This window comes from Chryseobacterium sp. MA9 (assembly GCF_024399315.1).
In the GTDB taxonomy this organism is placed as follows: Bacteria; Bacteroidota; Bacteroidia; order Flavobacteriales; family Weeksellaceae; genus Chryseobacterium.
The window spans coordinates 1960833-2076175 of record NZ_CP075170.1 but is presented as its reverse complement, the minus strand read 5'-3'; the positions used below and the strand labels follow the sequence as shown (position 1 = coordinate 2076175).

Below are 115343 nucleotides of genomic sequence, written 5' to 3'. Positions count from 1 at the left end.
GCTTTGGATAATACATGGGATAACTCTATAAAAAACTTATGTTTTGCATCTCCGGAACTTATTTCTTCATATAATTCTACTACAGATAAAAGGTTTGGCATGTATTTTGAAAAAAATGGTAGTAAGTATAAAGTCACCAAAGGAGGAAGTTTAGAATTTAAAGTGTCTTTCAGAACGGCAGAGCAGTATTTTATAAAGTCTGAAGCATTATTAAAGTTGAATAAACTGGCAGAAGCTAAAGAAACACTTCTGAAAGTATTAAAAAACAGATATACTCCGGATGGATATACTTCAGTTCAAAATGCAGTGAACTCAATGGATTCTACAGCATTTATGAACTTTATCCTGGATGAAAGATTCAGAGAATTTGCTTTGGAAGGACAAAGATGGTTCGACTTAAGAAGAGCAAATCAGAAAAAAATAAGCCACACCATCAGTGGCAAAGAATATATTCTTCAGCAGAATGATCCGCGATATACCATTGAATATCCAATGAGTGCGAAGAAGAATAACCCTAATTTATAAAACTTCATATCAAATTCAATACAGATGAAACCGCTTGAACTTAATTGTTTTAGCGGTTTTTTTGTACTTTTGCACCGTTATGAAAATTGCCATTATAGAAGATGAGCTGCTGGCTGTGAATTATCTGAAAAATCTTTTAGATACACAGAGCATAGTCCCTGTTACAGAGACTGTTATTCTTCGTTCCAAAAAACAGGCAATTGATTTTTTTGAGAAAGACTCTGCAGATCTTATTTTTATGGATATCCATCTTGGTGATGGAATGAGCCTTGAGATTTTTGAGCACGTGGAGCTTTTCACCCCGATTATTTTCATTACTGCATTTGATGAATACGCCATGAGAGTCTTCAGGCATTTCACAATTGATTATCTTCTGAAGCCTTTTGAAGAAGAGGATTTGCATAAAGCTTTACAGAAATTTATCTCCATAAGAAACAATTTTGATCCTGAACCGGTTCTTAAATCTATTTCCTCATTAAGACAGGCAGAAGATGAGATGATGAAACGTTTTATGGTAAGAGAAGGAAATAAACTCAAATCAATAGACGAGCATAACACTGCTTATTTTTTTGCATCCGGGAAATACCTTTTCCTTACTACAAAAGATCATCAGACCTATATTTATGATGATACTATTAAAGATATTATTCAGAAGCTCAACCCGGAAATTTTCTTTAAAATAAACCGCAAGTTTATCATTAATAAGGAAGCTGTTGCTGAAATTATCAAACATTCAAGCCAGAAAGTAGAGCTGAGACTTTTTCCGGAGCCGGAGGTGAATGCTGAGATTTTTATCAGTAAAATGCAGATTGCAGAATGTTTAAACTGGCTGAATAGCTGATTATACTTATTTAAATCTACATCATTATATAAACGCAAAGTTTATCATTTAATCATCATATTTCTAAGCGTGCTAAGATAGAGACAAGGTTGCTGATGAAGCTCTATGATTGTGCTCACGTTCAAAAAGAATCAATGAAGTTGATTACACCTTTGCACCCTCAAAATTTTACCCTAGATATTAAATCTTCGCGTTAAATTAAATCATATTTTCATAAATATTTGATCTTTTCTCGCATTAGTTCCAGAAAATACAGAAACAAAAAAACCTCTAAAATAAATTAGAGGTTTTGAAGTGGTTTCTCCAGGAATCGAACCAGGGACACATGGATTTTCAATCCATTGCTCTACCAACTGAGCTAAGAAACCATTTATGTTTTTGTTTATTACTTCGTTGTTTTAAAGTGATGCAAAAGTATAACATTTTATAATACCACGCAAGTATTTTGTTTTATTTTTTTGAAGTAATCTTCTGGTATCACTTTTTTTTAGTTTCAATGCTTTGTTCATCAGTCGTTTGGTGGATTTCATTTTTTTCATTTTTTCAGAATAATATTTTTTAATAGCTTTCTGTAATTGTATTTTCAGTACTGAACTCATTTTTTATCCCGAAACTACTGTCACACTCTGTTCACGAGCGAAAAATTATTTTATCGGATAAATTCCGAAAATTATTTTCCTGTTTTGAAAGAGCTTAAACAAGTAGTAAAATAATATGATTTGCGATAGAAGTAATTGTCAAACACTTGATTAATAGTGTTTAATGAACCTAACAATCGTTAGTCGTAGAATTACTACACTTTTTTAAATTTAATCATAAATTTCATTTACGTTTTGTAATTACATCTATATTTGGTGATATAGAAAAACAAAATCATAAAATATTTAACCATTAAAATTTACAAATCATGGCAGAAAGAAATTCAAGAGGAATTTTAAAATTCAACAACGGTGAAGGACAAAAGTTATTAAAGCTTAACTACAGCGTATCAAGATCTACAGATGTATCAGGACGTGTAGCATCAGATCCTTCCAATGCTCTTATCAAAATCACGGTAGAAGCTACTGAAAAATCAGATATTCTGGAAAGTTTATTGAATGGAAAATATAAACCTACTGTAGGAGAGATCACTTTCAATAAATCTCACGAAGAAGGAACTTTAACAACACTGAAGTGGAACAACGGTTATGTAATCCAGCATGAAGTAGATTTCGACGCTGTAGATGAGAACAGTATGTACATCAGTTTTATAGTAAGTGCAGAACAGATAGATCTGGGGAATTCTTCTTACTTCGGAGCATGGCCTTCTTAAGCCTATTCAGAATTTAAATATCAGGCAGAATAGTACACCCGGTTCAAGGGATGCTGTTCTGCCTTTTTTAACCTTATAGAACGAGTGTTTATTTAAAATAAAGTTCTGAAAAAAACACCTAATCACTATGAATAAAAATATCTCGAATTCCGATAAGATTTCTGAGAATCATATTCCCGGAATCAACCGTGTGGTAAAGCTGGATATTGTGATTGAAGGCAAAATTATCAAACATTTCAAGCATTTCCGTTTACAGCAAAGTGCCAGAAGACATCATCATTTTGAACTTATTTTAGCTCATGATTCTCTGGGAGAAGCCCAAAACCATACTTTGGAACAAGCACGTCAGTTTTTGGGAAAAAGGATTACTATTGTCTTCAAATATAAAGATTATGAAAGTGAAAGCCCTGAAAGAACTTTTGTAGGAGTTATCACCAAAGCCGCATTCAGTCAGGAAAAAATGAGTTTGGGAAACATTGTACTGAGAGGTCAGAGTCCTACCATTCTTATGGATGCAGCTCCCCATACCCAGAGTTTTGGGGGAGATCAGGCTGTCAATACCGGAATCATTGCCAATAAGATATGTAAAGAAGCGCTGGGATCAGAGAAATTTGATTTCAGAGTAGACACCCAGAATAAAAGCTATATCAATTATAGTGCACAATATAACGAAACCCATTACAATTATCTTGCAAGAACTGCAGAAGCTTACGGGGAACAGTTTTATTATGATGGTGAAGTACTTCATTTCGGAAAACTTCCACCTTCAGAAAAACCAATCCGGCTTGTATACGGAAGCAATGCAACAGATGTTCAGGTGGAGCTGAATGCTGTACATACCAACCCTCAGTTTTTTGGATATAACAGCAGCAGTCATACTAAAATGGAAGGTTCTGAAAATAATATCAGACATTTAGGGGAAATACCGTCCAAGGCTTATGAACTGAATAATAATATTTTTAAAACCCGTTCACTTTCTCCAGCACCTATCAATGCTAACATGTTTGTGGATGTAAGCGATTCTCAGAAAAGTGCTGCCGGAAGTGCTGCTGTGGAAGTATTTACTGTTTCAGGAAATACAACCGTTCCGTTTTTATATCCAGGTTGTCTTGCAGATATCGAAATGCGGAAGCCGGATACCAGCCAGACTTCTTATTTTACAAAACTTACGATAACCGAAGTTTCTCACGAAGTAAATGCCCGAGGGTATTACACGGGAAGCTTTGAAGCAATCGCTGAAGGAACAGGCTTTATGCCGAAACCGGATTTTATACAGCCTAAAGCTGAACCGCAGGTTGCCACCGTTATTTCCAATACAGATCCACTTAATCAGGGAAGAATACAGGTAAGATTTGACTGGCAGAAAAATCCCGATACAACCCATTTTATCCGAATGATGAGTCCGGATGCAGGAGGAACAGATGTTATCACTCAAAATAGAGGTTTTGTAGCAGTACCGGAAGTGGGAGACCAGGTAATGGTAGGTTTTGAATACCACCACCCGGATTTTCCGTTTGCTATGGGAGGAATGTTCCATGGGCAGGTGGCACTGGGAGGCAGCATCAATAATCACCTTAAATCTATTCAGACAAGAAGTGGTAATAAAGTGATCTTTAATGACCAGGAAGGAAGCATTTTCATAGAAGATCCAAGTGGAAATACCTATCTCATGGATGGGAAAGGGAATATTATTGTTAATGCTCCCAAAAATATAACCTTCACTGCCGGAGAAAATGTGCAGATCAATGCAGGTAAAAATATCATCGCATCTGCTCAGAGAAATGTCAATATTATGGCTGGAGAAGATATCACGGAAACTGCCAATGATGATTATAACCTGACAGCAAGTAACATCATTGAAACGGCTGAAGCTGGAAGAAGCTCAAGGGCGAAAAATATTACGGAAAATATGGAGGCTGGCTCTTACATCAGTACAAAAGATGCTATTAATGTAGAAAGTGCCAAAGAAGTGCTTATCAACAGTGGTAAACAGGTAAAAATGCAGTAATATGGCAGGCGAAGGTGGAAATATAGTAAGAAATGTCTTTGGGAAGTCCTACAAGGAAGCTGAGCATATTATGAAAGATGCTTCCAAGGGTACGTTGGATTTTAAATCTCCTCAGGAAAATACCTTTTATGGGAAAAAAGGAGGGAAGAAATTTGATGAATATCAGGCTAAAAAAGACAATACATTATTGGTAATAAAAGTAGAAGGCCCTTTAGATGATCATGGCGGAAAAATAGCAAAACCTAAAGAAGGAGAAAAATATTGGTTCAAAGCGACTTTTAATAGATCTGCAACGAAGAGTGAGTATAAAAAACTTCAATGGCAGGAAAAGATAAATGGAATATCGATTCCCTTCTTTTTTGATTATTCTTCAATCACAGGAAATACTTCGACTATTCAGGTGAAACTTCCCTGTTATGATATGCGTGTGTATGCCTATTTTAAAACTCCAATTGATAGGGTTAGTGTTGAGGTGAAAATAACCAATCCATTACCTCTTTATATTGATAGATTTAAAATTAAAGGAAAAGACAGGAAGGGAGTTAATATGGCAGATGATATGTGCTATGGCCTGGGAGTTTCCAATCAATATCCTTCCAGATACACTTTGCAAGATGTAGAAAGCAAAGGAATCTGGATCAAGTCAGAAATAAGAGATAAAACAGATGAAGAATTATGGACCGGTTTCAAACGTATGGTAGGAACACTTTTTTCAGTCGGCGAACTGGAAACGGTTGCATTTGATATGATTGAAAAGTTTAAACGAAGCGAAGGAGGAGAATATACTAATCCTATCCTTACAAAACATGTACTTGCCCATCCATCAAATCAAAGATTCTGTTTAAGTATAGAGGATGAAATTGCTGACAGGATTAAGAAGAATCATGGAAGTATTGCATCCATTGAAGATGATGAAATACACTTTACAGATGATGAGGTTGGAAAGTTTGGACGAAGAGGATGGAGACATCCGCAGTTTTCAACCATGAAAGACACTTTTATGGGAGGACTCACCATCTGTATGAATGATACCTGGGCCTATGAGGTGCAGCTGACAAAATTTAATAAATCCGGAAATGGTACTTATGATGCAACCTATAAAGTTGTGTTATATGATCATTTTGGATTGGATATGCCGGATATTGAGAAGAAATATTACTATCTGCTTGGTTTCAGGTACTGGTTTATTTTGCAGCATATCAGAGGATATCAACCTTTTATCACAAAAGTTGAATTTGAAAAAACTTTTAAGGAAAGTATCAACATTGGTAAGGCAGAACGTCAAAATAAAAGAAGAGCAGAAAAAGAAAGAGAAGATCATCTTCGTAATATGGGCAGAAGAAGGCCGGGAGAATATTAATTAACCATTAAACCTAATAGGAATTATACAAAAAAAATGAAGTATTTGCAATCTATAAAAATGATCAAGATAGTATGCTTTCTTTTAATAGCCCTGAGCTGTGACAAGAAACGGAATGACTTTATTCCTCTTGAACATATGACTTTTACCAATGCTTATTATAAAAATGCGGTCAAGATTTCATACTATATTCTTATAGATAATCCGGAACCTACTGAAAGTGTTCTGAAAAAAGAAATTATAAAGTATGTAGAAAACAGATTGAAAAACAATCAGGTTCTTACAAAACCGGAAACATTCTCACTCAACTTTGTTTTTTACAGAAAAACAGATAATACTTCATATTTTATAACCAATAAGGAAAGTGCAGGAGAACTGTTAGGAGAAGAAATATCACATTATAAGCAGGATTATATAGCCAATTATCTGGTAAGCAAATGTGGAAAAGGAACAACAGAGAAAATATATCTCTACAATCTGCCGGAAGAGACAGTGGCAAGCAAAAACTGTGATAAATAGTACTGTTTATTTTTTCTAAATAATATTATGAAAATAAAAACTCTTCTCACATTAATTTTTACAGTTTTAATCTTAATAGCCTGTAATAAAAGTAAGGATCTGGCGGATATAGGGAAAATTATAGCTTAGAAAATGGCTCTGTCATTACTGATATAGTCGCGGTTAAAAATTTTTTAGGAGAAATTCCTCAATTATTTAATAAAAATGTACATTAACTTCAGATCTTTATTATCCAATTTTTAAAAAAGCAATATAATGAAGTAAATGTTAAGGTTTTATCTGACTCAAAAAAGATATATAATGATTTAGAAATATCTTATGAAATGACTAATATTCCAGATAAAATAGCTGAGAAGAAATAAAATGATAAATATTGATAAAAGATCTAAGATAGCTATCGGAATTATAATATTTCTCGAGTTTTTATTTTTGGCAAGAGCATATATTATTTATTCCTTTTTAAGGTACGATTCGCTTAATGGAGATGGAGTTCATGACCCAACAGAATATGATAAAGAATTTTTATCAACAGTGATATATTCATTTTTGATAATGATTTTTCTATCCATTGTAAGTATTCTGATTTTTAGAAAAAAAACCAATAAAGCTTTTTAGAAAAGCGATACAATTAACAAAATATTTTATTCCAAAAAATATGAAGAAAAGAATAATAACTGCAGGAGGGTTTATAGGAATATTATTCTCAATATGGGACTCAATGATGGATAATGCTGATATAGCGTCATTAGAAGACCATTTAAGTGTTGGACTTGTTTTCAGCTCGATTTTTAGTTTGAAAACATTGGTATATCTGACTATCGGAATGGTTTCCGGATGGATGATCAATTTTATGATCAATAAAATTAGCGAACTGCATAGAGAGTGGAATGACTTTTAAGTCATAGGAAATAATAAAACCCAATATGGTAGAAACAAAAGTAAAACCTTTTCAGAAATATGCTTTAGGAACCCATGACTATCATGTGGAGAATGCTCTTGAAATACAGTTTGGAGAAGCAAAAGGGTTTTATTCATCGTATAGAATTACACTGCAGGAGAAGGAAAATGAAGATCATACAAAAAACTGGCTGATAGAAAAGGTAGATGATTCCTCTTTTCCATCTGAAAATAAGTTTATGGAAATTCTGTATATCCTGGAACAGAGCTCTTATCCGCTGGAAATAAAAGTGGATGAAAAAGGAAGTTTTTTGGGAGCGGCAGGCCATCAGAAAAATATAGAAAACTGGAAACTCAAAACGGCAGAACTTCAGGAAAAATACCATAATGCTGATGTCTTCAGAAACCAATATTTGGCTGCGTTTGAAGATGAAGCCGTTTTTTATAAAAACAAACTGAAAGAACCCTTCTGGAATCTGCTGTTATTTGCGCCTTATTATGTAGATAACGGAGGAGAAAACCATGAATCCATCATATGGAATATCAAAGGAATTGGTGATGTAGAATGTCCCGGAGTCATCAATGCAGAACAGAGAGACTATGGCTTCAATGCCTTTTTTACTTCCAAAATCAAAGTTTCGGATACCATACAGGAAGAATTAGATAAGAAATACCTGTATCAGGCGGGACAATATCAGGTGAAATTAAGTATAGAAATGGAATACAATTCCCGTAAAAAACAGTATTCCAAAAAGAAAGCTGACTTTATATTGTCAGATGGAGAAAAAACAGTATACCGGGAAACGATCACAATGACTTAATCTTTATGAACAAATGACATGGCGGATAAAGGATACATCATTATAGAAGGAGCCACTGCGTACTGCAGCAGCTCTGTAACCAATAATTCCAATGGAACCGCCGTTCCGATGGAAGTGAAAAGCCAGAAAAAAAAACTAGGCAAAAATAAATATTTTGCACAGAATAAACCTGTAGCAACTTATCTTGACGATAAAGCCGACAGCTTCGGTGGTGGCAACGGATTTGGAAACTGTAAAGGCTCAGATGGAAAAACTTACCCATGCAAAGGTAAATGCAGTATTAAATATAAAGACTATTATGAGAATGTAGAATTCAACAAGAGCATGAAAATACTGTTGGATGCATCTACAGGAAATTGCCCGGGATATGGTGTTCCGGGAACCATTGCTTTTGCAACTACCGGGCAGGCTAACAATGTTTCCCAGATTGAAGTCAAAGAAGCAGATGAATTTTCCGTAGCCAACACTTCACCACAATGGCCCTCATCTGCTGCGTCTGAAGCAAGCATATCAGTGTCATCAATCTCGATGATAAGACCAATACCGGCGGATAAGCTTACCGAAAATTATTACTATATCAAAGGGATGAACGGACCATTATTTCCCATTGCAAACCCTTTTGGCGGTGATAATCTGGATTTGAAAGCCCAATTTAAAGGCGATGAAAAAAAAATCATCTGGGCTCTTTTCAAAGGAGAGGGAACCAAAGATAAAGTAAAAACATTTATCGGATTAGGAAGCAATTTCAGCCAATCTATGAGTAAAATATTTGACAGTCTTACTGAAGGGAAGTACAGACTTGAAGCTTATGGCAAAAAAGCTGGAGATGCTAAATGCTCTATTAATGTTGAAGTAGTTCAGGATTTTGTCAAGAAAATTGTCAGTCCCGGATCTTCAACCTTAATTAAAATCCCTCTCCCTGTATCTATTGAACGTAAACTCAGCAGTGCAACCGACCAGGCAAAAATATTGAACAGAGGCTTTATTATGCCCGTGAATAGTGTTCAATGGACCGTAAAACAAGGAACAACAGTACTTTATAACAGTTATTCTGGAGTCTCCTCTTCGCACCTTTTGGATGTAACAGGTATTGGTGATCGTATATTTCTGACTTTTAAAAATGAAGGAAAATATACTGTAGAAGCATTTACAGATCCTACAGATCCAAAACCGCAATCTATAGAAGTTAAAATAGAAAACAGCCTTGGGGTAATGGGAGTGAAAGGAGAACCGGGTTTAGTGAGATTCAGTGATATGATCAAAGTTCAGGCTTCCAGGTTCAATGTCAATTATATGCCTTCCGGGACATCTGTATATTGGTATCTTAAAAAAGAAGGAATTGGAAGAGTGGCTTTATTTGAAAATTCATCATCCTTCAGGACAGGTACCATCAGCAAAAAAGTAGCTGAATTACTTTATAATGATGCTAAACTGGCCAGTAATCAGTATTTCGGGAAATATATATTGGAAGCCTATGCCAATCCGTTGGAAGCAGGAAAGCAGCCCGGATTTTCAGGGTCAGACTGTTTTAATTTTGAGGTGATTCAAAATGTAATAGATAAATTCACTCTTCCGGCTACCAATATTCCAAAAGGAACCAAAATAAAATATACAGCAGCGGCAAGAATTGCTACATTGGCCGGAAATGAAGCCATAAAAATAGAAGTTCCGGATAAAGTGACCAATAACGGAGATGGAACAATTACATTCAATGATCTCGGAGAATATACTATTTCTTCGTATTTGACCGGAGATTATACCGACGGGAAGAAAATTGAAGTTAAAGTAAAAGTATCAGAACCCGCAATAAAAAGAGCTCTTTGGGCCTATGGAACAGGAGTGAAACGTACTGAAACCGGGTTTGGAGAAGAAACCTATGGATTTATTGAAATTGATGGTCTTCAAAATCAGGCTTTAAAAGTAAAAGTATGGGTAAAAGGGGAAGGGGATGATTTCTATAAGGAGAAAGACAAATATATGCTGGAGGAGAAAACAGTCACACTTAATAATGAAGGTAAAGCTTCCTTCCTTATTACCACCAATGATGATTACAAGAAAAAATTGCTGGCCGCTATACCTAAAACGACAGAAAATCCTAATCCGTCTTACCGCTTGGTATTTACGGTAGAGCTTCAGGCAAGTTCATCCGCAGATATTGTTCTTCCCGGCAATATTACCATTCAGGGAACGCGTCCTGTGGTTGTAGACAGCACCACTACCTATCTGGAAGTTTTGGATTCCAATGAAGAACTGGTGATGACTTCTGAACAGAAAATTGTCTCTATCATGTTCTCTACAGAAAACGGTAAGGATATTCAGCGGGAACAGACTTTCTATGGTAAAACCCATAAACTTTGGATACATACCGTCAACATGACTGAAGAAGTTCTGAAAATTGACGTTTTGAAGGAAATTCCAAAAGAAGGATTAAACGAAAAAGATCATATAACCTATACTCACGAAAGCAAACAGAGCTATAACGAAGAAAAAACAGGAAAAGATGGTCTGCTTGAAGTTTCTTTCACAGCAAAAGAAGAATGGAAAAATCCACCGAAAAACTTTGATTACTATATAGCACAGGTTTCCCGACAGGTTCAGGATCCCGCTGATCCCAAAAAGAAAGTCTGGAAAGTGGAAAAAAGCCAGTTGACAATCAATAGTACACTTCCTGCCGATTTGGTTAGAACGGAGGACATAGAAAAATTGGGAATCAAGGCTTATAAAAAAGACGGAACTCCTTTTACAAAAGAAGAAATGCTGGAACTAAGAAAGCAGTTTATTTTCTACGAAAGTGGCTGTCTAAAAGTTTCTCAAAAAGATACACCTGAAGCTATTGATAATGATGTGGTGCCGGTAGTGGTGGAAATGGCGGAGGTGAGAAAGCAGAAAACATGCTATTGTAATCGTGGTTTTACAGATAAAGAAATGGAAGACCTTATTAAAACAATGACAGGAGGTACTGAAATTTGGAAGGGAATAAAAGAAAGCTGTGATATTACTGATAAAACTATTAAGAGCTTAACGGCTGAGGTCAATACTATGTTCGCCAGCAATGGAATCAATCGTTGTATGCAAAAGATATCATTTCTGGCGAATGTATCTGAGGAAACTGGTTTTTTTGTACAGAGTAAAGAAGAAGAGAGCAAGCATTTGTCAAGTGTAAGTAAATATAAAGGGAGAGGGATACTTCAGATCACGGGAACTGCTGACGTAACAGGATATTATAATAATCCGGGGCCTTATAAAAATTATGGAAAAGATAAATATGCTGATGAAAATAAATTTTTAGATGATAATGCTGATCTTATTTCTAAAAATCTTCATAATGCCGTTGATGTAGGAGGTTGGATTTTTAATTTTAAAAAAGTCCCTTTGTGGGAGCTTAATCCTAAAAAAACATATTCTAAAGAATTGGCAGAAACTCTTGCATGGAAACGTACATACTTTAGTAAAGGATTAGGAAAAAGTCTTACAGAACTTGGAATTCTAATGGAAGAAGAAGAGGAGAAATACTTTTTCTTACAAGGAAAAATTTTAAATGGATATTCTCCTGAACATAGATTAGAAAAGCCGCCAATAGGATGGGAGGGCCGTAAAAAGGCTTTAGGTAAATTAAAAACATGGTTTAAATATGATAAAAAAGTCTGTGATGGAGAAGTAGTGGCAATGCCAAACCTTGAAGGAAGAGCTCCATGGATGGCCCTAGTTTGGAAGGAAGAAGCGAAGAATCTGGCTGAAACCGGAACCAATGAAGAAATTCAAAAGTTTTTTGATGGAACTCCCTATGAAAATGACATGAAAAATGGTACAAAAAATGAAACGAATATAGCATGGTGTGCGGCTTTTGTCAACTGGATTATGAAACATTACGGGTACGAAGGAGTTACTACTGATAAAGGATATGATGCTGTAAGAGCGTTAAAATGGGCAACATGGGCAGAAGGAAAAGACTTGAAAAAACCAGTTTACGGAGCAATTGCTGTGAAAACAAGAACCGGAGGAGGACACGTAGGTTTTGTTGCAGGAAAGAAAGGAGATAAAGTTGTTATATTAGGAGGAAATCAATCACAAAAGTTATATTGTGTATCTTATGATATTTCTGACTATTATGCATATGTAGTCCCAACAAATTACGAAATTACAGACGCAGATTATAATTTGCCGGAGTATAAAGGAAATCCTGGTGCAAAAGGATCTGAACTTTAAAATAAAAAAGAAAATGAAACATAGAATTTTAATGAGCCTGCTTGTTATCTCCTCAGTTCTGGTATCATGCCAGGATAAAAAAGGCGATAATCATAATGTTAAAGCGATTGATGTTAAAGAAAGTTCAGCAGGTTTGGAGTTTAATCAAGATGTTAATACTATGCTAAAAAAACAGTTAGAATACGGAAAACCTTCTTTTGATAATCCGTACCAGTATTCTGAAAAAGATTTGGAAGTAACCGCTCCTATATTAAGCCAATTGCTTTTGGATAATGGTTATATAACCATAAACAATGAAGAATTTAATAACAAAATAAAGCAGATATTTAACCGGATTATTGATAAAAACTCAACCAGTAAATTTCTGTACATTAACTTTATTGATAAGTGTGATAAGGGATTGAATTACACTCCAAATAATGCAGAGAATAATGGAATGTTCGTAGTTAAAAACCAAAATTTTATTACTGATCTTTACCCTTTGCCTGCAATTATTGATTATCAGAAAATATATACTGAAACGGCTCAGGAAGAAAATTCGGCTTCAAAAAACTATAAAGATGCAAACGGAAATGAAGTTAAGAAATATTTATGGAAAGATACTTCCAATCTGAAGGAACAAAGAAAAAAGAATGTACAAATATTAATTGCCCGCAATCTCTATCTGTTTAATGATAATAAAGCTCAATACAAATGGCTTACTCTTAATGATTCATATTTTATGGATGCTTTAGTAAAAACATTTGGATATACACAAGATACTGATTTATTGAGATGGGCTGTTGAAAGATCAAAATTTGATAAAAAAGATCCATCAGATTATGGTAAACTATTCTGGATAAAAGATTGTGACGAAAGTGTAAGGCTTCATGCCAATACCTTTAAAGTATTGCAAAAACTGTATCTTCCTAATGATTCCTCTGAAAACAGATTTATTCTGGATAATATTAAATCCTATTTAGAATATCTGGAGAATCATGATAATCCTGAATCAAAAGTTTTGACAGAAACTGAAAAAGTAAAAATAATGGCTAATCTGACTTATTTTGCAGAGCAATATAAATATAATCCTTCTTATAATGACGGGACAAAAATGATGGGTAGGTTGCGTTTCTTTTTGGGAGACAGCTCTAGAGATATTTTACAGAAAAATAATTATTTCAACCTGCCAAAATTTAAAGAATGGTGGGACAATGCAGACTATGATGAATATTTCGTAGAAGAATGTGAATACAATGGAACATGTGGTCCGGATAACCAACCCATGAATGTAACGGAATGGAGACAAAAACATCCTAAGAAATAAAACTTAAAGCACAGTCAGAAATGGTTGTGCTTTATTAAAAAAACACTTGAAAATTAAATGATGAAAGTTTTAAATGTTCTAATAATCATAATGCTATTTATTAGTTGTAATAATAAAGGACAGGAAAAAAGATCTTCATTCTATTTCTGATATGAAAAATATGAATGATTATTTGATTGAGATGGTTTTTACTATACTAAATTAAGTTTTACAGATCAAATAAAAAATTAATTCCCGTTATTTTGATTAATTTTTTTAATTGGGAGAAAAAGGAGTTGTATGTAAAAACAAAAAAACCTCTAAACTGAATTAGAGGTTTTCAAGTGGTTTCTCCAGGAATCGAACCAGGGACACATGGATTTTCAATCCATTGCTCTACCAACTGAGCTAAGAAACCATTTATGTTTTTGTTTATTACTTCGTTGTTTTAAAGTGATGCAAAAGTAGAAAGTTTTGGTATACAAAGCAAGTATTCATCGTACTTTTTTTGAATAAAGTTAAAAACTTACTGATTATCAGCCGGATTATTTTCCTGCTCCTTTCTGATCTGCTCACTCATCTCTTCCAATACCGGTTTTATCGTGTTTTCCGGAAGATCACTGATTCGGATATACATCAATCCGTCTATTGCATCATTGAAGTTAGGATCTACGTTGAATGCAATTACTTTTGCGTTTTGTTTGATGTATTTCTTGATCAGAACAGGAAGCCTCAATTCGGGTTCAAGGTCATCAATGATTTTGTCCAGTTTATTAAGATCAGATTCCATTTCCTCAAAGAAAATGTTTTTATCCCTGTCACGAAGCTTTACTTTATATTCATTCCTTGGAGTGATATATTGTGCTACTGCAGAATCAAAATAATTTGAACGCATAAACTCAATCATCAGAGATTTTGAGAATTCCGAGAATTTGTTGGAAATACTTACACCACCCATAAGAAATTTATGGTCAGGATTTCTCAGGCACACATGTACAATCCCTCTCCATAAAAGGAAAAGAGGTAGTGGTTTCTGCTGGTATTCCTGGCAGATGTAAGCACGGCCCATTTCGATCACCTTTTTAAAGAAAGGATGGATGTCCTGCTCAAACTCAAATAAAGAGCTTGTGTAGAAGCCTTTGATGCCATATTTCTTCATGACCTCTCTACCCAGTGCCATTCTGTAAGCACCAGCCAGTTTTTTCTCCCCGTTGTCCCAAAGGAACAGGTGATGGTAATGCTTATCATATTCATCAAGGTCAAAAGGAAGATTACTACCTTCACCCACCGCGCGGAAAGTAAGCTCTCTCTGACGCCCGATTTCCCTCATAATAGAAGGGATTTCCTCGTAAGTCGTAAAGTAGATCTCATAATTTCCGTTACTGAACAGCATTTTGTCAGTTCCTCTCAATTTATCAACATCTTTAATGATATCTTCCAGAGGCGTTTCATCAATGATATTCTGAACAATATTTTCTTCCTTCAGCAAAGGAAACTTTACAGATAAATTCTGAAGATTGATGCTTTGAGCAAGAGATTTTCTCTTTTCATAGTAAGATTTCATCATATAGACCTTACGTTTCAGAAACTCTCCCAATTCCTCAATCGTTTCCATTTCATCCATTGCCTTTACAGTGATTGGGCGCCCAATTCTGATTCTGATAGGTTTTTCTCTATCGTTCATCATTTCCGCGGGAAGCATCAGGGTCTGTAAATTTGGATGAAGCTTAGCCACCTGATAAAAAAGACGGCTGTTTTTGGCATGGAAATACATAGGAACTACCGGTACTTTAGCCATTCTTATAAGCTTAAGTGCCGTTTTTTCCCATTCCTTATCTAAAATTTCTCCGTAAGGATTGTTTTTGTTGGAAACTTCTCCTGCCGGGAAAATACCTACACAGCCTCCGTTTTGCAAATGCTTGAGTGTTTCACGCATTCCCGAAGAGCTGCTATAAGCTTCTTTTCTGTTTTCAAAAGGATTTACTGCGATTACAAACGGTTCCATAGGTTTGATCTTTTCCAAAAGGAAATTTCCCATCACCTTGAAATCCGGACGAACCTCTGATAAGACCTTGCACATCAAAATCCCGTCAATTGCACCCAGCGGATGGTTGGAAACCAGAATAAACGGTCCCGTTTTCGGAATTTTTGCGAGATCCTCTTCAAAAGCTACATAGCTTAGGTTCCTTTCTCTTACAAATGAGTCGAAAAAGTCTTTGCCTTCCTTATCTTTTAGTTTGTCGTATAATTTATTTACTTCGTTTATTTTAGCAATGCTCATCACAGCAGATGCTACCGGGTTCTTGAGGAACCCAAGTTTACTTAAGCCGGAAGCTTTGATCAGATCGTTTTTCGAAATTAAACTCATGTGTGTTTAGTCGCAATTAATATTATTGTGTTACCATTTGAAGAGTATTCTTGGAAATTTGTTCCAATAATACATTTTTTTCATGGTAAAATTTATCAATGTGATCCATCTTCGCATTTCTTACTGTGAATAAAGATACATTTTTAATTGCTTCGGTTTTAAAAATTTTTTGAAGCTCCTGGTTGAGCTCATCTATATGATTAAATTTATCTTCAAGACACAATGCCAGGGAGATAGCAGAATTCTGCATTAGAGAAACCTTGATCTTATACTTAGATAAATATCCAAAAATTAAGCTCATATGGTCTTCTGCAATAAAAGAGAAATCTCTTGTAGATATCTTCAGAAGATCCTGGTTCTCTTTTAAAATATAAGATTCTTCCTGTTGGTTTTTGTCGGAAGCACCTACTTTTGTTCCTTCTTTGGTAGGGTCTACGAAAGATTTTACATAAAAAGGAATACTTTTTTGCTGTAGTGGCTGCAATGTTTTTGGGTGAATAACACTTGCTCCGTAATAAGCCATCTCAATCGCTTCTTCATAAGAGATATTGGAAAGAAGAGATACATCATTGAACTTTCTTGGATCTCCGGTCATTACTCCCGGTACATCTTTCCAGATAGTCATTGCTTCAGCATTCAGGCAATAAGCAAAAATAGCAGCAGAGTAGTCTGAACCTTCTCTTCCTAACGTCACCGTAAAATTGTTTTCGTCAGAACCAATGAATCCCTGGGTTACATAGCAGATCTCAGGATTCAGATTGGAAATAAATTCTTCAGTTCTCACCCAGTCTACCGTACCTTCTCTGTATGAATTATCCGTTTTTATATAATCTCTGACATCCAGCCACTGGTTGGTAAACTGAATTTCATTCAGATATTCACTCAGAATTTTTGTAGAAATCATTTCCCCACAGCTTACCACCTGGTCATAGACAAAGTTGTAATTAGGAGACTTATTTCTTCTTAAGAAAGAATCAATGTCATCAAAAAAGATATTGATTTCAGCAAAAACCGCATGATTTTCAGGAAAAAGACCTTCCGCAATCTCAATGTGTTTTCGTTTTATCTTTTCAATCTCAGTTTGATAGTTTTCCTTTTTGAAATAAAGTTCTACAACTTTTTCCAATTCGTTTGTCGTTTTGCCCATTGCTGAAATAACCAGCAAACATTTGGCAAATCCCTGGCTTTTTAGAACCATGGATACGTTTTTCACACTTTCAGCATCTTTTACCGATGCCCCACCAAACTTGAAAATTTTCATTAAATTGTTAAAAATAAAATTGTTAGATAAAAAAATGCATGAGTTTTTTACGGACGTCAAAATTATAAATTTACAACGAGATATGAAATAGCCTGGAAGGGAGATAGAATTAAGATTTCCTTAAAATCAACAATTAATGAAATAATTTGAATTTTTCGTGTACCTGATATAACAAATCCGGAGACATAATTTTCAATAATCGTTTAGTGTTACTCTGAATTGTTTTTGTATTGTACTGAAATACAGTTGATAATCTCTTTTGTAATTAAATTTTCTTAATGCGATAAATTTTCCGAAATTTGGGGAAAACGTAAAAAGAAAAATATGTCAAATCAACCATTACAGACTTTAGGAGAATTTCTTATTGATAAACAGGACGATTTTCAATATTCTACAGGTGAATTTTCTCGTCTGCTGAGCGCAATAAGATTGGCTTCGAAAGTGGTAAACAGAGAAGTAAATAAGGCCGGAATTGTAGATATTACAGGAGCTGCCGGGAACCAGAATATTCAGGGTGAGGAACAGCAGAAACTTGATGTGATTGCTAATGAGATTTTTATTACGGCTTTGTCTCAAAGAGAGGTTGTTTGCGGTATTGCGTCTGAGGAAAATGATGATTTTATTGATATTAAATGTGGCGAAAATGGACATTTAAGTAAATATGTAGTATTGATCGATCCTTTAGACGGTTCTTCCAATATTGATGTAAATGTTTCCGTAGGAACTATTTTCTCTATTTACAGAAGAGTTACCGAACCTGGAACTCCTGTACAGCTGGAAGACTTTTTACAGAAAGGGATCAACCAGATTGCAGCAGGATATGTAATTTATGGTTCCTCTACAATGATCGTTTATACTACCGGAAACGGAGTAAACGGATTCACTCTGGATCCTTCTTTGGGAACTTATTATCTTTCTCATCCTAATATGACCTTCCCGAAAACAGGTAAAATCTATTCTATCAACGAAGGAAACTATATCAAATTTCCTCAGGGAGTAAAAAATTATCTTAAATACTGCCAGATGGAAGAAGGAGACCGCCCTTATACATCAAGATATATTGGTTCTTTGGTAGCAGATTTCCACAGAAACATGCTGAAAGGAGGAATTTATATCTATCCTTCATACTCACAGGCTCCAAATGGTAAACTAAGACTGTTGTACGAGTGTAACCCAATGGCATTCCTTGCAGAGCAGGCAGGAGGAAAAGCAACAGACGGATTCAGAAGAATTCTTGAAATAGAACCTACAGAACTTCATCAGAGAATACCGTTCTTCTGTGGAAGTATTGAAATGGTAGAAAAAGCAGAAGAATTTATGCGTATTGACAGCGTAAAATAGATGGAAGCAGCTTATTTAAAATATTTATTGCAATTTAAACGCCCGAGTGGAACATCTCGCGGCGTTTTGCTTGATAAGGAAACCTTTATCCTTACTATTTCAGAAGACGGAAGAAAAGGAACAGGTGAATGTGCTATTTTCAGAGGCCTGAGTTTTGACGACCGGCCTGATTATGAAGAAAAACTGAAGTGGCTCTGTGAAAATATTAATGAAGACATCACTTTTTTGAAAGAAGAACTGATAGAATTTCCATCAATCTGGTTTGGATATGAACAGGCAATTCTGAATCTGAAGCATGGCAGCCGCCTTTATTTTCCAAGTGAGTTTACCGAAGAAAAATCTGCTATCACTATTAATGGTTTGATATGGATGGGAGAGATAGGGTACATGGAAGAACAGATCCAGGATAAACTGGAGAAAGGATTTCATTGTATTAAATTAAAAATAGGGGTTGACTGGAAATCTGAATACATCATTCTCCAGAAATTAAGAGAGAAATTCTCCAAAGATCAGCTGGAACTTCGTGTGGATGCAAATGGAGGATTCAGTAAGGAGGAAGCAGTTACTGTTTTGCAGCAACTGGCGGATCTTCATATTCATTCTATTGAGCAGCCTATCAAAGCTGGAAACTGGGATGATATGGCAGAATTATGTGCAAAAACTCCCACTCCGATAGCATTGGACGAAGAGCTGATTGGGATTATTGATCCTGAAGAAAAGAAAAAGCTTTTAGAAAAAATAAAACCACAGTATATTATTTTGAAACCTGCATTGGTTGGAGGTTTTTCCGGTTCGGATGAGTGGATTTCCCTTGCTGAAAATCAGAATATCGGGTGGTGGATTACATCAGCTTTGGAAAGCAATATAGGATTGAATGCCATCGCTCAGTATACTTTCACCAAAAAAAATCCAATGCCTCAAGGTTTAGGCACTGGAGCTTTATTTGTCAATAATTTTGAATCCGATTTAGAACTCAGAAATGAGTTACTATGGTTCAAAAATATAAGTGAGAAAAGTTAATTAGCATAATGGTGGAGGTGAATCCGGACATGTGGTTTGGCCACAGTAGTCTGGTCCCCATGATCTACAGCACATAGCAACCGGGTTCCAACTATTACATCCAAGAGGTGGTCTTCCCCCTTTGATCGTTTTTAATTCTCCTCTTTTGATTTTCTTTAGATTTTTCATGATATTAATTTTATTTGATTGATAAGTAAATGTCGAAAACTTTTTTCAATTATACAACAAGTGGGGAATTATTTGGCAATATTTAACAATATTAAAGAAATGTTTCAGAATATTTTAAACATGAAAATGTATTCCTACATCATATCATGAGGAATAATTATTGTTTTTTTCGGTTTGTTTTATAAGGATGAGTAATTGTTGGGTCGGATACTTTGTTGATTTAGATGTTGTTATTCAGTTAAATGACATCTTTTACGAAGATGGCCTTCTTAATATAGTCTAATATATAAGAAAACTGTTTTTTAATATTTTCCATAATAAAAAAATTATAATTCCCTATACTTTGAATTAGCAATCTTTATGCCATACTGTAGATTCGAACTTATTTTAACATAAAGTTCATTTTTTAAGAATTATTTTAATTATTTGTTAAGAAATAATTGTGAAAATGTTTTCGTTATCTTTAGATCGGTTGATGATAAGATTTCTGTCTATTCCGTATAAATTTTGAAAAATATCAGACTGTACCTGCGAGCTGGATAGATATCCCCAATGGTTTCCCACTTCATATTTAAAGCTGTTCAGAAGATCATCTTTTACAAATGTACAATCGATGATAGAAACAATATCTTTGTAATGGCCGAGATCACTTGGTCCGTTTTTACCAAGTCGTGGTGTCAGGATATTTTTTGTAAACTGAGAAATTCCCAAAACGGTGTCCTGTCTGTTCAGATAAATGGAAATGCGGTTGGCCAGTAGTGGCAGCTTATTATATGAATCTTCGGAATCTTCAAATACCTTATAACTGACATCTGCATTCAACAGTAAAACCTGGTCGATAACACGAAGTATGTTCTCCCTTTTAAGGCTGTACAACATGCTTTGAAGCACTCTGTTCCCCAAAGAATGAGCCATAATATGAATTCTTTGATTGCAGGGCGCAAGATCCCGGTTGGAAAAGATATCTTTTAAAAACTGAGTATAAAAATAAAACAACCTCATCAGAGATGTTCCGGAATTGATACTGGAAGCCTTATCATCAAAATAACTCATCGGAATAATGCTTCCTGAGGCTGGCCAGCTTACAAATAAAATATGTTCTAAAGGAGATGCCGGATTATCAATGAATATTTTCTTAAGATCAAGAATAGCCTTTAATTCATCATCAAAATCATACAGATAACCATGGATGAATATCAGTACATCACTTCGGTCTTTGGTGGAAGACATATTTTTGTACAGTTCATAGAACATTCTTTGAGTGCCGCCAAGATTATTGGCTGTAAGAGCAGATTTTTTAATTCCTTTCTCACTCAGCAGAACATCTAAAACTTCTTCATAACCCTGTTTTTCAGGTTCGGAGAAAAACTTATAGTTTAAGATATTCCTGTTGGTATAGTCTTTTTTCTTTTTAGCTTGAGCAGTGGGCTCCTTGTAATTGTCAAAATCACATTTGGCAATCCTGAAATTGGGAATTGAGTATTCATCATTGGAAAAAGAGTCTACTCTTTCACCCTTATGACGGATTATCTTCCGGTTACTTAAGATATAAACGGCCATGATTGATAATGGGTTAAATGGTTTTAGCTTTCCCGAAATTAATGAAAATTACTGAGATACAAAGGATAAGGCTTTTAAATTATCACTTTTACAAACGCTTATTTTTCCGTAACTTTGTAAAACTTTTTTTGCTAAAAAATAAAAGCTACTTTAATGGAAGAAGAAAAAAAATCACTCAATTTTATTGAGCAAATTATTGAAGATGATATGGCAAACGGTCTGAAAAAAGATCAGATCCGTTTCCGTTTTCCACCTGAACCAAATGGTTATCTGCATGTAGGGCACACAAAAGCCATCTGCATCAACTTTGGACTGGGTGAAAAATACAATGCTCCCGTAAACCTTCGTTTCGACGATACGAACCCTGAAAAAGAAGAACAGGAATTCGTAGATTCTATCAAAAAAGACGTTGAATGGCTTGGGTTTAAATGGGATAAAGAATTGTATGCATCAGATTACTTCCAGCAGCTTTACGATTGGGCAGTGCAATTGATCAAGGAAGGAAAAGCTTACGTAGATGAGCAGCCTTCTGAGGTGATTACCGAGCAGAGAAAGAATCCTACAGAACCAGGAGTGGAATCTCCATTCAGAAACCGTCCGGTACAAGAATCTTTGGATCTTTTCGAAAGAATGAAAAACGGAGAATTTGAAGAAGGAACAATGTCACTTCGTGCAAAAATAGATATGGTTTCTCCGAATATGAATATGCGTGACCCTGTGATGTACAGAATTCTGAAAAGACCTCACCATAGAACAGGTACAGCATGGAAAATCTATCCGATGTACGACTGGGCACATGGAGAATCTGATTATCTTGAGCAGGTTTCACACTCATTATGCTCATTAGAATTTGAAAACCACAGACCTCTTTATAACTGGTATCTGGATCAGGTGTACGATGAAACTAAGGTCGCTCCTAAGCAGAGAGAATTTGCAAGGATGAACGTTTCTTATATGATTACTTCTAAAAGAAAGCTGCAGAGATTGGTAGCAGAAGGAGCGGTAACAGGATGGGATGACCCTAGAATGCCTACCATCTCAGGAATGAGAAGAAAAGGGTTTACTCCAACTTCAATCAGAAACTTTATTGATAAAGTAGGGGTTGCGAAAAGAGAAAACCTTATCGAAATCCAGTTGCTTGACTTCTGTGTACGTGAAGACCTTAATAAGGTTGCTAAGCGTGTGATGGCAGTTGTAGATCCTGTAAAATTAGTGATCGAAAACTATCCTGAAGGTAAGGAAGAATGGTTGGAAACTGAAAATAATCCTGAGCAGGAAAATGCGGGAACAAGAGAAGTTCCTTTCTCAAGAGAATTATATATTGAACGTGAAGACTTCAAAGAAGAAGCTAACAATAAATTCTTCAGACTGAAATTAGGCGGAGAAGTTCGTTTGAAATCTGCTTACATCATTAAAGCTGAGAGAGTAGAGAAGGATGAAAATGGAGAGATTACTGCCATTTATGCTACTTATGATGAGAAGAGTAAATCTGGAAGCGGAACAGAAGAAAGTTTAAGAAAAGTAAAAGGAACTCTACACTGGGTATCTGCAAAACATGCAATTCCTGTAGAAGTAAGAATTTACAATCAACTGTTTACTGTGGAACAGCCTGATGCTGAGAAAGATGTTGATTTCCTGAACTTTATCAACCCAGAATCTATGGCTATTGTGAAAGGTTTTGCTGAGCCAAGCCTGAAAGATGTCGCTGTTGGTGAGCCTCTTCAGTTTCAGAGAATAGGATACTTTACAAAAGATCAGGATTCTACGGACACAAATTTTGTGTTCAATAGAACTGTGACATTAAAAGATTCTTATAAGCCAGAATAAAATTTATTTATACAGGATAAATAAAACAGGGCTTAATTTTTTAAGTCCTGTTTTTTTATCTTAACTACTAAGTACAAAAGCTTTCACAAGCTTTCAAGAGCTGTTTGTACTTAAACAAAACCAAATACAAATTATTAATTAAAACTTAAAAAAAATTGTGAGATTAATTAGCGTATACACGAGTTCTTTCAAAGGACTCTCGCAGGAGAGTTGGATGCTGGCGTTGGTAATGCTCATCAACAGGGCCGGTTCTATGGTACTTCCGTTTTTAGGAGTTTATATGACCAATCATTTACATTTCAGTATTGAAAATTCAGGAATTGTTCTGAGCTTTTTTGGAATAGGCTCCGTCATTGGTTCGTGGCTGGGAGGAATGATTACGGATAAAATTGGTGAATATAAGGTACAGAGTCTGAGTTTACTTCTAAGCGTTCCCTTATTTTGTTTAATTCCGCTTTTTACAACTGAAGCTGGGCTGGCTGGGATTATTTTAGCTCAGAGTATTGTAAGTGAAACATTTCGTCCGGCAAACTCGGTGGCCATTACAAAATATGCGAAACCTGAAAATATTACCAGGGCTTTTTCACTGAACCGTATGGCTGTAAATCTTGGATTTTCTATTGGACCAGCATTAGGAGGTATTTTATCTGCTATTTCTTATGAATTTCTGTTTTTCAGTAATGCACTGGCTGCTTTACTTGCTGGGCTGATGTATATCTGGTTCTTTAAAGACCGTGCAAGATTAGCCAAACAACAGGCGAAAAAGGTAAAAGAAGCAATTGTCATTAAAAAAGAAAGTTCTCCATACCGGGACGGTAAATTTTTGATTTACTGTGTTTTCTGTATGTTGTTTTCAATATGTTTCTTTCAGCTGTTCAGTACACTGACGATATTTTATAAAGATACCGCACATATGAGTCAGCAAAATATCGGCTATATTCTTGGATACAGTGGTTTTCTGATTGTATTGCTTGAAATGGGGCTGGTACAGATTGCTGAAAAATATTTTACTTTAGCTTTTACTATGTTTATCGGGACTTTTCTGTGCGGAATTTCCTATGCAATGCTGGCTTTCGACTATAGTATGGTTGCCCTTGTGCTGTCTATGACATTACTTTGTGTGGGAGAAATATGGACACTTCCTTTTATGTCAACCATTACAGCATTACGTTCAGGAAAGAACAATAAAGGTGCTTATATGGGATTGAACGGAATGTCATTTTCTATTGCATTTATCATTACACCTTACATAGGAACATTGATTGCGGAGAAATTAGGCTTTAGCACATTATGGATTGGAACTGGAGTACTGGCAGTGGTCATTGCTATTGGTTTTTACTTTATCGTTCCATGGATGCTTAAGGATAAAAATAAAGTGAAAGAAGATGTTGTATAAGATATATTATGCTTTTGGCTCATGAATTTTTAAAAAAAGCTTCGGGCAATTTCGTAGAAATTGCCCGAAGCTTTTTTGATATATATCAGCTTTATTAAGATTTGGAAAGTATTGTACTAATGATCATATTAGCATGAATTCTTGAGTTTTCAATGAACCAGAGATGAGTATCTTTTCCGCCGCATACAACTCCTGCAAGATAGAGGTTGGGAATATTGGTTTCCATAGTTTCAAGATTGTAAAATGGATTCAGGCAGTCTCCGCTGAGCTCAATACCTGAATTTCTCAGAAAATCAAAATCAGGAAGATAACCTGTCATGGCCAGCACAAAATCATTGTCGATTTCGTGAATTTCTCCGTTTTTATCTTTAAAAATAACGGCATTATCTTTAATTTCGATCATTTCTGCATTAAAATGAGCCTTAATGCTGCCTTCTGCAATTCTGTTTTCTATATCCGGTTTCACCCAGTATTTTACACTTTTGGAAATCTCAGAATGACGAATAATCATAGTTACTTCAGCACCTTTTCTATAGGTTTCCAGGGCTGCATCTACCGCAGAATTACTTGATCCTACAACTAAAATTTTCTGTTTTGCATAAGGATAAGGTTCAGTGTAGTAATGCTTGACCTTTGGAAGGTTCTCGCCGGGAATATTCATGAGGTTGGGGATATCATAGAATCCGGTAGCGATTACTACATTTTTGGCCAGATAGTTTGCTTTGGTTGTTTTTATCTCAAAGAAATCGTTGTTTTTTGAAACACCCAGCACCTTTTCATACAGATTGATATTAAGTTTTTTTTGTCTGGCAATTCCCTGATAATATTCTAACGCCTCCTGTCTTCCCGGTTTGGGAGCAGTCGAAATAAATGGAATTTCGTCAATCTCCAGTTTTTCTGCAGTGGAAAAAAAACGCATATATAAAGGATAATTGTACAGAGAGTTGACAATGGTTCCTTTTTCTATGATTAAATGACTAAGATTATTTTTTTGAGCTTCAAGGGCACAGTTCAAACCGATTGGCCCGGCCCCGATAATGAGAATATCCAACATTTCCATCTAACAAATGTACGATGTAATTTTTAAAATGAGAAACTATAGCACACTAACTCTCATAGTCTTTATCTCTTTAAATCATTTACCGCTTGGCATCAGTTTTGGTGTTTTTTATTAATTGCAAAATTTAAAATATGAGAAAATTACTTATACCATTGGTTGTTTTGGGTCTGGTTGTAGCCTGTAAAAAAGAGGCTGGAAAACCTGTTCCCAGTGTGATCGATTCCATAGCACAAAATAAAACAGACAGTGCAGGCACCGTTCAGAATATTGCGAATAAAGAATCCGTTTTGAAGCAGACCAATGATGAAGTTTTGAAGGCTCTGAAAAATAAAGACTATGCCAGTTTTACAGCTTTGATCCATCCTGAAAAAGGGATCCGCTTTTCAATGTATGCATTTGTGGATATAAAAGGAGATAAACATTTTTCTAAAGCAGATTTTGAAAAATATCAGCCTACCAAAACATTATTTACCTGGGGAGCACATGACGGCTCAGGAGATCCTTATAAAGCAACAATCAATGACTATCTAAGTAAATGGGTATTTTCTAAAGATTTTACAGCATCCCAATATTCACTGAATAAATTCATCGGCGGAGGTAATTCCCCTGAATAATTTAAAGGAAATTTATCCTAAACATGACTTTACCGAAAACTATATCAAAGGAACTGAAAAGTATGGTGATATGGATTGGAAAACACTCCGTTTTGTATTTGAAGAATTCCAGGGGAAATATTATCTGATTGCAGTAATAAATGATCAGTGGACGATATAGAAGTTAGAAGAGGAACTGGAACTTTTAACGGGCTAAAACTTCCAGCTTCCGGCCTCTAACTTCCTTTCTCTTCTTATTTCAAAACTTCAGTCAGCTGACGGGTTAAATTTTTTCTTGAGAACTGTTCTATATGCTGAGTGTTTTCGAGAAGACGGCCTTCTTTCCAAAGGTTGAATTTATCAAGAATAAACTTCTTGACTGTTTCTGTATCCTGATAACTGAAATGTTTTCCTGCCTGCGTTTCTTCCAGAATTTTTGCAACATCAGCTCTATCGGGACCAAATGACAGAATTTGTTTTCCTGAAGCCAGATATTCAAATATCTTTCCGGGGATAATTCCTTTTGAAGATTCGTTCGGGAAATTGGTAATTAGAAGCAAATCTGAATTCTGCATTTCTTCTACCGCTTTTCCATGAGCAAGATATCCAAGGTTCAGAATATGATTTTTCAGACTTGAGTTTTCAAGGGACTGTAGGATTTTATCATCTATTCTTCCAACGAATTTCAACTTAAAATCAGTGGCAAACTCAGCATTTTCTTTCACCAGCTCATCAAGTGCTTTCCAAAGGTTTTCAGGATTTCTGAGTTGCTCCAGAACGCCAATATAACTTAGTGTAAATGCCTTGCCCATTTGTCCTTTTATACTTTCCCCAGAATCACTTTCATCAAATCCATTCGTAATACAAATGGAATTGGCTCCTGCTTTCCTGAAGTTTTCTGCATCAGTGTAGCTTGTTGCCAGAGTGATGTTCGCATTTTTAAATACAGCACTTTCAAGCTGGCGGTGCTTTTTATCTGAACTTTTGGTTAGTTTCAGATGTTTGTAATAAGAAATTTCTGTCCATGGATCACGGAAATCGGCAATCCATTTCAGGTCAGGTATTTTATTTTTAAGTCCTAAGCCAATCAGATGAAGCGAGTGGGGAGGACCAGAAGTTACAATCGTATCTATGTTATTTTCTTTTAGGTATTTTTCCAGAAACTTAATAGAAGGTTTTACCCAAAAAACTCTGGCATCAGGAATGAAAAAATTACCTCGCACCCAGATTGAAAGTCTGGATTTCCAGCTTTGATTTTTTCCTACATCAAACTGTCCGGCTTTAAATTTTTTATTGCTTTTATTTAGTTTTTCTGCCAATTGATAAGGTTCCCAGATTTTGGTTCTTACCATCTCAATATTTTCAGGAACATCTTTCATCAGGGTTTCATCCAGCAATGGATAGCTTGGATTTTCCGGAGTGTAGATAATGGGTTTCCAGCCAAAATCAGGCAGATATTTTGCAAACTTCAGCCATCTTTGAACACCAGGACCTCCCGCAGGAGGCCAGTAATAGGTGATAATCAATATTTTCTTCTGTTCCATTTTGAATATTTTGCCATTCAGAATGACATTGCACAATATATACTATTTAAGCTTTTTGTTCAGCTACAATTTCCTTTTTCTTGTTTTTATTGATCCAGAAAATTCCAAATGCAGCCAACAGGATAAATAATCCAAATGAAAGAAGAGAAAGCCATTTTCCTTTTTCAATTACTTCAGGCTCAAATACCATTCTGATATGATGATTTCCTGCCGGAACATGTACTGCACGAAGTAAGTAATCTGCTTTAATGTATGGAACTTCTTTTTCATCTACCAGCACTTTCCATCCGTGAGGATAATAAACTTCAGAGAATACCGCCAATTGAGGGGTTTTCGACTGAGATTTAAATTCAAGTTCATTAGGCTGGTATTTCGTAAGATTGATAAATGCTGTAGAATCTGCCTTAACTGGTTTGTTGTCAAAATATGATTTATCAGATGATGCGATAACTGCTGTTTTTTTGTTATTGATAGTCCCTATGGATTTAATTTCCTGATTAGGAGTATCTACAAATTTTAAATCACTTACAAACCATGCATTTCCATTGGCTTTTGGATTAGGAACAACCTGTGGCTGCTCAGGTCCTCCGAAAACCATATACTTGGCATTTAATAAGTTTAAAATATTAGGAGTTTTTACACTGTCAACATTGTTGATATACTCATTCAATACATCATCATATCTTCTTAGTTTTACAGCGTGATAACCACCAATTGAAGCTTTAAAATAAGAAGTATTGGTCTCACTTGTCACACCCAGAGTCTGGTTGTAAATTCTGTAGTGAGTTTTATCTTTTTCAGCAATGGTTTCCAATGTTTTGTTGATGTTTACATTGGATAAAATAGATTCCAGATTCGGATTTCCCTGAACTTTTTCAGCCAAAAGATCTGAACTTTCTGTCTGGAAAGGATTTTCTGCAAATATTTTATCTACATAGTTTTCATCGTTTAAGTAACGTTTGTTTACAGTCCAAAGATCAAATAAACTCACGACTCCGATTACTACTAAAGCAATATTCTGATTAAGCTTTTTCTTTAAAGTTAAGAATAATGCTGCTGCAGTAATGGCTACATAGATAAATGCTTTTATGGCGTCTATTCTGAATAGCTTATATCTTTCATCTACAAGATAATCAAGCAGGAAAGGAGGGAAATAAGTCTTCTCGCTTTCTGTTGAAAAACCTAATAGTGATTTTCCGAAGATCAAAAGAATCAATAAAAATCCTAAAGTTCCACCACCTACATACATAAGAATTTTCTGCTTGTATTCCTCAGTAAGTTTTTCGTCCGTGAAGAATCTGTATAACCCCAGAATGGCAATCAAAGGGAATAATAACTCTACAACCACTAAGATGGAAGAAGGTGCTCTGAACTTATTATAGAACGGAACATAATCGATAAAGAAGTCTGATAATGGCATAAAGTTGCTTCCCCAGGCCAGTAAAATAGTCAGGATAGAAGCGCCCAGAATCCAGTAACGGTATTTCTTCGAGGCAAAGAAGAATCCTAATAAAGCAAGAAAACATACAATGGCTCCCTGATAAGCAGGTCCTGAAGTTCCCGGCTGATCTCCCCAGTACGTCATTCCGCTGAAACCTTTTGAAATTCTGTCCATTTCCGCCTGTGAACCTACATTTTCCTGAACCAGTTCCTGAACTCTGTTCATCATTTCTTTTCCTTCCGGCTCCTGGCTTCCGCCACCCATCAATCTTGGGATGAAAAGGTTTAAAGTTTCAAGCTGTCCATAGCTCCACATCAGCATACTTTCTTTATCCATTCCGGATTTTCCTGAAGTATGGCTGTCATTATTTAAAATCTGTTTTCCACGAACTGTTTCTTTTACATATTCAGAATTGGCCATGATTCTTTGCGAATTCATTCCAACTCCAATAATGCATGATGCCGCAATAATTCCTGATGAAATAAGGAAGTGCTTCATCGGTGTCTTTTTCTGTATGGCTCTGATGAGTTCAGACAGGAATAAGAATCCTAGTGCAAGGAACAGATAATACGTCATCTGCGGGTGATTGGCTGCAATCTGAAGCCCCATAAAAAGGGTTGTAACAATGAATCCCCAGATATATTGTTTTCTGATATAAACCAGTAAAATTCCGGCTAACAGCGGTGCAAAATACTCAATAGTGTTTACTTTACCGTTGTGTCCGGCTGCAATAATGATATAAAAATAAGTTGAAAGTCCAAAGAAAGTGGCTCCTAAAAGCGCGTACTTCCAGTTTCTGACTACTACCATTCCCAAAAGGAAAAAACCTGCAAACAGCAGGAAGAGATAATTAACCGGCCTTGGCAGGAAATTCAGATTGCTGTCGATTTTCTTGATGATGTCACCTTTGAACTGGCTTCCCATCTGATAAGTCGGCATTCCCCCAAACATGGAGTCACTCCAATAGGTTTCATTTCCGGTATTCGCTCTATAGTCGAGCAGTTCTTTTGCTCCACCTCTGTATTGCACAATATCGTGCTGGAAAAGCTGTTTTCCTGTAAATACAGGAGTAGAATATAAAAATGCTAAAACTATAAATACTACTAATGAAGCTGCAATATAAATGAAGTTTTTATTTTTTGCCATGCTGGTTATTATCTTTTATTTCTTGGAATGTTTACCTTTTGTCCTTACTCTCTTTCACCTCTTCATAGTCTACAGTTTCTGCATCCCAGTTAAGGTTCTGTTTGTTATTCTTATTCGAGTTGTGTAGATCCTGCTGTCCGTTGTTTTGATTATTGTTATTAAAACGGTAACTATAAAATGTCTTAAAGAAAATCCTTTTCAGAATATTCCAGACAAAGAAAATGATAATTGCAGTGAGTACTAACTCAAGAATGTACTTCATAATTTAAAAAATTTAAAGTTCAGGGTTTAATGTTTAAACCCTGAATGCATTTAATTCAGTTATTTTATTTAGCAGATGGGTTTACCATTACCGAAGAATTGGAAACGCTTTTCATAGACTGAGACTGTTTTCCATCTGAAATGGTTTCTATCTGCGTCGTTTTTACATTGATATTCTGGTTGGTGATCCATCCTGTGCTTTCGTCAAACTTAATGGTTCCGTTCTGAACCAGTTCACTGCTCAGACTGTGTGTGATAGGTCCCTGAGCTTTCTTTTCAGTCTTCTTAGGAATTCCTCCGGTAACGGCAATTTCTGCTGCTCCGTTTCCTAAGCTTTTCATTACATAATTAGAAGTTACTTTTACAGCTCCGCTTGCATCGGCATTTTCGGAAGTAGACCATTTTTCACCTATTTTTACTCCTTTTTTAGGAATAATCATCAGATTTTTATGGAATTGATCTTTCAATACCTTTTCGTTGAATGATTCCTTAAGGCTTGCTACAACACTTGCTTTTTGATTGGCATCTTTGATAAGAGTCCCTACTGCATTGGAAACTTTTGTGTAAACAGCATCAAATCCAGTGATAGAGATTACATTACCTTTTGTATCCATTTTCATGGCAAGTTTGTTTCCGGTAAGTGCTTTGTTTACGTTCCAGATCATTTTAAGATCATCTTCTTTAGGAAGAGCAAGCTTAGTATCTACCACTACTGTTTTTCCCTGTGCAGACTGAGAATTTCTTTTCGCTACAAGATTAAGGGTCATTTCGTATACATTCCCTTTAATATCATTAACTACAAAGTTCATTTCATCTGTAGATTCGCTGGTTGCAGTGATGGATTTTCCCTGAGGATCCGTCATTGTTTTTACATCTCTCTGATAAGTGGTCAGAGGATAAGTTTTTCCTTTTTCAAGCTTAAAAGTCTGTGTAATAACTCCTGCAGAATCTTTGATTGCCGGGTTTTCTGCAACTTTTGCTACAGAATCCGCAGGAACTTCCACTGTTACCGTTTTTCCGGTTTTAGGATCTACTTTCGTTATTTTTGCTGTTTCTTTTTTACAAGATACAAGAGCTATTGATGATATAAGCGCAAGCGCTGCAATGTTCTTCATTTGATTTTAACTTTATTTTTTACTACTGTTTCTTAATATATTGTCTGCAATATCATGCAGTTTCCCCTGAGATTCTCCATCTGACTCATTGGACAGTACAACTACTCCCATATTTTTTGACGGATAAACCTGAAGCACACTTGAAAAACCAAATGTACCTCCTGTATGATAAACCGTTTGGGTTCCGTCTTCATAGGTATGTACCCTCCAGTATAGCCCGATTGCATCTCCATCGTTTTTTACAAGAGGAGTATGAGATGATTTTACATATTTGTTGTTTTCATCCAAATGGTACCGTATGTATTTCACCAGATCTCCTGTCGTGGACATAATTCCACCTGCCGGAGCAAAGATCGTTGTGAAATTTCTGGGCATTACCTTTCCTTTTTCGTTGTAACAAGTCAATAGCTGTGCAGAATTCATACCAATAATGGTTTGGTTCATTTTCAGAGGTTTTGTAATATACTCTGAAAGCAGGTCTTTATAGCTTTTCTGATATACTTTTTCCAGAATATCTCCTGCAATCTGTGTTCCTACATTGGAATATCTGTATTCTGTTCCCGGCGAAAAATCAATTTTTGCCTGATGAAGATCTTCATAAAATTTCTTTTTTGAATAGTTTTTATAAAAATCAGACAGCGCAGCTGCAACAGAATCCATCGGTTTTTTGAATGTTTCAGACTGATCCGGTAAAAACTGGGGCAATCCTGATGAATGATTGGTAAGGTTACCAATTGTTATCGGATGCTTTTCAAATTCAAGATTAGAATAATTTCCGTCCAGATATTTTCGGATATCATCATCCATTTTGATTTTACTATCCACAAAAGCATGAGCCAGGAGTGTTCCGGTAAATGTCTTGGTGATGGATGCAATCTCGTAAACACTTTGGGAGGTCGGAAGTTCGGATTTTCCGATTTCCGTTGTTCCATAATTATAAAAATAACTTTTACCATCTTTAAAAACACCTATTGAAAGTCCTACACGTGAAGGATCCTGCATATAAGTGAGTGCTTCCTTCTGAACCATTTTGTCAAGTTCAGTGGTAAGGAGATTGTCGGTTGCTATATTTTTTGTCTGTGCATTATAAATAAATGGCGCAAAAAATAATGGTAAAAGCAATTTTATTTTCATGTTTAAGGAGTTGGTATAGCAGTCATTTTCTGTCTTACCGCTTCATACAAAATCGCTCCACATGCTACAGAAACATTCAGAGATTGAGTTTTTCCTTCAATAGGAAGTTTTATTTTTTCGTCAGCATGATGCAGTACTTCTTTAGAAATTCCGGTTTCTTCATTTCCCATAACAATAGCACAGGGCTCTGTAAGGTTGACATCATAAATTAATTTCTGAGCTTTTTCACTGGCAGCGTACACGGAAATTCCACTTTGCTGAAGGAAGTCCACAGCATGAGCCAGGTTGTTTTCTTTACATATTTTAATATTGTAAATAGCACCTGCAGAGGTTTTTATAGCATCAGAGTTAATAGGAGCGGCACCCTTTTCCGGAATGATGATGGCATCAACACCTACACATTCTGCCGTTCTGCAGATTGCTCCAAAGTTTCTTACATCGGTAAGTCTGTCCAGAATCAAAAGAAAAGGAGTTTTTCCTTGTTCAAATAACTGTGGAACGATATCCTCCACTTTATGAAACGGTACATCCGAAATAAAAGCCACCACACCCTGATGGTTTTTTCTTGTAAAACGGTTCAGTTTTTCAACCGGAACATAATTGGGACGGATTTTATTTTTCGCTAAAATTGCTTTTAGTTCAGCATAAATAGGGCCCTGAAGTGCATTCTGCACAAAGACCTTGTCAATCGTTTTTCCCGCTTCAATTGCTTCAATCACGGGACGCAGCCCGAAAATAAAATCGTCTTTCATTGAAAATTTATTATATAGTTATAGAGTGAATTGTCAATCGTGAATTTTACTTTGTAAGTCAACTTGGCAGATGTATATTCACATTTGACCATTGACTTGCGCAGCAAGATTCACTATCTCCCTTTCTCTCCTAAAATTGCTCTTTTCTGCGACATCACATATCCGTAGTGAAGGCTTTCATGCATGTTGTTGAAGATAATGGCATCCTGGATGCTTTTCAGATCCATCCCGAAACTTGTTGTGTAAGGAGTGTAGTCTGAGAAAAAATCACTGTCATAATCCTTCATCAAAATCTTCGAAGTTTCCGTAAGTAAAAATTCTAAATCTTCCACTTCCGACTTCTGAACATTTAAATTTGGTAAAGTCCCTTTTTTGTAAGTTTCAATCCAATATTTATCAATACGGAAAGGATTTCCGCTTAGGTAATAATGCAAAAGCTGTTGTGTAGCAACAGTATGAGCAATATTCCAGTAAATATTATTGTTGAAACCATCCGGAATCAGAATCAGATCTTCATGAGATGTATTCTGAAGGAGGTCTAAAAGGTTCTTTCTTACCTGTCTGTGCGCTTGAAAATGATAATTCATTTTGCAAAATTTTTAATCACCAAAAATAGTTTAATAAACTGGAAATGACAATTTTTTTGAGTAAAGGATTGAAGTTAAAATTTTTTAACTATTCAGAAAAAGGATAGATTTAGGTTATTTTTCTAAAGATTTTTATCTTAATCATGGTGTTTTTTAGTCTAATTTTACAAAACGTACAAGGTGTATATCAGTACAAAGCCTTCCTGTGAAAAGATTCAGGAAGGCTTTAATGGTTCTGTTTATGATAGGATTTTACAGGCAGTTTTATTTTTTGATGATTTTATGTTTAAATGTGGTTCCGTCTTTTAGAACAATATTTAAAAAATAAATTCCTGTACTGCATGATGAAAGATTTATCTTATTTTCTTTATAAGTTTCTGTAAGTTTCCTTCCTTCTGCGTTGAAGAGGCTTATTGAGGTTACATCTGTTTTTGATCTTATGTGTACAAAGTCAGAAGTGGGATTAGGATATATGTTTACATCTACTGTTCTGATATCTTTTACATTTAAGGCTGCATTGCTTTTACCCTGCATGTAAACTGATAGCATGACATCTCCCTGTTGCTGGTTGAAAACAGCTGTTGGGATTGTATGTTTCAGAGTGTGATTGCCTGCAGCTAAGCTGGGAAGTGTAAATTCTCTGATAGGAACTGCATTTCCGGGACACCAGTTATTCCATGAAGTCCAGTCTGCAAAAGTTTTAGGAGTAGATCCATAGATTCCGTTTCCCTGGGTGTTATATACCCGGTACGGTTCACATGAAATCCCTCCCGGAGTGTAAGTGAGTACCTGTACATCGTCTATATAAGTGTAGTTTTGTCTTCTTATATATTCTTCGCCGCCATTGTTGGCACCATGAGGAGTAGATATTACAAAAAAGCGGGCATTATTAACAGGATTAGGCAGGTTAAAAGTCACAATTCTAACGGTTTCTCCGGTAACATCGGTACTGTTATAGTTGTTAAGTTTATTATAGCTTAATATAGGCACGAGGCTGTTGGTATCTGTAGGGATTGCTCCTGTATCCGTTGAGAAAAAAGTAAGGGTTCCGGAAAAAACATCAATTCTGCCTGAGCAACCTGAAACCTGGGTTTGGGCTGCATAGGGAACCCCGAAAACATCCAATTCCATATACAAATCGTAAGTACTACGCAATGCCATATCATGAAATATGCTATACAAATTGCTGACATCATAAGTATATGGAACTTCTGAGGGTGTTCTGTTTTTATTCATGAACGGAGTAATATATCTACCTATCTCAATTCTTCTGATGTTCGGATCATTAATTGTATAAGTAGATTGATTTTTAGGAACCATCGCTAAAAAGACTTCTCCGAGACGGTCGTAATTATCACATAATGCAGCTATTGTTACCCGCATGGCTATCTTGGCTTTAAAAGAGTCTAGTTCGGCATCTGTAAGTTTTCTCGTATATCTGGCACTATTTAGTCTCGTTAAGCCGCTTGGAACGGGGTTGGATACCGTAGCTGCATAACCATCATAATAAATAGCATCTGAAATCACATTGGTCATCGTTGTTTGTGATAAAGCCAGATTTGCTATAAAAATACTTAAAAAAAATAGCCTTTTATACATAGATTGATGTTTAGTGTAAATATATTAATTAAGTATCAAAATTACTTTTAATTTCTTTTGTTTTTATGTTTTATGGTGTTTTGTTGATTAATATTTGCTTTTTTTAATTTTTAATCATGTTTTTGTTTAATTAATTTTTTTTGTGTTAAATCATGCGCATGAAAATATTTTTTTATTATTGCGTTCATAGTATTTATTATTAAATTAGCAAGGTAATTGAGATTAATGTTATTAATAATGAAAAGAATTTTACTTTTAATTTTGTTTTTTGTAGTAGTGGGAGGAGTGAGAGCTCAGATTAATATCAATATTGGAACTACGAATGTAGGGACAGCACCTGTGAGTAGTTTTTTCTCTTATTCCTATGTGCAGCAAATCTATCCTAAACAGGAAATAAATGCTAATGCAGCAGGTAATATTACAGGTCTTACATTTTATGTAGACTCATCGTCAACCATTACAGAATCTTCCAACTGGACTGTTTATCTTGGTCATACCTCAAAGGCGGCCTTTTCTTCCGGTACAGACTGGATTCCTGCTTCACAGCTGACACAGGTATTTACAGGAACTGTAGCTAAAAATAATAATAAAGTCCAGATTGTTTTTACAACACCTTTTGCTTATAATAATATTGATAATCTGATTGTTGCTGCAAAGGAAAATTCTCCAAATGTCGATATTAATAATTTTGATGAAGCCTTCCATGTCTATGCTCATATTCCCAATTCAACCCTCTATTATAAAGGGGATCGTAACGTGGTAGATATTTCTGCTCCGCCGGGTGGAATAAGAGCGGATTATAAATCAGCAGTTACAATTTCAGGACTTACATCAAGTGCAGGTCCTGCCTGTCCTTTTATTATGTATCCTGCAAATAATACCCAAAATGTTTCCTTGTCTCCTAATATCACCTGGTTTCCTGTTTCCGGAGCGGATTCTTATAAAATTTCAATAGGGACAAGTCCGGGAAGTGCTAATGTTGTTAATCAGCAAGCTGTATTTGGGAATGCCTTTTCACCTTCGGTTGCTCTTGCTACAGGCACAACTTATTATTTGAAGATAACGGCTGTTTCTGTTAACGTTGAATCCTCCGGATGTTCAGAATTTGTTTTTAAAACGGTTCCCGCAATACCCGCTAATGATGCATGCTCGGGAGCTTTGCTTGCAACTGTATTTCCTTACAGCTATACTCAGGATGATGCTGTGTCTACAACTAATAATTCAGGAAATATAAGCGTATGTACCAGTAATGGAGATACGGGAATGAATGATGGAACATGGTTCAAATTGGTTGGAGATGGAAGTCAATATACGGTTAAAGTAACAATGCCTTCCGGAAGCAGTTTTGATCCTCAAATAGGAGTGTATAGTGGGAGTTGCAGCAATCTGTCATGTACAGATACAGTAGATAACGGCGGCGGTGGTACAGCAGAAACGCTTACGATTACTACTACATCAGGAATTGATTATTTTATAAATGTAGGAGCTTATGATGATACAACAGATGCTCCTGAAAATACATTTACGATTACAGTAACCAAGCTTTAAAGTGTTTGGGAATTAGGTTTTGATCAAAAATTGAGACGGTAAATCAAAAGTGTTGTGAAAGTTATTCTGCAGCACTTTTTATATGAATAATACAAAAAAAGATTGATGCATCTGCGAAAATAACTTGGATATAAAGATTTGTTTATAGACAAAAAAATCAGCGTTATAGCCTTAAATATCACGTTAATCCCGGAATATTTAACAAACTTTAACTCAAAAATGGCATTTGTTGTGTTGATTAATGCAAGTATTTATCAGAAATTTACCACTTATTTTAAATCAAGCTATGTCAGAGATATATCAAGCTGAAGATATCCGCCAATTGACGGAAAAAGTAAAAGAAAAAAACTACTTATTTTCTCTTCTGAGACAGGAAATCAACAAAGTTATTATTGGGCAGGATTACATGGTAGACCGTCTTTTGGTTGGGCTTTTGGGAAACGGTCACGTTCTTCTTGAAGGAGTGCCGGGATTGGCTAAAACCCTTGCCATAAAAACGTTGGCAGATGCTGTTCATGGTGAGTTTTCAAGAATTCAGTTTACTCCGGATTTACTTCCTGCAGACGTAGTGGGAACTATGATTTACAATATCAAAGACAATGATTTTTCTATAAAAAAAGGTCCTGTATTCGCGAACTTTGTATTGGCGGATGAGATCAACCGTGCACCGGCAAAAGTACAATCGGCCCTTTTGGAGGTAATGCAGGAGAAACAGGTGACAATTGGTGATGAAACAATGAAGCTTCCGAAGCCGTTCCTTGTATTGGCAACCCAAAACCCGATTGATCAGGAAGGTACTTATTTGCTGCCTGAAGCACAAAGTGACCGTTTTATGTTGAAATGTACAATAGATTACCCTTCTTTTGAAGATGAAAGACAGGTAATGAGAATGGTTTCAACTTCACATCAGCCGACTGTGAAACCTGTGATTTCCCTTCAGGACATTGTAGATGCAAAAGAATTGATCAACCAGATTTACCTGGATGAGAAAATTGAAAAATATATTCTGGATATGGTTTTTGCAACACGTTATCCGGAAAATTACGGTCTTTCTGATCTTAAAAATTATATCAGCTTTGGAGCTTCTCCAAGGGCATCCATTAACCTTGCTATCGCTTCAAGAGCATATGCATTCTTAAAAGGAAGAGCCTTTGTGATTCCTGAAGATGTAAAAGCATTGGCAAAAGATGTATTGAGACACAGAATAGGCTTGACATTCGAGGCTGAAGCAGAAGAAATTTCATCAGAAGAAATCGTTAATAGAATTTTAGCAAAAATCCAGGCACCATAATGAGTGATGTACTAATCAGAAAAGCAGTTCTGGAGGACTGTGCTTCTATGCTGGATTTAATTAAAGAACTGGCGGAATATGAAAAAGCACTTCATGAAGTAACGGTGACATTGGATGAATTTACTCAGGATGGTTTTGGAACGTCTCCGGTATGGGGAGCTTTTGTTGCAGAATTTGAAGGTCAAATAGTGGGAATATCGCTGTATTACGACAGATACTCAACATGGAAGGGAAGAAGGCTGTATCTTGAAGATCTCGTTGTGACAGAAAGATTGAGAGGAAAGCAGATTGGAAAAATGTTGTTTGATGCAACATTGGAATATGGTAAATCAAACAGCTACAGCGGAATGGTGTTCCAGGTATTGAACTGGAATGAGCCAGCCATCAATTTTTATAAAAAATACAGTCCGAAGTTTGATAACGAATGGTTAAATGTTTCTATCGAATTTAAAAGCTAAGGATTATAAAATATAATTATAAACTACAAATCCCATAACTCGTTAACCCGAAACGGTAAACATTAAACTTTGAATTTTAAATCTTGAACTCGTCTATGCAGATAAAAGATATTGTAAAGAAAGTAAAGCAGATTGAAATCCGTACCAGAAAAAAGACGGAGGCTGCTTTGATGGGGCAATATCACAGTGCTTTTAAAGGGCAGGGGATGACTTTCTCTGAAGTTCGTCCTTACCAGTTTGGGGATGAAATCAGAAGAATCGACTGGAATAAAACTGCACGGTTCCGTGAGCCATTCGTAAAAGTAATGGAAGAAGAAAGGGAGCTGACGATGATGATTCTTGTTGATATTTCCGCTTCTATGGATTATGGCACGAAAATCCAGCTAAAAAGAGAATATGTAGCCGAAATAGCAGCAAGTCTGGGATTCTCAGCAGCCGGTAACAATGATAAAGTAGGATTGATCCTGTTTGCTGATAAAGTATATAAAGTAATTCCTCCTCAGAAAGGAAGAAAACATATTCTTTCCATTATCAGTAATATTCTGACTGCAGATTATGTTCCGGCAGAATCCAGAATAGACAAAGCGATGGAATATATGATGGGAATTTTCAAAAGGAAATCTCTGGTTTTTCTGTTTTCAGATTTTGGAGATGAATATGATTCCAAAATGCTGAGAGTAGCTTCAAAGAAACACCAGCTGTTGGGAATGAGGATTTATGATGAAAAAGATAATGAAATTCCTGATGTAGGATATGCCCGTTTACTGGATGTGGAAACCGGAAAAGAAATATGGGCCAATACTTCCAGTGCAAGATGGCGGTATACCTTTGCTGAAGCTCAAAAACAAAAACTGAGAGCTCTGGAAGAAGATTTCGCCAACAGCTCTGCCAGTTTTATGAATATCAATACCGGCTCAGATTATTCAAAATTATTGTATAATTATTTTCAGAAAAAATAACACGGGTTCAGCCCGTAACTAAAAACATTAGGCGCTTTTGCCTTTATTATTTTAACATTGAGAAAAATACTTTTAATATTATCTTTTCTGATCTGTGCGAATGCTTTTTCACAGATATTATCCTCTAACGTAGAAAAGAAAACCCTGGCTCTTGGGGAAACCAATCATATTACCATAAAGATTGACAACCTTAATGAGCAGCAGGTAACTTCCGCTCCAAAAAATGAACTGCTCCCTTTTCACTTTGAAGAAACTAAGGACAGTATAGGGCAGACGGCCAATTCTTACGAAAGAAAAATTGAATTTGCTGTTTTTGATGAAGGGAAGTTTACCATTCCAGAACTGGAATTCAAAGTAGGAGATAAGGTACTTAAAACCATTCCTTATGAAATAGATGTCATTAATACGGCTCAAAAAGCAGATCAGATCAATGATATCATGAGTAATAAGCAAGTGAAACTTGAAGCTAAAGATTATTGGGAGCTTTACAAATTTTATATTCTGGCAGCACTCGCGGGTATTGCTTTAATCATTGCAATTATTATGATTGTAAAGTGGGGCAGGAAATCCAAAAGTTCTCCGGTAGTGGCTACCAATCAAACCTTGAAAGAGCTTGACTCTCTTAAAAAGAAAAAATATATTGAAGGAGGAAACTTCCGTTCGTTCTATGTTGAACTGATTGATATTTCCAGAACATTCATTACTAAACAATATCACCTTCCCGCAGATGTTCTTCTTACGGATGACCTTATTGATGTCATAAAAAAGAACAATACAATTTCGCAGGACAATGAAAAAATAATAGAGGATGTATTCCTGAGAGGAGACCTGGTGAAATTTGCCAAAACGTTTCCGGATCAAAATACAATGGAGACCGATTTTGCCAATATCAGAGATTTTGTGAAGAGATCATCCAAAGATTTAGAATTCGAAAACTTAAGAAAGGATGTTTAATTTTGAGTTTTACAGCCCATGGTTCTTACTGCTTTTTCTGCTGTTTATCCCACTTTTTATTAAAGATGCCGGGAGACGCAAAAGAAAAGGTATAAAAGTGCCTACCATAAAAAATATGGACCATAGCGATGGAATCCAGGGCGTACTTTTTTTACTGAAAATCTCAAAGTATATCATTCTTTCTGCTTTGATTATTGCCATGGCAAGACCGAGAACGTTTACGATTTCGCAGGACAGGGATGATACAAAAGGAGTGGATATTATGCTGTCCATTGACGTTTCTTTAAGTATGCTCGCGAAAGATCTGAATCCAGACAGAATTACAGCATTGAAAGATATTGCCGTAAAATTTGTTCAGAAACGTCCTAATGACAGGATTGGAGTGGTAGCATATGCTGCAGAAGCCTTTACCAAAGTTCCGGTTACTTCAGATCATCAGGTGGTGGTTGATGAAATTAAAAACCTGAATTCTGCAGGTCTTGAACCTGGTACGGCTATCGGAGAAGGTCTTTCTGTTGCAGTAAATCATTTGATTAAAAGTAAAGCTAAAAGTAAGGTGGTCATCCTGATGACAGATGGGGTAAGCAATATTCAGAATGCTATTCCTCCACAGGTTGCTGCTGAACTGGCAAAAAATAACAATATAAAGGTATATGCAATCGGAATCGGGACCAATGGTTATGCTCTGATGCCGACATCGCAGGACATCTTTGGAGATCTTATCTTTACGGAAACCGAGGTGACCATTGATGAAAATACCTTGAAAGAAATTGCACAGACTACGGGAGGAAAATACTTCAGAGCAACCTCAAACAGTAGTCTGGAAGAAATATACGATGAGATCAACCAACTGGAAAAATCTGATGTGAAAGTTTCCAAACTGTACAATTACGAAGAATATTTCAAAATATTCCTTTGGATTGCTTTAGGAATGCTGGTGTTTGATGCATTGTTGAGATGGGTGTTTTATAAAATTTTAAGCTGATGAGTTGGTCTTTAGGAAATTATTGGTATTTATTTTTACTGTTGCTTCTGCCGCTGTTAGCTTCCTTTTTGATCCGTTTCTTAAAATGGAGAAATAGGAAAAGGGAAATTTTTGCAGCCAGTCAGTTTCACGATAACTTATTTGAAAAGAGATCAGGATTTACCAGGTTTTTTCCAGCATTATATTTATTGGGAACACTGTTTTTGATATTCTCCATCATTGACCTTTTGAATGGTTCGGAAGAGGTGAAAAGTACCCAGAAACTGAACAATGTGATCTTTATGCTGGATGTATCCAATTCTATGAATGCTGAGGATATAGACCCTAGCCGTCTTACGGAGGCTAAAAATCTGATGTTGGCTACCATGAAGAAAATGAATAATGACAAGGTAGGTATTGTCATCTTTGCAGGACATGCAATGTCTATCATGCCTCTGACAACAGATTATAATTCTGCAGAGACTTATATCAGCGGGATTGAAACAAATTCTATGCAGATTCAGGGAACAGATTTTCTGAAAGGGATGCAGGCTGCTGTGGAGAAATTTAAAAATGTAAGCAAAGGGTCCAGAAAAATCATCTTATTAAGTGATGGTGAAGATAATGAAGGAAATGATAATGCGGCTATAAGATTAGCCAATAAAGAAGGAATAAGCATTACTTCTGTAGGAATCGGTACAGATGAAGGTGCTCCGGTTCCGGAGTATGTATTTGGACAATTGATGGGATACAAAACAGATGTGAACGGAGGAACTGTTATTTCAAAGAGACAGACTGAAGCTTTAAAGAAAATGGCAGAATCTACAGACGGAACTTATATTGACGGTAACAATATCAATGAAGCTCCGGACAGAATTGTCGATGCAGTCAATAAAAAAGCTGCAGGTGCCGAAACCATGGTAAAATCACAGAATGCCAACCATTATTATCAATATTTTCTTGGAGTATCTATTCTGTTTTTCTTTTTAATTTATATTTTTAATCCTAAAAAAGATTTTAATGTATAGATTTTCCTTATTTATAGAAGAAATTCTACAAGTACTTTAACCGAATTTTAACAAATAAAACTCTGTTTCTTAACATATAAAGGAATAATTTTGCAAGTGATGAATACTAAAATCATATTTTTATCGTTTATTGTTGCCATCTCATTCTCAGGCTTCTTGTTTGGGCAGGAAAACTACAGAAATTTAGTTCATGAAGGTAACCAGAAATTTGACGGTAAAGATTATGACGGTGCCTCCTCAAAATATATGGAAGCAATAAAATCCAATGATAAAGATTTTACTGCTCATTATAATATGGGGAATGCACTCTATAAAAGTAAAAAATACGAAGAGGCAAAGGCAGAGTTTGAAAAAGCTGAAAAACTTTCACAAACACTTCCTGATAAGACTGCCGCTCTTCATAATTTAGGGAATGCTTATATGCAGATGAACCAGCCGGAAAAAGCTGCTGATTTTTATAAGAAAGCTTTGAAGCAGGATCCCTACAGTGAGGTAACCAGAAAAAATTATGAGATTGCCAAACTGAAAGAGAAAGAAAAAGAACAACAAAAGAACCAGCAGAATAACTCAGGAAAAGGTGGCGGCGGAAATGATCAGAACAAAGGTGATGATCAGAAAGGCGACAAAGATAAAAAACAGGATCAGGGAAATGGCCCGCAAAACGAAGGTAAAAGCGACCAAGGTGATAATCCTAAGCAGAATCAGAATAATGAAGGCAGAATGCCTAAGAATCTTGAAAATGCAATCTTAGATAAAATAAACGAAAAAGAAAAAGAAACCGCCAGAAGAATTTTAAACAAAAATTCTTATTCGATGCCTGAAAGCAACGAGAAAGATTGGTGATGCAACACAAATTGATTTACATATTGCTTACCCTCGCATCCGTAATTACTTACGGACAGGTAAATCTTACTCTGGATGCTGATAAATCTGAGTATGGAGGGAAAGATATTGTAAACCTTACCATTGTTCTTGAACTTAACGGAAGTGACCTTGTACAACAGACAGGTTTCCAGCTTCCGGATCTTTCAAAATTTAATATTATAGGAAGTGGATCTGTTACCAATACTGTGATTGATCCTGCTACCAATACTTTAATTACTCAAAAAGTATCGAGAATTGCTCTTGAACCTAAGAAAAAAGGGAAAATAAAAATCGGTTCAGTTCTGGTTACGGTAAACAACAGAATCTACAAGACAGAACCTTTCGATGTTAATATCCGTGACATTGTTGATAGAAGATCATTAGCTGCCAATACCTCCAATGATGTCTATCTGAATATGGAGATTGATGACCGGGAAGTCTATCAGGATCAACCTACCGTTGCTGTTCTTAGAGTATATTCAAGAAATATGGATAACCTGAGAAAGGTGAAAAATATCCATCTTCCGGAGCAGGATAATATCAACGTACATCCTATTAATTTTGATAAATCCGAGATAGATCCATCCGGATATGGGAATATGCCTTCACAGGTATTGGCCATGTTTATGGTATTTCCTAATGAAGCCGGATATGTGGAAGTACCTGGAGTATCAGCTTCTGTAAGTACCTATTCTAATAAAACCAAAATTGTTTCCAATAAAGTAAAAATTAATGTAAGAAAGCTTCCTGAGGGAGCTCCTGAATGTTTTAAAAATGCTGTTGGAAACTTTAATGTCAACGTATATAATGCTTCCAAAGAAAAGCCGGAAGCCAAAAAGCCATTGAATGTTGTAGTGAAAGTTTCGGGCGAAGGTAACTTACCGGATATGGAACTTCCTAAAATTGCTGCATCTCCGGATTATGAAGTTTTTCCTCCGAAAATTACCACTAAAGTTTCTCCGGGAACTGCGGGAATGAAGGGCGAGATTCTGGCTAATTATGTCATTATTCCAAAAAAATCCGGGATAATTTCTATTAAAACTGAACAATTTGCTTTCTTTGATCCTGAAAATAAAGAATATGTAGATCTGGGACAAAAAACACTGGATCTGAATGCCTTTTCTCATGATCAGATTCTGGAAGCCCGCTCTACGGTAGAAAAAGTAAATGAGTATACCAATAACCTTCTGGAGACGGTGAATACTCCAGTTTTAAAAACTACTTCCTTTAAAGTAAAAGAAAAAAGTAAATTCCATTGGGATATCCTTTTAACGAATATTGCCATTCTGGTAAGTTTATTTGTTGCTTATCTGTTATTTAAAAATTGGCAAAAAAAACGTACATTAGTTAGGGAAACTATACCGTCAAAACCTTTAGGTTCAGTGGCTGAAACAGAAAAAGAGATCAGAGAATTGCTGAAAACAGATATCAATGATTATTTCGGATATCTGGAAAATCTTAAAGATAACGGTGAGTACGAAAAGTTCTTTACGACACTGGAGGAATTGGATCAGGAAGTGAGAAGTCAGTATTTTCAAGGCTCTGCAGCAGAGTTTAAGACTTTTCTTGAAAAACACAAAGGAGCTTCAGTTGCAGAGGAATACAACAAATTGCAGCAGAAAGTTCAGATGGAGAAATACAATCCTGTGAAATCTGCTGATGCACTTGAAGAACTTTTGAAAACAATTGTTAATTTATATTCACAAATTAGCAAATAATCAGTTTATTTTCATATTTTTGCGAAATTTTTAATTACAAAGAGATGGAAATTTTTGATGGTTTCTCTTTTAAAGAGATCGTTACCAGCTTTATGGTTCTTTTTGCCGTTATCGATATTATCGGCTCAGTTCCCATTATAGTAAGTCTTCAGCAGAAGTTTGGACAGATTGAGGCTGGAAAGGCTGCAATCACTGCTGGTGCTATTATGATTGTTTTCCTTTTCGTAGGAAATAAGATCCTTAAACTTATTGGAGTAGACGTAAATTCTTTTGCCATTGCCGGTGCTTTTGTGATTTTTGTCATAGCCCTGGAAATGATTTTAGGAATTGAAATTAATAAAACAACCGAAGCAAAGGCCGCATCTATTGTACCCATCGCATTTCCGCTGGTTGCGGGAGCTGGAACCTTAACCACGGCACTGTCTCTGAGAGCTGAATTTCATGATATTAATATTATCTTCGGAATTATTCTTAATACAATTTTCGTATATTTGGTGCTGAAATCAGCGAAATGGTTGGAGAGAAAAATTGGGGATGCTACTTTGATGATCCTTCAGAAAGTTTTCGGAATTATCCTTTTGGCAATTTCAATTAAATTATTCACCGCAAATTTTGCACAGTTGGTGCAGAATTATATTAATTTTTAAGAGTCATGAAGAAGTTTTATAAAGTATTTTTAGTACTGTTTATTGTATTCATCGCCATCAATCTTTATGCTATCAACTGGCAGACAACAGATATCTTAGGAGATGAGGATAACGTTAGGTTTGTATTTTCAGCATCAGCAGCTGCAATAGGTCTTATCCTGCTTTTTGTAATGGATACCTGGAGCAGAATCGGTGTAAAGAAATAAATTGAATATTTCATTATAGATATAAGGCCTCTTTCGTTTGAAGGAGGTTTTTTTGTTTGATGAGGTGGTAGGGAAGGTAATAAAGATTGGGTATTAGGTAACAGAAGTTAGGGTTCAGATTGTTATTAAACACAATGTTGGATTTTCGTATTTAATAGAAATGGGCTTTAGCCTGTTTCAAAAAAGGATAAGAGTTCCATTGGCTTTAGCCAAAATCTATATATTAAGCAAAATTCGTAAAGTGTTACAAGGGACTTTAAAATCGTTTATGGAGGTGTTTCATTCCGCAAAGAAAGATATACACAAAAATCCGTGAAAATCTGCGAAATCTGTGGGCAAATCTACAAACACTAAGAAATAGCCAGATTTTTCAATATTGCCTCAGACTTCAGTTCCGTTTCCGTCCATTCTTTTTCCGGGTTGCTTTGAGCTGTAATTCCACCTCCTACAAAAACATGTGCAGCGTTTTTATAAAGTCTTGCGCAACGCAGATTCACAAAGTACAGAATACTCTCTTCGGTTTCAATCTTAATATAGCCGGCATAAAATTCACGTGGAAATTTCTCGTATTTACGGATGTTTTCGTTGCAGAAATCTTTGGGAATTCCACAGACAGCAGGAGTAGGGTGCAGATCCTGAATAAGCTTATCAAGCTCTTCCGGCTTAATACGGGTTTTAAAATCCGTTCTTAAATGTTTTATATTACCGGAAATATGATCATAGGTGTCCGACTGCTGCATGTCGTCAGAATAATTTTTAAGAATGTTCTGAATATAGGTTGTTACAGGTTTTTGCTCTTCAACTTCTTTTTCAGACCAGTCCTCAGAGACCGGAAGAGTACCTGCCAGAGCCATGGTTTCAAATTCATGGGTCAACTTATTGAATTTCCCCAATACCTCGGAAAAAGCACCCATCCAGGCATTCTCACCATCATTAAAAATATATCTGAAAGCATTAGGATAAGACTGACAAAGATTTTTAAAACTTTCTTTATAGTCAATGGTATTAAAGTCTGTAAAGATTTTCCTTCTTGAGTAAACCAGCTTAGGAAGATTGTTTTCTTTAATCACCTCAATCACTTCCTGCAATGTTTTACAGTATTCTTCCTTAGATTCAGCAGCAGAATTTGTTGAGTCATTGATTAACTCTTCGTTTGTGATCAAAATATGATCAAATTCTTCAGAATTAACTTCAACAATATTTCCATGGAAGCTGATCTGATCTAGACCATTGTAGGAATAAAAATTGACTGCATTTTTTATATTTTTTTCATCGGCAGACAGTAGTCTTTCGTCGAAAGGAAGTTTGAAATAAATCATGAGATGTGAAGGAATTTTGAAAATCAACAACCGGAAATAATATAGGGAATTCCCGGAGTAACTTTCCTTTCTGCAAAGGTATTACTAGTCTTAAAAATGTCAAAATAAAAAGAGCTTAAATTTATTTTAAGCTCCTTATTTTTTTTAAAATTATAACTTATCTATTGATGATATTATTAGTCATTGTTGTATGATTGATAAGAACTCCTTTTTCGTCACGGATTTCAATTTCTGAAACGTGCATGGTTTTCCCTTTTCGGATAAAACGTGCTGTAGCGGTTACAATTCCATCCTTTTTGCTTCTTAAATGATTAGAATTGATATTGGTTCCTACCCCGTAATACTTTTCACCATCGATAAAGATATTAGACAGGCTTGAACCTAAAGTTTCAGCCAAAACACAGCTTGCTCCTCCGTGCATGATTCCAAATGGCTGATGCGTTCTTGGAAGGACAGGCATAGTGGCGGTAAGGGTTTCATTTTCCAGATCAATATCAATGAATTTTATTTCAAGAGTTTTTGCAAGAGTTACATCACCCCAGTTATTGATGAATGCTAATATTTCTTCTTTTGTCTGACCTTTCATTTCTTATAATTGATTTAATTTTGCATCTAGCATCTAGCATCTAGCATCTAGCATCTAGCATCTAGCATCTAGCATCTAGCATCTAGCATCTAGCATCTAATTCTATTCAGTTCCGGTTCCCATAATATTAGGATTCCAATTTTCAGGGACTTTAGGGACAATGTCATTTTTGATATAATAGTCCTGAATTTCCTGCATGATTTCTGAAAAAGGGACAGATGCTATTCTTTCGTACGGAATTGTATAACCCAGATAAACAATATTTCTTTTGAAATCACCTGCTGCCAGTACAATAGGTACTTTTGCTGCCAATGCCATGTGATAGAACCCTTTTCTCCATTTCGGAACCCAGCTTCTTGTTCCTTCCGGGGTAATAACAAGACTGAAATCTTCTTTTGAAAACTGATTGGCTACAAAATTCACCAGATCATTTTTCTGGCTTCTGTCTATACCAATACCGCCAAGACCCTTTACAAGACCTCCGTACCAGGCTTTGGTGTGAGCGTCTTTAATGATGATTTTTAAAGGTTTTTCCAGTGACCAATAGGCGAAATTTCCTAAAATGTATTCCATATTATGGGTGTGAGGTGCTACTACTAGGATACACCTGTTCAGGCTGTTGACATCGCCCTGCAGAACGACCTTCCAACCTAATATTTTTAACATTGCTTTGCCTATCAGCTTTTTCATAGATTTCTTGGATTAAAAACAAAAAAGTATAACCAAACTTTGGTTATACTTTACAAATATATTGAAATATTATCGCTCTTAAAACAAACCGCTAATTAAATCTACGATTTTCATTACGAATTCCATTGCAAATTGTATCATGATAAGGCTGTGTTTTTGGTTGGTTGGTTATTAAATTTTAGCTGTACGAAATTAAAACTTTTTTTTTACATAAGAAACTAAATATAGTTTTATTTTCACTTTTCTGAGAGAAGAAGGGTGTGAATTTCAAACGGTTGCCATCCACTCACACCTTCTACCACTCTCTGAAGTTAATTATTTAGTTTGTATGGAAATTTCGTTTTTTCCGTCTTTGATCTTGATGTCCATATCTTTATTAGATTTTTTGATATTGGACACTGCGGAATCAATTACTTTCTTTGCCTGGTTGTTCGGAACTTTTTTACCGTTTACGATGATACTGTCTTGATCATCAGAGTTGTATTCGATACTGGAACCGTTTACAGTGATCTTATTTTTTTCAATTCTAACACCATTGTGGTCTTCATCACTATCCTGATCACTGTCATTGATACCGTCTCCGTCTAAGTCTCCATCTATATGAATACCGTCTTTTTTCATGGAGATAACCACTGTTTTCTGTGGAACTACAAGTTCATAATCCAGGCTATAGTCTCTGAATCTATGCTCATATGGATATTTGATATAGTTTGGAAGTAGTATCTTATTGTTTACAACTTCTACAGGAACTGTCAGCTGGATTGGGAAATTATAACCCTTTCCTTCTTTTTTGATGATCAGATATGGTGTTTTAATATCTGGTTTTCTTGTTACATCTACTGAGATATAATCTTCTTCATAAACAGATCTTTTATCAGAATAAATATCATTATTATATGCTTTGAAGTTCTGAGGAATGTTAACTTGCTTTACATCCACATACACTGTATCTGAAGTAGTGTTGATGGCAACATTCTCTACGTCTTCCTTGCTTCCTCTATAGATCATGTCTTTCTTAGCCATGCTTATTCCGAAGTAAGTTCCCAATCCGATCAGAAGAAGGAATAAACCTCCTACTACCCATCCGATGTTTCTCAGTTTTGTTTTTGGAGAGAAAATCTTGATGCTTAATAAGCTGAAAAGGATTGCCGGTATTAAGCTTCCGATTACCATCATGGCTGCCAATACTTTATCAAGTCCCTGATCATCCATATAGAATCTGATTTCATTGGCACCTGGAAAGTCTGTATCCATCCCGAAAAGACCGAATAATACAAATACTCCGATAATGCTTCCTACAGCCATCAATACGAAGAATCCTCCTACAATATATTTGAATACATTCCAAACTCCGCTTCCTGCATTATTGATGTAAGGTTTGTTTTCGTTGTATATTTCTCCGACCCTCTGAGTAGATTCATTGGCAAACTGAACCAATTTATTAGACTCATTCTTAAGATTGTCGAAGTTCATAGGCTTTCCCTGCATTTTCAGGAAATCTGCTGCTGTTTCAGCTTTTGGAAGTACGATCCAAAGGATTACATATAAAAGACCGATCAGTGAAGATGAAATAGCTGCTGTAAAAATTCCTAATACGAAGATTCCCAGCCAGATTGCTCTCATTGTGGTAATATCCATTCCTACATATTGAGCCAAACCTGCGCAAACCCCTGCTATTTTTTGTTTTTCCGGGTCACGGAACAGTTGTTTCTTATCGGTATAATTGTTTCCTGAATTGGTATTTCTGGTAGATGTTTTTTCAGAAAAATAAGCCTCTTCCTGTTCTTCAATTTTTTCTGGGCTTCCGATCTGTGCGATTACCTTTTCTACATCGGTATCGTTAATTACTTCACGTTTTCCCAGAGAATCTTTGAAAATCTCCACCATTCTTATTTCTATGTCATGCATTACCTCATCAGCCTCAGAAGCATCCAGTGAGCTTCTCAGTGCGTTCAGGTAATCGCTGAGCTTTATATATGCGTGTTCTTCTATTGTAAAAGAAAAACCTGCGAGTCCTATTGAGAGTGTCTTGTTCATAGCTTTGTTTTTTAATTTTGTTGGGTGATGTTGTTTACTGAGGCTGTCAGCTCATTCCATGTGTTTTGAAGTTCATCCAGGAAAAGTTTTCCTTTTTCTGTGATCTGATAATATTTTCTGGGTGGCCCTCCTGTAGATTCTTCCCATCTGTAAGAGAGAAACTCTCCGTTTTTAAGTCTTGTAAGAAGAGGGTAGAGGGTTCCTTCCACTACATCCAGTTTTCCTTTTTTCAGTTCATCAATAAGATCAGAAACATACATTTCGCGATTATTGATGAGACTTAGAATACAGAATTCCAGAATTCCTTTTCGCATTTGCGCTTTGGTATTTTCGGTATTCATCTTTGATAAGTTTTGTTAATTAGTTATATTTTTAGAAAAATGCTCCTAGCTAGTTGAGCCTATTCTAATTTTACATTACAAAGATATGTAAATTAAATGGTATTATGCAATACAAAGTAGTGAAATTTTTAAAATAAATATTATAAACTACTGAAAATCAGTTTAATAAATTTTATTATAAATTTTATTAAAAATGAATTTGGTTAAAAAATGTTTAAAAAATCTTTAATTTTAATGAAATGAAAGAAATAAAAAAGTTATCAATCATTAATTATTGCTCATTGCTTATTACTCATTACCAAAAAATAGCCCCGATAGCAGCGGTTACCCCACAGCGGTTTGGGTTCAGGAAGGCAGCGAGGAGTATGAGCGTATAGCGGGAACAGCTTCTTATCACTGAATATTCTTTTATTTGAAGGTTATTAAATTGTTTCAGATCCTTACAGATAATAAGGTCGGAATTTTGAGATCGGTATTATGATTCGTATTTTTGTTAGGAAAAAAAACACCTAAATCTATTTACTATTACCATGAATCTATTAAATACATATAAGTATGTTTCGGCTTTTGTTTTACTTGGGCCTACATGTTTTGGGCAATATCAGTTTGAGGTTAGAAATGCATCAAAGAATTATGATGCTATCATTCAGGTAGAAAATTGCTATGATGGCCGATGCAGCGGCAAAGGAACCGTAGAGCTATTTGATCATAAAAACACAAAGGTACAGACTTTTGCATCAGATAATCTGGTATTGGAAATAGATCAGGCTGAAAAACCCAAACTGGGAAAAATGATTCCGCTGACGAATAAGCAGAACTCTGTAATCATTAATGACTTTAATTTTGACGGAACTGAAGATGTAGCGGTAAGGAACGGAAATATGGGAAACTATAGCGCTGCTTCCTATGATGTTTATGTATTCAACAGTACAAGAATGGCATTTGTGAAGAGTAGAGAACTTACGGATCTTGCGTCCAGTTCCCTTGATATTTTTGATGTTGATGTCAAACGTAAACGTCTGATTTCCTATGGAAAATCAGGCTGCTGCGATTTTTTTACCACTGAATATGCAGTTATTCCCAATAAAGGGCTTGATAAAGTCTTTGAAAAAGAAGAAGATATGACGGTAGAAGGCCGCGTAAAAGTGATCACTAAAGAAAAGATCAATAATAAATGGGTAACCAAAACAAAGGTATACCCTTCAGAACAATATAATAGAGAAAAGTAAGATGAAAATTCAGAAAGAGATTGATTTTATCCTGGCAGTGGATGCCTTGAAAAATGTACAGCGAAGAAATTATAATGCTGACGATTCCCGAAGAGAGAATACTGCGGAACACTCCTGGCAGATCATCATTCTGGCTCAGATTCTTTATCCATATGCTAAAAACCGTGCAGATATTGATCTGTTGAGAGTGATAAGAATGCTTTCCATTCACGATTTGGTAGAGATAGAAGCTGGAGACACCTTTATTTTTGATGAAAAAGCAATGGTTGGGAAGTTTGACAGAGAAAAGGCATCTGCCCAAAAGATTTTCGGAATACTGGATGAACCTTTGCGTACAGAGTTCTTCAATCTATGGCTAGAGTTTGAAGATGAGAAAACCCCTGATGCTATTTTTGCCTGTGGAATAGATAGAATCATGCCATTTATCTTAAATTCCCATACTTCAGGAAAAAGCTGGACGGAAGCCGGAGTGACAGAAAAACAAATCCGGAATATGCTTGAAAATGCAATCAGCAGAGCATCGGATGAAATGGGAGAGGCTTTTGAACTTTTATTAAACAGAAGTCTGGAAACGGAAAAAGTTGTGAAATAAATTTAATGAAAATATAATAAGCTTCGGGCGGCCAAAGGCCGCCCGAAGCTTATTATTTATAGTATCTGGATTGGTTTCTTGAATTCGTCAATCGCTACAAAAGTAAAATCACCTACAATGGCCTTTTCTCTTTCATAGGAATACATCTGCTCGGTATAGATCTCAACATTTACTTTCATACTGGTTTTTCCCACGTATGAAACTTTTCCGATCAGCTCAACAATAGTTCCGGCTGGAATAGGTTTTTTGAAATCGATCTTGTCACTGCTTACTGTTACCACTCTTTTTCTGGCAAATCTGGTAGCGGTAATAAAAGCTACTTCGTCCATCAGCTGCATAGCCGTACCACCAAAAAGGGTATCGTAATGATTGGTTGTGTTAGGGAAAACCGCTTTAAAGATTCTGGTTTCGGATGCTTCAATTCTTTCTTCTGTAGTCATATATCATTATTAATTAAAGCGAAGTGAAAATGATATTAAAACAACAGAATAATGACAGGAACTTAGAGAACCCCTGAAACAATCCATCAGATCAATACAACTTCAAATCGCGAAAGTTATTTGTTTAAAGAAATAGGCAGGTCTCCTGACTTGTAACATCTTTTATCTCCTTCCCATGCCTCGCACAGTGGATCTTTGATAAAGATTTCAGTTACTTACAGTTGCGCGACAGTCCGTGATTTTCACACGGTTCCCTTTTAATCTGCAGTGATGCAGAACCAATTTCTGTGATGAATAAGTGTAAACTTTTCAGATGCAAAAATAGCGAATTTATTCCGGATTATGGTAAATAATCTGGCTGATTACTCTTCCTTTCTTAATCGTCCAGAGCGTAGTGTATCTGTTTTCTCCTGAACCATTTATCATATAAAGGAAAATATTATCATTGTCAAGGGAAGTTACTCCAATGTTCTCAAAATCCATGGTAGGCTGGAACATATTTTTGATGGCTTCTCTTACAAAAACAGAACCTCTTCCAGGCTGTTGTACTCGGATTGATTTGATTTCTGTCATTCCTTCCGGAAGGTCATTTCCGATTCCCCAAGGCTTTACTTTATCGATGGTGAGAAGTTTTCCTTCCGCATCTTTTTCCTTTTTACGATAGCCGGCGTTGGAAGGGTAGATATCAATTACTACCTTGCTTCTTTGGGCAGTAGGAATTTTCGGATCAGAATTATCTGTGAAAATAAGGGATCTTCCGTTTTTGGATTTAGAAGGAGTATAGGCAGGAAGCTGGTCTATATAAGCAATACGTTCTTTATTGACCATTCCTTCTTTATCAAGTGTTTCATAACGTACAAATGGTTTGTCCTCATCCTGTTTTTCCGGATATTTGATCCAGATCCACTCTGTTTCTCCGGGAGCAGGCTTTACATAAACGAATACATCACCCTTACGCATACGGATCTTGTCTACAATCTTTCTGTAATTGTCTTTATGAACCCGTACATTGGCATATCCTTCTTCAGCTTTTACAACTCCGAAAGGAACTTTATTCTGCCCTTTTACAAAGGCTAAAGAAAAAATACTGAAAGCAGATAAATAGAATGCTTTGTTTATGAAAGTCATCATGAAAATTTTTTGATCCCTCAAATATATAAATTAAATGCTTTTCGAAAGATAATTATACTCCTGCAGTTTTCTTAAATCTTGTATTTGTTTCAAACAATGGTAAGAAGGAGGTTTTGATAGCATTATCCTGCTGAATAAATATGTTTTTTATGTATATAATTTAAAAATATTAAAAAAGTGCAATAATATGTGATCTAAGTATTAATTATATTCTATAAAATTCCTATTTTCCAAGAGAATTTAAAAACTAATAAACATGACAAAAAAACTACTTTATGTATTTTCTCTTATTTTGGGTGTTTCCAGCTTTCAGGCAACCCACAAAATAGAAGAAGAGCCCAAATCTTTATTTTACTGCGATACAAATGCTCCAACAGGGCTTCAGATGTCTAATATAACGCTTACTTCAGGAACAGTTACCTGGACTGCTGATCCCAATACTCCGGATAACAGGATCAGATATAGAATACCGGGAACTACTACATGGATGACAGCCGATGTTGCATCAGGACAAAATTCTTTTACTATTACCGGTTTGCAACCTTGTACAACGTACGAGGTACAGGTAGTGAAAGTTTGTACTGTACAGGGAACATGGTCTAATCCTGTATTTTTTACAACAACGCTCAATTATTGTGCAAGTGCATCTACAGATACTGCTATGATGCATATTTCCAATGTGACAGTAAATTCTACGGGAATTACCACTCCAATGGTAAGCAATTCCGGACCTTCCAGTTATACAGATTACAGAAGTGATCTAAGCCGTAGAGTAAAGTTTTTTATAGGAAGCACAGGAAATAAGCTTTCAGTAACCAATACCTGGACCGGAACTCCGGGTACTACAACAGTAACGGCATGGATAGATCTTAATGCCAACGGAATTTTTGAATCCAATGAAAGGGTGATGGTGGCGAATAATGTCACTCAAGCTGCACCGGCAGTATCTGTTTTTACGATTCCAAGTTTGGCAGCATTGACAACTTGTGGTGTTACTATGAGAGTTGTTTCAAATCAAACGATGCCTGCTGATGCCTGTGGAACATTCACCTATGGAGAAGTTGAAGATTATGGAGTGGATTTTATAGATTCAACGCTTGGAGTGGAAGAATCTGGAAAGTCTGCAAAACCTGAGATTTATCCCAATCCGGCATCCGATATTTTAAACATATCCGGCATCTCAGAAGCTGCAAATTTTGAAATTTATAATGCATTGGGACAAAAAACAGGAGAAGGAAAGGTTGAAGATCATAAAGTAGACCTTCATCATCTTTCAAAAGGAGTTTATTTTATCCAGTTGAAAGACAAAGAAAAAGTAACCCGATTAAAATTCATTAAGAAATAAAAATAAAAAAGCGAGAGTACCTTTTGGTGCTCTCGCTTAGTATTTGCGTTGATTTAATTTAAGATTACTTAAATTCTCTCTAGTTCATCTGCATTAATTGTTGTCTTGAAGGTTCCATAATTGACAATCACCTTGTTTCTGGAAATCTTTTCGATGGTTCCCACACTGGTACTTCCCGTGATACGAACACGCTGCCCAATCTTCATCCAGATAGCGCGGTCACTTTTACGTTGTTCTTCCAGTTTTTCATTGGTTTCTGCAATTTTTTCTATGACTTCCTCCTTTTTCAGCTGTTGAGTAATTTTTCTCTTAACGACCTGCAGACGTTTTGTTTCATCCTTATCATGGCCTAATTTCCTGAATTTCTCCTGTTCAAGAAGTTTTACAAAGTCTTTTACAACATCCTTTCTGGATTTTCCCTTTGTATAACTGTCGATGAACGTTTCAATTTTATTCCCGAACTGAAGTTTGCGGTGTTCCTCTTCATATAGTTTCTGGAAATTGAACAGTTTCTGCTGAAGCTGATCATTCAGTTTCTGAAGATTATCACGCTTATCTTCTACAGACTCTTTTCTTTCTGCAAGATCGGATTTCAGTTTTTCAACTTCAAATTTCTCCTGCTGCAGCTTTACAATGGTCTTATCGAGATTAACGATATCATGCTCTACCTTTTTCTTGGCAGAATGGATAATAAACCTTGGGATTTTATTCTTTTCTGCAACTTCAAAAGTAAATGAACTTCCTGCCTGGCCTACTTCCAGTTTATACATCGGCTCCAGTGTTTCTTCATTGAAGAGCATTGCTGCGTTCTGAGCATTGGGAAGCTGTTCTATCACCAGTTTAATGTTGGTGTAGTGAGTTGTAATAATGGCAAAACTCTTTTTGTCGTAGAAAAACTCCATGAAACTTTCTGCCAGCGCACCTCCAAGTTCCGGATCAGAACCTGTACCGAATTCATCAATCAATAGAAGCGTATTGGCATCTGCCTCACGGATGATTCCGGACATTTTCTTCAATCTTGATGAATAGGTTGACAGATGATTTTCAATGGATTGATTATCACCAATATCAGTCATGACCTTCTCAAAGAAAAACATTTCAGATTTGGGATGAACCGGAACCAGAATACCACTCTGAATCATCAGCTGCAATAATCCTACGGTTTTCAGAGTAATTGATTTTCCACCGGCGTTAGGTCCGGAAATACAGATGATCCTGTTATGTTCCGTTAAAGAAAGAGTCTGAGGATGAATTGTTTTATTTTCTACTTTATTTCTCAACCATAGCAATGGATGGTAAGCGTCTTTAAGTTTCAATGTCTTATGACGGTTGATCTTTGGAAGAATTCCGTTCACTAAATCAGCAAATTTAGCTTTCGCTCTTGTAAGATCCAGATCAAAAATATAAACCTGATATCTCCATAGCTGAGGTTGAAACTCTGCCAGTTCTGCGGTAAGCTGTCTGAGAACTTTGTCAATTTCTTTTTTCTCTTCTTCTTCACTTTCACGAAGCTTGAAGTAATGCTTTACAACACTGTCCGGCTGAATGTAAGTAATAGAACCTGTTTTGGAGATTCCCAGCGTTCTTCCGGCAACTCTTTTTTTGAATCCTGATTTTACAGCCAGAACTCTTTGATCATCAATAATTGTTTCCCGGATATCATCCAAAAAGTCACTCTGTCCATACGTGGTGAGTGCACGGTTGAAATTTTCCTGAATTGCTTTTTTAGCAAGTTGAATTTCAGTTCTCAAGCCTTTCAAAGCCGGAGAAGCTTCACTTTTTACCTCACCAAAACGGTTGAAAACCTTATCTACTTTATCAATGATCTCTTTTCTGAATTCCAGTACAGAAACTTCCTCTAATAAAGCAGGGAATGTTTCGGGCATGGTGGGGAAGAACTTCTGCAGTTTTCCGATCTGTTCCGTGATGGTTTTTATTTTGATGAAAGCAGCATTTTCCAGGCGGTAGTTCTCAATCAGCATCAATTTCAGCTCACTTTCGATATCTTCATATTCATCAAACGGAATCGCATTTGAACTTTCAAAACTCGACAGATATTCTGACGTTTTTTTTAACGAAAGTTCCGCCTCGTCTATTTCCATTGGGCGAAGTTGAAGAATTTTTTCTCTTGTTTTCGGAGAATACGCAAATGGGGAGATTTCCGCGAGCAATTGCGGAAACTCTAATTCGTCTAAATCTTCTTTATCTATATACACACTGCAAATTTAGTGAGAATTTTGATTATTACGTATATCTGAGAGATTTACAGAATAAATTAAATGGAATTTGATGATATAATTGTTTCTTCTTTGAAACTTTTTAGAATCAAAAAATAACATCAATTTACTTAAACGCAAAGCTTTTTATTACTAAATCTTATTCCTTTAAGGAGGCAGAGTGGAACCAATGAAATTGATTCTTTCTAAGCGTATGTATAATAATGCTTCTCAGTAACAATGTTGTAACCTTTGCACTTTTATAATATGGAGTTATTATAATTAAGCTTTGCGTTTAAACAAATTATGATGTTCTTTTTATTAAATTTGAGATATGAAACTGGAAACCCAAAGACTATTACTGAGAGATATCAACGAAAGCCACGTTGAGGATATTTTACGAATTCGAAGCAATGAAGTGATCAATCAGTTTGTCCTAAGGAACTCACCAAAAAATAATTATGATGCTCTTCAGTTTATTTTGACCATTAAGGAAAGAACTCAAAATAATCAGACCGTCTATTTGGGAATATTTTTAAAAGATCAGCCGAATCTTATCGGAACGATCTGTCTTTGGAATTTTTCTGAAGACCGGGCAACAGCAGAAGTCGGTTATGAGCTGTTGCCGGAATACCACAGGCAAGGAATTATGTCTGAAGCCTTAGAAGCGGTTTTGGATTTTGGTTTTAATGAACTGCATTTACAGGAAATTGTTGCGATTACTAATAAATTGAACGAAAATTCAAAGGGACTTCTTTTAAAGCATCATTTTATTTTGGAAGAAGGAAAGCAAAATGAAGGTTTTCCGGATAATATTATCTTTAGTTTACAAAGAGCCTCTGACCATTCTTATGAAATCTAATAGGTTTTTCTATATCTTTATCGCCGATTGAAATTACATATGAAAAATGAAATAAAATCTTTAACGGGACTTAGAGGGGTTGTTGCATTATGGGTAGCTTTTTTTCATTTTAGTTTTTTTAGGAATGAATTCATTCAGGATATAGTAGGGAAGGGGTATGTAGCAGTTGATATCTTTTTTGTGTTAAGTGCTTTTTTACTGACGGTTTCTTATTCTGGAAAGTTTAAGGGTTTGAACTATAGATCAATAGAGATTTTTTATAAAAAGAGAATCAATAGGATTTATCCTGTATATATTGTATCGGTTGTTTTTATTGCATTGTTTTTAATGAAGACTTCTATAGCAGGATTTCTGATTAACGTGACCTTATTACAAAGCTTTTTTAATCCTGATTATCTGCTGAATGTTGTCTATTGGTCACTTAGTACAGAATGGGTTTGCTATTTAATATTCCCCTTTATGTTATGGCTTGTCCTGCATTACAAAATTCGCAGCGAAATTTTAATTATCATAAGTTTGGTTTTGAGGTTTATGCTTCCCTATTTCCCCGGCCATTTGTATATAGGTTCTGAACACCCCATGGAAGTAGTGGAATCGCCAAGATATCTTGATCTTCCTTATGGTCTTGTTTCCCTGCTGAGAACAGTATCTTCCTATTTTCTTGGAATTGGAGTTGCCCTTTTACCACAATTTAAAATGAAAAAAGAAAACCTCGTTATCTATATCATTCTCCTACTGTTTGTATCTATGTTGTTTGTTGAAAAAGGATTATTGTTTATTCCTTTATTATCAGCATTTATGATAAAATATCTGTATGAAGGAAAACCAAACTATTTAAAAACATTTTTAGAAACCAAGGCAGTGTATTTTCTGGGAAATATCTCTTATTCGCTATATATCATTCATTATATTGTGAAGAAGCAGAATTTCATTATTGTACATTCTTATCACCTCAATAATATACTATTAATAGCTTTCTCTATATTACTGTCTTATTTCTCATATATGCTGATTGAAAGAAAAGTCAGGATATTTAAAGTATAAGGAGGCTCTTGTTTTATTTTAATATTATTATTTTTGCAGTATGACCTGGACAGAAATTTTAGCCCCTATAAAGAGTACGGAATACTTTACAACCCTTTGGGAGAAAGTAAAGAATGAATATGCAACAACCAAAGTTTTTCCACCGAAAAATCAGATTTTCAGAGCACTGGAACTGACGGCTTTTGATGATGTTGAGGTCGTTATTATTGGGCAGGATCCTTACCATAATGATTTTCAGGCAAATGGTTTGTGTTTTTCTGTTTCTGAGCAGGTTGCTGCACCACCATCACTTAAGAATATTTTTATTGAGTTGAAAGATGATTTAGGGGTTGTAAGAACTTCAAAAGAATTGGATGACTGGGGAAGACAAGGTGTTTTGCTATTGAATGCAACGTTAACGGTTCGGGCTCATTCACCTAATTCCCATAAAGATCTGGGTTGGGAAAAATTCACCAATTTTATCATTAAAGAAATTTCAGACAAAAAAGAGAATGTAGTGTTTGTATTGTGGGGCGCTTTTGCACAAAAAAAAGCCGAACTCATAGATCCGGCTAAGCATTTTATTCTGAAATCGGCACATCCATCACCATTTTCCGTGTACAGAGGTTTTTTTGGAAGTAAACCTTTCTCAAAAATTAATGAATATCTTGTTTCCAAAGGGAAGAAGCCTATTTCGTGGTAGAATCTGTTGATTGATCTGTCTTTTTTATCGTAATTCCGATTTTATATTTTCCGGCTAATGCTTTTGCTCCGTCCTGTTGTTTTGGATAAGGAGCAACATCTTGTAAGGTAATGGTATACCCATTGAATTCTGCCGACTGGCGGTAATTCCTTCCCGGATAATCTATGCTCGCGAGGTTCAGAATCATAGGGCGTGTAGCGGTTCCCATTACTTCTACCTGAGCGAGAGCAGCTCCGGCCCAGATACAATTGACTCCTTCAGGACAGCGGCTGTCTTCAGAAACCCCTTTGAACGTTACATTCATCTGGTATTCTCTTAAAAACTTATTTTCTCCTTCATTCAGGTATATAACACCATCTTTCTGATTATCAGCACTTGTTGTTTTTGTACCTGCAGGCATTTCAGTAGCTTTTGTGTTAATCTTAGATTTCTTTTGGGCATCACATCCTGTTAATGCAAATATTCCCAGACTGAGTATGACAATTTTATGGAACATAGTTTCTTATATTTAATTAAATGACGTTGAACATATTAAGTAATACTACCAAAAACATTGCCACTCCTACTACAAAACTGAATCCGGTTCCATAAATGAATCCAATCAGTGCACCTTTGGTTGATTGTAAAGCTTTATTCATATCCTTGCTGTCATGAAGTAATTCACCAATAAATACCCCTGCAAACATTCCTACGAGGAAGCCTAATGGAATCGGAATAAATATCCCAACAATGGTTCCAATTACAGAACCGATACTTCCCCAACGTGTACCTCCATATTTTCTATTGGTTTTTGCCGGAATCACATAACTTAATACTATAGAAGCTAATGTAAGAATTCCGAATGCCCAGATATAAATCATCGGAAGGTCCGCATCCGTCCCGAATTTATAGATCAGAAGCCCGCAGATACTCAGCAAAAGCCCGGGCAATACCGGAAGAAAAGTACCTAAGATTCCAACAAATAACAGAATAAGGCAGAAAATATTAATAATCGTTGTATCCATTCTTTTTAAAAATATATGCAATATAAAAAAAGTGGCCTTATAAAAAGCCACTTTGAGAACGAGTTATAAAATTTTATTACAAATTTAAGATTACATATTCCAGAATCGGTCCTGCTTTACCGATGTTTCCGGTTGCATGGTTATGGAATGTGGTATAGTAGATATTTCCGCTGCTGGAGTTTCCTGTACAAGGACCCAATGTGTCTCCATGTGCCTGATGTGCATTCCATGCATTCTGGTTGATGGTAATGGTAATGTTATTTCCATTTGCCGTATGATGGCAGATCGTGATGTGATTATTGTTTAACGATGTTCCTACAGGTGTTTGCGGAGCAGAAGGGTTCGTATAATGTCCTGTTCTTATCATCAGTGGTTCGTTGCCTTTCTGTACAAGAACATCCCAGAATGTGGGATCATAGTTCATAATTTTTTCCCACGCACCCATATCATATTGAATATCCAATGTATTAAATCCTAATGCAGTCGCCAAAGCAGTGTTTGAAACGTTACAGCCCATATAAGTGGTGGCTGTACCTGTATCCTGAAGGCAAAGAAGATTATCATTGATAAATCCTCCCGGAGCATTACAGCTTACCGTATTTGTATTTCCCCCTACCAGATAAGCAGAAGCCCAGTCTGAGCTGTAAAGACTTCCGCCATTGCTTACAAAAGTAGAAAGATTGGAATATACATTATTGTCATTGCTTGGCGATGAAGTACCTGTTTGGGCGTAAGTTCGGGATCCGCAGTTCAGGAAAATAATATCATACTGGGAAATAGTATTGATGTTTTTTAAGTCCTGATAAGTAATTTCAGTAGCTGTATAACCAAGAGAACTTATAATCGCTTCAATTTCATCATAACTTCCTTTTATATAGGCCATTTTTGCTATCTGATCCAATTTTGAATCTGTTGCGGCCACAGAGACTGTTTCATTCTTCTTAATGGTAACAGGAAATTCTGTTCTGAAATTTTTACCGTCACCTGTTTGGATGTGAAGTGTTGTGTTGCCTTCAGGAGCTGTCAAGCTGAAGCTGCCATCAGCACCGGAATAGGTGTGATAAATGTTGCTCTGTCCGTCGGTAGTGAAAACAAGAGCACCTCCAATCGGTTTTGTTCCGTTTTTTGCAAATACTTTTCCCTCCACTTTTCCTGTGGCTACTACTTTAATAGGGTTTTCTTCAGGAGCGGCAGTATCGTCTCCTTTACAATTCACTAGAAGCACAAGGCTGCATAGCATGATTAACAAGTAATTTTGTTTCATATTTAATTGATTTTGATTAGTTTAGTTTTAATCAAATTTAATAAATATTTAAAATTTAAACATGAAAAATGCAATTATTTTTAATATTATTTAATTTATATTAGTGTTTGTAGTTAATTTTTCATTTATAATTAAGGGTTGTGGGAGATTTGATATTTTATGATTTTATTTAAAAAAGATTTTTATTAAATATTTCCCAATGAAAGCTTTTTGGGATGAAAATTGATTGCGAATAGTAAAATGATGATTCTTAATTTCATAAATTTGCTGTAATGAATGACCAGTTACAAGAAACTAAAAACTTTATACAGGAGCTGAGCGAGCAGCTTTACATCTATATCACCCAGATATCACCTTCCGGGCTGGACTGGGTTTTTCATATTATTGTAAAATTAAGCTTACTTCTCGTTCTGTTTTTAATTACTGATTTTGTTTTTAAATTCATCATTAATTCTGTCTTCAGGTTATTTCATAATGAACAGAAATTTCCCATCTTAAAATCTATTTATCAGGCCAAAATCACCAACTCTGTAGCCCATTTTGCTGCTTTGATTGCTGTTGCGGGTATCCAGGGATCCATATTTCCGGAAAATGCACTGCCGAAGACAACCATTTTTATAATAAGATGTATCAATTTGGGATTGGTATTGATATTGGCAGGAATGCTCTACAGATCACTGACGGCTTTCAGAAATTATTTCAGCATTAAACAGGATTTCTACAAGATTATGGCGCTTAATGCCATTTCAGAAACCGTAAAGATTTTAGGACTCTTCATATTTACAGTAGTAGGATTCTGTGTGATTTTCGGGATTAAAGGAACCACTATCGTAGGAAGTCTGGGGGCTATTACTGCTGTTCTGGTATTGGTTTTCAGAGATACAATCTTGGGATTTGTAACAGGGCTTCATGTTGCCACTTCTAAAAATTTAAAAGTAGGAGATTGGGTTAGCATTCCCAAATACAACATTGAAGGAAATATTACGGAAATCAACCTTTTGACTACCAAAATTACTAATTTTGATAAGACGGTTTCCACTATTCCTACTTATGATTTGATGACCACTGAGATCAAGAATATGCAGGTGATGTCTGAGTCTAATACCCGAAGAATAAAAAAATCAATTTACTTTAACATCAATTCTTTTAAGTTTCTGACTGATGAAGATGTTGAGCGTTTAAAAGAGATTAACCTGATTTCAGACTATCTTGAAGAAAGAACATCAGAGATTAAAAAAGAGAAAGAAAGTCTTGAGCACAAAGATAAAATTGTGAATGGAAGACAGCTTACCAATATCGGTGTTTTCAGATATTATGCACAGAAATACATTGAAAATGATCCCGATATAGATAAAAACGGCACCCGAATGGTACGTCAGCTGGACATTACCCCGCAAGGGCTGCCTCTTGAAGTATACTGCTTTGCCAATGATTCCAAATGGGAGCGTTTTGAGCAGATACAGGCAGATATTTTTGACCATTTGCTGGTAGCATCCAAAGAATTTGAGCTTCAGGTGATGCAGGTAAGTGTGAAAGTCTAGAAGCTCGAAGATTAAAGAGGGAAGCAGGAAGTGCTTCTTTAAAACAAATTTTAAATTAAATTTTTAAATGATAATGAATGTAGAAGGACCAATAGAAGTACAAAGTCTGGATTTACTTCCAGCCCCATGCTTCCGGCTTCTAACATCTCATATCTAACATCTAAAATAAAAAATGACAAAACTAAGCGTAAACATTAATAAAATTGCGACGTTAAGAAATGCAAGAGGAGGTGAAACCCCAAGTGTTACAGAAGCTGCTGTAAAAATTCAGGAATTCGGAGGACAGGGAATTACCATTCATCCAAGGCCTGATGAAAGGCATATCACGAGAAAAGATGTCTATGATCTGAAGCCGTTGGTTACGACTGAGTTTAATATTGAAGGAAATCCTCATCATAGTTTTATCGATATGGTATTGGAAGTGAAGCCTGAGCAGGTAACTTTAGTGCCGGACGCTGACGATGCTATTACCTCTAATGCAGGATGGGATACAAAAAAACATCTTGACTACCTTACAGAAATCATTGCAGAATTTAAAAAAGCAGGTATCCGTACTTCTATTTTCCTGGATCCTTTACCGGAATTGGTAGAATATGCTGCTAAGACCGGAGCAGACAGGATAGAGCTATATACGGAAGCTTACGCAAAAAATTATCTTACAAACAAAGAACAGGCTATAAAACCTTATTACGATACAGCAGTTGAAGCTAATAAATTCGGATTGGGAATTAATGCCGGTCATGACCTTAGCTTAGAAAATCTGAAATACTTTGCAGACACTATTCCGAACCTTTTGGAAGTGTCTATCGGCCATGCTTTGGTTTCCGAAGCACTTTATATGGGATTGGAAAATACAGTTCAGGCTTATCTGAAGAGACTGGCAAAATGGTAATTAACAAGAAACTAGAAGTTAGAGATTAGAAGTTAGTGAAACATCGTTTCTGATCTCTTATATTATCTAACTTCTAATTTCTCACCTCTTAACTTCTAAAAAAATATGGAAATCTTAAACTCAAAAATATTCGGCGAAAATTCAACCAATACGCCGCTTCTTGTATTTCACGGATTATTTGGAATGCTTGACAACTGGGGAAGTTTCGGAAAAGATCTGGGAGAATATCTTCCCGTACATCTGATTGACCTTAGAAACCACGGAAGAAGTTTTCACTCAGAAAGTATGTCTCATGATGATCTGGCAGATGATATTGCACGCTATATGGATCATTATGGAATTCAGAAAGCTCATGTTTTAGGGCACTCTTTAGGAGGAAAAGCTGTGATGCAGTTTGCCATAAAATATCCTGAACGTGTTGAAAAACTAATTGTTGTTGATATTTCACCTAAAGCATATCCGCCACACCACCAGGGAATTATCAAAGCACTGGAAACCGTTGATTTTAATACAGTTGGCTCAAGAAATGAAGTAGAAGCAGTTCTTAACCAGTATATTCCTGAAAAATCAACCATACAGTTTTTAACGAAAAACCTGTATTGGGATGAAAATAAAAAACTGGGCTGGAGATTTAATCTTAAAACATTATCCGAAAAATATACTGAATTTGTATCCAATGCTGTTAAATTCGGAGTCTTTGAAGGCGATACATTGTTTATAGCAGGGGCAAAATCCAATTATATCCTGCCACAGGATGAATTCGGAATCAAGCAGCAATTTCCTAAAGCTAAAGTGGTTACGGTAAAAAATGCCGGACATTGGGTACAGGCCGAAAATCCGGTTGATTTTGCAAACGTTGTTAAGGAGTTTCTTGGATTGAATTAATTTTATACTTTACTTTTTGATATTATGTTAAATTTTTATTAAAACGTAATATTATTTCTCCATGATTTGAATTTTTTGTACTTTGGATTTCCAAAACAATAAAAATATTAACTTATGGAAAACAAAAATTCAAAAAAGAAGCCATTTTTTGCGTCATTCTTAGAAAAACAGGTTAAAGATCCTGAAACAGTAAAAGGAGGTGGTATTACTTCTGTACTTGCAGACCAAATTACTACAGCCCTTCAGGATCAGATTACTACTCCTCTTAAGGATAATGTTACTAAACCTGATAATGATAATGTTACGATGAAATATCCTTCTGACGGAGATGAGGATGTTTTAGATGTGTAAGAAATATAAAGCTTAAGCTAAATTATATCAAACCAAAACTAAACATTATGAAAAGCAACAACTCAAAGAAGAAACCGTTTTTCGCATCATTCCTGGAAAAACAGGTTAAGGATCCTGAAACAGTAAAAGGAGGAACTGATATTACAATTCCTGAAAGAGACGTTATTACAAAGCCGGCGGTAGACGTTGTAACTTCTCCTAAAGATGATATGATGCACACGCTGAAATATCCATCTGACGGTGATGATGATACAATCACTATTCCACTATAAAATCAGGTAGAATATTAATAAAATAGTAGGGGAAACTTAAACATTAAGTTTCCCTTTTTAATAAAAACCGGCAAATGATTCTCTGCATTACCCATTCACAGGATTTTTATAATATCGATATCTTCTTCGAATACCTGACCTCCAAAAATATCCCCTGTTTCAGATTGAATTCTGACCGCCTGAATCACCTTCAGAAAATCAGCATTTATGAAAATTCATTTGAATTGACTGACGAGTTCGGAAATACCATTCATTCTGATGCTGTTAAAGGGGTGTGGCATAGAAAAGCCTGGAGGGTCACTGCTCCCGAAGAATTGGATCAGGACTATGAAAGAATCTTCCTGAATGAATACGGAAGTCTGCGTTACAATCTGATGACTGCCTTAGAACATATTCCCTGGATCAATCCTTATGAAAATGAAAAAAAAGTTGATGGAAATAAGATTTTTCAGCTAAAAGTAGCAGAAAGAAATAATTTAACCATTCCCAAAACCATTTTTTCCAATGATGAAGAAAAAATAACAACATTTTTCTATCAATACTGTCAGGGAAAAGCAATTGCTAAGCTTCATGGAGTAACCGCAAAAACCATGTCAGGAGAAAATATGATTTCCACTACGGTTATTGAAGAAGAATCCTTGGAACACCTTTCAGATATTGCTTACTGTCCCATGATTTTTCAACCTTACATTGACAAAGAATACGAATTGAGAATCGTCTATGTAGACGGTGATTTCTTCACAGGAAAGATCAATAACAGTGAAAATGCAGATTGGAGGGTAGCTCGTGAAGGCTATTTCTGGTCAGCTTACGAACTTCCGGATTCCATCAAAACCAATCTCACTTCCATGATGAACGAAATGGGACTTTATATAGGAGCCATTGATATGATTAAAGGAAGAGACGGAGCATATTATTTCCTTGAAGTGAATCCACAGGGAGAGTGGGGAATGCTTCAGAAAGAACTGGGATTTCCCATCGCAGAAAGAATTGCCGATAATCTTATCAAAAGAATCAATTTCCATGAATAAAATTTTAATTATTACCCATACCGCAGATAATTTTTCTATTGAAAAAGTAACAGAATACATCGGAAAAAATGGCTGTGAAGTCATTCGCTTTGATGTTGATATTTATCCTTTACAAAACAAACTGTCTACCATTTTCCAGGATGGAGAGTGGATAAGTTTTCTTGAAACTCCAGATGCAAAACATCGTTTGGATGATATTTCTGCCATCTGGTACAGAAGAGCTTACAATATCGGAAAAGGACTGAGAGAAGAAATGGACTCTAAGTTTTACGGTGCGGCAATGGGAGAAATCAGAAATACCCTTTTTGGTTTCTTTGAATCTGTGGATGCTTATTCTTTAGGTAAACCAAGTGTTTACAGAAGACTCGACAGTAAGGAAGAACAATTGAAAATTGCAGATAAATTAGGACTGACCATTCCAGCCACATGTCTTACCAACAATCCTGATGAAGCTAGAAAATTTATTCTGAAACATCAGAATGTAGTCGCCAAGATGCAAACCGGTTTTGCTATCTATGAAGACGGTGTTGAAAATGTAGTGTTTACTAACGTTGTCAGCGAAGATAAATTAGAAGAACTTGATTCATTGTTATACTGCCCTATGCAGTTCCAGCAGATGATTCAAAAGAAAAAAGAACTTCGTATTACCATTGTGGGAAGAGATGTTTATGCATTTGAAATAGATTCCCAGCAGTCCGAAGATGCTAAAGTAGACTGGAGAAAAGATGGGATCAATCTCATTGATAAATGGAACAGGACAGAACTTCCGGGAGATGTAGAAGCAAAACTGCTTGAACTTCTCGATATTTACAATGTAGACTATGGAGCAATCGACATGATCGTTTCCCCTGAAGACGAATATTATTTCATCGAGATTAATGCGGCAGGAGAATTCTTCTGGCTGGATAATCTTACAGAAGGAAACCTTATTTCCAAGAGCATTGCAGACGTTCTTTGTGACAAAGCTCCAAGAAGAAATAATGAGGTAATGGCTTAGAAAATAGCGTGTTTCTTATGATAGAAGTCCTGAAAGTTGTACATTCTTTCAGGACTTTTAAATGTAATGATCTGTTGCGATTAAAATTTTTCTGGTTTGTTGATTTCTGAGTGATAATATTGGTTAAATAAAGTTGAATTATGCTTTAAAAATCGCAAATTTGCAAAAGCAGTTTTTCTGAGGAATTTTTGCCGGATCCGGAAGAATTGCCGGATAGAAAATATTGTTATATTTTAGTCAGTAATCAAGTAAAATAATTAATGATTTTTGTAACGGGTGCTACCGGAATTCTGGGAAGAATAATTGTACTGGAACTTCTTAAAAGAGGTAAAAATGTACGTGCTTCCAAAAGACCAGGCAGCAATTTAAAAGAAGTAAAGCATTCATACAGCTTTTATACGGAGAATCCCGACGATTTTTTCAATAAGATCGAATGGGTAAACGTAGATTTTGATGATCTCGATTCTTTGACAACAGCACTGCGAGGTGTGGATGAAGTGTATCATTGTGCTGCAAAAGTAAGCTTTCATCCCAAAGATGAAAAAGAAATGTACCGTACAAATATCAAAGGTACAGAGAATCTTTTGTTTGCCTGCGAGGGGTCAGACGTTAAAAAATTTCTTCATGTGAGTTCCGTTGCCGTTCTTGATAATTTCAATGAAAAAGGAGAGTTGGACGAAGGTTCTGATTTTAATCCAAAACTGGAACACTCTGCTTATGCTATATCAAAACATTTATCTGAAATGGAAGCATGGAGAGCTTCAGCAGAGGGAATGAATGTAGTTATTATCAATCCGGGAATGATCGTAGGAAGCGGAAACTGGACTCAAAGCAGCGGGGAACTTTTCTCTACCTTTGAAGATAATAGTTTTACCTTTTCAGGAGGTTCTGCTTACGTTGACGTGAGAGATGTTGCAAATACCGCGATAGGACTAATGGAAAATAATCTTTTCGGAGAACGTTTTATCATCGTTGCTGAAAACAACAGATATGCCGATCTGGCAAAACAGGTCAGAACCCGTCTGGGACTTAAAGATGCCAGAATTCTTTCACAATCTGTATTAAATATCGGAAGAATAGCCAATACTCTTTTCGGATGGCTGATTCCAAAACTGAAAATGGTTACCAAATCAAATATTGAAGCCATTTCTTCATTCAACACCATTTCCAATCACAAAGTCAAAGAAAAACTGAACTATCAGTTTATTCCTGTAAAAGAAAGTATTGACTTTCACCTGAATAATTATATTAACGACAAAAAGCTGAAGAAATGAATCTTGCAGAGGCAATAATCCTTAAAAATGTAGAAAAACATCCTATAAAAGCGGCTATTGGATTTAAAAAGAAAGACGCAGCCTGGAAAGAGCTGAGCTGGAAAAAATTCAGTGAAGTTATTTTTAAAACAGCCAATGCATTAAAGGAAGCTGGAGTTCAGGAGAATGACAGAGTCGCTATTTATTCAGATAACTCTTCCGAATGGATGATCGTTGACCTGGCTTCAATGGCCATCGGTGCAGTTACGGTACCTATTTATTCAACCAATAACGCTGAGCAGGCAGAACATATCATTAACGATTCCGGAGCTAAAGCTGTTTTAGTAGGAAACCAAATGCAGTATGATGCCTGTCTTGAGTTTTTACATAAAGAAGAAAACAACCTTGAAACCATTATTGTTTCTAAAAAAGCAGTGTGGATTAAGAAAGAATTCAACAGTTTTTATCTTGAAGATTTTATTGCAAAAGCTTCACCAGCCCTGGAGATCTGCAAGAAAGAAAATGATGATACTGCCACTTTGATCTATACTTCCGGAACAACAGGAGTTCCGAAAGGAGTAATGCTTACCCATGGGAATTTTATCAAAGCTTTTGACTCACATTTTGAGTTTTTTAAATTTAAAAACTTTGAAGAAGAACTTTCACTGGCATTCTTACCATTAAGCCATGTTTTTGAGAGAAGCTGGAGTTTACTATGTCTATACGGAGGTGCCCGAGTGTATTTCCTGGAAGATCCTAAAAATGTAGCCAAAGCACTGGAAGAAGTAAAACCTACTGCCATGTGTGCGGTACCAAGATTTTTCCAGAAAGTATATGCCGGAGTTCTTGAAAAAGCGGAAGAAGGCTCATCATTAAAAAAGAAAATCTTTGATTGGGCTCTTAAAACCGGATGGGAAACTGCTGAATTGAGAAGAAATGAAAGACCAGTCCCTTTTGGATTAAAATTCAAAGAAGCTGTTGCAGATAGATTGGTTTTCAGTAAAATCAAAGAGAAAATGGGCGGAAGACTCTGGTTTTTACCTTGCGGAGGCGCTTCACTGTCACCGGAAGTTACCCGTTTCTTCGAATCTGTAGGAATTCATGTAACAGTAGGGTACGGATTAACGGAAACTACCGCAACACTGACTCTTTTCCCTTTAACTCATTTTGAACATGGCACAAGCGGAAAACCATTGCCGGGCGTAGAAATGCGTATCGGAGAAAACGATGAGATTCAGGCCAGAGGTAACGGAATCATGAAAGGATATTACAATAAGCCTGAAGAAACCCAAAAAGTATTCACGGAAGACGGATGGTTCAAAACCGGTGATGCAGGAAAATTTGATGATAAAGGAAACCTGATTATTACGGACAGAATCAAAGATTTGATGAAAACTTCCAATGGAAAATATATTGCTCCTCAACGGATCGAAAATCTTTTGACCAATAATAATTTCATTCAACAGATTATGCTGATTGCGGAAGGAAGACAGTTCGTTTCAGCATTGATTGTTCCAAATTTTGAGTTTTTACAGGATTATATCAAGAAAAATAATATTCCTTTCACTAATTGGGAAGACGCTGTAAAAAATGAAAAGATAATCAACCTTTATAAAGAGAAATTAAAAGAATTACAGAGCCACTTGGCAGACTATGAAAAAGTGAAGAAATTCACCTTAATGCCTGCAGAGTTTGATATCAACACAGGAGAAATCACTCCTACATTGAAAGTCAAAAGAAATGTAGTGACCAAAAAATACGCAGATATTATAGAAAAGATGTATTAAATTTTTTTTTGATCTCTTGTTTTCAGGTCAATTGCAACTGGAGATGTGAAAATTCCCCTCCCTTGGAGGGGTGGCGAAAATTCAAAGAATTTTTGACGGGGTGGTTCAAAATAATGACTTAAATTAAACTATGACGACACAAGATTTTATAGGAAAAGAAAATTTCAATATTCATTCACAAACGGTTTCAGAAAGCTGTCCTTCTAATATTGCCCTGATTAAATATTGGGGGAAATACGAGAATCAGATTCCTGCCAACCCGAGTATCAGTTACACTTTAAACCATTGTAAAACCAATACCTCAATGGAATTTATTGCAAATGAAGCTTTTTCAGTACAGACTTTTCTGGCTGGAAATGAAGAAGTGAAGTTTGCGGAAAAAATTGAGAAATATTTCAGAAATATAGAGCAGTATCTTCCATGGATTTTAAAAGGGAAATATGTTATCAGAACAGAAAATACATTTCCACACAGTTCCGGGATTGCAAGTTCAGCTTCAGGATTTGGAGCTATTGCAAAATGTCTCATGGCATTGGATGCTTCATTTACAGGGAAAACCTCTGAAGAACAATCTTTGAGAAAGGCTTCATTTTTAGCAAGATTAGGAAGTGGAAGCGCATGCAGAAGCTTATATAACGGACTTGTTGTATGGGGAAAAACTGATGAGGTAGAAGGAAGTTCAGATTTGTTTGGAGTACAATATCCGGATGCCGAAATTCATGAAGTATTCAAAAATTTTAACGACTGGGTTTTACTGATTCACGAAGGGCAGAAGAGTGTTTCATCTACGGTAGGACATGGTTTGATGAATACCAATCCTTACGCCGAAAGAAGATTTCAGGAAGCAAGAGAAAATTTTGTTCCAATGAAAGAGATTCTGAAAAACGGAGATATGGAACGTTTTATTAAGCTGGTAGAACATGAAGCACTTACATTACATGCTATGATGATGATGAGCGATCCCGCTTTTATCCTGATGAAAACAGGAACTCTTGAAGTCATCAATAAAATCTGGGATTTCAGGAGAGAAATGGGACTTCCTTTATTCTTTACTCTGGATGCAGGAGCTAATGTTCATCTTTTATTCCCAAACAATGGTTCTGAAGAACAGATCAAAGCGTTTATTGAAACTGAATTATTACAGCACACTCAGAAAAATGGAGTAGTGAAGGATGTAATGAAATTCTAAAATAAAATAATATTTAATAGGAGAGTGGGCTGAAGCCCACTTTTTTTATGCTTAATCTTCAGTAACAACTGTTTCCCGGTCGCCTTCTTCTTTCTTTCCTTCTTCTATCATGATTTCAGCTTCTGCTTTTTCTTCAGAAGTAGCTTTTTCTATCAGTTCTTCCTGTTCATCATTGTGATGATCTATGAAAAATTCGCAGTATACCGGAAGATGGTCCGAACCAAAATTTTCCAGTGTCTTCAGCTGTTTAATAAAAATATCTTCACTGTGAAACATCAAATCGATAGGAAACCTTAAAAGACGGTATTTTGCATGGAATGTGGAAACGAAAGAATGCCCGATTCTCGGATCTATCAGATGACTCGTTTTTCTAAAAAGAACAGATGATCTTGACCAGGCAACATTATTGAAGTCTCCAACTACAATAACAGGTTTTTTGATACCTTTTACACGTTTGGCAGTACTTAGGAGATCTCCATCTCTTTCCTTAGAAGTTTCTTCTTCGGTGGGGCTTGGAGGTGGCGGGTGAACACCGAAGAAAACAAAAGAAAAACCATCAGATGTTTTCATATGAATTTCGATACTCGGAATATCATCTGCGACAAAATAATGAGTCTTGGCTTCCTTAATTTCAACTTTTGAATAGAAGTGCATGCCATAAGTATTTTCAAGAGTTACTTTATGTTGGTAGCAGTATTCTTTTTCCAAAGGAGTCATTGCTTTTTCCCAGTCACTGTTGCTTTCCATAGTCATGAAGAAATCAGGATTATATTTTTTTATAAGCCTGGTAAATCTTTCATATTCTTTATTGAACTGATAAACATTGGCTGAAATAAAATATAGCTTTTCAGACGACTTATGCTGCTGCCTGTGTTTTTTTACAGGATAAAAATGCGTATATCTGATGAGGGTTTTGCTGTGATGAACAAACAACACAAACAGGAGACCCTGGTAATACCATAAATATTCTTTGGAATCTGTAAAAAAGCCTAATAAAAAAGTGAACAAAATAAGGTAAGTAACTTGTATTTTGGCAAATTCAGGAACCCTGAATATCCAGTGAGGATGCTGGATTTTTGGCAGTATAGTCATGACCAGCAGAAGTATGGCCAAAGTCAGATAAATAATCCACATATGAGCTATGAAATAATTTTGATCACAATTTAAGAAAAATGATTTTTAAAATTTGTTAATCAATTTAAATTTTATTTTATCTATTTTTATTTATCTAAATCTATCCTATGAATAAAATGGTTGTATTTCTTTTTCTTATCAGTATTTCAGGATTCGGTCAGAAAAATCAGGATATTGAAAAACCTATCCATAACCTGTTCCTTGGTATGAAAAACGCAGATCCTGAGCTTGTAAAATCGGTCTTTGCAGAAAACGCCGTTCTTCAGACTATTACTAAAGATGGTACTGTAAAAAGTGACAGCATACAGGATTTTGTTGATTCAGTTTCAAAATTTACAAAAGGAGATCTGGATGAAAGGATTATAGTGGAAGCTGTTCATTCGGATGGAAATCTGGCCAGTATATTTACGCCCTATTCTTTTTACTTAAAGGGAAAATTATCACATTGTGGAGCTAACAGCTTTCAGTTGGTAAAACAGAATAACGAATGGAAAATCCAGTATATTATTGATACGAGAAGAAAAGAAGGCTGTAAGGAAATTAAATAATAATATCAAACAAGAAGTAGAAAATGAAGATCCATCATATTGCAATCATCTGCTCAGATTATGCAGTTTCAAAGAAATTTTATACGGAAATTTTAAACCTGAATATCATCCGGGAAGTATACCGTGAAGAAAGACAGTCTTATAAACTTGATCTGGCGATCGGAGATCATTATGTGATAGAGCTGTTTTCTTTCCCCAATCCTCCGCAACGTCCGTCACGCCCCGAAGCATGTGGTTTAAGGCATCTCGCTTTTTCTGTTGAAAATGTAACTGAAAAACGAAATGAACTGATAGAAAAAGGGCTGAGCTGTGAAGAAATCCGCATAGATGAATTCACGGGAAAAGAATTTTTCTTTACCCAGGATCCTGACCAGCTGCCGTTAGAGTTTTATGAAATGTAAGAATTAGTGGGCATAGCCTGCAAAGAAACTCACAGCCATAATCGCTAAAACAATTGAAGAAATGACTACATACACGTAGTCTTTTTCTTTTAGATAACCTATTAAAGCAAAAACAATTCTCATCAAAGGGGTGAAGATCAACAGAAGAATTCCCAGTTGAATAATAGCCATTCCTTCTCCTTTACACAGGGAATTCCAGAAATGTCCCCATACTTTTTCTGAAGAAGTGCCTACCACAAGGCTTGTATATTTTTCGGGCATTTTGAAACCTTCAAAAAATAACTTGATAAAACCAATCAGTGAAGTTGCCACAGACAGAATAACACCCAGTCTCAGAAGATTTCCTACGGAGCGGTTCAGATCTACATCTGTAAAATTCTTTTTCATTATCTGAAGCTTTTGTTGATACCGTTATACATCATGTAAATTGACAGAATGGTGATAACAATGGCAAAAAATACTTTTAATTTTTTGGTCTTTGATACCATCAGCGTTTTTGAGCCGATAAAACTTCCGATTACAACCCCAATTAAAACCGGAGCTACAATCACAGGAATAATTTCTCCCCTCTGGAAATAGATCAGTGCACTGGCAACAGCCGTTACCCCAATCATAAAGTTACTGGTTGTTGTAGATACCTTGAAAGGCAGTTTCATCATATTGTCCATTGCCAATACCTTCAAAGCACCGGAACCTATTCCTAAAAGTCCGGACATAGCACCCGCAAACATCATCATCAAAAATCCGGGAACTGTATTTCGTGCAGAATAGTTTTTCAATACTCCTTTATCAGGGAATGTTCCGTATAATTTCAGCTTTTCTTCCAGGCTTCCTTTTACCAAAGGCTCCTGGTGATCCGGTTTACCTTTAAGATTCAAAATAACCGTAAGAAGAAGAATACTTGCGAAAATAATTCCGATTGTATTAGGGTTAAGCATTCCCGAAACTAAGGCACCCACAATGGCTCCTGCTGTGGTGGCAATTTCGAGAAACATCCCGATTCTCATGTTGGTAAAACCTTCTTTGACGAAAGCTACAGCCGCGCCGGAAGAGGTACCGATCACAGAGATAAGTGAAGCACCGATAGCATAATGCATTGGAACGCCAAAACCCAGCGTTAATAAAGGAATGATAATAACTCCTCCTCCTAAACCCGTAAGTGAACCTAAAAGACCAGCGGAAATTGCGCCAAGGAAGAGTATGATGATTTCTGACATACTACAAATAATGTTACAAATATAAAGTTATTGTAGTAGTCTGCCAAACATTTGAAAAAGATAAATTTAACGTATTTTTGCATGCATGAAAAATGTAATGAAATTATTTTATGTCATCCTTGGGGCAACTCCTAAAGGAAGAAATATTGAGCAGCACGATGTTTTCTTCGGAATAGCAGAGAATCTTAAAGATTTGATTCCGGATATGAAAGAGTTTTGGAAGGAAGCAGAAGGTAAAATTCATCTGGACTGTTACCAGGAAGTAAAATTTGCTGATGGTTATGAAGTGAAGATTGTAGAGAAAGGAGAAAAATCTTCAGAAGATCAATTGTTTTTCCTCAATTTGGGAGGGTATAAACCTGGTTTCTTTGAGGAATTCCATGAGCAACACTTAATGGTGGGGCAGTCTATGGGGGAAATTGTAAAAAGGGCAAAAGCTACCGAATTTTATCAGACGATGGGATTTGAAGGTGCTGTAAGCCATATTGATGATAAGCATGGAGTGGATATTGATGATATTTTCAATGTGAGTGATATTCTTCCTGCCTATATGAAAGAAAAATATACGATCGTTCTTAAAAAATCTGATGCAGAAAATCAGGAGAACCCGATGGGGCTTGGGTATTTAAAAATCGATAAAATTCAATAAGAAGTAAATCTAATAAAAATAAAAAATGAAAATAGGAATTCTGGGAGGCGGACAGCTGGGAAGAATGCTGATACAAAGTGCACTGAAGTATGACGATGAGTTTTATACACTGGATCCGGCTTCTGATGCGCCATGTCATAATATCTCGTATTTTACGCAGGGAAATTTTAATGACTATGATACGGTTCTGAACTTTGGAAAAGATAAAGATGTTGTAACCATTGAAATAGAACACGTAAATGCTGATGCATTGGCAGAACTTGAAAAACAAGGAATAAGAGTTGTTCCCAATGCCAACATCATCAAAACAATCCAGCAAAAGATCCTTCAGAAAGAATTTTATAAAACTCATGATATCCCAAGCCCAGAATTTCAGGTAGTGTGGAATAGTGATGAAAAAATTATCATACCATTGCCGTTTGTTCAGAAAATGAATACAGGAGGTTATGACGGAAAAGGAGTACAGGTTATCAAAACAGAAGAAGACTATCAGCACTTATGGACTGAGGCATCTGTCATTGAAAGTCTGGTAGATATTGAAAAAGAACTTTCCGTAATTGTGGCAAGAAATGAAAAAGGAGAAACCAATATTTTCCCGGTAACGGAAATGGTTGCCGATCCAAAGCTAAACCTTTTAGATTTCAATGTATGTCCGGTTCTTCTGACAGAAGATGTTCAGAATCAAATTGATTCTATTACAGAGAAATTCCTAAATGCGGTGAACTCTCCGGGGTTATTTGCCATCGAATTATTCCTTGATAAAGAAGGAAAAATATGGGTGAATGAAACGGCTCCAAGACTGCACAATTCAGGACATCAGAGCCAGGAAGGAAATACCAACTCGCAATTTGAGCAAATGTACCGTGTGGTTAAAAACTTACCTTTAGCAGATACCGATGCCATCACTTACAGCGGAATGCTGAATCTTGTTGGAGCAGAAGGATATGCGGGAAAAGTAGTATACGAGGGAATGGAAGATGTTCTCAAATTACCTGAAACCTACATCCATTTATATGGCAAAACAGAGACGAAGCCTGGAAGAAAAATGGGACACATCAACGTCCTTGCAGATTCCAGAGAAGAGCTGATGGAAAAGCTTGTCATGGTGAAAGGAATGGTAAGAGTAATTTCTAAGTAATATCGGTTTAAAATAAAAAAAGGGAGCTGTTTATATTTAAAACAGCTCCCTTTCATTTTGGCCTGGAATTATTTATAAGAACGAGTATTATCCTGAGCATAACCTGACAGGTTACGAACGTCAGTTCACGAAGGGAGCCTATTTAAAAGTAATAATAAATTCAAATGGCTCAGCCCGATATTATTGATGATGTAATTGTTTTTATGATTAAGGATTTTTAACCACCTCGATACTGTCTTTTTTATAATTGTATTTGATATAGCTTTTTAAAGCTGTCGACAAAACAGAAAATTCTTCGAGTTTTGTAAGTGGAGCATAGAGTTTAAAAGTACAGATATCTGTTGCTGAAATAAAAGGATTGGTAACTAAATGACTATGGGTGGACATAGTCACTGTTCCTCCGTTTTCCAATGATGTAAAGGCTGGAATAAGCCTTGAGTGAAACTTTTTATGGGAAATGATATTCCCTTTTTTATCAGAAACAAAAAGATAGTCATTACCAAACGGAATTACTCCGGACTGTGCGGTACCTGGTATTAAATACACCTTATAGTTTTCATTAAACGGAATAATAATCATATTAAGACTATATCCCTGTGGTACTGTTACCTCGTATTTTTGGTCAGACAGCTGCGTAATAATAGTAGAACGGATCTTTTTTAAAGTATTTTCAGTTTTATTAAGTAGTCTTTCCTTAAAATTTTCTTTTACAGGTTTCGTTTGGTTATTTTTGAAAGAGAGTTCTGCGATGATCAGATTACCTGCTTTATTAAGAAAAGATGTTTTTATAGTGTCGTTCTTTTGGTGTGTTATATAGCTCCCGGTATTTTCAGCAAGCCTTTTATTGCTGCCTACAAGATCTCCTGCATGCCATGATGCATTTTCGTAAGAATATAATAAGTTTCCTTCAGTTTTGATAGAATCCAGCTTCTTTTTCAGTTCTTTATCCGAAAGAGTAAGGCTTTGTGCAGAAATAATGATGGACATAAAAAAGAAGAGAAATCCAATAGTTTGTTTCATAGGTTATTTTTTGAGCCAAAATACGAAATTGACGGATTCTAAAAGAATCATAACCATTTTTCCTTTATATTCTTCATTTACAATTTTAAAAGGGAAGCAGATATAGGCTCTTTCAGAATTTAAAACCGTACTATATAAGGCTTAAAGGCAATAAATAATTTTTATTGTGAATAAAGAAACTGAAAGAGAAAGCTTATTACTCGGCTATCAGCAACCTCCATCATCCCTCTTCCAGCTTCCAATCTCTTATTTAAAAATCTTCTGAATCACATTTCCAATCTCCACAAAATCTCCATGATTTCCTACAGAACGTATTTCCGGACTGTTTTTATCATATTCTGAGAAAGGGAAGATAAGAAGATAATTGTTATCATTCAGGTTTCTGTTCAGAAGTTCCGGGATCAGTCTCATTCTTGGAATATAAGATTTCATACCACGTCTTGCCATTAGAATAATCAATGCTTCATCATCTTTCAGCTGAGCAGCAGTTCTTTCACCATCCTGCCATGTGTTCATGATAATAAATTCAGCTTCTATATTGGCTTTTTTAATGATCTTTTGTAGGATATCCAGAATGTTTTCAGGAGCATAAAAAACAACTGTAGCACCGGAATTTCTGGCAATATTCCAGACTCTCAGCAATGCATGGAAGAATCCAGCTTCCAGATGAGCATTTTCAGGAATCATCACGGCATATTTTTTAATGGTAGAAAGCGGTTGTGCAGCATGATATACCAGTACATTCACATCATCATTCTGAAGATAACCGTTGTAAAGATTGTAAACGAAAGATGGAGAGAATCCTTTTTCGTCCTCCAATCCGATGATGAGGTCTGTGATTTTCTGTTCTTTAATCACATTATTTACCCCATTGATGACATCATTGTCATATCTTTTTAAGGCTTGCAGTTTCACATCTGCGGCTGCAGCTGCATCTGCTGCCTGGTGAAGAAGCTTTTCAGCATTCTTTACTGAAGATTCATTTTTATCTTCATTGATGACATTCAGGGCAAACAGATCTTCTGTATTGGAATGCGCTTTGATGAGGATTCCGAGATTTACCATTCTCTCGACCGTTGCTTCATGGTTGATTGCTAAAAGAATACTTTCTTCCTCATGGGTATTTCCCGAAACAGTATCTTCATTATCACTCTCAGCAATTTTCTGAGCACTCGCCATAGAAATAAAAGAAGAGATGGTACATGAAATCAGGATCAGCAGAATACTTCCATTCAATACGTGTTCATTAAGCAATCTTACAGGTTCTCCGGTTTCGGTTTCAGAAAGGATGATGTTGTATCCTACCATTACGGATGCCAGTGTTGCAGCTGCAGAGGCAGAACTTAATCCAAAGATAAGCTTTCCTTCCTCTTTAGTCAGCCTGAATGTTTTTTGAGTTGCTACAGCAGAAAGATATTTCCCGCCAATAGAAGCTACCAGCATAATTCCGGCTACTTCCAGCGTTTCCCAGCTTTTAAAGAAAACTTTAAAATCAATCAGCATTCCTACGCTGATCAGGAAGAAAGGAATAAAGATGGCATTTCCCACAAATTCAACCCTGTTCATCAAAGAAGAAGTGTGAGGAATAAGTCTGTTTAAGGCCAATCCAGCAAAGAATGCTCCAATAATAGCTTCCACGCCGGCCAGTTCAGCAAGCATGGCGGCCAGATAAATCATGACCAGTACAAAAATATATTGTGAGATTTTATCATCCACTCTTTTGAAAAACCAACGTCCTATAATAGGGAAGACAATAAGTACAATCAGTGCAAACACTACAAAAGAGACGGATAATTTGACCCAAAACTCTGTTCCTACATCCCCCTGAGACATTCCCACAATTACAGCAAGTACCAATAAGGCAAGAATATCTGTAATCATTGTACCTCCAACGGTGATATTAACAGCTTTGTTTTTTGCAATTCCCAACTTGCTCACTAATGGATAAGCAATAAGGGTATGGGACGAAAAAAGACTGGCAAACAGAATGGAAGTCAGCATTGAAAAGTGTAAAATGTAATACCCTCCCAGATATCCCAATATAAAAGGAACTGTAAAGGTATAGATACCAAAGGTGAGACTTTTCCATTTGTTCTTTTTAAAATCCCCCATATCAATCTCAAGACCTGCCAGAAACATGATGTAAAGCAATCCGGTAGTTCCCGTCACAACAATGCTGCTATCCCTTGATAATACATTGAATCCGTTCGGACCAATAACGGCTCCGGCGATGATAAGTCCCAGCAGGTGCGGAACTTTAATTTTATTTAATAGCAATGGTGCTGCCAGGATGATAACCAGTACCAACAGGAACTTCAGTACCGGATCTTCTATAGGAAGACTCAGGTTGTGTATACTCAGTAAAATCATAAGTGTTTATTTTGTGGAACGTACTAATTCAACAGAGAACTTGGCGGTACAGCCATCCGATGTAATGGTTCTTGTTCCTTTGATCTTGTTGTCTGAAATATCATTAAGAAGAACGCTCATTTCTACATTCTTTTTGGCTGTAGAATCTGTTTTGAAAGACAATCTGATCTCATTATTTTCAAATTTGCCTGTATACAGCCTTACCAGATTATTGTTATTGATAATTTTGGTAATAGGCTGGGTAGAATCATTATCGAATTCCCAGATATCAGTACGCTGGTCACCCACAGCATATTCACTGCAGTTGGATTCTGTACAGATTACTTTTCCATTCCATGGGCCAGAGATTTCCGTGGGCCAAGCAGCAGCAATCACCACAGAATCTTTTTTGGCGAAAATACTGTCTCTCATTTTCAGAAGCGACTGATATTCAGATTCTTTCTTAGCGAATATTTTTTCTTTCTCTAATAATTGTTTCTCTCTGTCTGTCAGACTCTTTTCCTTTTCTTTGTAGTCACAGCTTACCAATAGAAAAGAAACGGTCAGAAATAAAAAAAATGTGTTTTTCAGCATATTGTACGGATTGGAGTATACAATATAGGAAAAATGAAGGGAATATGAAACCCCATCTGAAACGGATCTGATTGTAATTGTATTTAATAAGTTAAAATACAGCAGCCTAACCTGAATAAGATTACCGATATTATTTTAGCATTAAAACTGAATGGAATAAAAAATCTCTCTCTTTTTTTGAGTAGCCGGTTGTCTTTTCAAAACGACTTCCAAAAATTTACATATGACTTAAAAAAATAAGCATTTATAAGCTTTTGTACCTTAAAATATGTTTTATTATTCCACTTTCTGTCTTTTAAACATTTCCGGTTTGTAATTGATAATAAAAACACCACAGATGATCATTACAGCGGCGAGGATAAATTTAAATGTAACTTTCTCATCCATAATCAGCCAGCCTAGAAATATAGCGATAATGGTGTTGATATAAGCAAGGATAGAAACCTGTACCGGTGAAATTTTTGTCAGTGCATAATGGAACGCAAAAAATGCTGCTACAGAACCAAAAACAGAAAGGTATAGCATAGCTGAAATACTTTTGATAGTCCAGTTTCCAAAGTTATAATTTTCGGAGAAGAGAAAGGCAAGAATGATTTGGACAACTCCCGCGAACAGAAACTGATAAAACAGGTTCAATGTTATATTTCCGCTCTGGATATTTAGTTTCTTGGTGAAAATAGTTCCGGAAGCCCAGCCGGCGATAGCGCAGAATAGGAAGACCATACCCATTCTGTAGTCTGGGTTGGCAAGATCTCTAAGTCCATCCCAGAAAATAAAAAGAATTCCACTGAAACATAACAGAACACCGCTAAGTGCCCGCAAACTAAATTTCTGTAATCCTACAGCTACACTCCCCAGAAATACAAGAATGGGTGAACAGGCACTGATCAGCGAAGCAAGGCTGCTTGAAACAGTTTCTTCAGCTACTGTAGTCATACCATTAGCCACCACCAGCATCAGAGACGCGAAAATAATCTGGTATCCCAAACTCTTCCAGCCGATCCACCTGAATTCCTTTCTGGAAAGCAGAACAACAAGCATAATAATAGAAGCCAGAAACTGCCGGATTCCAGCTACAAACCATGCAGGGATTGTTTCCACAGCAACGCGGATGGCTAAAAATGTAGTTCCCCAGACAATGGCAACGGTAATAACAGCAAAAATGAGTTTATAATCTTTCAACGCAATAAGTAGTGTAACAAACAAATGTAGAAGTTTTATAGTAAAAAGAATGGATACAGTTGTTTCAATTTTTGGTGATACAGATGAGAAAGGAAATAATGGGGCAGACTTTGATTTAAATATTTGATTGTGATAAAAGAACTTCCAGCTTATTTCCTCTAACTTCCAGCTTTACATTTTTATTTTTTATCTTTGAACATCTAATAAAATTGAAGATGGTAGGAATTATTATGGGCAGTCAGAGTGATCTGCCGATCATGGAACAGGCTGCAAATTTTCTTAAAAGCCTTGATATCCCTTATGAACTCACTGTAGTTTCAGCACACAGAACACCGGAAAGAATGTTCGATTATGCAAAAACGGCTCATGAAAGAGGCCTGAAGGTAATTGTAGCTGGAGCTGGAGGAGCAGCGCATCTTCCTGGAATGGTGGCAAGCTGTACTACACTTCCTGTAATTGGAGTTCCAATCTTGTCCAGTAATTCAATAGACGGATGGGATTCTGTTTTATCTATTCTTCAGATGCCAGGTGGGATTCCGGTGGCTACCGTAGCTTTGAACGGTGCTTTGAACGCAGGGATTTTAGCAGCAAAAATTTTAGGAAGCGGTAATGAAGAAGTAGCAGCAAAACTTCAGAAATATCAGGATTCCTTAAAAGATAAAGTATTGGGAACAGTAGAGGATATCAAAGCTCAGCATCCCAATCATTTTGACAAATAGTTGATCTTTAAACTCAAAATAAAAGCCTCACTGTACAGCGAGGCTTTTTGTTTTATTTCTTAATAAATTTTGAAGAGACTGTTTTATCTTTCAGAATCAGTTGTAGAATATAATTTCCAGGAGTTAAGGCCTGAATGTTAATCTGCTCATCCCTCAAATTTCCGCTTAAAACAATTCTTCCGCTTGGATCAATAATTTTGAAATCTTTTGCACCGGAATTTTTTACATAAATAATATGAGTGGCGGGATTTGGATATATGCTGAGATCACCTTTCACCTTTATATCAGAAGTTCCAAGGAAGGATTGACATTCTCCGTTATACGTATCTCCACTGATTGTCCAGCCTTTGCTGTTAATCAGATAGTTTCTTGCAGTTACTGCTGCATTATGAGAATAAGTAAGAGGAGAAACTGAGGATAGGTTAATATTATTTGGCGTTGAAGGATTCAGACTCCAGCCATACAGTGTGCTGTCATAATTCTGGCAGTTCAGTGCTGAGTTTTTAAACATATTAGAGGCGTACAGTAAAGAACCCAAATTCCAGCTTCCTAAATTTTGATTAAAAAGAATCGCATTACTGAACATATTATTCATGTTTTTTACTAAAGCTACATTCCATTTTCCTATATTCTGGTTGAATTTCTTGGCACCATTGAACATATCCTGCATCCATTCTACTTTTCTGGTATCCCAATTGGAGATATTGCTGTTAAAATTCTCAGCATTATAAAACATACCATTCATAATGGCGGCACTGCTTGTGTCCCAATCAGATATATCCTGATTGAAAGCCTTTGCTCCATTAAACATATGATTCATTTCTATGATTTGTGAGGTATTCCAGTTTCCGAGTGGTTGATTGAAATTTATAGCATTCGAAAACATAAATTCTGCATCAAGATTACTAGACATATCCCAGTTTCCAATAGGTTGATTAAATTGAGTTGCCCCACTAAACATAGCGGTAGTAGCAGTTACTTTAGAAGTATCCCAATTGTCCAGTGGTTGATTGAAAAGCTTTGCCGCACTGAATGTTATACCCATCATGGTAACATTGGACGTGTTCCAGTCTCCAACCGGCTGATTGAATACAAAACATCCTGAAAATGTTCCCAGTAGTGTTGTTACATTGGAAGTATTCCAGGCATTGATAGTGGAGTTTCCCACTAAGCTATAACAGCCTAAAAACATGTGTGACATATCAGTTACCTCTTTCAGATCAGGAACATCTGTTGCTGTAAAATCTAAAATTTTACATGCCTGGAATGCCTGTTCCATAGATGACCACTGAATATCTCCCCATTGTTCTATCAATTGTATTTTATGAACATCTCCTACAATTCCGTTATCATTAAACATATCCCAGTCGGCAAATCTTATCTGGTGAAAATTTCCGTTTCCGTTACTTACTTTTAACCGGTAAGTGGCATCTGATGGATTGGGGTTGTGTGGAACTCCGAAATTGATCAGGGTCTGATAAGCAGAAGTTACATTCGTTAAAGTGGCATTATGCGAAGGATAGCCTATTTCTTCCCAATAGATTTGATAGTTTGTCCCTCTTCCGGGAAACCAAATTTGATTATTATTTGAGTTAACAGGAATACCTGCATAAGGATAGGAAGGTGGGGTAAGGCTGGGTTTCCATACCGTAATGAACTCATTTTGGGCATTTGCCAGGAATATCAGCAAAAGAAAAATGAGCGTTGAAGCTTTTTTTAAAATCATGTTTACAGTTTTATGGTTATTAGTTTTTATTGTTATTTCTTAATGAATGGAAATGAATGAATCTTATTCTTTGTCAAGATCTGCAGAATATAATTTCCCGGAGATAAAAATCTGACAGTAATTTCTTCATGTTTCAGATTGTCTTTGGCAACAGTTCTTCCACTCATATCGGTTATAATATAATTTACCGGATTCGGGATGTTTTTCAGATAAATATGATCTTTTACCGGATTCGGATAGATGACGGGTTGAGTGCTGATATCCGTTTCAGAAGTTGAAAGTGTCTGATTGCATAATCCATTGTAAACATCACCGGATATTGTCCAGCCTTTATTATTGATTAAATAGTTTCTTGCAGCTACAGCATCAGCATGAGAATAGACCAATGGTGATACACTTGATAGATTAATATTATTAGGTGTTGATGAGCTCTGGCTCCATCCGTAAAGCGTTTTATCATAATTTAAACAACTCATTGCAGAATTGAGAAACATGCCGGTAGCACTTGTTAATGAACTAAGATTCCATCTCCCAATATTCTGATTAAAAGCTGTATCGTGGAACATCTCGTTCATATTGGTAACATTTCCAGTATTCCAGTTTTGAAGATCCTGATTAAAGTTTTCAGCATAATGAAACATATGTTCCATGGTTGTCACGTTTGCTGTATTCCATTCGCCAAGAGGCTGGTTGAATCCCGTTGCATCAAACATATAGGACATATCTGTAACATTGGAAGTATCCCAGCTGCCAATTGGCTGGTTAAACTGATAATCATCGCCAAACATATAATACATATCTGTAATGGTAGAGGTATTCCATGTATTGAAAGAAGAATTGCCAATTAGTGAAGTACATAAATAAAACATCTGGCGCATGCTGGTTGCCATGCTGAGGTCTGGTGCATCAGTAGCCGTCACATCCATATAGTCACAGAATACAAAAGCATTGTCAAAGCTTTTCCATTTTATATTTCCCCATTGGGCAATTTGAGTAATTTTTGAGCGGTCTGAAGCATTATAAGTGGGAATTAATGTATTGTCGAAGAATCTCACCTGATCAAAGCTTCCGTTTCCGTCACTGATTTTGATTTTGTAGCTGGCCTGGGCAGGAGATGGGTTTAATGGTGCTCCTAGGCTAATAATGAATTCAGTAGTCGAGGTTACATTATACATTGTTCCGGAATGTTGAGGATATCCTATCTCTTCCCAGGATACCTGGAAGTTGGTTCCCCGGCCGGGAAATTTAATGAGTTGTGCATTTTGGGTTTTCCAGATGGTGATGAACTCATTTTGTGCTTTTGCTATGAATATGAGTAAAAGGCAAATGAGTACAGGGATTTTTTTTAAAATCATGCTTATCGTTTATGGTATTAGTTTTTAAGATGAAAAATAAAGATATGTGAATGTTTTTAATTATATCTCTATTTTATGATATAAATATAATGAAATTTTAAAATATCAATAATATTATTCGTTATTTTTTTGAATATTGTTTATTGTTGTCAAATAAAAAACTCTCCGTTTTGGAGAGTTTTACTTTATTCCTGAAGCATATTGTCACGTGTATTTTTCTGGACTGCGATGGCCCCGAAGAGAGCGAGCAGAAAGGCAAAGGCATAAAAACCTTTTTCACTTGGTAGAATAGTTGCGTTCCAAAGTCCAATGGCCAGTAATACAATAGATGATAATGTGGCAAACCAGCAGATACCATAATAAATATCGGTTACCTGAATATTTTCTAATCTGTCCCGTACTGCTTTTTGTAAAGAAACAACGGCAAATAAGCCATAAAGAAGAATAGTGAAATAATATCCTTTTTCATTCAGCAGCATTTCAGCTCTTGCAAGACCAACAATAAAACCGATCATTCCTGCTCCCAATGCTACCCATGATGCAGCGACGAATGCATTCGATACTCTTTGTTTTTTCATAGTTTAATGTTTTATTTAAGAGGGCTAAGATATTCTTTTTTTGTAAATATAAGCCTGACAGAAAGGAAATATGGGGAAAATACTGAATAGCTGTATGAAGAAAGTTTATGTTTTGGTTAAAGCCTGTTGATTTTGTTCCATTGTAAAAACGGACTAAAGTCCGTTCCTATTGAATACTTAAGGATGATTTAATTCAAAATTTTTCCCCTAGCCCCGATAGCAGCGGTTACCCCGGAACATAGATGTGGGATAGCCTGGCGTGAGGAGTATGAGCGGATAGCGGGAATTAGCTCATAAAAAAACTCCCCAAACTGGAGAGCTTACTATTATTGAGAAATATATTCGTAATTGTATTGTACGGAAAGGTTTCCGTTGGCTTCTTTTGAGATAATCTGAACAGGTAAACCAGCGCTGTTGTATTGTATAGTAGAGGTTCTGGTTTGGTTTTGTATCCAGACACCATTACTTTTGTAGCTTATCTTTTCTGTCAGATAATTATTTGGGCTCATAACAATAGCTCTGCCCATCATAATTCTAAGATACTTGTTGATATTCGTATATGGGTTCAGTTTATCATCATACGAAAAAACAGTTTTATTGCTGAAGCTGGAGCCTCCGGTTTCTGAAGTTTCTGATGAAATATTGTTTCCATCATAAGTATAAGTATCAATTCCTGGATTCGAGCAGTCTGGTGACTGGCAAAGGGTGGAAGAAATAACTTGCCCGCTTGTATTATAGTTAAAGGTAATCGTTCTGTTGAAATTCGGGTTAGGGTAGATTGCTTTAACGCTTGCCAGCTGATCTCCGTTATAATTAAAAACAGAATAGTATTCCAGTGTCTGGCTGGTATTGTAATGATTGATCCTTGCAGGTTTCCCGTTATTGTATTCAAATGTGGAAGCTCCGGAAGCGGATAAGGTTTTTATAAGCTCTCCCTGACTGTTGTATTCAAGGGTTTCTACACTGGTTTGAGGTTGTGATGGGGTGTCGTAGTAAACTGTAGTGATTTTGCTTAATAATACTTTGGGTTCAGAAGAAGTCTTGATTCCCTCATTATCATCATTGCTGCTGCAGCTGTTAAAGAATACCACAGCGCTCATGAGTCCCAGAAATAAGATTTTTTTCATGTTGTTAATTTAGCCAGCAAAAATACGGACTGCCTTATACACCTGCATAAAAAAATCCCACTATCTTAGAAATAGTGGGATAATATCATATTTTATTTAAATCTTAGTATCTGTAGTATTCAGGCTTGAATGGCCCTTTTACGTCTACTCCGATATATTCAGCCTGCTCAGGAGAAAGAGTTTCCAGTTCTACACTTAATTTCTTAAGGTGTAAAGCAGCTACTTTTTCATCTAAGTGCTTAGGAAGCATATATACTTCGTTTTTGTAAGCAGCAGAGTTGTTCCATAATTCGATCTGAGCCAGAGTCTGGTTAGAGAAAGAGTTAGACATTACAAAACTTGGGTGGCCTGTAGCACATCCTAAGTTCACCAATCTACCTTCTGCAAGGATGATTACTTCTTTTCCTTCAATAGTATAGATATCAACCTGAGGCTTCACTTCAGATTTAGTCTGACCATAGTTTTTGTTCAACCAAGCCATATCGATTTCGTTATCGAAGTGACCAATGTTACAAACGATAGCTTTATCTTTCATTTTAAGGAAGTGCTCTCCTCTTACGATATTGAAGTTACCTGTTGTAGTGATGATGATATCAGCATTATCTACCACAGTATCTAATCTTTTTACTTCATAACCGTCCATAGCAGCCTGAAGCGCACAGATTGGGTCAATTTCCGTAACAGTAACGATAGAACCAGCTCCTCTGAATGAAGCAGCAGTACCTTTACCTACGTCTCCGTATCCGCAAACTACCACTCTTTTTCCGGCTAACATTACGTCTGTAGCTCTTCTTACTGCATCTACAGCAGATTCTTTACATCCGTATTTATTGTCGAACTTAGACTTAGTTACTGAATCGTTTACGTTGATAGCAGGCATTACTAAAGTTCCGTTCTTCATTCTTTCGTACAGTCTGTGTACACCTGTAGTAGTTTCTTCAGAAAGACCTTTGATATCTTTTGTGAATTCAGGATATTTATCAAAAACCATGTTTGTTAAATCTCCACCATCATCCAAAATCATGTTTAATGGCTTTCTGTCTTCACCAAAGAATAAAGTCTGCTCAATACACCAGTCAAATTCTTCTTCATTTAAACCTTTCCACGCGTACACTGGAATTCCTGCAGCAGCAATAGCAGCAGCAGCGTGGTCCTGTGTAGAGAAAATATTACAAGATGACCAGGTAACTTCAGCTCCTAAAGCTACCAATGTCTCGATAAGCACAGCCGTTTGGATCGTCATGTGAAGACATCCTGCGATTCTTGCTCCTTTAAGGGGTTGAGATGGTCCGTATTCTTCACGGATAGACATCAAACCAGGCATTTCTGCTTCTGCAAGGGTAATTTCTTTTCTACCCCATTCTGCAAGGGAGATATCCTTAACTTTATAAGGAACGTATTGTGTTGTAGTACTCATATGTAATGAATAATTTTAAATTCAATTGATAACGAAAGGCAAAATTACGATTAATAATTAAGATATAAAAACGGCAGATCAAGTTCAGTTTTATGAGATTAAACATGAGTTAATATTATTTAGTCTTAATATGAATAATTAATTTTAGCTCATAAATAAATATATTATGAATCAAAATCATACAGAAAAGAAAGCCAGGCCAGTTGCTCCAAAAGTAAAAGAACTGATCAATGCTTCTAAAAGCATCATTCTGGCTACTGTAGATGCAGAAGGAAACCCCAATTCCAGCTATGCTCCTTTTGTACAAGTAGATCAGACATTCTATATCCTGGTATCCTTCATGGCAAAGCATACTAAAAACCTTGCTGACGGAAGAAAAACCTCTGTGATGTTTATTGAAGATGAATCTGCCACAAAGCAGATCTATGCCCGTGAACGTCTTACACTTGAAGCAACCACTTCTCAGGTAGAAAGAGATTCAGAGACATGGAATAATGTTACTGCAAAACTTAAGGAAGCCCACGGAAAAGTAGTAGACATTATTTCTGAAATGGGAGATTTTATTTTAATAGCCTTACAGCCTGTGAAAGGATCTTATGTAAACGGATTCGGGAGCGCGTATTTTGTAGATGCGAATCTTGAAATTGTAGAGCATAGAAATGATGTGAATCATCAGTCTAAATAATTAAGCAGGGAGCTGGAAGAAGGATGCTGGAAGTTGATAAAGATTAAGCCAAGAAAGAGTTTGTTTTTCATTAACGAATTCTTTTTCCGTTATAAAAATTATTTTTATAACGGATAGTAACCTTCCATCCTCCAGCTTCCATCCTCCAGCTCCTCTCGAATGGTTTCTTTTTAGTATTTTTGTCTAATATAAAAAAGAATGCCCCTTTACCGAGATTTTTCAGATGATAATGCCACTATCCTTGTTTGGAAGTATGATGAAAGTGAAGAACTTGATATTCATAAACTTCTGGAACCGGAAAATGCTGAAAAGGTAAAAGATTACCATCCTAAAAAATTATTGGAAGTCCTGATGGTACGTAAGCTACTGAAAGGATTAAAGCCTGATTCTAAAATTTTATATAAAGAAAGAGAGCCTTTTCTTTCTCCCAACGATGCGGAAATTTCCATTACGCATTCTTTTCCCTTTGCTGCCATTGCCATTTCTAAAAATAAAATAGGGATTGACGTCGAAAAGTTCAATCCTAAGATTTTAAGGGTGATTGATAAATTTACCTATGAGAATGAGCGCGGTTTTATTCCGGAAGATAAAGCCGATACTTATTATACAATTATATGGAGTGTAAAGGAAAGTATGTACAAAATTCACCACTCAAAATATTGGTCTTTAAAGAAAAACTATGAAGTGAAACCTTTTGAGCTGAAGCATCTTCATAAAATAAGCTGCCGTGTCTATGACGATCAGTTTTCAGATGAATTTAAGGCCAGGGTAGAGTTTTTCGACGACTACTGCTTTACGATTGTGGAGGAGTAGGATCTGTTTCGTTTTTGTATTTCTCGATTACTTTTCTCTGTTCTTTTGCAACATCATAGATCAGTTCCAGGATATCGTGGATGTTTTTAAGTTCCGTTAAATGGGATATTTTATCAGGATCTCTTCTGTCTACGATGTCATTTTCCTCAATCTCAGTTTTTCTTTTCAGAAGCATATCTTCAATGGAAGAATCTTCCGGCTCAAGACGGCTTTCCATTTTCAAGGTTTCGCTGATGTCATTCCCGTTGAGAAGGGTAGAGGTTTGCTGCATTTCAGCTTCAATTTTTCGGCTCCAGCTTTCAGCATCTATTTCAGGATATTGTTCATTATTCTTGGAATATTGAGAAAGAGAAGCGGTATACGCTGTGATCAGGTGTGATGTCGCTACAAACTGGTGAACAACTTCTAGTTTTTTCTGCTGATTTTTAGGATCCGAAATCATTCTCTGGAAATTGTCGGAAAGGTTGGCCAAAGAAATGATCGCATTTTTTCGCTTTACCTTATAATCTTCAAGGTCAAAATTTCCCTGTAAGAATTTGGAAATCACACTTTGGAAATAGATAAGGTTGTCTGCAGCAGACTTCTTCATCAGATCCAGGTTTTGTGTATGTTCCCAAACCGGCAGTACAATATAGGATACCGCAAAAGCAATGATTCCGGCAATCGCTGTATCAAATATTCTGTCTTTAAAAATAATATTGACTTTCCCCGGATTCAAAAAATTAAAACTCAGGAAAACATAGATCGTCATAAATAATACTGCCCAGAAATACCGCCCTTTCAAGAAGCTGAAACACATGATCATGCTGATAAGCAGAATAGCGAATAAAACGCTATTAATATGAACAAAATATAGGATAGCATAAGCTATAGTGGCCCCTGCGATCGTTCCATAGAGACGGAGAAGGTTTCTCTGTTTCGTGATGGAGTAAGCCGGTTTTAAAATGGCAGTAATGGTAATTAATATCCAATACGTATGTCCCAATCCCAGAAGATCAAACATCGAGAAAATATACCCCAGCAGCAAAGCGGTTGTAATTCTTATCGCATGGCGGAAATGGGAAGAGGATAACGAAATATTATTCCTTAAAACCTTAGCATTGAGTTTGGGCTCATTAGGCATAAATTTTTTCAGGTCTAATCCTGTGGATAAACTCTTTGCCAGTTTTATATTCTGAGAAAATACTTTATAGATCTCGTTGATTTCTTTCGTGATTTCATAGATACGCATCAGGATCTGGCGCAGGATCATGAAATTTTCCAGATTATCAGAAGAAAGCTGCTTGTTTCTGAGTTCGAAATAATTATAATTAAGATTCTTTAATTCCAGTTCCAGATTGACCATCGGCTTTGCTCTGGTACCACTTTGCAGCGCGATTCCGATATTGGTAATCTCTTCTGCCAAAAGATTGAGATAATCATGGATATTAACAAGGATCATACTGTCCTCAAAACTCTGTTGAAGCTTCTGATAATCACTTTCAGAGGTCATCAGCTTCTCATGAAGGTCCATAGAGTTCAGGAACATTAGCATCAATAAACGGCTGGTTGTTGTAGATTCATTGACGATAGTTCTTGTTTTGAAAACAGTTTCTCTGGTATCTTCCTGCAGGTTTTTTATTTCAATCTGCTTGGCAATCACCTGAGTGGTCAGTTTATTAAAATCCGGATTCTTCTGATAATAATTAGCTTTAATCTTTAAAAATTCGGCCAACTGAAGGTAGTTTTCCCCAATCATCTGGCTTGCCAGTTTATAAGGACGAATGGTTGTTACAATAAGGAAGATGAGCAAAAACCATATGCAGCCGGAAGCAAAGATAAGCAGGCTTTTAAAAATATTGCTTCCTGTAAGATGACCGTCAATAAAGATGGCGAGTACAACGAGGGATAGCGAACCTACTGCCGCTAATCTCTGACCGTAAACTCCAATCAGGGAGAAAAACATCCCAAATACAATGACTTCCAGAAGTACCAGTACTTTGATATTCATCACAAGACTGGCGATGAGTGCAACAAACACAAAACAGAATATCGCAAAAGTAAGGGCATTCCTTCTTCTGATGAAAGGGCCTGGCTGATCTGTAAGAGCTACAAAGCTGGTTCCGAGAGGAAAAAGAAAATATTCCTTCAGAATTCCGAAGTGGGCGAGGACTAAACAAGGCAGAACAGTAGCTAATGTAATTCTGATAGCAGAATATACATACTGACTGGTTACAAATTTTTTTAATTCTGCCGAATAGTTCATACTACAAAAATAGTTATTGAATTTAAGAAAATTACCATAAATAAAGAGACTTTTATAAACTTAAATATTATATTTATTTTAAGTGAGCTGCTTTGTTATTTAAAATAAACTGAGAAGCGAAGTAGATTGATAATTCATACTACATTACTTGATCATTTTTAGCACAACACCTAACAAATCTTGTTCCATGAATTCTTACCTTAGCTTATATCAAGTTTAAATAATTGTTTTATGAAGATCATCAGTAAGAATATATTTGCCATTTTGTTTTCTTTTGTCATTTTAAGCTGTAGTTCACAGAACAAAAACATTTTTAAGGCAAAGAAAATTTATGAATCAAAAGATCTGGTTATCACACAGATTTCTGAAAACTCTTTTATACATACTTCCTTTAAACAGACGAATGATTTTGGAAATGTACCGTGTAATGGACTCATTGTAAGAGATAATAATGAAACTATTATTTTTGATACGCCCACTAATGACAAAGGCTCAGAAGAACTGATACAATGGATTAATGAAAAACTTCATGCTAAAATCAATGCAGTGATTCCGACTCATTTTCATGATGATAGTTTAGGAGGATTGCTCCCATTTCATAAAAAGAATATCCCTTCTTATTCCTATGCTAAAACAATAGAATTAGCCAAAGAAAATAATTTTGTTATTCCTGAAAACAGTTTTAATGATTCTGTAGTTTTGAAAATAGGAAATAAAGATGTTATTGCAAAGTATTTTGGAGAAGGTCATACAAGAGACAATGCTGTTGGATATTTCCCAAGTGAAAATATTCTGTTTGGAGGTTGTTTGTTGAAGGAGCTTGAGGCAGGTAAAGGATATTTAGGAGATGCAAATGTCTCTGCGTGGTCAAATACCGTTGAAAAAGTTAAAAAAGAATATCCCAACGTGAAAATTGTAGTTCCGGGGCATGGAGATTATGGAGACGGGAGACTTCTTGATTATACCATTACATTATTTAAAGGTCAATAGTGAATTTTTGTTTCGCAAAGTGCATGGTTGTAGTATGTAAAAGAAATTGACAAGTGAAGCGGATTGAAGATTCACAATTGCCACAAAAAAAGCCTCATGTAAAATGAGGCTTTTTATATAGCTGTAGCTTTTTTTAACGATCGTTATTGGATGTCTCTTCTCCGATGTTCCAGGTAAGACCGAAACGAAGTGTATTATCCAATGCACTGTTGATTTTAGACATGTTGATCAGGTAAGAAAGATCCAGTCCGAAAGAACGGTATCTTAAACCAACACCCGCTGTAGCAAACTGTCTTGCTCCCTGCTCTTCACTTTCATGGAAGTAACCTCCTCTTACAGAAAATGCATTGTCATAAGAATATTCTAAAGCACCACTGTACATGATACTGTTTTTGTTTTTGAAAGATTTTCCAATACCAGCCATTGGTCCTACATTCGGGATTTGATAAATAGGCTGTCTTGTATTGGGATCAATTCCTGCATATTCAGATCCAGGAACCAAAAGTTTTGAACCTTCCACAGAGATTCCAACTCTGTTCATATCATCCAGGTACATGTCATATCCAACCCCTAATCTTGCCATTGTAGGAAGATAAGATCTTGACTCTTCATTTCCTGTATAATCCAGTTTTGGACCTACGTTCTGAATAGCTAAACCTGCATTCACTTTACCATCATATCCTCCGATACTGGAGAATCTTGGCGAGGTATAGTATGCTGAAACGTCTACTGCAAAACTGTTAGCCGCTTTAAGTGTAGTGTCTGTATTGAATCCTCCGGCTAAGTCTGAACGGATAAATCTACCGGTAACAGCACCAGAGAATGAATCGGAAAGTTTCAAAGCATAAGCAACGTCAATAGAGAATTCGTTTGGTTTTGATGTACCCATTGATGCAATTTCTGTACCTACCAGCTGAGTCAGGTCTACCTGTCCCATGTTGAAATAATAGATACTTGCAGAGATAGTAGATCTCTCTTCCTGCCCCAGAAACTTATGGAACGAAGCATATAATAAGAATACATCATTGGTAAGTTTTCCCATATAAGGCGTATAGTTAAGACCTACGGAAGAACTTGTTCTGCTGAAAGGATATTTAGCCGCATTCCAGAATTGTGAAAATGCATCCGGAGAGGTTACCACCCCTTGGTCTCCCATACCTCCTGATCTCGCATCAGGCGCAATTCTTAGGAAAGGAGCTCCGGTAAGAACTGGGTTTACTTTACCTAAATCTTGCGAATAGCCTAAAAAACCAGCACTCAAACCAAATCCTAAAAGCAGTTTAGTAGTTAAATTCATATGTTGTCTTTTATATATTATCAGTTTTTTATTAATATTATTGTCTATGTATTATTTAATTATTTCAAAAGTACCATTTTTTCTACAGCTGTAGCACTTCCTTTGCATTTTTCTTGATTTTGACTTTTTGCAAATATCTTAAAAATATACGTACCTTTTGCTACTGTTGACCCAAAATCATCTCTTCCGTCCCATTCTATTGCCTGACGAGGGGTTCTAAAGCCCTGTAGGAACGGTTCTGCGACTACCGGTTGTGATAAAGTTCTTACCAATCTTCCGGTTATTGTATAAATTTGTACGTTCACATCCAGAATATCATCACAATTGTGTTCAAACTGAATATAGGTTTTATTCGTAAATGGATTTGGCCAGTTCAGCGGACGGTTGATCGTCAGGTGTTGGTCAGATTCATCTTTAACTTCAAAATTTAACGTAGCAGATGTAGAATTATTGTTTATATCCCAAACTTTAAATGTCAATTGGTGTTGTCCAATCGCTAAATTTCTGAAAGGATAGGTTACATTTCCTTTTTGGTAGTCGGCAAGACTTGGATTTAAACATCCATTTCCTTCTCCGGCAGAGTAAAAGTCATTTAAAACAACAGTATTGATAATCTGCCCGTCCAGATACGTCGTAATATCGTGACCTACCCCTGAACCTGTGGAGTTGATTCCTGTGTCATCTGTAAGACAGGCAAGAAGCATTGGATTCTGGTTGGTAATTCCACCATCCGCAAAGTTGGTGTTATTCATATACAGTTTTACTTTTGGAGGCTGGCTGTCATTGATTCCATTAGGGTTGATATCACCTACCTGTACTGCCTGATTGTTGAAAACATCCGTTGCCTTGTTGTCTGCATAGGCTAGAATTCTTCCCTGGCCCACCGCATAGTTGATGTCTTTAGGAACATAGAATTCTGCAGTGAATACTCCGTTTACAGCGGTTCCGGCAGCTTTTACAATAGCACTTCCTTCCTCTGTATAATCTAAAACCGGAGATAAAACACCCGTATTATTTAATGTTTTCTTATTTAGTCTCTTATCAAAAATATTAATGCTGACTCTCCCGTTGAAGGTGTTGTTCAATGTTCCGTTCGGATTATTGATGTGTCCTTTTATTTTTACAAAATCCAAACCTCTGATCAGTCCAGGAACCGGAGTTTCAATGTTATCAATGGTAAGAAGTCTTTGCGGTCTGCTTAATTTCATAGCAGGGTCACCCAGGAAGTTTACCTTTAAATGGTTATTGTTTGGTCCCTTCTGCTTTTTAGCCAGTAAATGTGCATTTCCTAACGAATTGAAATCGTCACTGGTTAGTTTAAAAATATTCTGGGTAAATGTATTGGTGAAATCACGCCCGTAATCTACACCAATAGCACGGCTGGAAGTAATCATTGCTGATGCACCTCCCTGTTTCATTTTGATAAACTGTTCTCCTACAGAATTGGTTGCAGGCTCATCCCATAACGTAAATTCACATGTGATGGTAGAAACAAACGGAAATCTGCTGTATACATTTGAAAAGTTATTCGCATTCTGAACCTCAGTAGTTGTTAATACTCTTTCCTGTGCCCAGCCGTTAATTCCTCCGTGTCCGAAATAAAACAGATATAAACTGTTTCCGATAGCATTGGAGATAGCCTGATTTACCTGTGGATATCTTCGTCCTCCAGATGTACTCTGAGCGGTGAAGGCATCCATGTATAATTTTTTAACATTATATTCTTTCAGTTCAAGCTGGTTAGGCTGTTCAAATATAGTAGCAAGACTGTTGTCCATTACATTGTGGAAAGGACTTCCTCCTTCGTTATTATCATCCACAACAAAATCAAGTCGCATACGCCAGTCTCCGAAAGGGGTTGACTGCCCCTGAAGAGAGTTGTAATAAGCCAGCGTTTTATTAATCATATCTCCGGCTTCGCTCACATTTGCAGCCGGAATTCTACCCACAGGCAGATCCGGTAAATTGTTTTCAATTAATAATGTGGTCTGCGGCTTGGTCATTGCAATATAATCATCCGTTACAAATGAAGATACGTAATCTGAAGACTGCTCACTCTGGTAGCTGGCAACAACGTTTGTATTATTGGGAACTCTGTTTTTATAATCAAATGAAGCATCCCCCAGAATAAATACATATTGAAGTCTGCCAAGAGGAGTATTGAGCTTGCTGACGAAATCTCTTACAGCTGTAAGATCTTTACTTCCACTGCCAAATTCTTCATAGATTTTATTGACGTCTACAATTTCTACTTTATAATTATGAGCGGTCTGATGATAGTTGGCAAGTCTCTGAGCTTGGCCCATCATTTCAGGAACAGTCAGAATCAAATAATCTATATTTTGTAAAGCAGAAAGATTCTGATTGGAAATTCTTCCTACAAACTGCGGACTGAAAGCAGCATCAGCACGGAAAGCTACAAACTCATTATTGAAATTCTGATCAGCAGCTGTATAAGCAAAGTTGAAAGAACCGGCTCCGGCTTTATTCACTCTTCGGTTGGCATTGGTAATATCCGTTACATCCCATACCTGTTCTATATTAGCAGCATTGGTGATGCTGAATCCGTAATCTGTATTGCTTCCACTTACAATTGAATAATCCCTGAAGTTCATCTGTGAGCCATTGAAAGCAAGATTTTCTTTGTACTGAACTTCCACATAATCAAAATAGAAAGTTCCGTTAGGGTTTTTAGAAATATCAGGATTCAAAACCATTGTAATCTGATTTCCGGTAAGATTGGTAAGCGTTCCGGAATAGGTTACAGGGTAGAAGGTATACTGGTAAGATGAAGTATCTGTAGGGATCGTTTGAAGTGGATGCGGATTTAAATTATTGATCTTAAAATCAATTGTATTCTGTTGTGAATTATACGCTACCACCTGAGTTCTGTATCGTATAACATCACCAGCCTGTATTGGCGAGTTGGTAGAAAATGTCAATGTTTTTTCATTGCTGAAAGGAGTGTCCTCCACCCATGTTCTGCCTACTTTCAACAAGTTTTTCTGATCCTTGTTGATCACCTGGTAATTGTCATATCTTGTAATCAGCTGGGCAGGAAGGTTCCCGTCAACAGTTGGAACTCTTTTCCCGGAACCTTTGTCAAAGTTGATATAGTAATAAGAAAAATCTTCATATATATTTTTTACATTATTACTTCTTTCGCTGAATCGGGTATCTTTTCTTTTAAAACCATTTCCATTGGCTGTATCATAAAGGTTATAGCCATCAGGACCCTGAGCGTAGAAAAGAGCATAATCATTATCGTTCCATACCCCGTCATCTTCACCTACTACCTGAATGGCATTCTCCTGTAAAGCTCCATATCGTGCATCCTGGTTATATTCAGGAAGCAATACTCCTCCGTTTCCATAAATTCTGAAATTTTTAGGATTTACAGAGGCTGGATTGATTCCGTTATCTTTTAAAAACTGTGATGTAATTTTGAATACGCCGGACTTGTCTACTTTTATTTTGTAAAAGTTGCCACTGGATAATGGGTTGGAAGTTGTTCCTATTTTATTAACAGTCCCTGTTGTATTTACAAATGAGGAGGCTTCTGAAACATTAAACGAAGATAATCTCTGAACACGGCCTTTTACATTTTTAAACAAAGCAACACTGATGCTGGCATAGCTGTCTCCATCTAAATTATAATAGGAAACATCTGCTACATCATAATCAGGAAGTCTTCCTTTATCCAACTCAAATAAATCCTGAGCAGGAACGCTTTCCCAGACAAGGTCTGAAATTTTCAGCTGCTTTTCTCCGATTTTTTGCTTGGTTACTATAAAAACATTATTTTGGCTGAAAGAAAAACCCTCATTTTTAAAATTAGGAAGATTTAATTTTGTATCGCCAAAATCCTGAATTTTTGAACCATTCCATTCTATGGTGTTTCTTTGGGCGTAAAGTGTTGATGCAAAAGCGATTAAAGATAAAAGCGTAATTTTTCGTTTCATGTTTACTATTGAAATTGCTAAATTACAAAATAAATGAAAATTTTAGAATTAAATTGCGATACAATAAAATTAAATTGTTAACGTTTTTCAAAAAAATCAAATGTTTACTTGATTTATTGAATAATTTATTTTTTCTTTGTACTTTGAAAATATTTATATCGACTATGAAAAAACTAAAGTTGTTTTCATTAATAGCATTAAGTTCTACACTTGCATTAACCAGCTGTGGCGGATCGGGAACCAGCAAAGGTGGCGGTACCAAAAAATTTGTCAGTAAAACAGGTTGGAAACCAAACGAAAAACAAGGTTGGTTTTTTGCAGGAAAGCAACAAAAGCAGAAGGGGTGGCCTGGAATGGTATATGTAGAAGGTGGAACTTTTACAATGGGATTAGTGAAAGATGATGTTATGCACGATTGGAATAACACACCTCGCAGAATGCAGGTAAGTTCATTCTTTATCGGAGAAACAGAAATTACTAACTACGAATACCGCGAATACCTTACATGGTTGAAGTATGTATTCCCACCAAGTGATCCTAGTTTTAAGGAAATCTATAACGGTGCTTTACCGGATACCTTATTATGGGACAACAAATTAGCAAGAAACGATTATAATGAAACGTATCTGCGTTCTCCGGAATTTGATTACTATCCGGTGGTAGGAGTTTCCTGGACTCAGGCAAACAGATACTGTGAGTGGCTGACAGACAGAGCGAATGAAAAAGCTTTGATGCAGTCTGGTATTATTGCCAAAGATTTGTATATCAACGAATCTAACAACCAGGGAGGAACTGCATTCAACATGGATAAATTCAAATCGAATGATCCTGAAATGCAAGGATATATCAATGAAAAAAGAATGCAGCAAAAAACTGGTATGAAAACCACAAACCAGAGATTGCTTGCGGCTAACAGAGCTCCAAATTCTGCAATGGTACAGAAGTTCAGACTTCCTACCGAAGTTGAATGGGAATACGCAGCTCTTGGGATGGCAAAAACCAGAGAATATAACCAATACCTAGGTAAAAAACCTGAAATCGAAAGATTAAGAGGTACCAAAGGAAGAGACAGAGGAATGTTCCTTGAAAACTTCAAAATGGGTAAAGGTGACTATTCTGGGATCTCAGGATGGAAGAATGATGGTTCTGCACAGACTTCTGATGTAAGAAAGTATCCTTCTAACGATCTTGGTGTATATGGTATGTTCGGGAACGTTTCAGAATGGACTGCGGATGTTTACAGACCAATCATTGATGAAGATTACAGCGATTTCAACTACTATAGAGGAAACATGCCTCAGGCTATCGTAAGAAACGGTGACGGAACTTATAAAATGATCGACGAAGGTACTATCAAATATGATACTTTAGCTGACGGAAGATTAGTTTATAAAGGACTTCCTGGACAATTTGAAAGACAAACTATCGCTGATTACAGAAACTACAGAGATGGTGACAGACAGTCTTCTTTAGAATATTACAGAGCTTCTGATTCTGCTGCAGGATTCGATATGTACAATGCTCCTAAGCAAAGCTTTGTTGTAGATGGAGCTGGTAGAGTGAAGTTACAAAAAGATACTAAAGACAGAACTTCAGGAATTTCTAACGAGGTTAGAGTTGTAAAAGGAGGTTCTTGGCAGGATACAGCATATTGGCTGGATCCGGGACAAAGAAGATATAAAAATCAAAACAGAGCTTATGGTTGGGTAGGATTCCGTGTTGCACAGGATTCAAGAACTAACGATAAGGGTAGAACTAGAAGATAATATTTATCAAAAAATACTTATAAAAAACCTTCCGAACTTTCGGAAGGTTTTTTTATTTTTGGATCATGAAATCGCACCGGTTAAAAAGTCTAAAATACTCATATAGATTTGGCGATTGCGTGTGACCTCTTTTAAAAAAAAATATATATTTCCACATGAATATAGAACAGTTTTATCCTTTATTTCTGCAGGCTGCAAAAGTGACTATTGATAGCAGAAAAATAGCAGAGAATGATATTTTCTTTGCCTTTTCCGGTGAGAATTTCAATGCAGCTACATTGGCGGAAAAAGCCATAGATGATGGAGCTTTGGCCGTAATTGTTGAACTTCCGGAATTCGAAAACAGAGATAAAAATATTTTCTATGTTCCGTCTACCCTTGAGTTTTTACAGCAGCTGTCTATCTATCACAGAAGTAAACTTACCATTCCTTTTATCGGGCTTACAGGAAGTAATGGGAAGACGACTACCAAAGAATTGATTCATGCTGTTCTTTCAGAAAAATACCATGTGCAGTATACATTTGGAAATCTGAATAACCACATCGGAGTTCCTTTAACAATCCTTTCCATTAAACCGGAACATGAAATGGCCGTGATTGAAATGGGAGCTAATCATCAGAAAGAAATTGAATTCCTGTGTACCATTGCTCAACCTGATTTTGGATATATAACCAATTTTGGGAAAGCCCATTTAGAAGGATTCGGAGGTTTTGAAGGTGTGATTAAAGGAAAGTCTGAGCTTTATGACTATCTTAAAAACAATAACAGAACTATTCTTGTTAATGAAAATGATCCTATCCAGACTGAGAAAACTGAAAACTATTCACCTAAGATTACTTTTGGAAAAGTGACATCAGATTACAATTTTGAATCTTTTTCCGCAGAACATTTTGTAGGATTGACATATCAGGGAGTAAAAGCAGTTTCAAAACTGACTGGGGAATATAATTTTACTAATCTTTGTGCAGCGGCAAGCCTGGGGCTTCATTTCGGAATCAGTTTTGAAAAAATAAAACATGCTCTGGAATTGTATACACCTACCAATATGAGATCACAGGTTGTAAAAAAAGAGGAGAGGACTCTGGTTCTGGATACTTATAATGCAAACCCAAGCTCTATGACGGCTTCGTTGAATAACTTTATCAGTTTTGAAGGCAGTAAAACCATTATTATCGGAGATATGCTGGAATTGGGTGATGAAAGTGAGAAAGAACATCAGAACATCTTAAAACTGGCTCAGGATCTTAATTTCAATGAAATTATCACTGTAGGAAAACATTTTAAAGAGGTTAATTCTTCAGATCTTGCTTTTGAAAATACAGCAGCACTAATAGAATATTTAAAACAGAACAAAATTCAATCTGAAAATATATTATTGAAAGGTTCCAGGGGAATTGCTCTTGAGAAGCTGATCGATTTTGTGTAATATAGGAAGAAAGCTGGAGGCTAGGAGAGGGAAGTTCCTGATGGCAGACAAAGAATCATTCTCTTTTTTATTCAACTTTACAAATTTTCATTGTTAAATGATCACCGAAAGAAGCTGATTGGCCGGATAGTAACTTCCAGCTTCACTCTTCTTCCAACTTCCAGCCTTAGCCAATTATTTCTTCGAATCCCAGAATTCCTGTACGATCAATATAATATTTTTGAAGGTACTTGGGAAAACTTCATGCTCAATTTCTGATATCGTTTTCCAGGCAACTTCAGTAATGCCTTCTTCTATTTGCGGCTTGGAACTATCTTCTCCGTCAAAGTTCATTTCAAACCAATGGGTACATTTTAGGATTTTCTCTCCATTTCTTTCTATATAGATATGGTAGGTGGTATTGATGAATTTTACGAGTTCAACATCACTCAGGCCGGTTTCTTCTTCTATTTCCCGTACCGCAGACTCCTCTCTGGATTCTCCTTTTTCCATTTTACCCTTCGGAAGATCCCATTTGCCGAGTCTTTTAATAAAAAGAACTTTCCCTTCAGGGTTACTAACAAGGCCTCCCGCTGCTTCTATGATCCTGAAAAGCTTTTGAAATTCCTGCCATATTTCATCCAAATTCTCTCCATATACGTTAAGTTCCTGCACAGAAGTATTCTCCAGAAGATCCAAAGCGATCTCTAAAGTTGTATGATTTTCATATCCAAGCTTTTTTTCCAGCTCTTCCGGATGCTTAGATATCAATAATTTTTTTTCGTTGACAAAAACTTTATACATTTGTAATAGTTAAGAATTTAAATACAAAAATAAAAAATGAATTTAGAAGGACGAAAGATTATTGTCAATAAATCATCTAAAGAACTTACCGAGTTGCTGAAATCACCTGAAAATTACAAAGATTTTATGCCGGATGGTCTTCAAAAATTTGAAACAAGAGATAACGGATTTAAATTCGGATTACAGGGAATGCCGGAAATTGCGTTAAAAATAGATGAAGTGGATGACCAAAAGGCTGTTTTAAGATCCGCAAGTTCAAGTTTGGACTTCACCTTAACGGCAACCTTAAACCCGATTAATGACAACCAGACTGAAGTTCAGATGTTATTTGAGGGGAAATTTAACCCATTCATCAAAATGATGGTAGAAAAACCATTACAGAACTTTATCAATACGCTTACCGATAAAATCGAAGCCTATAAATAATAAAAAAACCTTCATTTGAAGGTTTTTTTATTTTGATGTGGTACTTATTTTATACTATGACTCCTGAACAGTGGTCAGAAGAACTTCCTGTAGCAGAAGAAAGCACGTTCACTTCATTATTTATCTTTAAAACTCCCATAAAAGCGAAGATAAGAGCTTCCTTATAATCGATAATCTCTTTTTTAGGGATAATCACTTCAGCTTGTGTTTTTGATCTTATTTTTTCAATTAAGAATAAATTGTAAGCACCTCCTCCGGTGATAAGAATGTCTTTTATATTATTTTTATTGATAACATTGGCGATCTGCTGGGCGGTATGCTCTGTAAAAGTTGCCAGGGCATCTAAGATTTCAATATTTTTAAGAGCTGGAAATATATGTTCATGGCACCATTCAATTCCCAAAGATTTTGGATGTGAATTCTGGTAGAAATCTAAAGCATTAAGATCGTTCAGTAAAGCTTCATTGATTTTTCCTTTTTGAGCAAGCTCTCCGTTTTCATCAAAACTTTTGTTGATGTGTTGGGCCAGATGATTCAATACAATATTAACCGGGGCTATATCAAACGCAATTCTTTTTCCGTCTGACTGTAAAGAAATATTGGAAAATCCGCCAAGGTTTAAGCAGGCGTTGTATTCTGAAAAAAGTAATTCATCACCTATAGGAACCAATGGGGCTCCATTTCCTTTCATCAGGACATCCTGACTTCTGAAATCATAGATAACGGGTAATCCGGTTTCCAGTTTTATTGCTCTGCCATCACCTATCTGAAGTGTAAATTTTCGCTTAGGCTGATGGAAAATTGTATGACCATGAGATGCAATCAGACTGATATTTTCGAGCTGATGCTTATGAATGAATTCTTTAACCTGCCGACCAAGGTAAAAACCATATTCTGAATTCAGTTCCAGTAAATCTTCAGCAGAAAGATGAATGGAGCGTCTAAGTTTATTTTCCCAATCCTCAGCATAGGGGATTGTTTCGGCTTTCAGGATTTGAAAAGACCATTTGTCTTGTTTTTCAAATTCTGCAAGACAGATATCCAAACCGTCCAGACTTGTCCCGGACATAAGTCCAATAGCCAGAGCTTTCATTATTTTTTGGATTATTTTTTATTCTCAGAAATTCTCTTTGAACTGAAATCTCCTGAGTTGTTATAGAAAGTATATTCTGAAAAATCATCTTTTGCAGTCATCCCATTGGCCCCTACCAGTGTAGAGCCGTCTTCCATGGTCACATATACTGTATCTTTAGTATAGATTCTGTTCTTTCTTTGATCCCAATAAATACTCTGCATTGCAAATCTCTGCCCTTCATTGGTTTTTATTCTTACGTCACCTTTGGCTTCGTAGAATTTTTTATATTCAAAAATACGGGCGTATTTAGCTGTAATCCTTCCCGGAACTTTAGGTTTCTTTTTATCAAAAAACTCAATGTCAATTCCTTTTCTGGCTACTACATAAGGGCTGTCAATCAGCTCATACTTTTCAATGATGGGTGCTTTGGCTTTTAAAGTGACAAAGCCGGAATCACGCTGTATAATATTGGCGTTGTTGATAATCTGTGAAGGGAAATTTTTGCTTTGGCTGCCATTTCTTTTGGTAAGATCTTCTTCACAGGATGTCAATATAAAAAATATAGCACAACTAAAAAGGCATGCTATATTTTTATATGATATTTTTTTTGAAAAATTCATTCTAGTTATAAAGAGTCTTTCTGAACCATTTATCAGCAAAATTAAAGCCGATTTTCAGGTTAATGAAATTCTGGTTGATCAGATTGTTTTTAAGAGTTCCTCTTTTACCTACTTCCAGACCTATTTCAAGACCACTCATTCTTGTGATACTACTTGTTTTGAATGGAAGCATTACGCCGGCAGAAATACCGAATTTGTTGATGCTTGTCCCTTCCAGTTTAAGGTTTCCTCTTTCATAGAAAGCTCCATATCTGTAGATTACCCTTGAAAAATAGTTTCTGAAGTTATTATAGTTAGGAAGGTACCATCCACCGGCAGAAACTCTGTAAGTATCCTGAAAGTCGAAAGTTTTACCAAAATAAGAGATATCTTCTCCTTTTTTATAATCCACCTGTCCTGATAGGAACCAATGGTTTTCACTTCCATATCCAACCCCTACGGATGCCTGTAATGGAAGAAGGTTTTTAGATTTTGTTTCCTGCTGCTCTATGATTGTTTCATATACCTTAGTGGTTTCCTGAGCATCAGCATATCTGTAGGTACTGTTGATATACTCAGTAGTCATATTACTGGTGTTGCCAAAAGTAGCAGTAGCTCCCACTGTGAACTTCTTATCAGTACGGGTATTTAAAGTCTGATAGCTTGTACCAAGTGTAAAATTAAAGTTTCTGACTCTGTTTTTAGTTTGATAACCATTAACATATTCACCAGCATAACTGCCTGTAGCAGGGTTGTATGCACGGAATTCATTCAGGTCATTAAGGTCACCAAAATAAAGATTAGCTCTTGCTCCCACAGAAAGTTCCTGATTAATTTTATAAGAAACTGCAACCTGTGCCGCATTCAGCGTTCCGCTTCCTTTAAAGTTATTTTTATACATTGGAGTTCCATCTGCAGCGAATTGTTCATTTACGATATCGTAACTTTTAGAACTGTATGGCTGATAAGAGATCCCCATTTTTACTTTTGGAGATAACGGAAATGCAAGCGAAATATTGGAAAGATACGTAGAATGCTTTGTAGATTTCATATCGTTATAGTTCGATTTGAAATAATTGTTTTCATTGGTAGCTTCCAGCCTGATACTCGTAAGTTCAAAATTGGCGTTATTTGCTGGGTTGGCAAAATTGAAACTACTGGTAAAATCACTTATAAAAGCAGTTGATATACCTCCCATAGAAGTAGTCTCGATCGTATTATCATATTTCACATCCCCAATTCCATAAGTTGCATAAGGAGAGTTACTTAAACTCTGTGCATTAAGAAAATATCCAACTGATATGAATGATACTACAAAGATTTTTTTCATTCTTTATTTTTAAAATAATGCGCAAATATCTTAAATATTAATGAATTGTAAAAATTATATGTGGTTAAAGTTTGTTAAGGGCTTTTCTTTAAAAGAAAAATGCATTTTTTCTGTAATAAAAATATCAATTCTGTTTTACAAAAAAGACTGTCCTATGATGAACAGTCTTGGTTTTATATGAAGTATATCTTGTTATTATTTTACCTGAAGAACAGAACGGCTGTGGCTAAAACATTCAAAGCTGAATTTCCCATGATATTTACCCATTCCTGAAGTTCCTACTCCTCCAAAGGGTAAATAATGTGAACCCACGTGGATAATGGCACTGTTGATTTCAGCATCTCCGCTTGTGGTATGGTTCAAAACATAATCAGCCAAGTTCTGATCTTCTGTGAAAACGTATAGTGCTAAAGGTTTTGGACGGTTATTGATTTCCTCCAAAGCTTCTTCAATATCATTATACGTCATAATAGGAAGGATAGGGCCGAAGATCTCCTGTTGCATTACCTGATCATTCCAGGTGATATTATCCATTAAAGTAGCTTCAAAATGACGCGTTTCAAGATCATAATTTCCTCCGTAGATCACTTTTTCCGGAGATGCTTCCAAATAACCTGCAAGATGTTTAATTTGATTTTGGCTCACAATTTTCCCGATTTTTCCTAATGACTGACCGTCATAAGTGGTGTTTAAATGAGCTTTAAACTTTTCAATAAATTCATCTTTTATAGATTCATGAATATAAATATAGTCCGGAGCAACACATGTTTGCCCGCAATTAATCCATTTTCCGTAAGATATTCTTGCTACTGCTTTATCCAGATCTGCATCTTTATGAATAATCGTTGGTGATTTTCCTCCAAGCTCCAGAGTCACCGGAATTAATTGTTCTGCAGCGGCTTTCATGGCAATTTTGCCAACGTTTGGACTTCCTGTAAAGAAAATATAATCAAAAGACAGGCTTAATAGTAAGGTATTTTCCTCAATAGCTCCCTGAACAACTGATACATAAGATTCATCAAAAGATTCTTTTACAATATCTTCAAGAACCTGGGCAACATGCGGTGTATTTTCAGATGGTTTTATGATGGCAGTGTTTCCTGAGATTAAAGCGCCGATAAGAGGACTGAATGTTAATTGAACAGGGTAGTTGAAAGGTCCGATAATATAAGTAACTCCATATGGCTGATAGGTTATTTTACTTTGAACTTCAGCTCCCGATGGATGTGGTTTTGAAGGTACAGATGTAGGTTTTGCCCATTCATCAATATTTTCCAGTAAGTAATCCAGCTCACTGATGACAATTTGAATTTCCACATACTCTGCTTCCTTTCTGCTTTTCCCCAGGTCAATAGATAAAGCTTCACAAAGATCATCCGTATGATGTAAAAAAACTTCACGGAATTTTCTTAATTGTGCTTTTCTGAATTCAATATCTTTTGTTTGATTGGTTTTGAAAAAGGCTTTCTGCTGTTGAAATATTCCTTTGATTTTTTGCTCCAGGTTTGTATCCATTGGTTTAAGATTTAATATTTGAAATTGGTGTGAAATAGTAATGAATTTACGAAAAATTTCACTCCGTAAATTTATTGCTTAAAATTAAATTGTGTAAAATTAAATTTTAAGTTTTATTCTAATTGTTCTATTGATATTTCCTATAATAGAATAGGAATGTTACTCTTTTGAAATTTGGAATCTATAGTTTTATACATTTTAAGCAGACTTAATTTTATAAATTGAAATAAGATTTTTTATCTTTGAAACATGAATTGGGAGAACATCGCCGGACAGACGAATCTGAAAAAACTTCTTAGAGAAAGCATTGCCGAAAACAGAGTGAGCCATGCCCAACTTTTTGTAGGAAAAGAGGGATACGGAACATTACCCATGGTTTTGGCCTATGCAAAAGAGATTCTAAATCGTGAAAATGAACATGCTGCGGCGAAAGTAGAACATCTCAATCACCTGGATCTGCATTTCAGCTTTCCTGTTTTTACAGACAATAGAAACTCTTTAAGCAAGAATAAATTTGATGAATTCAGAGAAATGATCATGGCTTCTCCTTATGCAAGTTATGATGACTGGACCGCTTTTTTAGAGTCTGAAAACAAACAGCTGTTTATTTCAGCAGATGAAATTGATGACCAGAACCAGAAGTTTTCTTTAAAAAGCTTTGAAGGGGGAACCAAAATCCTTATTGTCTGGAGGGCTGATAAAATGAATATTGCGGCTTCAAACAAATTTTTGAAATTTTTAGAAGAACCACCCGCAAAAACAATTATCCTTCTTACTGCAGAAAGCACTAATGATATTCTTCCTACCATTCTTTCCAGAACACAGATTGTAGAAATCCCTAGAATACATGATGAAGATATTGAAAACTATCTCAAAAAAAACTTTTCTGTTTCAGAGGAAAAAGTGAAAGAAATTGTTCATGAAGCGCAGGGAGATCTTAATGATGCTGTAAAGCTGCTGAATTCCGGAGATAAAACCAATGAATTTGAAAAGCTCTTCGTGCAGTGGGTGAGAGATGCCTTTATGGTAAAAAAGAAACCCGAGTATCTAAGAAGTATCATTCTTTGGGCCAGAGAAATTGCAGGATGGAATAGAGAAAAGCAGAAAAACTTCCTGAACTACTGTTCGGAAATCTTTAGGCTTGCATTACTTCAGAATTATCAGTCCGAGAATCTGGTATATAAAAAGATAGATGCAAACGGATTCAACTGGACAGGATTTTCAAAATTCATCAGCGGAGCCAATATTGAGAGTATCTTAGAAGAAATCAATGCAGCCGATCTGCATCTGACCCGAAACGGTAATCCTAAAATTGTATGGACAGATCTGGGTATAAAACTATCAAGATATATTCACAAAAGCACATAAAGAAAACTCCGGTAGCAGTACCGGAGTTTTTATTTTTCATTTTTTTCAAAGTTCAAAATTTTTTAAGCAATAAAAGGATTTATTACAGAGCATTATCAGAACTTTAAATAAATCTTGTCATTACTGAGGGTTCTTGCTGGAAATAGTGGCTTTTTTATTAGTCTCGCACTGGATTATAGAGATCGTCTTTTGTTTACAATAAATTAAATCTATATTAAAAATCAATCAATCGTTTGATTTTATATAAAACTTGTGTAAATTTGCGCCCTGAAAAATGAACACTAGCATGATTTCAAAAGAAGAAAATATATTATTCGCGGCCGAGAAGCTCTTTGCAGAAAAGGGGTTTGAAGGAACTTCCACCCGGGAAATTGCAAAGGAGGCTAATGTAAATATCTCTATGATCTCATATTATTTTGGCTCTAAGGAAAAACTTTATGAGAAATTAGTGGAATACAGAATGAATGAAGGTCAGTTTTTTTCAAAAGATCTTTTGGGACGAACCGATATCAACGAATGGCAGAAAATAGAAAAAGTAATTGATCAGTTTTCTAACAAGATCCGTACTCAAAAATGCTTTTACAGGATTATGCAGAGAGAGCAGCTGCACACTCAGAATCCTCAGATTGTAGAATTTTTGAAGCAAATCAAAATGGGATTTCTTTCTATGTATTCACAAATATTGGACAGCGGTCTTAAAAATGGAATTTTCACAAAAAAACCACCTATTTATCTGCTTCATTCCACAGTAAGCGGAACTTTATTTTATGCATTCAACGCGAAAGAAATGTATAAAGAATTCCTGAATGAAACAGAAGATGAGGAAGCTTTTGATGAAAGATACTATACAGAACTTAATAAACATATTAAATACTTACTAAAAGACCTTTTAGGTTATGAAGAGAATAAATAACTCAGTGATTGCATTATCACTATTCGTAGGAATAGCAAATGCAAATGCTCAGGAGAAAAAAACACTTTCTCTTGACGAAGCTGTACAGTTGGGAATCCAGAACAGCAAGAATCTCAAGATCGATGCAGCCAAGATCGAAGAGGCTACAGCTGATCTTTTGGAAGCTAAAAACAGACAGCTACCAGAATTGAAAGTATCAGGAAGCTATATGTACCTTCCGATAAAGCCCAATGTAGATATCAAACTTCCAGGTGTTTCAGGAGCAGGAGGTCCCGAAGTACATCAGGTGCTTTACGGTTCAGCTAATCTTAGTGTTCCGATCTACAGCGGCGGCCGAATTAAATATGGTATTCAGTCGGCTAAATATTTGGTAGAAGCTTCTAAATTAAGTACTGAGAATGATAAAATTGCCATTGCTTATAACGTGGCTCAGGCTTATAATAATTTGTTTAAAGCTAACCAGTCAATCAAAGTTTTTGAAGAAAACCTTGCTGCTTCTCAAAAAAGAGATGAGACTTTCCTTAAAATGGAGAACAATGGTCTGATCGCGAGAAATGACAGATTAAAAGCAAACCTTCAGACTTCGAATATCGAACTTCAGTTATTGGAAGCTAAGAACAACTACAATATTGCCAACATCAATATGGATTTGTTATTAGGCATTCCTGAGACTACAGAGTTAGAAGTGGATGAGAATTATATTGAAGAAGGTTCAGATGTGAAACCGGTTGATTTTTATGTCACTGAAGCCAGAGAAAACCGTAAAGATTTACAGGCTTTAGCACAACAGAGAAAAGCGGCAGAGTTGGGATCAAAAGCTGCAAAAGCGGAAAATCTTCCTTCTATTGCATTTACCGGAGGTTATGTAGCGGCAGATATTCCTAAGTTTCTTACTATATATAATGCAGTCAATGTAGGAATTGGGATTTCTTATAATTTATCCAACTTATGGAAAGAAAATTCTTCATTAAGACAGTCAAAAGCGAGAGAAAAACAGCTTGCAGCTACAGATGAATTACTGAATGACAATATTAAGCTTGATGTGAACAGAGAATATCAAAACACAGACTATTCAAAAAAGAGAATTGCTGTTTTCGAAAAATCTGCTGAGCAGGCTAATGAAAATTACAGAATTACAAAAAATAAATACGATAACGGTCTTGCAACCATGACAGAATTACTGGATGCAGACGCAGCTCAGATCGCAGCAAACGTAGGTGTGATCAATGCTAAGGCAGATGCAGCACTGGCATACAGAAAACTATTACAGACAACAGGAACTTTAACAATTAAATAATCAGATCGAAACCAAAATGGAAAATAATAATACACAGGCAGCTGAACCTAAAAAGAAAAAAAGCTTAGTTTTTCCTATCATTTTAGCGGCAGTCGTAATCGGAGGAGGAATCTATGGTTACAGAGCCTTTACTTACGGACAGTATCATGAAGAGACTGACGATGCTCAGATCGCTTCCAATATGGCACCAGTAATTTCTAAAATCTCAGGATATGTAGCTCAGGTAAAAGTAAAAGACAACCAGTTTGTAAAGAAAGGAGATACTTTGGTGATTTTGGATAACAGAGATCAGAAAATGGCCCTTGATCAAGCTCAGGCAGCATTATCTACCGCTAAAAGTAATATTTCAAACGCTGAAGCTACTACTACAGCGACTTCTAAAAACATCGGTTCTTCAGAAGCGGCAGTAGTAACTGCCAATGCTCAGATAGAAGCGGCAAAAGTAAACGTTTGGAAAACTTCTCAGGATTTGAAGAGATATGCTAATCTTGTAAAAGATCATTCTATTACAGAACAACAGTATGAGCAGGCTTTAGCTGCAAAACAATCTGCAGACAGACAATTACAGGTTTTAGTTGACCAGAGAAATCAAATTGCTCAGCAGACTCATATTGCTTCTTCTCAGACAGCAGCAAGCTCACAACAAATCAGTGTTGCAGGATCTGTTGCTAAACAAAGAGAAGTAGATGTAGAAAATGCAAAATTGAATTTATCCTATACTGTAATTCTTGCACCCGAAGACGGATATGTAGGAAAAGTACCTACACAGGCAGGCCAGTATCTGCAGGCGGGGGCTCAGTTGTTTGCTTTGGTTAAAAACGACCAGAAATGGGTAGTGGCCAACTATAAGGAAACACAGGTAGACAAAATGGTAGAAGGACAGAAAGTGAAAATTGAGATTGATGCTTTCCCTGACCAGGAATTTGAAGGAGTGGTAAGCTCATTCTCTCCGGCTACAGGAGCTACTTTCTCCATTCTTCCTCCGGATAATGCAAGTGGTAACTTCGTAAAAGTAGTTCAGAGACTTCCTGTAAAAATCGATTTTGTAAATCTTGATAAGAATATTGCCAAAAGATTGAGAACAGGAATGAACGTGAAGGCAGAAGTTGCTTTGAAATAACATTTAAAATTGTTAAAAGTCAATTAACTTCGTTGTCAATAGTGAATCAGCTTTGCTGTCAATTAAATAAAATGTTTTAAAATTCACTATTCACTTGCGAAGCAAAATTCACAATTGATTTTTTACATCGTAAAAAACTTATGCAAGATTCATTAGTAGAATATGGAGCCCGGAGAGTAATCATTACGATTACGGCTATCCTTTGTGCCCTTCTTGAAATTGTAGATTCCACGATTGTCAATGTTGCCTTGAATGAAATGAAGGGGAATCTTGGATCTACACTTTCCGAAGTGGGATGGGTAATTACAGCTTATGCCATTGGTAACGTAATTATAGTACCAATGACGAGCTGGCTTTCCCAGCAGTTTGGGCGTAGAAATTACTTTGCGGTATCCATCATTATATTTACCATATTTTCATTTTTATGTGGAAATGCGACCAATATCTGGGAACTCGTGTTCTTCAGATTGATGCAGGGAATCGGTGGGGGAGCCTTATTGGTAACTTCACAGACGATCATTACGGAATCTTATCCGATTGAAAAAAGAAGTATGGCTCAGGCTATTTATGGTCTGGGAGTAATCATCGGCCCTACATTAGGTCCGCCTCTTGGAGGATATATCGTTGATAACTTCAGCTGGCCGTATATTTTCTATATTAATATTCCAATTGGAATTGCTGCAACGCTGATGACACTTCAGTTTGTAAGAAGTCCGAAATATGCTGAGAAACGTAAGGTTTCGGATGTTGACTGGATTGGAATTGGTTTACTGGCAGTTACCGTGGGATCATTACAGTTCATCCTGGAAAGAGGACATGAAGAAGACTGGTTTGAAAGCGGAATGATCGTAGCCTTCACAGTAGCGGCAGTTTTAGGGTTTATACTATTCCTTTGGAGGGAACTTACCTTTAAATATCCAATTGTTGAGCTTAGGGTTCTTAAAAATAGTAATTTAAGAATCGGGACAATGATGTCATTTGTGCTTGGATTTGGGCTTTATGGCTCTACGTTCA

101 protein-coding genes, 2 tRNA genes and 1 riboswitch (2 of these 104 cut by a window edge) are annotated in these 115343 nt (G+C 36.1%); of the genes, 58 read left to right on the top strand and 45 right to left on the bottom strand.

What is annotated here, in order from left to right; all coding sequences use genetic code 11:
• Nucleotides 1-525, top strand: the final stretch of a protein-coding gene (locus KIK00_RS09360) for a RagB/SusD family nutrient uptake outer membrane protein (protein ID WP_255816284.1). It extends 795 nt beyond the left edge of the window; only the last 525 of its 1320 coding nucleotides appear in the window; its start codon lies beyond the left edge, outside the window; it ends in the stop codon at nt 523-525.
• A 79-nt stretch (nt 526-604) separates the two neighbouring features.
• Complete coding sequence (locus tag KIK00_RS09355; protein ID WP_255816283.1) at nt 605-1366, top strand: LytTR family DNA-binding domain-containing protein; 762 nt, start codon at nt 605-607, stop codon at nt 1364-1366.
• 295 nt (nt 1367-1661) lie between these two features.
• Here the strand turns inward: KIK00_RS09355 and KIK00_RS09350 are convergent.
• A tRNA-Phe gene (locus tag KIK00_RS09350) sits at nt 1662-1734 on the bottom strand.
• A gap of 539 nt (nt 1735-2273) precedes the next feature.
• On the opposite strand from KIK00_RS09350, the gene tssD reads away from it, so the two are divergent.
• From tssD to KIK00_RS09310, 8 genes are all read left to right on the top strand, one after another.
• Nucleotides 2274-2678 carry a type VI secretion system tube protein TssD gene (gene tssD / locus KIK00_RS09345; RefSeq protein ID WP_047378579.1) on the top strand — a complete coding sequence of 135 codons (405 nt, stop codon included), beginning with the start codon at nt 2274-2276 and terminating at the stop codon, nt 2676-2678.
• A 127-nt stretch (nt 2679-2805) separates the two neighbouring features.
• On the top strand, nt 2806-4686 hold the full coding sequence (locus tag KIK00_RS09340) for a type VI secretion system Vgr family protein (RefSeq protein ID WP_255816282.1): 1881 nt from the start codon (nt 2806-2808) through the stop codon (nt 4684-4686).
• A 1-nt stretch (nt 4687) separates the two neighbouring features.
• On the top strand, nt 4688-6046 hold the full coding sequence (locus tag KIK00_RS09335; RefSeq protein ID WP_255816281.1) for a DUF3289 family protein: 1359 nt from the start codon (nt 4688-4690) through the stop codon (nt 6044-6046).
• Between the two features lie 60 nt (nt 6047-6106).
• A complete protein-coding gene (locus KIK00_RS09330; protein WP_255816279.1) occupies nt 6107-6565 on the top strand; it encodes a hypothetical protein in 459 nt (152 codons plus the stop codon).
• A gap of 655 nt (nt 6566-7220) precedes the next feature.
• Nucleotides 7221-7463, top strand: coding sequence for a hypothetical protein (locus tag KIK00_RS09325; RefSeq protein WP_255816278.1), 243 nt, complete (start codon nt 7221-7223; stop codon nt 7461-7463).
• Nucleotides 7464-7488: 25 nt separating this feature from the next.
• Entirely contained in the window at nt 7489-8283 is a 795-nt protein-coding gene (locus KIK00_RS09320) for a hypothetical protein (RefSeq protein WP_255816276.1), read from the top strand.
• An 18-nt stretch (nt 8284-8301) separates the two neighbouring features.
• Nucleotides 8302-12489 (top strand): TIGR02594 family protein, encoded by a 4188-nt coding sequence (locus KIK00_RS09315; RefSeq protein ID WP_255816275.1) that lies wholly within the window; start codon nt 8302-8304, stop codon nt 12487-12489.
• A 13-nt stretch (nt 12490-12502) separates the two neighbouring features.
• On the top strand, nt 12503-13795 hold the full coding sequence (locus KIK00_RS09310; protein ID WP_255816274.1) for a hypothetical protein: 1293 nt from the start codon (nt 12503-12505) through the stop codon (nt 13793-13795).
• A gap of 324 nt (nt 13796-14119) precedes the next feature.
• Here the strand turns inward: KIK00_RS09310 and KIK00_RS09305 are convergent.
• From KIK00_RS09305 to KIK00_RS09295, 3 genes are all read right to left on the bottom strand, one after another.
• Nucleotides 14120-14192 (bottom strand) — tRNA-Phe (locus KIK00_RS09305).
• A gap of 108 nt (nt 14193-14300) precedes the next feature.
• Nucleotides 14301-16142: a lysophospholipid acyltransferase family protein gene (locus tag KIK00_RS09300; protein ID WP_255816272.1), complete on the bottom strand. Its 1842-nt coding sequence runs from the start codon at nt 16140-16142 to the stop codon at nt 14301-14303.
• A 22-nt stretch (nt 16143-16164) separates the two neighbouring features.
• The gene (locus KIK00_RS09295; RefSeq protein WP_255816271.1) at nt 16165-17403 is read right to left on the bottom strand and encodes an aspartate kinase; all 1239 of its coding nucleotides are present in this window, start codon (nt 17401-17403) and stop codon (nt 16165-16167) included.
• A 324-nt stretch (nt 17404-17727) separates the two neighbouring features.
• Between KIK00_RS09295 and fbp the strand changes: the two genes are divergently transcribed.
• Nucleotides 17728-18744 (top strand): class 1 fructose-bisphosphatase, encoded by a 1017-nt coding sequence (gene fbp / locus KIK00_RS09290; RefSeq protein WP_255816270.1) that lies wholly within the window; start codon nt 17728-17730, stop codon nt 18742-18744.
• Nucleotides 18745-19764 carry an o-succinylbenzoate synthase gene (locus tag KIK00_RS09285; RefSeq protein ID WP_255816269.1) on the top strand — a complete coding sequence of 340 codons (1020 nt, stop codon included), beginning with the start codon at nt 18745-18747 and terminating at the stop codon, nt 19762-19764.
• 597 nt (nt 19765-20361) lie between these two features.
• On the opposite strand, the gene KIK00_RS09280 is transcribed toward KIK00_RS09285, so the two are convergent.
• The gene (locus KIK00_RS09280) at nt 20362-21492 is read right to left on the bottom strand and encodes an alpha/beta hydrolase (RefSeq protein WP_255816268.1); all 1131 of its coding nucleotides are present in this window, start codon (nt 21490-21492) and stop codon (nt 20362-20364) included.
• A 153-nt stretch (nt 21493-21645) separates the two neighbouring features.
• On the opposite strand from KIK00_RS09280, the gene KIK00_RS09275 reads away from it, so the two are divergent.
• The gene (locus tag KIK00_RS09275; RefSeq protein WP_255816267.1) at nt 21646-23319 is read left to right on the top strand and encodes a glutamine--tRNA ligase/YqeY domain fusion protein; all 1674 of its coding nucleotides are present in this window, start codon (nt 21646-21648) and stop codon (nt 23317-23319) included.
• Nucleotides 23320-23533: 214 nt separating this feature from the next.
• A complete protein-coding gene (locus tag KIK00_RS09270; protein WP_370647751.1) occupies nt 23534-24715 on the top strand; it encodes an MFS transporter in 1182 nt (393 codons plus the stop codon).
• Nucleotides 24716-24809: 94 nt separating this feature from the next.
• On the opposite strand, the gene KIK00_RS09265 is transcribed toward KIK00_RS09270, so the two are convergent.
• On the bottom strand, nt 24810-25775 hold the full coding sequence (locus KIK00_RS09265; RefSeq protein ID WP_255816265.1) for a YpdA family putative bacillithiol disulfide reductase: 966 nt from the start codon (nt 25773-25775) through the stop codon (nt 24810-24812).
• Nucleotides 25776-25906: 131 nt separating this feature from the next.
• Between KIK00_RS09265 and KIK00_RS09260 the strand changes: the two genes are divergently transcribed.
• Nucleotides 25907-26389 carry a hypothetical protein gene (locus KIK00_RS09260; protein WP_255816264.1) on the top strand — a complete coding sequence of 161 codons (483 nt, stop codon included), beginning with the start codon at nt 25907-25909 and terminating at the stop codon, nt 26387-26389.
• A gap of 233 nt (nt 26390-26622) precedes the next feature.
• On the opposite strand, the gene KIK00_RS09255 is transcribed toward KIK00_RS09260, so the two are convergent.
• From KIK00_RS09255 to KIK00_RS09220, 8 genes are all read right to left on the bottom strand, one after another.
• Nucleotides 26623-27912, bottom strand: a complete 1290-nt coding sequence (locus KIK00_RS09255; protein ID WP_255816263.1) for a glycosyl transferase family 1 — start codon at nt 27910-27912, stop codon at nt 26623-26625.
• Between the two features lie 46 nt (nt 27913-27958).
• A complete protein-coding gene (locus tag KIK00_RS09250; RefSeq protein ID WP_255816262.1) occupies nt 27959-30499 on the bottom strand; it encodes a YfhO family protein in 2541 nt (846 codons plus the stop codon).
• Nucleotides 30500-30530: 31 nt separating this feature from the next.
• Nucleotides 30531-30761, bottom strand: a complete 231-nt coding sequence (locus KIK00_RS09245) for a hypothetical protein (protein WP_255816261.1) — start codon at nt 30759-30761, stop codon at nt 30531-30533.
• 64 nt (nt 30762-30825) lie between these two features.
• The gene (locus KIK00_RS09240) at nt 30826-31875 is read right to left on the bottom strand and encodes a DUF6263 family protein (RefSeq protein ID WP_255816260.1); all 1050 of its coding nucleotides are present in this window, start codon (nt 31873-31875) and stop codon (nt 30826-30828) included.
• Nucleotides 31876-31887: 12 nt separating this feature from the next.
• Entirely contained in the window at nt 31888-33009 is a 1122-nt protein-coding gene (locus KIK00_RS09235; protein WP_255816259.1) for a serine hydrolase, read from the bottom strand.
• 2 nt (nt 33010-33011) lie between these two features.
• Nucleotides 33012-33761, bottom strand: coding sequence for a 23S rRNA (guanosine(2251)-2'-O)-methyltransferase RlmB (rlmB, locus tag KIK00_RS09230; RefSeq protein WP_047378541.1), 750 nt, complete (start codon nt 33759-33761; stop codon nt 33012-33014).
• A gap of 113 nt (nt 33762-33874) precedes the next feature.
• On the bottom strand, nt 33875-34348 hold the full coding sequence (locus tag KIK00_RS09225) for a DinB family protein (RefSeq protein ID WP_255816258.1): 474 nt from the start codon (nt 34346-34348) through the stop codon (nt 33875-33877).
• Between the two features lie 264 nt (nt 34349-34612).
• A complete protein-coding gene (locus KIK00_RS09220) occupies nt 34613-35947 on the bottom strand; it encodes a peptide-N-glycosidase F-related protein (RefSeq protein ID WP_255816257.1) in 1335 nt (444 codons plus the stop codon).
• A gap of 237 nt (nt 35948-36184) precedes the next feature.
• Here KIK00_RS09220 and KIK00_RS09215 point away from each other — a divergent pair, with 237 nt between their 5' ends.
• The 11 genes from KIK00_RS09215 (at nt 36185) to KIK00_RS09165 (ending at nt 46584) form a co-directional block, all read left to right on the top strand.
• Entirely contained in the window at nt 36185-37495 is a 1311-nt protein-coding gene (locus KIK00_RS09215; RefSeq protein WP_255816256.1) for a hypothetical protein, read from the top strand.
• A gap of 286 nt (nt 37496-37781) precedes the next feature.
• The gene (locus KIK00_RS09210; protein ID WP_255816255.1) at nt 37782-38786 is read left to right on the top strand and encodes a MoxR family ATPase; all 1005 of its coding nucleotides are present in this window, start codon (nt 37782-37784) and stop codon (nt 38784-38786) included.
• On the top strand, nt 38786-39244 hold the full coding sequence (locus KIK00_RS09205; RefSeq protein WP_255816254.1) for a GNAT family N-acetyltransferase: 459 nt from the start codon (nt 38786-38788) through the stop codon (nt 39242-39244). Before KIK00_RS09210 ends, KIK00_RS09205 begins: the two co-directional genes overlap by 1 nt.
• Nucleotides 39245-39339: 95 nt before the next feature.
• Nucleotides 39340-40203: a DUF58 domain-containing protein gene (locus tag KIK00_RS09200; RefSeq protein WP_255816253.1), complete on the top strand. Its 864-nt coding sequence runs from the start codon at nt 39340-39342 to the stop codon at nt 40201-40203.
• A 57-nt stretch (nt 40204-40260) separates the two neighbouring features.
• Nucleotides 40261-41157 (top strand): BatD family protein, encoded by an 897-nt coding sequence (locus tag KIK00_RS09195; protein WP_052184830.1) that lies wholly within the window; start codon nt 40261-40263, stop codon nt 41155-41157.
• Nucleotides 41150-42142, top strand: a complete 993-nt coding sequence (locus tag KIK00_RS09190; RefSeq protein WP_255816251.1) for a VWA domain-containing protein — start codon at nt 41150-41152, stop codon at nt 42140-42142. The genes KIK00_RS09195 and KIK00_RS09190 overlap by 8 nt, the downstream gene beginning before the upstream one ends.
• The gene (locus KIK00_RS09185; RefSeq protein WP_255816250.1) at nt 42142-43149 is read left to right on the top strand and encodes a VWA domain-containing protein; all 1008 of its coding nucleotides are present in this window, start codon (nt 42142-42144) and stop codon (nt 43147-43149) included. The genes KIK00_RS09190 and KIK00_RS09185 overlap by 1 nt, the downstream gene beginning before the upstream one ends.
• 99 nt (nt 43150-43248) lie before the next feature.
• Complete coding sequence (locus tag KIK00_RS09180; RefSeq protein WP_255816249.1) at nt 43249-43992, top strand: tetratricopeptide repeat protein; 744 nt, start codon at nt 43249-43251, stop codon at nt 43990-43992.
• The gene (locus KIK00_RS09175; RefSeq protein ID WP_255816248.1) at nt 43992-45731 is read left to right on the top strand and encodes a BatD family protein; all 1740 of its coding nucleotides are present in this window, start codon (nt 43992-43994) and stop codon (nt 45729-45731) included. The genes KIK00_RS09180 and KIK00_RS09175 overlap by 1 nt, the downstream gene beginning before the upstream one ends.
• Nucleotides 45732-45775: 44 nt before the next feature.
• Nucleotides 45776-46378 carry a MarC family protein gene (locus KIK00_RS09170; RefSeq protein ID WP_047378524.1) on the top strand — a complete coding sequence of 201 codons (603 nt, stop codon included), beginning with the start codon at nt 45776-45778 and terminating at the stop codon, nt 46376-46378.
• Between the two features lie 5 nt (nt 46379-46383).
• A complete protein-coding gene (locus tag KIK00_RS09165; RefSeq protein WP_047421124.1) occupies nt 46384-46584 on the top strand; it encodes a hypothetical protein in 201 nt (66 codons plus the stop codon).
• 350 nt (nt 46585-46934) lie between these two features.
• Here KIK00_RS09165 and KIK00_RS09160 read toward each other — a convergent pair whose 3' ends face one another.
• The 5 genes from KIK00_RS09160 to KIK00_RS09140 form a co-directional block, all read right to left on the bottom strand.
• On the bottom strand, nt 46935-47903 hold the full coding sequence (locus tag KIK00_RS09160) for a chorismate-binding protein (RefSeq protein WP_255816246.1): 969 nt from the start codon (nt 47901-47903) through the stop codon (nt 46935-46937).
• Between the two features lie 157 nt (nt 47904-48060).
• Nucleotides 48061-48489, bottom strand: a complete 429-nt coding sequence (locus KIK00_RS09155; protein WP_047378514.1) for a PaaI family thioesterase — start codon at nt 48487-48489, stop codon at nt 48061-48063.
• A 102-nt stretch (nt 48490-48591) separates the two neighbouring features.
• On the bottom strand, nt 48592-49179 hold the full coding sequence (locus tag KIK00_RS09150; protein WP_255816245.1) for a 1-acyl-sn-glycerol-3-phosphate acyltransferase: 588 nt from the start codon (nt 49177-49179) through the stop codon (nt 48592-48594).
• Between the two features lie 315 nt (nt 49180-49494).
• Nucleotides 49495-51216: a PspC domain-containing protein gene (locus tag KIK00_RS09145; protein ID WP_255816244.1), complete on the bottom strand. Its 1722-nt coding sequence runs from the start codon at nt 51214-51216 to the stop codon at nt 49495-49497.
• A gap of 11 nt (nt 51217-51227) precedes the next feature.
• On the bottom strand, nt 51228-51557 hold the full coding sequence (locus tag KIK00_RS09140; RefSeq protein ID WP_047378510.1) for a PadR family transcriptional regulator: 330 nt from the start codon (nt 51555-51557) through the stop codon (nt 51228-51230).
• Nucleotides 51558-52087: 530 nt separating this feature from the next.
• Here KIK00_RS09140 and KIK00_RS09135 point away from each other — a divergent pair.
• Nucleotides 52088-52786 carry a hypothetical protein gene (locus tag KIK00_RS09135; protein WP_255816243.1) on the top strand — a complete coding sequence of 233 codons (699 nt, stop codon included), beginning with the start codon at nt 52088-52090 and terminating at the stop codon, nt 52784-52786.
• Nucleotide 52787: 1 nt separating this feature from the next.
• Nucleotides 52788-53378 carry an HD family hydrolase gene (locus KIK00_RS09130; RefSeq protein WP_255816242.1) on the top strand — a complete coding sequence of 197 codons (591 nt, stop codon included), beginning with the start codon at nt 52788-52790 and terminating at the stop codon, nt 53376-53378.
• Between the two features lie 56 nt (nt 53379-53434).
• On the opposite strand, the gene KIK00_RS09125 is transcribed toward KIK00_RS09130, so the two are convergent.
• Both KIK00_RS09125 and KIK00_RS09120 read right to left on the bottom strand, forming a co-directional pair.
• A complete protein-coding gene (locus KIK00_RS09125; protein ID WP_002977578.1) occupies nt 53435-53818 on the bottom strand; it encodes an acyl-CoA thioesterase in 384 nt (127 codons plus the stop codon).
• A 117-nt stretch (nt 53819-53935) separates the two neighbouring features.
• A riboswitch (cobalamin riboswitch) is annotated at nt 53936-54116 on the bottom strand.
• A 32-nt stretch (nt 54117-54148) separates the two neighbouring features.
• Complete coding sequence (locus KIK00_RS09120; protein ID WP_255816241.1) at nt 54149-54949, bottom strand: hypothetical protein; 801 nt, start codon at nt 54947-54949, stop codon at nt 54149-54151.
• Nucleotides 54950-55205: 256 nt separating this feature from the next.
• Between KIK00_RS09120 and KIK00_RS09115 the strand changes: the two genes are divergently transcribed.
• On the top strand, nt 55206-56294 hold the full coding sequence (locus KIK00_RS09115; RefSeq protein ID WP_255816240.1) for a GEVED domain-containing protein: 1089 nt from the start codon (nt 55206-55208) through the stop codon (nt 56292-56294).
• A gap of 68 nt (nt 56295-56362) precedes the next feature.
• Here the strand turns inward: KIK00_RS09115 and KIK00_RS09110 are convergent, their stop codons facing one another.
• Nucleotides 56363-58510 carry a DNA mismatch repair protein MutS gene (locus tag KIK00_RS09110; RefSeq protein ID WP_255816239.1) on the bottom strand — a complete coding sequence of 716 codons (2148 nt, stop codon included), beginning with the start codon at nt 58508-58510 and terminating at the stop codon, nt 56363-56365.
• A gap of 334 nt (nt 58511-58844) precedes the next feature.
• Here KIK00_RS09110 and KIK00_RS09105 point away from each other — a divergent pair, with 334 nt between their 5' ends.
• From KIK00_RS09105 to KIK00_RS09095, 3 genes are read left to right on the top strand one after another with little or no spacing between them, the layout of a single operon-like run.
• A complete protein-coding gene (locus tag KIK00_RS09105) occupies nt 58845-59372 on the top strand; it encodes a GNAT family N-acetyltransferase (protein ID WP_255816238.1) in 528 nt (175 codons plus the stop codon).
• A gap of 39 nt (nt 59373-59411) precedes the next feature.
• Nucleotides 59412-60416 (top strand): acyltransferase, encoded by a 1005-nt coding sequence (locus tag KIK00_RS09100; protein WP_255816237.1) that lies wholly within the window; start codon nt 59412-59414, stop codon nt 60414-60416.
• A gap of 40 nt (nt 60417-60456) precedes the next feature.
• Complete coding sequence (locus tag KIK00_RS09095; protein ID WP_149833116.1) at nt 60457-61098, top strand: uracil-DNA glycosylase; 642 nt, start codon at nt 60457-60459, stop codon at nt 61096-61098.
• On the opposite strand, the gene KIK00_RS09090 is transcribed toward KIK00_RS09095, so the two are convergent.
• From KIK00_RS09090 to KIK00_RS09080, 3 genes are all read right to left on the bottom strand, one after another.
• A complete protein-coding gene (locus tag KIK00_RS09090) occupies nt 61085-61594 on the bottom strand; it encodes a hypothetical protein (RefSeq protein WP_255816236.1) in 510 nt (169 codons plus the stop codon). The two genes, KIK00_RS09095 and KIK00_RS09090, sit on opposite strands and share 14 nt — an antisense overlap.
• Nucleotides 61595-61610: 16 nt before the next feature.
• Nucleotides 61611-62102 carry a DUF456 domain-containing protein gene (locus tag KIK00_RS09085; RefSeq protein WP_047378496.1) on the bottom strand — a complete coding sequence of 164 codons (492 nt, stop codon included), beginning with the start codon at nt 62100-62102 and terminating at the stop codon, nt 61611-61613.
• Between the two features lie 76 nt (nt 62103-62178).
• Nucleotides 62179-63366 carry a carboxypeptidase-like regulatory domain-containing protein gene (locus tag KIK00_RS09080; RefSeq protein WP_255816235.1) on the bottom strand — a complete coding sequence of 396 codons (1188 nt, stop codon included), beginning with the start codon at nt 63364-63366 and terminating at the stop codon, nt 62179-62181.
• Nucleotides 63367-63638: 272 nt separating this feature from the next.
• Between KIK00_RS09080 and KIK00_RS09075 the strand changes: the two genes are divergently transcribed.
• The 10 genes from KIK00_RS09075 to KIK00_RS09030 all read left to right on the top strand — a co-directional run bounded on the left by KIK00_RS09075 (nt 63639) and on the right by KIK00_RS09030 (nt 73564).
• On the top strand, nt 63639-64907 hold the full coding sequence (locus KIK00_RS09075) for a mechanosensitive ion channel family protein (RefSeq protein ID WP_255816234.1): 1269 nt from the start codon (nt 63639-63641) through the stop codon (nt 64905-64907).
• Nucleotides 64908-65079: 172 nt separating this feature from the next.
• Entirely contained in the window at nt 65080-65799 is a 720-nt protein-coding gene (locus KIK00_RS09070) for a pyridoxine 5'-phosphate synthase (protein WP_255816233.1), read from the top strand.
• A gap of 105 nt (nt 65800-65904) precedes the next feature.
• Complete coding sequence (locus KIK00_RS09065; protein WP_255816232.1) at nt 65905-66684, top strand: alpha/beta fold hydrolase; 780 nt, start codon at nt 65905-65907, stop codon at nt 66682-66684.
• A gap of 114 nt (nt 66685-66798) precedes the next feature.
• The gene (locus KIK00_RS09060; protein ID WP_255816231.1) at nt 66799-67035 is read left to right on the top strand and encodes a microviridin/marinostatin family tricyclic proteinase inhibitor; all 237 of its coding nucleotides are present in this window, start codon (nt 66799-66801) and stop codon (nt 67033-67035) included.
• Between the two features lie 47 nt (nt 67036-67082).
• Nucleotides 67083-67307, top strand: coding sequence for a microviridin/marinostatin family tricyclic proteinase inhibitor (locus tag KIK00_RS09055; protein ID WP_047378489.1), 225 nt, complete (start codon nt 67083-67085; stop codon nt 67305-67307).
• Between the two features lie 74 nt (nt 67308-67381).
• Nucleotides 67382-68338: an MvdC family ATP-grasp ribosomal peptide maturase gene (locus KIK00_RS09050; RefSeq protein ID WP_255816230.1), complete on the top strand. Its 957-nt coding sequence runs from the start codon at nt 67382-67384 to the stop codon at nt 68336-68338.
• Nucleotides 68331-69335, top strand: a complete 1005-nt coding sequence (locus tag KIK00_RS09045; protein ID WP_255816229.1) for an MvdD family ATP-grasp ribosomal peptide maturase — start codon at nt 68331-68333, stop codon at nt 69333-69335. The genes KIK00_RS09050 and KIK00_RS09045 overlap by 8 nt, the downstream gene beginning before the upstream one ends.
• A 260-nt stretch (nt 69336-69595) precedes the next feature.
• On the top strand, nt 69596-70609 hold the full coding sequence (locus KIK00_RS09040; RefSeq protein WP_255816228.1) for an NAD-dependent epimerase/dehydratase family protein: 1014 nt from the start codon (nt 69596-69598) through the stop codon (nt 70607-70609).
• Entirely contained in the window at nt 70606-72375 is a 1770-nt protein-coding gene (locus tag KIK00_RS09035) for a long-chain fatty acid--CoA ligase (RefSeq protein ID WP_255816227.1), read from the top strand. The genes KIK00_RS09040 and KIK00_RS09035 overlap by 4 nt, the downstream gene beginning before the upstream one ends.
• A 130-nt stretch (nt 72376-72505) precedes the next feature.
• Nucleotides 72506-73564, top strand: coding sequence for a diphosphomevalonate/mevalonate 3,5-bisphosphate decarboxylase family protein (locus KIK00_RS09030; protein ID WP_255816226.1), 1059 nt, complete (start codon nt 72506-72508; stop codon nt 73562-73564).
• Nucleotides 73565-73615: 51 nt separating this feature from the next.
• Here KIK00_RS09030 and KIK00_RS09025 read toward each other — a convergent pair whose 3' ends face one another.
• Nucleotides 73616-74656 (bottom strand): endonuclease/exonuclease/phosphatase family protein, encoded by a 1041-nt coding sequence (locus tag KIK00_RS09025; protein WP_255816225.1) that lies wholly within the window; start codon nt 74654-74656, stop codon nt 73616-73618.
• Between the two features lie 149 nt (nt 74657-74805).
• Between KIK00_RS09025 and KIK00_RS09020 the strand changes: the two genes are divergently transcribed.
• A complete protein-coding gene (locus KIK00_RS09020; protein ID WP_255816224.1) occupies nt 74806-75246 on the top strand; it encodes a nuclear transport factor 2 family protein in 441 nt (146 codons plus the stop codon).
• A gap of 23 nt (nt 75247-75269) precedes the next feature.
• Nucleotides 75270-75647: a VOC family protein gene (locus tag KIK00_RS09015; RefSeq protein ID WP_255816223.1), complete on the top strand. Its 378-nt coding sequence runs from the start codon at nt 75270-75272 to the stop codon at nt 75645-75647.
• A gap of 3 nt (nt 75648-75650) precedes the next feature.
• On the opposite strand, the gene KIK00_RS09010 is transcribed toward KIK00_RS09015, so the two are convergent.
• Nucleotides 75651-76034 carry a DUF1634 domain-containing protein gene (locus KIK00_RS09010; protein ID WP_047378474.1) on the bottom strand — a complete coding sequence of 128 codons (384 nt, stop codon included), beginning with the start codon at nt 76032-76034 and terminating at the stop codon, nt 75651-75653.
• Entirely contained in the window at nt 76034-76864 is an 831-nt protein-coding gene (locus tag KIK00_RS09005) for a sulfite exporter TauE/SafE family protein (protein WP_213280221.1), read from the bottom strand. The genes KIK00_RS09010 and KIK00_RS09005 overlap by 1 nt, the downstream gene beginning before the upstream one ends.
• A gap of 97 nt (nt 76865-76961) precedes the next feature.
• Between KIK00_RS09005 and KIK00_RS09000 the strand changes: the two genes are divergently transcribed.
• Both KIK00_RS09000 and KIK00_RS08995 read left to right on the top strand, forming a co-directional pair.
• Complete coding sequence (locus KIK00_RS09000; RefSeq protein WP_255816221.1) at nt 76962-77513, top strand: DUF1543 domain-containing protein; 552 nt, start codon at nt 76962-76964, stop codon at nt 77511-77513.
• 25 nt (nt 77514-77538) lie between these two features.
• Nucleotides 77539-78651, top strand: coding sequence for a 5-(carboxyamino)imidazole ribonucleotide synthase (locus KIK00_RS08995; RefSeq protein ID WP_255816220.1), 1113 nt, complete (start codon nt 77539-77541; stop codon nt 78649-78651).
• Nucleotides 78652-78858: 207 nt separating this feature from the next.
• Here the strand turns inward: KIK00_RS08995 and KIK00_RS08990 are convergent, their stop codons facing one another.
• The 4 genes from KIK00_RS08990 to KIK00_RS08975 all read right to left on the bottom strand — a co-directional run bounded on the left by KIK00_RS08990 (nt 78859) and on the right by KIK00_RS08975 (nt 83796).
• Nucleotides 78859-79671: a hypothetical protein gene (locus tag KIK00_RS08990; RefSeq protein ID WP_255816219.1), complete on the bottom strand. Its 813-nt coding sequence runs from the start codon at nt 79669-79671 to the stop codon at nt 78859-78861.
• Between the two features lie 246 nt (nt 79672-79917).
• Nucleotides 79918-82041, bottom strand: a complete 2124-nt coding sequence (locus tag KIK00_RS08985) for a cation:proton antiporter (protein ID WP_255816218.1) — start codon at nt 82039-82041, stop codon at nt 79918-79920.
• A 6-nt stretch (nt 82042-82047) separates the two neighbouring features.
• Complete coding sequence (locus tag KIK00_RS08980; protein ID WP_255816217.1) at nt 82048-82614, bottom strand: hypothetical protein; 567 nt, start codon at nt 82612-82614, stop codon at nt 82048-82050.
• A gap of 276 nt (nt 82615-82890) precedes the next feature.
• A complete protein-coding gene (locus KIK00_RS08975) occupies nt 82891-83796 on the bottom strand; it encodes a DMT family transporter (protein WP_255816659.1) in 906 nt (301 codons plus the stop codon).
• A gap of 215 nt (nt 83797-84011) precedes the next feature.
• Here KIK00_RS08975 and purE point away from each other — a divergent pair, with 215 nt between their 5' ends.
• Complete coding sequence (purE, locus tag KIK00_RS08970; protein ID WP_255816216.1) at nt 84012-84515, top strand: 5-(carboxyamino)imidazole ribonucleotide mutase; 504 nt, start codon at nt 84012-84014, stop codon at nt 84513-84515.
• A 52-nt stretch (nt 84516-84567) separates the two neighbouring features.
• Here the strand turns inward: purE and KIK00_RS08965 are convergent, their stop codons facing one another.
• The 5 genes from KIK00_RS08965 to ahcY form a co-directional block, all read right to left on the bottom strand.
• Nucleotides 84568-86241, bottom strand: coding sequence for a BspA family leucine-rich repeat surface protein (locus KIK00_RS08965; RefSeq protein WP_255816215.1), 1674 nt, complete (start codon nt 86239-86241; stop codon nt 84568-84570).
• A 32-nt stretch (nt 86242-86273) separates the two neighbouring features.
• Nucleotides 86274-87596, bottom strand: coding sequence for a BspA family leucine-rich repeat surface protein (locus KIK00_RS08960; RefSeq protein ID WP_255816214.1), 1323 nt, complete (start codon nt 87594-87596; stop codon nt 86274-86276).
• A gap of 185 nt (nt 87597-87781) precedes the next feature.
• The gene (gene yiaA, locus KIK00_RS08955) at nt 87782-88174 is read right to left on the bottom strand and encodes an inner membrane protein YiaA (RefSeq protein ID WP_034699887.1); all 393 of its coding nucleotides are present in this window, start codon (nt 88172-88174) and stop codon (nt 87782-87784) included.
• 326 nt (nt 88175-88500) lie between these two features.
• Nucleotides 88501-89301: a hypothetical protein gene (locus tag KIK00_RS08950; RefSeq protein ID WP_255816213.1), complete on the bottom strand. Its 801-nt coding sequence runs from the start codon at nt 89299-89301 to the stop codon at nt 88501-88503.
• A 103-nt stretch (nt 89302-89404) separates the two neighbouring features.
• A complete protein-coding gene (ahcY, locus tag KIK00_RS08945; protein WP_047421190.1) occupies nt 89405-90718 on the bottom strand; it encodes an adenosylhomocysteinase in 1314 nt (437 codons plus the stop codon).
• 166 nt (nt 90719-90884) lie between these two features.
• Here ahcY and KIK00_RS08940 point away from each other — a divergent pair, with 166 nt between their 5' ends.
• The gene (locus tag KIK00_RS08940; RefSeq protein WP_255816212.1) at nt 90885-91403 is read left to right on the top strand and encodes a pyridoxamine 5'-phosphate oxidase family protein; all 519 of its coding nucleotides are present in this window, start codon (nt 90885-90887) and stop codon (nt 91401-91403) included.
• 198 nt (nt 91404-91601) lie between these two features.
• Nucleotides 91602-92216, top strand: coding sequence for a 4'-phosphopantetheinyl transferase family protein (locus KIK00_RS08935; RefSeq protein ID WP_255816211.1), 615 nt, complete (start codon nt 91602-91604; stop codon nt 92214-92216).
• Here the strand turns inward: KIK00_RS08935 and KIK00_RS08930 are convergent.
• A complete protein-coding gene (locus tag KIK00_RS08930) occupies nt 92197-94461 on the bottom strand; it encodes an FUSC family membrane protein (RefSeq protein WP_255816210.1) in 2265 nt (754 codons plus the stop codon). The two genes, KIK00_RS08935 and KIK00_RS08930, sit on opposite strands and share 20 nt — an antisense overlap.
• Before the next feature lie 231 nt (nt 94462-94692).
• Here KIK00_RS08930 and blaCHM point away from each other — a divergent pair, with 231 nt between their 5' ends.
• The gene (gene blaCHM / locus KIK00_RS08925) at nt 94693-95451 is read left to right on the top strand and encodes a CHM family subclass B1 metallo-beta-lactamase (protein WP_255816209.1); all 759 of its coding nucleotides are present in this window, start codon (nt 94693-94695) and stop codon (nt 95449-95451) included.
• Between the two features lie 133 nt (nt 95452-95584).
• Here the strand turns inward: blaCHM and porV are convergent, their stop codons facing one another.
• Nucleotides 95585-96748, bottom strand: a complete 1164-nt coding sequence (gene porV, locus KIK00_RS08920) for a type IX secretion system outer membrane channel protein PorV (RefSeq protein ID WP_047378455.1) — start codon at nt 96746-96748, stop codon at nt 95585-95587.
• A gap of 59 nt (nt 96749-96807) precedes the next feature.
• Entirely contained in the window at nt 96808-100710 is a 3903-nt protein-coding gene (gene porU / locus KIK00_RS08915) for a type IX secretion system sortase PorU (protein ID WP_255816208.1), read from the bottom strand.
• A gap of 164 nt (nt 100711-100874) precedes the next feature.
• Here porU and gldJ point away from each other — a divergent pair, with 164 nt between their 5' ends.
• Both gldJ and murF read left to right on the top strand, forming a co-directional pair.
• Nucleotides 100875-102476 carry a gliding motility lipoprotein GldJ gene (gldJ, locus tag KIK00_RS08910; RefSeq protein ID WP_223599342.1) on the top strand — a complete coding sequence of 534 codons (1602 nt, stop codon included), beginning with the start codon at nt 100875-100877 and terminating at the stop codon, nt 102474-102476.
• Nucleotides 102477-102631: 155 nt separating this feature from the next.
• Nucleotides 102632-103903 carry a UDP-N-acetylmuramoyl-tripeptide--D-alanyl-D-alanine ligase gene (gene murF, locus KIK00_RS08905; protein WP_255816207.1) on the top strand — a complete coding sequence of 424 codons (1272 nt, stop codon included), beginning with the start codon at nt 102632-102634 and terminating at the stop codon, nt 103901-103903.
• A gap of 174 nt (nt 103904-104077) precedes the next feature.
• Here the strand turns inward: murF and KIK00_RS08900 are convergent, their stop codons facing one another.
• Entirely contained in the window at nt 104078-104686 is a 609-nt protein-coding gene (locus KIK00_RS08900) for an NUDIX hydrolase (protein ID WP_255816206.1), read from the bottom strand.
• A gap of 36 nt (nt 104687-104722) precedes the next feature.
• On the opposite strand from KIK00_RS08900, the gene KIK00_RS08895 reads away from it, so the two are divergent.
• Nucleotides 104723-105112, top strand: coding sequence for a hypothetical protein (locus KIK00_RS08895; protein WP_047378450.1), 390 nt, complete (start codon nt 104723-104725; stop codon nt 105110-105112).
• Nucleotides 105113-105161: 49 nt separating this feature from the next.
• On the opposite strand, the gene KIK00_RS08890 is transcribed toward KIK00_RS08895, so the two are convergent.
• The 4 genes from KIK00_RS08890 to mdlD all read right to left on the bottom strand — a co-directional run bounded on the left by KIK00_RS08890 (nt 105162) and on the right by mdlD (nt 109631).
• The gene (locus KIK00_RS08890) at nt 105162-106205 is read right to left on the bottom strand and encodes an anhydro-N-acetylmuramic acid kinase (protein WP_255816205.1); all 1044 of its coding nucleotides are present in this window, start codon (nt 106203-106205) and stop codon (nt 105162-105164) included.
• A gap of 11 nt (nt 106206-106216) precedes the next feature.
• Nucleotides 106217-106807, bottom strand: coding sequence for an LPS export ABC transporter periplasmic protein LptC (gene lptC / locus KIK00_RS08885; RefSeq protein ID WP_047421210.1), 591 nt, complete (start codon nt 106805-106807; stop codon nt 106217-106219).
• Nucleotide 106808: 1 nt separating this feature from the next.
• Nucleotides 106809-108116: a hypothetical protein gene (locus tag KIK00_RS08880; protein WP_255816204.1), complete on the bottom strand. Its 1308-nt coding sequence runs from the start codon at nt 108114-108116 to the stop codon at nt 106809-106811.
• 195 nt (nt 108117-108311) lie between these two features.
• Nucleotides 108312-109631, bottom strand: a complete 1320-nt coding sequence (mdlD, locus tag KIK00_RS08875; protein WP_255816203.1) for an NAD(P)-dependent benzaldehyde dehydrogenase MdlD — start codon at nt 109629-109631, stop codon at nt 108312-108314.
• Nucleotides 109632-109880: 249 nt separating this feature from the next.
• Between mdlD and KIK00_RS08870 the strand changes: the two genes are divergently transcribed.
• The 5 genes from KIK00_RS08870 to KIK00_RS08850 all read left to right on the top strand — a co-directional run.
• Nucleotides 109881-110999 (top strand): DNA polymerase III subunit delta', encoded by a 1119-nt coding sequence (locus KIK00_RS08870; protein ID WP_255816202.1) that lies wholly within the window; start codon nt 109881-109883, stop codon nt 110997-110999.
• Nucleotides 111000-111273: 274 nt separating this feature from the next.
• Nucleotides 111274-111912 carry a TetR/AcrR family transcriptional regulator gene (locus KIK00_RS08865; RefSeq protein ID WP_255816201.1) on the top strand — a complete coding sequence of 213 codons (639 nt, stop codon included), beginning with the start codon at nt 111274-111276 and terminating at the stop codon, nt 111910-111912.
• Nucleotides 111896-113209 (top strand): TolC family protein, encoded by a 1314-nt coding sequence (locus KIK00_RS08860; RefSeq protein WP_255816200.1) that lies wholly within the window; start codon nt 111896-111898, stop codon nt 113207-113209. Before KIK00_RS08865 ends, KIK00_RS08860 begins: the two co-directional genes overlap by 17 nt.
• Nucleotides 113210-113225: 16 nt before the next feature.
• Nucleotides 113226-114329 (top strand): HlyD family secretion protein, encoded by a 1104-nt coding sequence (locus KIK00_RS08855; protein WP_047378441.1) that lies wholly within the window; start codon nt 113226-113228, stop codon nt 114327-114329.
• A 140-nt stretch (nt 114330-114469) separates the two neighbouring features.
• Nucleotides 114470-115343 carry the 5' portion of a DHA2 family efflux MFS transporter permease subunit gene (locus KIK00_RS08850; protein ID WP_255816199.1) on the top strand. The gene runs 704 nt beyond the window's last position, so the window shows 874 of its 1578 coding nt (coding positions 1-874); it begins with the start codon at nt 114470-114472; its stop codon lies beyond the right edge, outside the window.

Bases quoted from the DNA above. Each gene is read 5' to 3' on its own strand.
- KIK00_RS09355 (WP_255816283.1), top strand. From the start codon at position 605: ATGAAAATTGCCATTATAGAAGATGAGCTGCTGGCTGTGAATTATCTG.
- tssD (WP_047378579.1), top strand. From the start codon at position 2,274: ATGGCAGAAAGAAATTCAAGAGGAATTTTAAAATTCAACAACGGTGAA.
- KIK00_RS09340 (WP_255816282.1), top strand. From the start codon at position 2,806: ATGAATAAAAATATCTCGAATTCCGATAAGATTTCTGAGAATCATATT.
- KIK00_RS09335 (WP_255816281.1), top strand. From the start codon at position 4,688: ATGGCAGGCGAAGGTGGAAATATAGTAAGAAATGTCTTTGGGAAGTCC.
- KIK00_RS09330 (WP_255816279.1), top strand. From the start codon at position 6,107: ATGATCAAGATAGTATGCTTTCTTTTAATAGCCCTGAGCTGTGACAAG.
- KIK00_RS09325 (WP_255816278.1), top strand. From the start codon at position 7,221: ATGAAGAAAAGAATAATAACTGCAGGAGGGTTTATAGGAATATTATTC.
- KIK00_RS09320 (WP_255816276.1), top strand. From the start codon at position 7,489: ATGGTAGAAACAAAAGTAAAACCTTTTCAGAAATATGCTTTAGGAACC.
- KIK00_RS09315 (WP_255816275.1), top strand. From the start codon at position 8,302: ATGGCGGATAAAGGATACATCATTATAGAAGGAGCCACTGCGTACTGC.
- KIK00_RS09310 (WP_255816274.1), top strand. From the start codon at position 12,503: ATGAAACATAGAATTTTAATGAGCCTGCTTGTTATCTCCTCAGTTCTG.
- KIK00_RS09300 (WP_255816272.1), bottom strand. From the start codon at position 16,142: ATGAGTTTAATTTCGAAAAACGATCTGATCAAAGCTTCCGGCTTAAGT.
- KIK00_RS09295 (WP_255816271.1), bottom strand. From the start codon at position 17,403: ATGAAAATTTTCAAGTTTGGTGGGGCATCGGTAAAAGATGCTGAAAGT.
- fbp (WP_255816270.1), top strand. From the start codon at position 17,728: ATGTCAAATCAACCATTACAGACTTTAGGAGAATTTCTTATTGATAAA.
- KIK00_RS09285 (WP_255816269.1), top strand. From the start codon at position 18,745: ATGGAAGCAGCTTATTTAAAATATTTATTGCAATTTAAACGCCCGAGT.
- KIK00_RS09280 (WP_255816268.1), bottom strand. From the start codon at position 21,492: ATGGCCGTTTATATCTTAAGTAACCGGAAGATAATCCGTCATAAGGGT.
- KIK00_RS09275 (WP_255816267.1), top strand. From the start codon at position 21,646: ATGGAAGAAGAAAAAAAATCACTCAATTTTATTGAGCAAATTATTGAA.
- KIK00_RS09270 (WP_370647751.1), top strand. From the start codon at position 23,534: ATGCTGGCGTTGGTAATGCTCATCAACAGGGCCGGTTCTATGGTACTT.
- KIK00_RS09265 (WP_255816265.1), bottom strand. From the start codon at position 25,775: ATGGAAATGTTGGATATTCTCATTATCGGGGCCGGGCCAATCGGTTTG.
- KIK00_RS09260 (WP_255816264.1), top strand. From the start codon at position 25,907: ATGAGAAAATTACTTATACCATTGGTTGTTTTGGGTCTGGTTGTAGCC.
- KIK00_RS09255 (WP_255816263.1), bottom strand. From the start codon at position 27,912: ATGGAACAGAAGAAAATATTGATTATCACCTATTACTGGCCTCCTGCG.
- KIK00_RS09250 (WP_255816262.1), bottom strand. From the start codon at position 30,499: ATGGCAAAAAATAAAAACTTCATTTATATTGCAGCTTCATTAGTAGTA.
- KIK00_RS09245 (WP_255816261.1), bottom strand. From the start codon at position 30,761: ATGAAGTACATTCTTGAGTTAGTACTCACTGCAATTATCATTTTCTTT.
- KIK00_RS09240 (WP_255816260.1), bottom strand. From the start codon at position 31,875: ATGAAGAACATTGCAGCGCTTGCGCTTATATCATCAATAGCTCTTGTA.
- KIK00_RS09235 (WP_255816259.1), bottom strand. From the start codon at position 33,009: ATGAAAATAAAATTGCTTTTACCATTATTTTTTGCGCCATTTATTTAT.
- rlmB (WP_047378541.1), bottom strand. From the start codon at position 33,761: ATGAAAGACGATTTTATTTTCGGGCTGCGTCCCGTGATTGAAGCAATT.
- KIK00_RS09225 (WP_255816258.1), bottom strand. From the start codon at position 34,348: ATGAATTATCATTTTCAAGCGCACAGACAGGTAAGAAAGAACCTTTTA.
- KIK00_RS09220 (WP_255816257.1), bottom strand. From the start codon at position 35,947: ATGTATAAAAGGCTATTTTTTTTAAGTATTTTTATAGCAAATCTGGCT.
- KIK00_RS09215 (WP_255816256.1), top strand. From the start codon at position 36,185: ATGAAAAGAATTTTACTTTTAATTTTGTTTTTTGTAGTAGTGGGAGGA.
- KIK00_RS09210 (WP_255816255.1), top strand. From the start codon at position 37,782: ATGTCAGAGATATATCAAGCTGAAGATATCCGCCAATTGACGGAAAAA.
- KIK00_RS09205 (WP_255816254.1), top strand. From the start codon at position 38,786: ATGAGTGATGTACTAATCAGAAAAGCAGTTCTGGAGGACTGTGCTTCT.
- KIK00_RS09200 (WP_255816253.1), top strand. From the start codon at position 39,340: ATGCAGATAAAAGATATTGTAAAGAAAGTAAAGCAGATTGAAATCCGT.
- KIK00_RS09190 (WP_255816251.1), top strand. From the start codon at position 41,150: ATGTTTAATTTTGAGTTTTACAGCCCATGGTTCTTACTGCTTTTTCTG.
- KIK00_RS09185 (WP_255816250.1), top strand. From the start codon at position 42,142: ATGAGTTGGTCTTTAGGAAATTATTGGTATTTATTTTTACTGTTGCTT.
- KIK00_RS09180 (WP_255816249.1), top strand. From the start codon at position 43,249: ATGAATACTAAAATCATATTTTTATCGTTTATTGTTGCCATCTCATTC.
- KIK00_RS09175 (WP_255816248.1), top strand. From the start codon at position 43,992: ATGCAACACAAATTGATTTACATATTGCTTACCCTCGCATCCGTAATT.
- KIK00_RS09170 (WP_047378524.1), top strand. From the start codon at position 45,776: ATGGAAATTTTTGATGGTTTCTCTTTTAAAGAGATCGTTACCAGCTTT.
- KIK00_RS09165 (WP_047421124.1), top strand. From the start codon at position 46,384: ATGAAGAAGTTTTATAAAGTATTTTTAGTACTGTTTATTGTATTCATC.
- KIK00_RS09160 (WP_255816246.1), bottom strand. From the start codon at position 47,903: ATGATTTATTTCAAACTTCCTTTCGACGAAAGACTACTGTCTGCCGAT.
- KIK00_RS09155 (WP_047378514.1), bottom strand. From the start codon at position 48,489: ATGAAAGGTCAGACAAAAGAAGAAATATTAGCATTCATCAATAACTGG.
- KIK00_RS09150 (WP_255816245.1), bottom strand. From the start codon at position 49,179: ATGAAAAAGCTGATAGGCAAAGCAATGTTAAAAATATTAGGTTGGAAG.
- KIK00_RS09145 (WP_255816244.1), bottom strand. From the start codon at position 51,216: ATGAACAAGACACTCTCAATAGGACTCGCAGGTTTTTCTTTTACAATA.
- KIK00_RS09140 (WP_047378510.1), bottom strand. From the start codon at position 51,557: ATGAATACCGAAAATACCAAAGCGCAAATGCGAAAAGGAATTCTGGAA.
- KIK00_RS09135 (WP_255816243.1), top strand. From the start codon at position 52,088: ATGAATCTATTAAATACATATAAGTATGTTTCGGCTTTTGTTTTACTT.
- KIK00_RS09130 (WP_255816242.1), top strand. From the start codon at position 52,788: ATGAAAATTCAGAAAGAGATTGATTTTATCCTGGCAGTGGATGCCTTG.
- KIK00_RS09125 (WP_002977578.1), bottom strand. From the start codon at position 53,818: ATGACTACAGAAGAAAGAATTGAAGCATCCGAAACCAGAATCTTTAAA.
- KIK00_RS09120 (WP_255816241.1), bottom strand. From the start codon at position 54,949: ATGATGACTTTCATAAACAAAGCATTCTATTTATCTGCTTTCAGTATT.
- KIK00_RS09115 (WP_255816240.1), top strand. From the start codon at position 55,206: ATGACAAAAAAACTACTTTATGTATTTTCTCTTATTTTGGGTGTTTCC.
- KIK00_RS09105 (WP_255816238.1), top strand. From the start codon at position 58,845: ATGAAACTGGAAACCCAAAGACTATTACTGAGAGATATCAACGAAAGC.
- KIK00_RS09100 (WP_255816237.1), top strand. From the start codon at position 59,412: ATGAAAAATGAAATAAAATCTTTAACGGGACTTAGAGGGGTTGTTGCA.
- KIK00_RS09095 (WP_149833116.1), top strand. From the start codon at position 60,457: ATGACCTGGACAGAAATTTTAGCCCCTATAAAGAGTACGGAATACTTT.
- KIK00_RS09090 (WP_255816236.1), bottom strand. From the start codon at position 61,594: ATGTTCCATAAAATTGTCATACTCAGTCTGGGAATATTTGCATTAACA.
- KIK00_RS09085 (WP_047378496.1), bottom strand. From the start codon at position 62,102: ATGGATACAACGATTATTAATATTTTCTGCCTTATTCTGTTATTTGTT.
- KIK00_RS09080 (WP_255816235.1), bottom strand. From the start codon at position 63,366: ATGAAACAAAATTACTTGTTAATCATGCTATGCAGCCTTGTGCTTCTA.
- KIK00_RS09075 (WP_255816234.1), top strand. From the start codon at position 63,639: ATGAATGACCAGTTACAAGAAACTAAAAACTTTATACAGGAGCTGAGC.
- KIK00_RS09070 (WP_255816233.1), top strand. From the start codon at position 65,080: ATGACAAAACTAAGCGTAAACATTAATAAAATTGCGACGTTAAGAAAT.
- KIK00_RS09065 (WP_255816232.1), top strand. From the start codon at position 65,905: ATGGAAATCTTAAACTCAAAAATATTCGGCGAAAATTCAACCAATACG.
- KIK00_RS09060 (WP_255816231.1), top strand. From the start codon at position 66,799: ATGGAAAACAAAAATTCAAAAAAGAAGCCATTTTTTGCGTCATTCTTA.
- KIK00_RS09055 (WP_047378489.1), top strand. From the start codon at position 67,083: ATGAAAAGCAACAACTCAAAGAAGAAACCGTTTTTCGCATCATTCCTG.
- KIK00_RS09050 (WP_255816230.1), top strand. From the start codon at position 67,382: ATGATTCTCTGCATTACCCATTCACAGGATTTTTATAATATCGATATC.
- KIK00_RS09045 (WP_255816229.1), top strand. From the start codon at position 68,331: ATGAATAAAATTTTAATTATTACCCATACCGCAGATAATTTTTCTATT.
- KIK00_RS09040 (WP_255816228.1), top strand. From the start codon at position 69,596: ATGATTTTTGTAACGGGTGCTACCGGAATTCTGGGAAGAATAATTGTA.
- KIK00_RS09035 (WP_255816227.1), top strand. From the start codon at position 70,606: ATGAATCTTGCAGAGGCAATAATCCTTAAAAATGTAGAAAAACATCCT.
- KIK00_RS09030 (WP_255816226.1), top strand. From the start codon at position 72,506: ATGACGACACAAGATTTTATAGGAAAAGAAAATTTCAATATTCATTCA.
- KIK00_RS09025 (WP_255816225.1), bottom strand. From the start codon at position 74,656: ATGACTATACTGCCAAAAATCCAGCATCCTCACTGGATATTCAGGGTT.
- KIK00_RS09020 (WP_255816224.1), top strand. From the start codon at position 74,806: ATGAATAAAATGGTTGTATTTCTTTTTCTTATCAGTATTTCAGGATTC.
- KIK00_RS09015 (WP_255816223.1), top strand. From the start codon at position 75,270: ATGAAGATCCATCATATTGCAATCATCTGCTCAGATTATGCAGTTTCA.
- KIK00_RS09010 (WP_047378474.1), bottom strand. From the start codon at position 76,034: ATGAAAAAGAATTTTACAGATGTAGATCTGAACCGCTCCGTAGGAAAT.
- KIK00_RS09005 (WP_213280221.1), bottom strand. From the start codon at position 76,864: ATGTCAGAAATCATCATACTCTTCCTTGGCGCAATTTCCGCTGGTCTT.
- KIK00_RS09000 (WP_255816221.1), top strand. From the start codon at position 76,962: ATGAAATTATTTTATGTCATCCTTGGGGCAACTCCTAAAGGAAGAAAT.
- KIK00_RS08995 (WP_255816220.1), top strand. From the start codon at position 77,539: ATGAAAATAGGAATTCTGGGAGGCGGACAGCTGGGAAGAATGCTGATA.
- KIK00_RS08990 (WP_255816219.1), bottom strand. From the start codon at position 79,671: ATGAAACAAACTATTGGATTTCTCTTCTTTTTTATGTCCATCATTATT.
- KIK00_RS08985 (WP_255816218.1), bottom strand. From the start codon at position 82,041: ATGATTTTACTGAGTATACACAACCTGAGTCTTCCTATAGAAGATCCG.
- KIK00_RS08980 (WP_255816217.1), bottom strand. From the start codon at position 82,614: ATGCTGAAAAACACATTTTTTTTATTTCTGACCGTTTCTTTTCTATTG.
- purE (WP_255816216.1), top strand. From the start codon at position 84,012: ATGGTAGGAATTATTATGGGCAGTCAGAGTGATCTGCCGATCATGGAA.
- KIK00_RS08965 (WP_255816215.1), bottom strand. From the start codon at position 86,241: ATGATTTTAAAAAAAGCTTCAACGCTCATTTTTCTTTTGCTGATATTC.
- KIK00_RS08960 (WP_255816214.1), bottom strand. From the start codon at position 87,596: ATGATTTTAAAAAAAATCCCTGTACTCATTTGCCTTTTACTCATATTC.
- yiaA (WP_034699887.1), bottom strand. From the start codon at position 88,174: ATGAAAAAACAAAGAGTATCGAATGCATTCGTCGCTGCATCATGGGTA.
- KIK00_RS08950 (WP_255816213.1), bottom strand. From the start codon at position 89,301: ATGAAAAAAATCTTATTTCTGGGACTCATGAGCGCTGTGGTATTCTTT.
- ahcY (WP_047421190.1), bottom strand. From the start codon at position 90,718: ATGAGTACTACAACACAATACGTTCCTTATAAAGTTAAGGATATCTCC.
- KIK00_RS08940 (WP_255816212.1), top strand. From the start codon at position 90,885: ATGAATCAAAATCATACAGAAAAGAAAGCCAGGCCAGTTGCTCCAAAA.
- KIK00_RS08935 (WP_255816211.1), top strand. From the start codon at position 91,602: ATGCCCCTTTACCGAGATTTTTCAGATGATAATGCCACTATCCTTGTT.
- KIK00_RS08930 (WP_255816210.1), bottom strand. From the start codon at position 94,461: ATGAACTATTCGGCAGAATTAAAAAAATTTGTAACCAGTCAGTATGTA.
- blaCHM (WP_255816209.1), top strand. From the start codon at position 94,693: ATGAAGATCATCAGTAAGAATATATTTGCCATTTTGTTTTCTTTTGTC.
- porV (WP_047378455.1), bottom strand. From the start codon at position 96,748: ATGAATTTAACTACTAAACTGCTTTTAGGATTTGGTTTGAGTGCTGGT.
- porU (WP_255816208.1), bottom strand. From the start codon at position 100,710: ATGAAACGAAAAATTACGCTTTTATCTTTAATCGCTTTTGCATCAACA.
- gldJ (WP_223599342.1), top strand. From the start codon at position 100,875: ATGAAAAAACTAAAGTTGTTTTCATTAATAGCATTAAGTTCTACACTT.
- murF (WP_255816207.1), top strand. From the start codon at position 102,632: ATGAATATAGAACAGTTTTATCCTTTATTTCTGCAGGCTGCAAAAGTG.
- KIK00_RS08900 (WP_255816206.1), bottom strand. From the start codon at position 104,686: ATGTATAAAGTTTTTGTCAACGAAAAAAAATTATTGATATCTAAGCAT.
- KIK00_RS08895 (WP_047378450.1), top strand. From the start codon at position 104,723: ATGAATTTAGAAGGACGAAAGATTATTGTCAATAAATCATCTAAAGAA.
- KIK00_RS08890 (WP_255816205.1), bottom strand. From the start codon at position 106,205: ATGAAAGCTCTGGCTATTGGACTTATGTCCGGGACAAGTCTGGACGGT.
- lptC (WP_047421210.1), bottom strand. From the start codon at position 106,807: ATGAATTTTTCAAAAAAAATATCATATAAAAATATAGCATGCCTTTTT.
- KIK00_RS08880 (WP_255816204.1), bottom strand. From the start codon at position 108,116: ATGAAAAAAATCTTTGTAGTATCATTCATATCAGTTGGATATTTTCTT.
- mdlD (WP_255816203.1), bottom strand. From the start codon at position 109,631: ATGGATACAAACCTGGAGCAAAAAATCAAAGGAATATTTCAACAGCAG.
- KIK00_RS08870 (WP_255816202.1), top strand. From the start codon at position 109,881: ATGAATTGGGAGAACATCGCCGGACAGACGAATCTGAAAAAACTTCTT.
- KIK00_RS08865 (WP_255816201.1), top strand. From the start codon at position 111,274: ATGAACACTAGCATGATTTCAAAAGAAGAAAATATATTATTCGCGGCC.
- KIK00_RS08860 (WP_255816200.1), top strand. From the start codon at position 111,896: ATGAAGAGAATAAATAACTCAGTGATTGCATTATCACTATTCGTAGGA.
- KIK00_RS08855 (WP_047378441.1), top strand. From the start codon at position 113,226: ATGGAAAATAATAATACACAGGCAGCTGAACCTAAAAAGAAAAAAAGC.